Consider the following 111,924-nt stretch of genomic DNA (forward strand, 5'->3'; position numbering starts at 1 on the left):
CACAAGACGTACTCCCGGCGGCAGACCAACGTCTACGTGCGGGCCGGCGCGAAGGCCGCGTTCGACGCGCTCGTCACGGGGTTCCCGGCCGTGGTGGCCGAGGAGCTGAAGGAGCCGACCACCTTCCTGGCCCACGCCGAGCGGATGGCCGGCGCGCGTCGGGCGTACGAGCGGTTCATGGCCGACCACGGGATCGTCTTCCGCAAGCCGCGCACGCCGGTCGTGTCCAACAACGACTCGGGGCTGCTCACCACCGCCGCCGAGGTGCGCAACGGCGTCCTGGCGATCGTCGACGAGGTGATGGCGTCGCGGGCCACCGCGGAGACCCTCGACGGCCTGCGCCCGGACGCGATCCTGGAACTGGGGTTGGGCGGCAGGTCCGTGCGGCTGCTGCTCGACAACGACGTCGACGTCCCCGTCACGTCCTACACCGGCGACCCCGACCCGTTCCTGCGGGCCGTGCGGCTGGCGGACTCCCTGCTCGGGCAGCTGGAGGAGCTGGGCTCGGCCGCGGGCGCCCGGCCGACCGGCCGCCACCACGACACCCTCCGCGACGTCTTCCGCGCCTGCGGGCAGGACCCGTTCACCGAGCGCTACTTCGACCGCATCGCCGGTCGGGTCGTCGCCGACGGCGTCGCCGCCGGCGCGGCGCACGAGCTGCTGGAGGTCTTCCAGCACACCCGCAACTACCGCGACCAGGTCGACGTGGCAGGCGGCGAGCTGGTGCTCCAGGCCCGGTTGAAGAAGCGCATCGTCGGGCCGGCCGAGGAGCTCGGGCAGGTGTTCGCCGAGCTGAAGGTGCTCGACGCGACGGGCGCCGTCGGCGACCGGGGCCTGGCCCGCGTCGAGCGGCCCGAGGTCGTGGTCATCCACTTCGACCGGCTGCCCGGCCTCGACTACGCCGACCTGGCGCGCAACACCCGCCTGCTGCTGGACGCGCAACCGCTGGCGCGGCGGATCTACGACCAGGTGCTGGACCGCCTCGGCATCGACGACGACGGCTTCCTGACCCTCGCCGGCACCACCACGCCGACCGTCGACCAGCTCGCCCTGGGCTACCTGGTCTACCAGTACGCCCTGTTCCGGCTGCTGCACGTGCACCGGCCGACCACGTTCCTGCACGACCACTACCTGTCGGGCACCGACCCGCTCGGCTGGCTGGTGGCGCTGGCCGCGGCCGGTTCGGCCGACCTGTGCGACGTCGTCCGGCTCTACGCCGCCCACCTGCGGTCCGGTTCCCGCGCCGCGGAGGCCGCGGCGGCCCTCGACCGGGTGCTCGCCTCGATCAGCGCGCCCGCGATCCCGATCCTCTCGCCCGAGGGGACCCCCTTGCAGTCCAAGACCGATCTGGAGGCAGCGACCCGTGTCGTCTTCGCTTAGGACCGCGCCCGGCTCACCGGCCCGCCGGATCCAGCTCAACGGCAACTGCCAGATCCTGTCCCTGGGCTCCACCCTGGCCGCCGCGCACTTCGACACCGGCCCGTTCCGGGCGGACATCGTCTCGGTCGGCTCCCCGGTCGACATCTGGCGCAAGCGGGTCAACCCGGCTTTGGACGACTTCGAGGTCCGGTCCACGCTCGCGCTCACCGCCGAGTACGGCAAGGTGCTGCGCCACGCCAGGGGCCGCAACCTGCTCAGCAGCGCCGTCTACGCCTACGTCGACGCGGGCGAGGAGGTCGTCGGCTTCGGCAAGGGCGGCAGCGAGTCCATGACCATCTTCATCCGGAAGGAGGGCGACGACCGGCTCTACGTCCGCAAGATCCTCAGCGAGGCCCTCACCACGGCCAGGTGGGACCGAGAGGGCGAGGGCGTGATGCTCCCGCCGTTCGCCAAGGCCCGCAACCAGGCCGAGTACCTGGAGGCGCTGCCCGCGTCGCTGCGCCCGTACTTCCCCGAGGCGTTCGGCGGGCTGGAGCGGGAGATCCCCGTCCCGGCCCACCTGGGCGGTGACGGCCGGACCACCCACCACGAGGTCATCTACGAGATGAGCTACGTGCCCGGCCAGGAGGTCAGCCGGTTCGTGGCCGAGCACTGCCCGCCGCCCGCGGTGATCGCCCGCCTGTACGCGGTGGTCTTCACGGTGCTCAACGACCGGGTGCACGCGGTCAACCGCGTCCCCTCCCCCGGCGAGACGCTGGAGGTCTCGTACTTCCGCAAGATCGAGGACCGGCTGGACCTGTGCCGGCGCACCGCGCCGCGGACGTTCAGCCCGCACCTGCTCGACACCGAGCGGATCGTGATCGACGGCGTGCCCTACCTGAACTCGGGGGCGCTGCTGCGGCGGTTCCGGGAGAACCTCGCGTTCCTCGACGTCCTCGAACCGCGGTTCCACTCGCTGGTCATGGGCGACACCAACACCGAGAACATCAAGATCACCGACGTCGAACCGCTGCTGCGGGCGCAGCGCCTGATCGAGTCCGGCGCGGCGGCGGACGAGGTCGACGCGGCGCTGGCCGGGATCACCGACGAGTCGCTGGGCATCAAGTTCCTCGACCCGAGGGCCATCGGCTTCCGCACCACCGGGCGGGACACCAGCGACGACCCGATGTACGACAACAAGCCGTGGCACAACAGCATCGGCCACTACGACGAGATCCACCACGAGCACTTCGCGCTGCGGGTCGAGTGCGGCGAGGGCCTCACCCCGAGGGTCGACGTCGAGTTCACCCCGGGCAACCCGTACCAGCGGGCCTACCGGGTGCGGGACGTGGCGGTCGACGGCGGGCCGGTCTACCCCGACGCGCCGCGCGGCATGGAGGACCACTTCGCCCGGGTCATGACCGAGGTGTACGGGCTGGACGACCCGGACTCCCGGCACCTGCGGGACGACCCGTACTGGCTGATCCGGTTCGCCTTCGTCATGGGCACCCACTTCACCGCCATGCCGCCGTTCCACTTCCAGGCGGAGGTGGGCGGCACGGTGATCGACGGCCACCAGTCCCAGCGCCGCCCGGTGGCGATCTACTGCGAGGGCGTCAAGTGGCTGAACTGGGCGCTGGAGATGCTGGAGGGACGGCGCACCGAGTTCCTCGGCCTGCCCGTGCCGCCGCTGCCCGAGCAGGGCCCCGCGTGAACACCCCGCACCCGCGACACACCACCACGTACCGAAAGGCTGAACAGATGACCACCGTTTCGCGCGCGCTCCCCGTGTCCGGGTTGGCGGACCTGTCCAACGAGTCGCGCATGATCACCGCGCCGTGGAGCCGGATGATCCGCGCCCTCGGCCTGGGCCAGTACCCCGTCGACCACGACCCGGCGGTCGCGGAGCACATCGGCCAGGCCCTCGACCGGCTGGGCCGCAAGGTCTCGCCGACCAACGGCTACGCGCTGTTCTGCCGGGACCTGGGCCACTTCGTGCTGCGGGTCACCGCGGGCGGTGACCGGTCGTGGGTCGAGCAGGCCGTCGAACCGCTCCTCGACGCGGCGCGGGCGGAGCGCAACCCGTACTACCGCACGCTCGCGGGCTGCCTGGTGATGGACTCCTTCGCCAAGCTGGACCTGCCGGTGTCGCTGCTGGTCAACGACCGGTGGGACTTCCCGGCCGAGGTGCTCGACATGCTCGACGGGATCGCACCGGACCAGATCCCCGACGAGAACCGCGGCCGGCACGGCGACTACGAGCGGCTGTCCGCCAGCTCCGCCGTCTTCCTCGCCCTCGGGCAGGTCGGGTTGAAGGAGCGCCTGGTCACCGCCGAGCGCAACCGGGTGGTCGAGGCGCTGAACCTGCTGGAGAACATCCCGGCGCCCTACTTCCGCGGCCGGTCGGGCTCGATGTTCATGTCGGTGGTCTGCCTGCTCGGCTACGACGAGTACCTCTTCGACGGCGAGCGCGACTACATGCGGGAGACCCTGCGCTACATGGCCCGCGCCGACGAGATCGGGATCTTCCCCTCGTTCCCGGAGGAGCTGCCGATCGCCTGGTCCAAGGTCTACCCGCTGCTGACGATGATCAACGCGATCGCGATGAGCGGGCGGGCCGAGTACCTCGACGATCCGATCGACTGGCTGGCCGAGGCCCGGCAGCTGCTGTCCGAGGTGCCGTGGAGCGACCGCGTGCACATGAGCCAGTACTACATCGTCGGCCTGTACAACCTCGGCAGGCTGCGCGACCAGCTCCCCGACCTCGACGGGTACGTGGCGGAGATCGCGGACGTGCTGGACCTGGTCGACCCGGGCGCGAACTTCTTCCCCAACGGCATCGCCTACCCCTACATCATCGAGGTCGCGATGCAGACGGGCCGCATGGACCTGATCCCGGAGGAGGCGCTGGGGCGCATGGTCGACTCGTTCACCGACCTGGACAGCACGCCCGCCAACCGCGCGAACCGGGCGTTCCCGGTCAGCTACGCCCTCAACGTGCTGGGCGAGGTCGACGCCCCTGAGGTCATCTTCGGGCCGCGCGAGCACTACAACGGCGGCTCGGCGCTGGACTGGGTCATCGACAACATGTCCGAGGGCGCGGAGGAGGAGGGGCTGCGGCTCTACATGATCCCGCACGCCCTGATCAGCTACGCGCTGCGCCTGCGGGGCGCGAACGCGCCGGAGACCCCGCTCTTCCGCGACTTCCACTTCCGCCTGGCCGACGAGCCGACCGCCTGATCCGGCGCTGCCCGGCCGGGGTGCTCCTGCCCGGCCGGGCGTTCCGGCCCCCGGTGGGCGGTTGCGGCCCGGGGGTCCGGCCCGGGGGTTCCGCGCCGGAATGCGGGCCCGGCGCGGTCCGTTGAACACCGCGTGAGGCTTTCCGTGCTGGACCGGTCCCGGGTGCGGGTGGGGCACGGGCACGCCGAGGCGCTGCGCGACACCGTGGCGTTCGCCCGGCGCGTGGAGCGGCTCGGTTACCACCGCTTCTGGGTGTCCGAGCACCACGGCGTGCCCGGCGTGGCGGGTTCGGCCCCGACGGTGCTGGCCGCCGCCGTGGCCGCCGCGACCTCCCGGATCAGGGTCGGCACCGGCGGCGTGATGCTGCCCAACCACCAGCCGCTCGTCGTGGCCGAGCAGTTCGGCGTGCTGGAGTCGCTGTTCCCCGGCCGCGTCGACATGGGCCTGGGCCGTTCGGTCGGGTTCATCGAGGCGGTCCGCCGGGCGCTCGGGCACGACAGGGAGGACGCGGCGGAGTTCGGCCCGCGGCTGGCCGAGCTGCTGGGCTACTTCACCGGCACCGAGGCGGTGCGGGGGTACCCGGCGCACGGCCTGCGCGTCTCCCCGTTCGTGCTGGCCACGGGCGCGGGGGCGCGGGTCGCGGCGGCGCACGGCCTGCCGCTGGTGATCGGGGCGTTCCGCGGCGAGGCGGCCATGGTCGAGGCCGTCGACGCCTACCGCGCCGGGTTCCGGCCGTCCCCGTGGGCGGCGCGGCCGTACGTCGTGCTCTCCTCGACCGTCGCCGTGGCGGACACCACCGAGGACGCGTGGCGGCTGCTGGTGCCGGAGGCGTGGTCCATGGCGTACTCGCGCACGCGCGGCGAGTTCCCGCCGCTGCGGCCGGCGGCCGACATCCTGGCCGGCCCGATGACCGACCGCGAGCGCGCGTTGTTCGAGCAGTCGCTGCGCGGGCACGTGCACGGCACGCCGACGGAGGTCGCCAAGGCGCTGGACGCCCTGGTCGACCGCACGGGCGCCGACGAGGTGATGGTGACCACCAGCACCTACGACCGGGAGGCGATGGACGAGTCCTACCGCCTGCTAGCCGGCCTCTACGCCTGACCGCCGCGCGTCCAGCTCCACCTCGATGAACGCCCCGATCATCGCCCGCCACACCGCTTCGGCCACCGCGGGCTCCACCCCGGCCGCCACCGCCCGCTCGCGCACGGAGGCGATCACCTCGGCGACCCGGTCCGGCGCCCGCACCGCCCGGTCGTCGGCCTTGAACGACGCGGCGGCGCGCACCAACCGCTGCCGGCGGGCCAGCAGGCGCACCAACTCGGAGTCGATCGCGTCGATGCCGGCCCGCACCTCGGCCAGCGACGTGGGGGCTGCGGGATCGGGCACGACCCCATCATCCACGACCACGCCCCCGGCCGGGGTCAGTGGTCCCGCTGCTGCTCGGCCAGGAAGCGCTCGAACTCCGCGCCCAGCTCGTCCGCGCTCGGCAGGGGCTCGCCCTCCTCCACCAGCAGGTTCTCCGACGCCTCGGTGAACGCGTCGTACTGCCGCTCCAGCGCCTCGACGACCTGGGCGACCTCCGCGGACTCCGACACCTGCCTGCCGATCTCGGCGTCCGTCCGCTTGGCCGCCTCGTTGAGCGCGGCGGCCTGGATGACCAGGCCCGTCGACTTCGTCAACGCCTGGAGCAGGCTCAACGCCGCCGCCGGGTAGGTGCCCTGCGCCAGGTAGTGCGGCACGTACGCGGCGAAGCCCATCGCGTCGTGGCCCGCCTCGCCGAGCCGCAGCTCCAGCAGCGCCGACAGGTTGCCCGGCACCTGCACCCGGTTGAACGGCGAGCCCTCCACGACCAGCTCCGGCCTGGTGGCGTGCGAGATCACCGACAGCTTGCGGGTGTGCGGCACGCCCATCGGGATGCCGTGGAAGCTCACCGCGAGCCGCACGCCCCACCGCTCGACCAGCGACCGCACCGCCGCGACCACCGCCTCCCAGCGGCGATCCGGCTCCGGGCCGGTCAGCAGCAGGAACGGGGTGCCCACCGCGTCGTGCATCAGGTGCACGACCAGCTCCGGCTTGTCGTAGGACTCCCACCGGTCGGTGGCGTAGGTCATCGTCGGCCGCCGGGCGCGGTAGTCGATCAGGTCGTCGACGTCGAACCGGGCGACCACCCGGTGCTCGTGCACCTCCAGCAGGTGGGCGACCAGCGCCGATCCCGCCGCACCGGCGTCCATGAAGCCGTCGAAGTGGTGCAACAGCACCGCTCCGCTCAGGTCCGGGACGTCGGAGTCGACCTCGAGCAGATCCTCCGGGTCCAGCGCCACCGCGTGCCTCCCCATGTCTTTCACCGTGACAGTCCTCGACCCGCTCAACGCCGGACGCCCCCTGATCCATTCCCGCTACCGCCGCCGGGTTCGCCCGGTGTTGACCTCCAGTCGGCTCCAGGTCATGCGGTCCGGCCATGGACATGGAGACCACCGCCTGGATGTCGCTCTACCACGTGACGAACGCGCGCGACGACCGCCGGCCGTTCTCCGTCGCGACGCTGCGCCGCATCCGGGGGTTCGCCCGCCCGCACCGGACGCGGCTGGCGCGCTACCTGGCCCTGAGCGTCGTGGTGGCGGTGCCGGCGGTGGTCACGCCGGTGCCGGCGGGCCGGATCGTGGACGCGATCGTCCGCGGCTCGTCCCACGGCGTGGTGCTGGGGCTCGCGGCCGTGATCGCGGGCATCGCGGTCGCCGAGGCGGGGTTGGGGCTGGTGACCCGCTGGTTGTCGGCGGGCATCGGCGAGGACCTGATCCTCGACCTGCGGACCGCGGTGTTCGACCACGTCCAGCGCATGCCGGTGGCGTTCTTCACCCGCACCCGGACGGGCGCGCTGGTGAGCCGGCTCGACAACGACGTGATCGGCGCGCAGCGGGCGTTCAGCGACACCCTGGCCGGCGTCGTGGGCAACCTCGTCACGCCGGCGCTGGCGCTCGTGGTCATGATCGGCCTGTCGTGGCAGGTCACGGTGCTCGCGCTGGTGCTGCTGCCGGTGTTCGTGGTGCTGGCCCGGCGGATGGGCGACATCGGGGTGCGCACGGCCATGGTGCAGACGGTGCTCCTGACCGCGTTGACGCTGGTCTCGGCGCTGGCGCTGGTGTACGGGGTGGGCGGGTTCTACGCGCTGCGCGGCGAGCTGGACCCCGGCTCGGTGGTGGCGCCGGCCCTGCTGCTGACCAGGCTGTACGCGCCCCTGACGGCGTTGGCGAGCGCGCGCGTCGAGGTCATGAGCGCGTTGGTGAGCTTCGAGCGGGTCTTCGAGGTGCTGGACCTCGAACCCCTGGTCGCCGAGAAGCCCGGCGCGCGGTCGGTGCCCGACGGCCCGGTGTCGGTGGAGTTCGAGCGCGTGCGGTTCGCCTACCCGGCCGCGGACAAGGTCTCGCTGGCGTCGCTGGAGGAGGTCGCGGTGCTCGACGACCGCGGTGGCGCGGAGGTGCTGCACGACGTCTCGTTCCGCGCCGAGCCGGGCCAGGTGGTGGCGCTGGTCGGCTCGTCGGGCGCGGGGAAGTCCACGATCGCCTCGCTGCTGCCCCGCTTGCACGACGTGGACTCGGGCGCGGTGCGGCTGTCCGGTGTGGACGTGCGCGACCTCGCCGCCGACTCGGTGCGCGACGTGCTCGGCGTGGTGACCCGGGACGGCCACCTGTTCCACGAGTCGATCCGGGCCAACCTGCTGTTCGCGCGGCCCGGCGCCGGCGAGTACGAGCTGTGGGACGTGCTGCGGCGGGCCCGGCTGGACGGGCTGGTGGCGTCCCTGCCGGACGGGCTCGACACGGTGGTCGGCGAGCGCGGCTACCGGCTGTCCGGCGGCGAGCGGCAGCGGTTGACGATCGCGCGGCTGCTGCCGGCCAGGCCGCGGGTGGTGGTCCTGGACGAGGCCACCGCGCACCTGGACGCCACGTCGGAGGCCGCGGTGCAGGCCGCGCTGGGCGAGGCGCTGGACGGCCGGACGGCCCTGGTGATCGCGCACCGGCTGTCGACCGTGCGGGCGGCCGACCTGATCCTCGTGGTCGAGGGCGGCCTGGTCGTGGAACGCGGCACGCACGCCGGGCTGCTCGCCGCCGGCGGCCGCTACGAGGAGCTGTACCGGACGCGGTTCGCCGAGGGTGCCCGGGCCTGACGCGCCGATCCGTCCACACCGGACCGCCTATCGGCACGGCACCCGCCGAAAAGGCGGTTGCCCCGCGGCCGTGGACCGACACAATCGTGGGCATGCGGACCATCGGGTTGATCGGCGGGATGAGCTGGGAGTCGTCGGCGGAGTACTACCGGCTGCTCAACGAGGAGACGCGTCGCCGGCTCGGCGGCCACCACTGCGCGCCCAGCGTCCTGCTGACCGTCGACTTCGCCGAGGTCGAGCTGTTGCAGCGGACGCGCCAGTGGGAGCGGTCGGGCGCACTGCTGGCGGAGGCGGCGCGCAAGCTGGAGGGCGCGGGGGCGGAACTCGTGCTGCTGTGCACCAACACCATGCACAAGGTGGCCGACGCGATCACCGACGCCATCGGGGTGCCGTTCGTGCACATCGTGGACGCCACCGCGCGCCGGCTGACCGGCCACCGCAGGGTGGGCCTGCTGGGCACCCGGTTCACGATGGAGGAGGACTTCTACCGGGACCGGATGCGCGAGCACGGCATCGAGCTGGTCGTGCCGGACGAGCCGGACCGCACGCTCGTGCACGACGTGATCTACCAGGAGCTGACCCGCAACCGGGTCGAGCCCGCGTCGCGCGCCGCGTACCGGGAGGTGATGGCCCGGCTGGTGGAACGGGGCGCGGAGGCGGTGATCCTCGGCTGCACCGAGATCACGCTGCTGGTCGACCAGTCCGACGCCACCGTGCCGCTGGTCGACTCCACCCGCCTCCACGTCGAGGCGGGCGTCGACCTGGCGCTGGCCCCGGGGCGGTCTCCGGGATCTTCCTGAGGCCGCGGCCCGCCCGGTGCGGCAGAGTGGGGGGCATGGAGCTGACCCCGCGCGCCCTGTTCGGCCTCGCCAGGAGCACCGTCGAGACCGCCGTGTCCGTGCCCGGCCGCGTCCTGGACCTCCTCGGCGCGGCCGAGGCCGTCGTCCGCCGCGCCGACGAGCTGGTCTCCCGCACCGAACGGGTGCTGGACGACACCGAGGCGCTGGTGGGGCGGGCGAAGGCCGTCACCGCCGCCGCCGAGGGCGTCACGACGGACGTGGGCCGCGCCGCGCACACGTCCCGCGAGCTGCTGGACTCCTACGCGCCGATCGCGCGCAAGGCCCAGCCGCTGGCGCAGCGGTTCGTGGACGAGCTGTCGCCGCACGAGGTGGACGCGGCCGTGCAGCTGGTCGACCAGCTCCCGGCGCTGACCAAGCACCTGATGGAGGACGTGCTGCCGATCCTGGCCACGCTGGACCGGGTCGGGCCGGACATCCACCAGCTGCTGGAGGTCACCGACGACGTGCGGCAGGCGATCCTGGGCATCCCGGGCTTCGCCTTCATGCGCCGCCGGGGCGAGGCCAAGGAGAGCGACTGAGGCAGGCGGGTGCCCTCCCCCGCGGCACGACGTCCGCGTGCGCGAGACGACGGCGGGCCCGTGACCGGCGGTCGCCCGAAGGGCCGCACCCGCCGGGAGGACGTCATCACCGCGGCGGTCGCGGTCTGCGGGGAGGCCGGGCACCCCGGCTCGTCGCTGCGCGAGCTCACCGAGCGGGCCGGGGTCACGCACGCCGGCCCGCTCCACCACTTCCCCACCAAGGAGGCGCCGCCGTGCTGGAGCGCCGGGACGCGCGGCGGCCGCGCCGTGCTCGCCACGTCCACCGGGCGCCCGCTCGCGATGGACTCCTCGGTCGCCGGCATCGCGTCGAGCACGTGGCGGGCCGGCCCGCCGGACGCGCGTTCCGGCTCACACGCACCTGCTCCACCACGCCGGTGCCGCGCGACGCCGGGTGACCCCGCGGGGCAAGCGTTTGCACACCGCCGGGCAGGTGCGGCTCCGTCACGCCGTCGAACCGGTCGGGGTCGGGCGGCACGGCCGTGCCCGGGTGCCGGTGACCTCCGGGAAGCCCGTGCGCGTCAACCCCGGGTCGAAGCTGAACCCGGCCTGCGCAGACCCGCCGCGCTCGAACTCGACCAGGGCGTCCACCGGGGTCGACCGGCACCCCGCCGGGCGCGTCGTGGTCCGATGTGGACCGCCGCGCACGGGCCGCTTACCCGTTCGTGGCAGCGCCATCCGCTCCGGCGACCCGCGGGGCACCGCTTCCCCGTTCCGGTGAAACGACACGCACACGTCCGTGTGGTGCTGACGATCTCGTTCGGCTGAAACGCGTCCCCTCGCTTGTCCGGTCGGCCCGGGTGCGGCAGGTTCGCCCCCGTCGCACCTTGCCGCAAGGGCTTCCGCACCGCTTGGAGGGCCTGATGACCGACACCACCCCCCTCCGGACCGTCCGGGCGCCGGCGCCCCTGGTCGCCGGGCCGGGCGAGCTGATCGGCCTGCCGCTCGGCGCGCTGGACGAGCTCGCGGGCGAGCTGCGGACCCGGCTGGTCGACGCCGTCGGCCGCACGGGCGGCCACCTGGGCTCGAACCTCGGCGTGGTGGAGGTGACGCTGGCCCTGCACCGGGTCTTCCGCTCGCCGCACGACCGGATCGTGTTCGACATCGGCCACCAGTCCTACGTGCACAAGATGCTCACCGGCCGCGCCCGCGGGTTCGCCGACCTGCGCCGCGAGGGAGGGCTGTCCGGCTACCCGAGCCGCACCGAGTCGGCGCACGACCTGGTGGAGAACTCGCACGCGTCCACCGCGCTGTCCTACGCGGACGGTCTCGCGCGGGCGGCGCAACTGCGCGGCGAGCACGACCGGCACGTCGTGGCGGTGGTCGGCGACGGCGCGCTCACCGGCGGCATGGCGTGGGAGGCGATGAACAACCTCGGCTCCCTCGACCACCCGGTGGTGGTGGTCCTCAACGACAACGGCCGCTCCTACGGGCCGACCGCGGGCGCGGTGGGCAGGCACCTCGCGGCGCTGCGCTCCGGGTGCGGCGCCACCGTGTTCGCCCAGTTCGGGTTGGACTACCTGGGCCCCGTCGACGGGCACGACATCGGCTCGGTGGAACAGGCGCTGACGACCGCCAAGGCGTTGCGCCGACCGGTGGTGGTGCACTGCGTGACGACGAAGGGCAAGGGCCACCCGCCGGCGGAGAACGACCCGGTGGACCACCTGCACGCCGTGCCGCCGCCGTCGGGGCAGCCGCGCGGCCCGGGCTGGACGTCGGCGTTCGGGCAGCACCTGCTGGTGCTCGCCGACCGGCACCCGGACCTGGTGTGCCTGACCGCGGCGATGCCGCACCCGACGGGGCTGGCGGCGTTCGCCGAGGCGTTCCCCGACCGGGCGTTCGACACCGGCATCGCCGAGCAGCACACCGTGACGTGCGCGGCGGGCCTGGCCATGGGCGGGCTGCGACCGCTGGTCGCGGTGTACTCGACGTTCCTGACCCGGGCGCTGGACCAGGTGCTGATGGACGTGGCGCTGCACCACCTGCCGGTGACGCTGGTGCTCGACCGGGCCGGGGTGACCGGCGAGGACGGGCCGAGCCACCACGGCGCGTGGGACCTCGCGCTGCTGCGCGTGGTGCCGGGGATGCGGGTGGCCGCGCCCCGGGACGGCACGCGGCTGCGCGACCTGCTGGACGAGGCGGTCGCCGCCGACGGGCCGACCGCGGTCCGGTTCCCGAAGGGCGCGCTCGGCGCGGACGTCCCCGCGGTGGACCGGCTCGGCCGGGTGGACGTGCTGCACCGGCCGTCCCGGCGCGACGTGCTGCTGGTGACCGTGGGCGCGCTGGCGGCGGACGGGGTGGCCGCCGCCGTGGCGCTGGCCGGCGAGGGCATCGGCGTGACCGTGTGCGACCCGCGCTGGGTCACCCCGGTCGACCCGGCGGTGGTGGCGCTGGCCGCCGAGCACCGCGTGGTGGTGTGCGTCGAGGACGGCGTGCGCGCCGGCGGGGTGGGCGAGGCGGTGGCCGCGGCGCTGCGCGAGCGGGGGCTGCTGCGCCGCACGCGGGTCCTCGGCCTGCCCGACGACTTCCTGCCGCACGGCTCGCGCGCCGACATCCTGCGCATGCACGACCTGGACGCCGCCGGCATCGCGCGCACGGTGGCGCGGTTCCTGCCGGGGTGGGAGTCCTGACGGGTCCTCACCCGCGGACGGTCGCGAACACCCTCGTCAGGTGGCGTTCGACCACCGGCAGGACCTCGGCCGTGGTGACCGGGCGGCCGAGCTCGGCGGCGAGCGACGTGACGCCCGCGTCCTCGATGCCGCACGGCACGATCGCGTCGAACGCGGTCAGGTCGGGATCGCAGTTGAGGCCGAACCCGTGCAGGCTGGTGCACCGCTCGATGCGCACGCCGATCGCGGCGATCTTGCGGTGCTGCCCGTGCTCGCGCGCGGCGGAGGGGGGCACGTCCGGCGCGGGCGGCCGGTCGCCGAGCACCCAGACGCCGCTGCGGCCGGCGAGCCGCGCCGTCTCGACGCCGAACTCCGCGCACGTGCCGATCAGCGCGTCCTCGATCCGGCGGACGTGGCCGACGGAGTCCAGGGGCACCGGCAGCTTGACCACGGGGTAGCCGACGAGCTGGCCGGGCCCGTGCCAGGTGATCTCGCCGCCGCGGTCCACGGTGAGCACCGGCACGTCGTCGGCCGGGAACGCCGCGGCCTTCGTGCGCTTGCCGGCCGTGTACACGGGGAGGTGCTCCTGGAGCAGGCAGACGTCCCCGATCTCGTCGCGCACCCGCAACCCGTGCAACCGCCGCTGCTCGGCGTACGCCTCCTCGTACCCGACGGCCCCCACCCCGAACCCGCCGTACCGGAAGCGCATCGCAGCCACGTCCCCGAGTCTAGGTCGCCGGGCGGAGGTCGGCGGTCGAGCGGGTGGTGGTGACGACCCGGCCCACGGTCATGACCACGTGGCCGTCCGCCTCCGAGTGGCCGGTGAAGGCGACGGTGCCGCCGCGGGCGTCCAGGACGCGCACCGAGTGCCGGACCACGCAGCCCGGGGTGACGGGGTGGTGGAACTCGACGTCCGCGATGGCGCCGAACAGCACCACCCGGTCGTCCGCCGGCCGGTCCCACGACGACAGCAGCACGGCGGCCTGGCACCACGACTCCACCAGCAGCGTGGCCGGGTAGTCGCCGGGGCCGTCCTCGGCGTAGCACGGCTCGTTCGCGGTGACCGCCTTGAGCGCCGTCAGCGACTCGCCCGGCACGAGGTCGACCACCCGGTCCACCAGCAGCATCGGGTAGCGGTGCGGCAGGACGTCGGACGGGTTCACCGCGGCTCCTCGTACCTCAGCCTGATCCGGGCGACCGGGCCCTCGTCGCCGCTCACCACCGCCGAGCACCGCCGGCCCGGCTCGTCCCAGGTCAGCCGGACCGTCAACGCGGCACCGGGGAACACCGGGCGCAGGAACCGGGTCGACTCGACCGCGGCCAGGCGCGCCGGGCCGGGCGCGGTCGCGACGGCGGCGCGGTGCGCGAACTCCACGACCAGCACACCGGGGTAGACCGGGAAGCCCGGGAAGTGGCCCGCGAACACCGGGTCGTCCGCCGCCACCACCACGCGGGCGACGGCGGTCGCGCCGGAGCGCTCCACCACGTCCACGGACGAGGTCGGGAAACCCGCCACCGCTCAGCCCTCCCCCGCCAGCACGCCGAAGTCCGCCACCACGTCGGGCCACACCAGCGTGACCGCGCCCCACGTCAGACCACCGCCGAACGCCACCGCCAGCACCCGGTCCCCCGCCCCGAGCCTGCCGTGCGCGGCCGCGTCGGCCAGCAGCACGGGGATCGACGCGGCGGCCGTGTTGCCGACCACGTCGAGGTCCGCCAGCACCCTCGACCCGTCGATGCCCAGGCCGCGCGCGACCGCGTCGCAGATCCGCTGGTTCGCCTGGTGCGGCGCGAGGTGGTCGACGTCGTCCGGGCCCAGGCCGGCGCGGGCCAGCGCGGCCAGCCCCGCCTCGGTCATCCGCTCGACCGCGGCGCGGAACACCTCCTTGCCGCTCATCCGGAAGTACCGCTCGCCCGCCGGCACCTGGATCAGGTCCGCGCCGCCGCCGTCGCTGCCCAGGACGCAGGGCCCGACCGCGCCCTCCTCCGCGCCCTCCCCCTCGCCGAGGACGACCGCGCCCGCGCCGTCGCCGAAGATCACCGCCGTGCCGCGGTCGTCGGGGTCGAGGATGGTGGAGAACGACTCGGCCGCGATCAGCAGCACGGTCCGCGCCGCGCCGCAGGCGAGCAGGCCCACGGCGTTCGCCAGGCCGTACAGGAAACCGGTGCACACGGCGGCCACGTCGTGCGCGGCCACGCCGACCAGGCCCAGCCGCGCGGCCACGGCGGGCGCGATCGCCGGGCACGACCGGTCCGGCGTGGTGGTGGCCACGACCACCGCGTCCACGGCGGACAGCCCCGCCGAGCGCAGCGCCCGCGCGCCCGCGTCCACCGCCAGGTCCGACGTGGTGGTGCCCGGCTCGACCCACCGCCGCGCGCCGATGCCGGTGCGCGACCTGATCCACGCGTCGGAGGTGTCCAGCCGGGCGGCCAGGTCGTCGTTGGTCACGACCCGGCGCGGCAGGCTCGCGCCCACCCCGAGGATCACCGCACCGCGATGGCTCATGTCCCCCCTCACGCCGCGGCGATGGCCAGCACCGCGTTCTGACCGCCGAAGCCGAACGAGTTGCTCAGCGCCAGGTCGACCCGGCGCGGCACGGCGGTGGTCGCCACGTCCAGGTCCAGCCGCGGGTCGAGGGTGTCCAGGTTGGCGGTCGGCGGCACGACCCCGCGTTCGACCGCGAGCACCGTGAACACCGCCTCCGCCGCGCCGGCCGCGCCCAGCAGGTGCCCGGTGACGCCCTTGGTCGAGGTCACCAGCGGCCGCGACGGCAGCAGCCCGGCCAGCACCCGCCCCTCCACCAGGTCGTTGAGCCGCGTGGCCGTGCCGTGGGCGTTGACGTGGGCCACGTCGGCGGGTGCCGCGCCCGCGTCGGCCAGGGCCGCCGTCGTCGCCGCGACCACGCCCCGCCCCTCGGGGTCGGGGTTGGTGATGTGGTGGGCGTCCGCGCTCGCCCCGAACCCGACGACCCGGGCCCGGACCCGGCGGCCGTCGGCCCGCGCGTCCTCCGCGCGGCGCAGCACCAGCACGGCCGCGCCCTCGCCCGCCACGAACCCGTCCCGGTCGACGTCGAACGGGCGCGACGCGGTCGCCGGGTCCTCCCGCCGCGACAGCGCGCCCATCCGCGCGAAACCGGCCATGGTCAACGGGTTGAGCAGCGCGTCGACCCCGCCCGCGAGCACCACGTCGCAGCGCCGCGCGGCCAGCAGGTCGCACGCGACGCCGATCGCGGTGGCCCCGGACGCGCACGCCGTCGACACCACCAGGTTGGGTCCGCGGAAGCCGAACTCCATCGCGAGCTGGCCCGCGACCATGTTCGGCAGGTGCATCGGCAGCACCAGCGGCGACACCGCCGCCGGGCCCTCGGCGAGCAGCACGCCGTGCTGGCGCTCGAAGGTCTCGCCGCCGCCCGCGGACGTGCCGATCACCACGCCGACGCGTGCCGCGTCCCAGCTCCCGACGTCCTCCCCGGCCACCGCCTCCCGGGCCGCGACGAGCGCCAACCCGGTGAACCGGTCGAGCCGGACGGCCCGCCGCGCGCCCAGCAGCGCGTCGGCGTCGAAGTCGGGCACGCGGCAGGAGATCGTCACCTCGTGGCCCGCGAGGACGGGGTCGTGCGCCGCCGTCGACCGGCCCGCGAGCACCGCCGCCCAGCCGGCCTCCACGCCCACGCCGCCGGGCGTGACCAGGCCGAGCCCGGTGACGGCGACGTCGAGGCCGCTCACCGGTCCGTCCCGGCCCGCTCCTCCATCAGCGCCACGATGTCGCCGACGGTCTCCATGTCGAACAGCTCGTCGTCGCTGATGTGCAGGTCGTGCTCCTTGCCGAGCACCATCGACAGCTCCACGAACGCGAGCGAGTCCAGGTCGAGGTCGTCCTTGGTGGCGTCCGGGGTGATCTGCTCCGGCGCGACCTTCAACGTGTCGACGAGGATCTTCTTCAGCGTCTCGTACACTCCGACCTCTCCTGGGTCACCCGGCTCCTGCCCGCCATCGAACCCCATGACCCGGACCGGGGGCCAACCAGGGACGACACCGGGGCACCGGTGACCGCCTCGACCCCGCGCCGCGCCCTCGCCGCGGCACCCGGCAGCGGGGGTCGTCGGCCGAACCGGGGATCGGCCGCGGGGCCGCGGGGACCAACTCCCCGGCACCCGCCCCCGAACGGGTCCTCCTCCGCGGCGAGCGGGTTCCCCGGCGGCTCGCGTTGGGTATACCGGGCGCATGAAGTGGCGCAGCGGTGTGGCGGCGGCCGTGCTGGTGGCGGTCGGGGTGCTGGTGGCGGCGGTGCTCGTGGTGCCGAAGTTCCTCCCGGGCACGGACACGATCGACCGCAGCCAGCCGGCGTTGTTGCAGTCGTTGCGCGACCTGAGCCAGTACCACGCCTCGGCGGGCGAGTTCCAGGTGGTGCTCGACATCGAGCGGGACGTCCGCTACGTGCCGTCGGTGCTGGCGGGCCAGCGGACGCTGTTCGTGGCGGCCGGGACGGTGAACGCCTACGTCGACTTCGGCGGGATGGCCGACGGCGCGCTGGAGGTGCCCCCGACGACCGCGTCCGGCGAGGCGCGCAAGGTGCGGCTGGCGCTGCCCAAGCCGGTGCTGGACAAGCCGAACCTGGACCAGGAGCGGTGCTACGTGTTCGCGCAGGAGCGCGGGCTGCTCGACCGGCTCACGTCCCTGGTGCAGACGCAGGACCAGCAGCCGTTCTACGTGGCGGCCGAGCAGAAGATCGCGGACGCGGCGCGGGAGTCCGGGCTGGTGCAGCGGGCCGACGAGAACACGCGCAAGATGCTGACCGGCATGTTCGGCGCGCTGGGCTACCAGGTGGAGTTCACGTCGCTGGACTGAGCCGCGCGGGCCGTGCGTATGCTGCCCGGCGATGAGGCGCAAGCTCCGGCCGCCGCTCGACCAGCGCCACGGCCTCGACCCGGCCCGGCTGCGGCTGCCCGACGAGGGCCCGTGGGCGACGGTGCGCGACCACCTGGTGGAGCGGTTGCCCCGGGTCGCGCCCGAGCGGATCGACTCGATGCTCGCCGAGGGCCGGGTCTACGACCTGGACGGGCCCATCGCGCCCGACGCGGCGTTCGCGCCCGGCACGTCGGTGTGGTTCCACCGCGACCTGCCCGACGAGGTCGCGGTGCCGTTCGAGATCCGGGTGGTGCACCGGGACGACGCCATCCTGGTGGTCGACAAGCCGCACTTCCTCGCCACGATCCCGCGCGGCAGCCACGTGGTCGAGACGGCGCTGGTCCGGCTCCGCCGCGACCTCGGGCTGCCGCACCTGAGCCCGGCGCACCGGTTGGACCGGGTGACCGCCGGGCTGGTCATGTTCGTGGTCGAACCGGCGCTGCGCGGCCGGTACCAGACGTTGTTCGCCGACCGCGCGGTGCGCAAGGAGTACGAGGCGATCGCGCCGCACGACCCGGCCCTGACCCTGCCGACCCGGGTGCGCAGCCGGATCGTCAAGGTCAAGGGCGTCATCACCGCGCAGGAGGTGCCCGGACCGCCGAACGCCGAGACGCTCGTGGACCTGGTCGAGCACCGCGCCGGCTGGGGCCGGTACCGCCTGGTGCCGCTGACCGGCCGGACCCACCAGCTCCGCCTGCACATGGCGTCGCTGGGCGTGCCGATCCGCAACGACGACTTCTACCCCGTCCTGCGCGAGAAGCCGCTGGACGACTTCACCGACCCGTTGCAGCTGCTGGCGAAGGTGCTCGAGTTCACCGACCCGGTGACGGGCGAGCACCGCCGCTTCACCAGCACGCTGCGGCTGGACCTCTAGCCGAGGTAGCCGAGCATCTGCGCGATCTGCGCGGTGCGGGAGTTGAAGATCCGCTCCGCCAGGTCCTTCGTCTGCGGGTTCACCCCGCCCTCGCGCTCCAGCTTCGCCATCGCCACCGCGTTGTGCTGGTGGCCGATGAGCAGGTTCAGGAACGCCTTCTCGAAGTCGGCGGGCGCGGTCGCGGCGAGTTCCGCGATGGCCTCCGGGCTGGTCGAGTGGTCGCCGCCGTGCCCGGCGTGCAACTGGGGGTTGTCCCCCGTCGACTCGGGTTGCCGCCACTGCGCCAGCCACTTCGTCATGGAGTCCACTTCGGACAGCTGGGTGACCTCGATGGCCGCCGCCAGCTCCTTCACGTCCTCGCGCACCGGCCGGTCCTTGGCCAGCCGCACGATCTCCAGCCCGGCCCGGTGGTGCGGGACGGCCATCTGGAGGAACATCACGTCGGTCTCGTTGAACTCGTCGGTCTCCACCACGGTCGACACCGGCGGTGGCTCCGCGGCGGGAGCGGTGGAACCGCACCCGGCCAGCACGAGCACACCCGCCACCAGGGCCGCGAGGCGTCGCATGGGTCGTCCTCCTTCACCGGACGGCCCGCCCGCGCCGTCACAGGGCCGGCACGGGCGGGCTGCGGTCGACTTGACCCGCGTCAACTGGTCAGACGCGCTGCCAGAGCGACGCGGTGTTCGGCGGTTCCCAGCCCACGAGGGACGTGTGGGCCTGGATGCAGCGGTAGTTGGCACCGCCGTAGGTCACCGTCGAGCCGACCGAGTACGCGGTGTTCGGCGCCCACGTGCCGCCGACCGGGGGCGCGGTCGTGGTCGTCGGCCGCGTCGTCGTGGTGGTCGGCTGCGTGCTGGTGGTGGTCGTGGTGGTCGGCGTGGTCGTGGTGGTCGGCGTGCCGCCACCGGAACCCACCTGGAGGTCGACGCACGAGTAGAACGCCATGGGCGTGTCGGCGATGTTCCAGACGGCCAGCAGCTTGATCCGGCCGGTGCGACCGCCGAGGCTCACGTTGTGCGTCACGGTGGCCGCGGGCTGCCGGCCGCCGTCGTTGAACTCGGCGATCTTGGTGCCGCCGACGAAGTACTGCCACGTGGTGGTGGAGTGGCGGGCGGTGAGCGTCCAGTTGAACGTCACGTTGTTGCCCACGGTGGTCGCGGGCCACGGCCGGCTGTCGTCGTTGAGCTCGGCGAACTGGCTCAACCCGGCGTTGCAGTTGTACTGGCCCTTGGGGCCTTCCACGCTCTGCGGCTCGTAGACGATGGCCCCGCAGTTGGAGACCTTGCCCTGGGCGCACACGGCCTGCCGGCTCGGCGGCGAGGAGATGTAGCCGTGCGCGCTCGCCGTTCCCGCCGACATGACGACGAAGAACGGGGCGATGCCCACGGCGGCCAGGGCCACCGCGAGCTTGCGTTTCAAGCTCATGTGTTGTCCAGCTCCTTCGGAGGGGACCCGGGTGAGGGGTCCCCAAGGCAGGGTCCATTTCCGCGGCGGCCGGAACACGCGGCGCGTGACGATCCGCACGGGGTCGTTCACGTGCCGCGATGTGGTCTAGACCATAATCGGGAATGTCATCCGGGTCAAGGATCTGAACCGAGTGGTCCAACGGGCCGTAACCCTTACCGTTAAAGAAGACCCGTGCCGCGGTGGCGGTGGAGTGCGATGAGCTGTGCGAGGCCGGACGGCCGCACGAGGAGCCCGGCGGCACGTCGGCCGTCACCGTCCCCTCGGGTGCGGCCGGCGATTCGATCGGCCCGACCGGTGTGCTCCGGCGCGTGGTTGGCCGACACTGGTCCGCATGGAGGAGCACAAGGTCATCGCGGACGACGGCCGCGTGTTGTGGGCGGCCGAGCAGGGACGGGGCGTGCCCCTGGTGCTGTGCCACGGCGGGCCGGGGCTGTGGGACATGTTCGACGGGCTCGCCGAGCTGCTGGCCGACCGGGTGCGGGTGATCCGCTGGGACCAGCGCGGCGGCGGCCGGTCCGAGCGCGACGGGCCCTACACCGTGGCCCGCACGATCGCCGACCTCGACGCGGTCCGGGCCCACTTCGACCTGCCGCGGACCGCGCTGCTCGGCCACTCGTGGGGCGCGGACGTGGCGCTGCACTACGCGCTGGCGCACCCCGGGCGGGTCTCGTCGCTGGTCTACGTCTCGGGCACCGGTCTCGGCCAGGACTGGCGCGAGGAGTACCGCCGCAACCGCGCCGAGCGGCTGGGCGACGACGTCGGCGGTTCGTCCGACCGGGACGCCGCGGTCCGGGCGTGGACGGCGGACTTCGCCGACCCGGCGACGGCGCGGCAGCGGGCCGAAGAGCTCGCCACGCCGTGGTTCGGGGTGAACGAGGAGGCCAACGCCGCGCTGAACGCCGAGTCCCGCACGTGGGACGAGGGGGAACTGGTGGCCCGCTGCCGGGAGCTGGAGGTGCCGACGCTGATCGTGGACGGCGCGGCGGACGTGCGGCCGAGGTGGGCGGTGGACTCGTTGGCCGGGGCGCTGCCGGACGTGGCGCGGGTCGTGCTGCCCGGCGCGGGCCACGTGCCGTGGGTGGAGTCGCCCGGCTCGTTCGGGTGGGCGGTGCTGGCGCACCTGGCCCGGTGAGCCGGGACGGGGGCGGGCGCCGACCCCCGTCCCGACCCGCTCAGCAGGACAGGTTGGAGCCCGCGGGCACGCCGAGGATGCCCACGAACCGCTGGTAGGCGTCGACGCGGCTCTGCACCTGCGCCGGGTTGCGCCCGCCGCACTCCAGCGAGCCGTTGATGCTGCGGATCGTCTCGCCGAAGCCGTAGCCGTTGACCATCGCGTTGTGCGGGGTCATCGTGCCGGGGCCGGACTGGGTGTTCCAGTACCAGAGGGCGGTCTTCCAGGCGACCGACGCGTCGGTCTGCACCAGCGACGGGTTGGTCAGCAGCGGCAGCCCGAGGGCGTCACCCGCCGCCTTGTAGTTGAAGTTCCAGCTCAGCTGGATCGGGCCGCGGCCGTAGTAGGCCGCCTGGCCGGCCGGGCAGCCGTAGGGCTGGCTGGCGTCGCAGTAGTGCGGGTAGTTGGCCGTGTTCTGCTCCACGATGTAGACCAAGCCGCCGGTCTCGTGGTTGGCGTTGGCGAGGAACGCCGCCGCTTCCTGCTTGCGGACGGTGTCCGAGCCGGTCTTGGCGAAGCCGGGGTACGCGCTGAGCGCGGCGGTCAGGCCGGCGTAGGTGTAGAAGGGGTTCCGGTTCGGGAACATCTGCTGGAACTGCGCCTCGCTCACCACGAAGCCACCCGACGACGGCGGGTTGGTCGTCGTGGTCGGGTTGGTCGTGGTCGGGGTGGACCCGCAGCTGTAGGGGTCCCAGTACCAGGTGCTGACGACCGGGTCGTAGCCCGGGTTGTCGTGCTCGGCGATGTAGTACTTGCCGTCGGTGTAGCGCACGACGTTGCCGGCGGTGTACGCCTTGCCCTGCACCCAGGCCGGGTAGTCGCAGGCCGCCGGCGGCGTCGTCGTGCCGCCGCCGCAGACGCCCTGGTCGGCCCACACCGCGGCCGAGCCGGGCGTCTCGTTCTGGGTCCACCACTTGGCCTGCCAGTTGTGCCCGGCGTAGGACGCCGTGGCGCCGCCGGTGTAGCTGGCGGACGGGCTCCAGGCCGACGCACAGGCGGCGGCGGACGCGGTGTTGGCCACCGCGACGGTCAGCGCCGCCCCGACCACGAGAGCGGCGATGGCCGCCACTGCGCGGATTCTCGACACAAAGATCACTCTTTTCCGCTCGAGCGCCCTCGGACGTGTGACGGGTGCCACTCAACCCGAAATGGTCTATACCAGTCAAGAGCGAAAGCGAAAGAGGCTCTGGTTCACGGAAGCGCTCACACAGGCGACATCAGCCGTCCGCGCCCGCGCCGCCCGGACGGCGGTGCTTCAATGTGCGGCGTGCAGTGGGCGCGGTACTGGCGTGCGGCGGATCGGCCGGTGGAGGCGATGCACGCGCACTTCACCTCGCACCGGTACCACCGGCACAGCCACGACGCCTACTCGTTCGGCGTGACCGAGCAGGGCGCGCAGGCGTTCCGGTGCCGGGGCGGCACGCACACCAGCGCGGCCGGCAGCGTGCTCGCGTTCAACCCCGACGAGGCCCACGACGGCCGCACCGCCACCGAGGACGGCTTCACCTACCGCATCGTCCACATCGGACCGTCGCTGGTCGCGGAACTGCTGCCGCGCCTGCCGTTGTTCCGCGACCCGGTCGTGCTCTCGCCGGAGCTGGCCGACGCGCTGCGGGGCCTGCACACCGCCCTCCAGGAGGGCAGCCTCGCCCGGGACGAGCACCTGATGCACGCCGTGCGCGCGATGGCGTCGCACGTCATGCCGCTGCCCACCACCACCCGGGCGACGGGCAGCGCCTCCGCCGCCCGCGACCTGATCGAGGCGCACTACGCCGACGACGTCACCACCGAGGAGCTGACGGCCGCGACGGGCCTGAGCCGGTTCGCGCTGTACCGGGCCTTCCGGGCGGAGTACGGCCTGGCGCCCAGCGACTATCAGCGCCAGCGCCGCCTGCGCGCGGCCAGGCGACTGCTCGCGGACGGCCGCTCGGCGGCGGAGACGGCGGCGCTCACCGGGTTCGCCGACCAGGCCCACCTGACCCGCTGGTTCCGCCGCTGCTACGGCATCACCCCGGCCGCGTACGCCCGGTCTGTGACCTGAGTCATAGTCGACAACGGTCGCGCCGGCGGCACTGCCCGCCGCCACCACCGGTCAGGCGGACCGCGTGGTCGTCCGGCCGGTCGAGGGAGACCCGGACGACGACGGTCGTGACGAGGTGGTGGTCAACGAGTCGGCCGGCGCGAACACCCTCCAGTTCACGGTGTGGCGCTACGAGGCGCGACGGATGCGGCCGCTCACGGGACCGGACGGCGCACCGCTGGTCCTCGCCGAGGGCGGCGGGGCAGCGCCGGCTCGTCACCGCCCGGGGCGGGCTGGTGTGGCAGAGCGACCCGTAGGTGCACGAGGGCGTGCGCGTCGCGCACACCGTCCACAGCGGAGCCGCCGCGGTCGTGTCCACCACCCCGGTGCTGGCCGAACGCACCGCACCGGCCTACCGGGTCGACCCGCCGCCTGCGCCTGACCTGCGGTTTGATCCGTACGGGTGAGCGGGAGCGGCGTTCGGGCGCACACGTTGCATAACTGTGTTGTGTTTTCGTCCGAACGCCGCTCGACCGGCTGCCACGCGGTCTGGACACTGATCACATGCCGCACATCGAGTTGGACAACGCCCTGCCCGGGATAGCCGGGCTGATGAACTACCGCCCCGAGACGGGCCGGCCGCTCTCCGAGCTGACCGAGGTGCTCCTGCGGGGGCCGAGCACGTTGTCGCGCGGCGAGCGCGAGCTGATCGCGACGCACGTCTCCGAGCTGAACCAGTGCAAGTTCTGCGCGGGCTCGCACGCCGCGTTCGCCGCCGCGCAGCTGCCCGAGGACTACCAGCACACGCCCAAGCTGCTGGCCCTGCTCGACATCGCCACGGCGGTCACCGACAGCGGGCGCTCGGTGACGGCCGAGCTGATCGCCAAGGCGCGGGAGAACGGCGCGACCGACCTCGAGGTGCACGACACCGTGCTCATCGCGGCGATGTTCTGCGCGGCGAACCGCTACGTCGACGGGTTGGCCACGTGGGCTCCCGACGACCCCGAGGCCTACGAGCGGATGGCCGACCGGATCGTCCCCAACGGGTACACCTCGATCATCGGGATCGGCTGACCCGGCGGAACCCCGCCCGCCACCGGTTGCCCGTGCGGTTGACGAGCACCGCGCGGAGGTCGTCGTCGGCGTACGACCCGACCTCCGCGCGCACCACCGGTCACGGCGGGCCGTCGACCGGCTCGCCGCCGGGCGCGACGAAACCGCGCGCGTTCACGATGCCCCCGGGTCGGACCCGCACGGGCAGCGATCGCGCGATCAGCACCTCCACGTCGAACGCGCCCAGCCACCCCGCCGGCGGGTCGAGCAGGTCGGCGACGACGAAACCCGCGGCCGGCGCCGGCGGCGACCAGCGCCCGAAGCGCGACGCGGCCGGGGCGGTCGACCCCGACGAGCCGGGCCACCCCGCCGCCCCACCACCCCGTGTGTCGAACCCCCAGACCTCGTGTGTCGAACGCCCGCGCCCCCCGTGTCGAACACTCGCGACCCCCGAGTTCCACGTTCGCGTCCCCGGACGTCGTCCTGAACGTGGAACTCGGGGGTCCTGAACGTTCGACACACGAGACCCGGGGGTTCGACACACGAGGTGTGGGGGTTCGACTTCACGAAGTGGCGCTCACACCGCGTGACCCTTGGTCAACGGCAGGTCAAAACCAGGCTTGTGAATGTGCGCCGAGTCACTCTAGAGTCCCTGGGAGCGCTCCCAGGGAGCGCTCCCAGAAGCGTCGTCAACCGTCAGAGCAGACGGAGGAGACCCAAGTCCATGAGATCGCTTCCCTCTCCCCGGTGGCGCCGCCAGGCCACCGCGGCCCTCGCACTAGTGGCGGTCAGCGGCGCGCTAGCGTCCGGAACGGCCTTCGCGGCCGACTACGAACGGCTCGTCAACGGTTCGTTCGGCAACGGCTCGGCCGACCCGTGGTGGGCCAGCGCCGGCGTGTCGAACCGGGTCACCAACGGCGAGCTGTGCGCCACGGTCACCGGCGGCACGGTCAACCCGTGGGACGCGCTGATCGGCCAGAACGGCGTGCCGTTCGAGGCGGGCCAGTCCTACACGATGTCCTTCGACGCCTACGCCTCGGTGGCCCGGCCGGCGGCGGCGGTGGCCGGTGAGGGCGTCAGCCCCTACCGGCAGATCGCCAAGCAGGACGTCTCGCTGACCACGACGAAGCAGCACTTCAGCTTCACGTTCACCTCGGAGCTGGACTTCCCGGACGCGGGCGCCGGCCAGGTGACGTTCCACCTGGGCGCGCAGGCGGCCGACACGACGGTCTGCGTGGACAACGTCTCCCTGATCGGCGGCGTGAAGCCGCCGGGCGGCGACCCGGCCGTGCCCGCGAAGAAGATCAACGTCAACCAGGTCGCCTACGCGCCCGGCCTGCCCAAGCAGGCGACGCTGACCTCGAGCGCCACCGCAGCGCAGACGTGGGTGCTGAAGAACTCCGCCGGCACCGCGGTCGCCACCGGCCAGACCGTGCCGAAGGGCACCGTGGACCCCGAGTCGGGCGACACCACGCACCTGATCGACTTCTCGTCCTACGACACCCCGGGCACCGGCTACACGCTGACCGTGGGCACGGAGACGAGCTTCCCGTTCGACATCGCGACGGACCAGCTCAAGAAGCTGCGCTACGACTCGCTGGCGTACTTCTACCACAACCGCAGCGGCATCCCGATCGAGGCGCAGTACGTCGGCGAGCAGTACGCGCGCCCGGCCGGCCACCTCAACGTCGCGCCGAACCAGGGTGACAACAACGTCCCCTGCCTGGCGACGATCAACTGCGGTTACACGCTGGACGTGCGCGGCGGCTGGTACGACGCGGGCGACCACGGCAAGTACGTCGTCAACGGCGGCATCTCCGCGTGGCAGCTGCTCAACACCTACGAGCGCGCGAAGCTGATCGGCGACGCCTCCGCCCTGGGCGACGGCAAGCTGAACATCCCGGAGAAGGCGAACAACGTCCCGGACATCCTGGACGAGGCCCGCTGGGAGGTCGAGTTCCTGCTGAAGATGCAGGCGCCCGACGGCATGGTGCACCACAAGATCCACGACCAGAACTGGACCGGCCTGCCGCTGCTGCCCCACCAGGACCCGCAGGCCCGCAGGCTGTCGGCGACCAGCACGGCCGCGACGCTGAACACGGCCGCCGTGGCGGCCCAGGCGGCCCGCATCTGGAAGACGATCGACCCGACGTTCTCGGCCAAGGCGCAGGCGGCGGCCGTGAAGGCGTACGCGGCGGCGAAGGCGAACCCGAACAAGATCGCCGACCCGAACGACGGCACCGGCGGCGGCTCCTACAGCGACGCGACCCTGACCGACGAGTTCTACTGGGCCGCGGCGGAGCTGTTCACCACCACCGGTGAGTCGGCCTACAAGACCGACGTCACGTCGTCGACGCTGTACAAGGGCAAGAGCCTGAGCACCCGCGGCTTCGACTGGGGCTCCACCGGCCCGCTGGGCGACATCACGCTGGCCCTCGTGCCCAACGGCCTGCCCACCGCGGACGTCGCGGCGATCAAGTCCGCGTTCACGGCGGTGGCCGACTCGCACCTGTCGCAGATGGCGACCCAGGCATACCCGGCCCCGTACCGCCCGACCGAGGGCTACGACTGGGGCTCCAACGGCCTGGTGGCGAACAACATCTCGGTGCTCGCGCTGGCGTACGACTTCACCGGCGCGGCCAAGTACCGCGAGGGCGTGTTCCAGGGCCTGAACTACCTGCTCGGCCGCAACCCCGTGTCGTACTCGTACGTCTCGGGCTACGGCGACCAGCCGGTGAAGAACGTGCACCACCGGCACTGGGCCAACCAGCTCGACCCGACCCTGCCGACCGCGCCGCCCGGCGCGCTCTCGGGTGGTCCGAACAGCGCGCTGCAGGACCCGGTCGCCGCGCGCCTGCTCACCGGCTGCAAGGCGCAGAAGTGCTACGTCGACCACATCGAGGCGTACTCGGTCAACGAGGTCACGATCAACTGGAACTCGGCGCTCGCGTGGGTCGCCAACTGGGCGGCCGAGAAGGTCACGGTCGCGCCGCCGGTCGACACCACGGCCCCGTCGACCCCGGGCACCCCGGTGGCGTCGGACATCACCACCACGGGCGTGAAGCTGGCGTGGACCGCGTCCACCGACGCGGAGAGCGGCGTCAAGGACTACGACGTCATCTCCGTCGAGGGTGACGCGCTGCGCGTGGTCGCCACGGTCACCACCCCGTCGGCGACGCTGACCGGGCTGCGGCCGGACACCGCGTACCAGTTCGCCGTCGTGGCCCGCAACGGCGCGAACCTGAAGTCGGCCCTGTCGCCGCAGGTGAGCGTGCGGACCAAGGCGGACGTGGTGGCGGGCTACTGCAAGGTGACCTGGCAGGCGTCGACCTGGTCGACGGGCATGTCGGCGAACATCACCGTGGCGAACAGCGGCACCCAGTCGTGGAACGGCTGGAAGCTGGAGTTCACCCTGCCGGGCAACCAGAAGATCACCCAGGGCTGGTCGGCGACGTGGACCCAGACGGGTCAGGCGGCGACCGCGACGAACCTGTCGTGGAACCGGACGCTCGCGCCGGGCGCGTCGACGAGCATCGGGTTCAACTCCTCCGGGTCGGGTTCGACGGCGAAGCCGACGGACTTCCGGGTGAACGGGAACCCCTGCACGGCGGGGTGACACCCTGATCGGACGGCCCGGCACCACGGGCCGACCGCGTGACCGGTGGCGGGCTCCCCACGGAGCCCGCCACCGCTGCATCCCGAGAGTCCTACCCCCACGTCCCGTGTGTCGTACCTCCACGCCTCGTGAGTCGTACGTTCAGAGCCCGAGAGTCCTACGTTCAGAGCCCGAGAGTCCTACGTTCAGAGCACCCGAGTTCAACGTTCGACATACCGGCCGGTCTGCCGAACGTTCAACTCAACGGTCGCGAACGTAGGACTCACGAGGCGCGAACGTAGGACTCACGGGGCCTGGAGGTACGACACACGGGACGTGGAGGTAGGACTCTCGCGGGGTCAGGGGTTGGCGGTGGCGTCGCGGGAGCGGCGGTCCGGCGGCAGCGGGTCCACCACGACCTTGACCACGGTCTTCAGCCGTTCCAGCACGCCGCGCGGCGGCGGGGCGGTGACGCGTTCGCGGAGCAGGGGCACGCCGTCGCCCTCCAGGGCGTCCAGCCCGACCGCGCGCCCGCTCATCGCCAGCACCAGGGACTCGGCGTCACCGCGCACGACCGCGCCGCTGCCGGACTTCCAGCCGGTGTCCGCGGCCTCCAACCGCAGCCCCGCCAGGCGCGACCCCATCGCGTAGCCCGGCGACGGCTTGGCCGCCAGGTGCTGGAACGCCACCCACAGCCGGTCCTCCGGCACGTCGCGCGGGATGCCCAGCGGCACGCGCACGTCGTAGTCGTGCAGCAGGATGTCGGTCAGCACGGGGTCGTAGCCGGACCGCGGGATGGTCGTCCGCGACGTCGACCACCGCCGCAGCCGGTCGGCGATCTCCGCGGTGGACCGGCGCGCGGCGCGGGCGGTCAGCTCGCGGTTGAGCCGGTCGAAGTCGGCGGCCATGGTCACGATGCCCCAGTAGAGCTTGGCCTGCCCGAACCTCAGGTACGTGGTCAGGTGCGCGCCGACGTCGTGCACCGTCCACCCCGCCGACAGGCTGGGCGTGGCCAGTCGGCCCGGGTCCAGCCCGTCGAGGAGGTCCGCCATCCGCCGCCGCTCTTCGACCAGCATGTCGTGGACCTTCATCCGTCCACGCTAGGCGGCCCCTCCGACGCCCGGCTTATCCCGACTTGCGGACCTCAGCACCTCCAGGAACCGCTCCGGCGCGTCGCGCAGCACGTTGTGGCCGGACGGCCAGGACTCCACGTGCCAGGTCGGGTCGTCGCGCAGCCGTTCGTGGGTGGTGGCCAGCGGGCTGTCCGGGAACTCCGCCATGAACAGGTACCGCCGGTCCGCGACGCGGTCGACCGCGCCGGTGATCCGCGCCCGTTGCAGCAGCGTGGCCAGCGGGTGGGGCGTGGCGCGCTCGTCGAAGATTGGCAGCGGCGCCACGCCGAACCCGTCGCCCGCCGCGCCCTCGACGTACCACCTGCGCCAGTCGCCGTGCACGATGTCGTACGCCGACTCGCCGTCGCGCGGCACGAAGGCGTCCACGTACACCAGCGTCGCGACCCGCTCCGGCACGCGGTCGGCGACGCAGGTGATCACCAGACCCCCGTAGCTGTGCCCGACGAGCACGACGTCGCGCAGGTCGTGCCGCTCGACCAGGTCCAGCACCTCGGCCACGTGGTCGTCCAGGTTGACCCGGCCGGTGCTCAACGTGACCGCGTGCACCTCGTGGCCCTCGGCGCGCAGCCGCTCGGAGATCGGGTCGTAGTACCAGCCGCCGTGGCAGGCGCCGGGGATGAGCACGTAAGTCGTCATGGGCACCACGCTAGGAGCCCTTTAGGACATAGGATGTCCGTGATGACCATGCCGGGCCGGATGCTGCGCCTGCTGTCCCTGATGCAGGGCAGGCGGGACTGGACGGGCGCGGAGCTGGCCGAGCGGCTGGGCGTCACGGACCGGACGATCCGGCGCGACGTCGAGCGGCTGCGCGAGCTGGGCTACCCGGTGGACGGCACGACCGGCACGGCGGGCGGCTACCGGCTCGCGTCCGGCCGTAACCTGCCGCCACTGCTGCTGGACGACGACGAGGCCGTCGCGGTGGCGGTCGGCCTGCGCACGGCGGCGGGCGTGCAGGGCATCGAGGAGTCCTCGACCCGGGCCTTGGCGAAGCTGGAGCAGGTGCTCCCGGCCCGGCTGCGGCACCGGGTCGCGGCGGTGCGGGACGCGATCGCCGTCATGTCCCTGGCCGGCCCGGTGTCCGACCCGGCGGCGCTGGGCGTGCTGGCGGCGGCGTGCCGCGACCACGAGGTGGTGGCGTTCACGCACCGCGGCCGGGAGCGGCGGGTGGAGCCGCGCAGCCTGGTGACCGCCCACCGCCGCTGGTACCTGCTGGCCTACGACCCGGAGCGGGCGGACTGGCGGACGTTCCGCGTCGACCGGGTGGACGCGCCGAGGGCCACGGGCCGCCGCTTCACGCCCCGCGACCTGCCCGACGACCCGGCGGCGTACGTGGCGCGCTCGCTCACCGGCGCGCCCTACCGGTACACGTGCACCGCCCTGGTCGACGCGCCGGCGGAGGTCGTGCGGTCGCGCCTGGTGGTGGCGCTGCCGGGGCGGGTGGAGCCGGTGGACGAGCGGACGTGCCGGGTGCGGCTGGGCGCGGACGCGATCGGGCACGTGGCCGCCGACCTGCTGCTCCTCGGCGCCCCCTACACCCTCGACGCGTCGCCGGAGGTGCTCGCCGCGTTGCGCGCGGCGGCCGACGGGCTCACCGGTGGGCGGCCTGGCCCACCGGCCGCACCAGGATCTCGTTGACGTCGACCGTCGGCGGCTGCCCCACCGCGTACAGCACGGCGCGGGCCACGTCCTCCGGCTCCAGCTTCGGGTCGGCCGCCCGGGACGCGGGGATGCCGCCGGTGTCGGTCAGGCCGGGCTGCACCAGCGTGACGCGGACGCCCGTGCCGACGCACTCCGCCCGGATCGCCTGCGCCAGCCCGGTGACCGCCCACTTGGTGGCCGAGTAGAGGTTCCCCGGCCGGACACCGCGCCCGGCCGCCGACCCGGTCAGCACCAGGTGCCCGGCGTGGCGCATCAACGCGGGCATCGCCGCCCGCGCGGTGAACGCCGGGCCGCACACGTTCGTCAGCACCATGTCGCTCCACTCGGCGGGCGGCGCGCCGTCGGTGGAGGTGAACGAGGTGACCACGCTCGTGCCCGCGTTGGCGAACACCACGTCGACGCGCCCCCACTCCTCCTCGACCCGGCCCACGAGCGCCGCGACCTGCTCGTAGTCGCGCACGTCGCACGCCGCCACCCACACCCGGTCCGGGCCGCCCAACCGGGCCGCGAACCCGGCCAGCGACCCCGTGTCCCGCGCGGTCAGGACCAGCCGGTACCCGGCTTCGGCGGCCAGCCGCGCGGTCGCCGCGCCGATGCCCCGGCTCGCCCCGGTGATCACGAACACCCCATCGCCCATGCCCGCACGCTACCGCCGGTTTGATCGAATTCACCGGATCGGAGCAACATTTGGGCCGTCTGTGGCGTCTTGGGGAACATCCACTGATTGGGGGCACATGAACATCAACCGCAGGTCCGCGCTCGGGCTGGGCTCGGTGGCGGCGGCGAGCGCCGTCGTCGGTTCCACCGCCGGGACGGCGCGGGCGCAGAGCACCGAGGCGGAGTGGGACGCGGTGATCCCGACGACGGCCGAGCAGGCGCGCCGCAAGATCGCGCTGAAGTACGGGTGGGAGACGGCGCGGGCGGGCGGCACGTGGTCGTCCTGCATCGGCGTGGCCGACCCGGACGGCGTCGTGAAGCCCGCGGTCGAGGCCGAGGCGGACCGCGTGGTCGAGGCCTACAGCGTGAACAAGATCGCGGTCGCGCTGGCCGTGCTGGACAAGGTCGACCGCGGCCTGGTGCGGCTCGACCAGCGGGTCGAGGTCACCGCGGACATCGTCATCCGGGACACCGACGGCATCTTCCACCTCGACGGCGGCTACCCCAGCTCGGTGACGGTGGGCCACGCGCTGGCCAACCTGCTCACCGTCTCGGACAACACGGCGGTGCGGCTGTGCGGGCTCGTCGTGCCGGCGCTGGAGTTGAACGAGATCCTGCGCGCCAAGGGCTTCGTGCACACGCAGGTCGTGCCGGTGGCCAACCCGAACCGGTTCTACCTGGGCACCACCACGGCCCGCGAGACGTTCACGATGCTGCGCCGGCTGGCGGCCGGCGAGCTGCTGTCGGCGGCGTCGACCGAGCACCTGTTCACGGTGCTGCGGTCGCTGACGTCGTTCACCGACGGGATCAGGCTCAACCTGACCTCGGCGGAGCGGCTGAACGTGGCCACGAAGGCCGGTTGGGAGGAGGACGGCCGCAACGAGGCGGGCATCGTGTTCGACGCGAACGGCAAGCCGATCATCACCTACGCGCTGTTCGCGTCCGGCCGGTACAGCGGCGACCAGGCGGCCAACGCCGACAACTACGGCGCGACCCACCCGGCCCTGCGCGCCCGCGCGGCCCTGGGCCGCACGCTGTACGACTCGGTCCTCCGCATCACCGCCGCCACCCCGCGCACGTACCGCACCCCGCGGTACCGCCCGGTCAACGGCGGCTGACCACGCGGTGAGGCCCGCCCCGGGTCGCCGGGGCGGGCCTCGACCACGCGATCAGGAGTTCTTCAACGCCGCCAGGAACGTCCGCCACGGCCCGGCGCCGAAGGACAACGTCGGCCCGACGGGGTTCTTGGAGTCGCGCGTCGCGAACCCCTCCCCCACCGCCGCCACCTGGACGCACTCGCCGCTGGTGCTGAAGCTGCTCTTGCGCCAGGCCACACCGGCCGAATCCGCGTGCCTCATCTGTGCGCGAACTCCCTTTCCCGACCGGCGATCAGCGCCAGCGAGTCGTCAGGACTGCCGGCTACCGCCACGAGCTGGTCGAAGTCGGCCCGGAAGCGCTCGATGTCAGCCTCCGACTCCAAGAATATCTCACCGGCCGGACCGTCGATGTAGATCAAATCGGTGTCGAGTGGATCTCCGAAGTCCATGACGATGAACTGGCCCGGCATGCCCGGGTGGGCACCCGAACCGAACGGGACCACCTGGATCGTGATGTTCGGCGCTTCGGCCGCCCGGAGCAGCCGGGTGAGTTGCGCCCTCATGACGCCCGGCCCGCCGACCTCCCGGTGCAGGGACGCCTCGTCGAGGACGACCCAGAACCTCAGCGGCTCCTCCTTCGTCAGCACCGCCTGCCGGTCGATGCGGGCGGTCACGACGTCTTCGACCTGATCGGCCGTCGCCCCGTGCAGGACACCGCGCGTCACGGCGCGGGCGTACTCCGGGGTTTGCAGGAGGCCCGGGATCGACGTCCCGGCGTAGTGGCGCAGGCCGCGCGCCTCGCGCTCGAAGCTGATGTAGGCGGTGTAGCCCTCGGGCAGCTGCTCGTGCCAGGGCCGGATCCACCCCTCGCCCGCCGACTGCTTGTAGAGCGCCTTCAGCCGGACCTGCTCGTCGGTCGGCACCGCGTACAGCTTGAGCAGCATGTCCAGGGTCCGGTACTGGGGGCGGGACCTGGCCGTCTCGATGCGGTACAGCGTGGTGGGGTGCAGGCCGCCGCGCTCCTCGACGTCCTCCCGGCGCAGGCCCGTCCCCTCGCGGAGTCGTCGGAGCTGACCGGCCAGCCTGCGCAACCGGATGGTCGGCGCGCTCTTCTTCACGGCCACGATGTCGAACCTCTCCTAGTGCTGCGTGGCGAACGCAAGGCGCCCCTCTGCGTTCTTTGCATTCCACGTCGAAGGTCGGCAGCCTTGCGGGCAGTCACCGTAGCGGTGACGCAGCGTGATAACCACTGGCTGGACCAGTGGGGCGAAGGGAGGCGGCGTGACCGAGCAGGAGTTCACCGAGCTGGTGCGCGAGGTGGCGCACGAGGAGGCACCGCGGTTGTTCGCGATCGTGGAGGAGCACGGCGAGCGGGAGGGCGTTCGCGTGGCCGGTTACGGCGTGGAGTTCGAGGACCGCGCCGAGGTCAGCGCCGTCGAGGGCGGGTTCCACCTCAGCTCGCAGAGCGCCGAGTCGGCGCGCACGGTCTTCGAGATCAGCTCGCGGTCGGCGGGGACGCGGCGCGCCCACCTGGTCTGGCTCGGGTGACGGTGGCGCGGGACCTCCGGGGCGAGGCCGGGGCCGGACGGCGTGGTGCGGGCACGCCGCCCGGCCCGTCAGCCGACTACTTGCCGGGCACCCGCGGGAACTCGTGGGTCGGGCTGTCGTCGGCCGGCGGGTTCTTCGGGTCCGGTGGTTCCTTCCGGTCGTGGCTCATCGTCGGTCCTCTCGTCGGTGGAACAGGTGGTCGCAGGGCGGTCGGGGTGGGGGATGACCAGGACCGTGACGTCGTCACGGCTGCCGTGCGCGCGGGCCGCGTCGACCAGCTCCTCCGCGCAGCGCTGCGGGTCGTGGCCGTGCGCGACGAGCAGGCCGCGGAACCGCTCGTGGGGCAGCTTGAGGCCGTCGGACGCGAGGACCAGCAGCCCGGCGACCGCCTGGACGCCCTCGACGCCGTAGAGGGGGACGCGGCCCGCGTTGTGCCGCAGCTTGTGGTCGTGCGCGGCGGCCTCGGCGTCGGGGACGCCGCGCTGCCGCAGCTCCTCGCCGAGGGTGTGCGGGGTCGTGAAGCGGTGCAGGCTGCCGTCCTCCTTGAGGCCGTAGGCGGAGCTGTCGCCGGCGTGGGCGATGCGCCAGTACCCGCCCCGGCGCACCGAGGCCACGACGATCGCGCCGTTGGGCCCGGCGCCGCCGGCGTCCTCCAGGTCGGTGTAGGGCGCGGAGGCGGCGACGACGCCGAGCACCGGCGTCTCCCGCGCGGCCACGCGGGCGGCGACGGCGGAGGTCACCCGGGCGAACTCGGCGACCTCCGGTGTCGAGCCGGTCCCGTCCACCACCGCCGCGGCGAGCGTGCCGCGGTGCCAGTGCAGGGCGTGGGCGTCGGCGTTGAGGGGGCGGCTCGGGCCCCGTGAGGTCGCGGCCCCGACCCGGACCCGCGTGGCGGGTCCGGTCGTGGTGCCGGTAGGCGTGGTCACGCTCGCATCCTCCCGCGACACCGGCCGTCCCGTCGTCACACCAGCGGGCGATTCCAACCGAGCGCGACGTATCCGGCGCGCTGCGTGACGCTCCTGTCTGGCAGGGAGGTGACCGATGACCGACCTGCCGCACCCGCGCGGGCACCCGCTGCGGGCGCGCACCCCGCTGCGCGACTCGCACGAGGTCCAGGGCAACGTGCTGGCCGCCTTCAACAAGGACCACCAGCTCTTCCGGTTCGTGCGCTTCACCGACGAGGGGCTGGGGCGCACCTGGCTCGCGGCCGTGCTCGGGCACGTCAGCAGCACCGCCGACGTGGAGGACTTCAACGAGGTCTTCTCGCTGGCCCGCCGGCTGTCCGGCGCCGACCCGGCCGGGCTGCGCGCCACCTGGGCGAACGTCTCGCTCACGCCCGAGGGCCTGGTCGAGCTGAGCATCAACCCCGAGGCGACCGCGCAGGACCTGCGGCCGCACTTCCCGCACACCGCCGAGCAGGCGGCGCGGGCCAACCGCGACACCGGCGACTCCGCGCCCGCGCACTGGCTGTTCGGCCGCGCGCACCAGCACGTCCACGCCGTCGTCACGGTCGCCTCCGACGACCCCGACCGCCTCGACGCCACCGCCCGCGACCTGGACGTCCTCGACGACCTGCTCGGCGTCACCGTGGTGCACGAGCAGCGCGCCGCCACGCTGCCGGGCGAACGGCGCGGGCGCGAGCACTTCGGCTACAAGGACGGCATCTCGCAGCCGGGCGTGCGCGGCTTCCACCAAGAGGACGGCGACCGGCCGGGCCACCGCGCGGGCCGGCCCGGGTCGCTGCTGGTCGCCCCGGGCGAGTTCGTCTTCGGCCACCCCGCCGAGTCGGCCCGCCCGCACGCCGCCGCGTGGCTGGCCGACGGCTCGATCCAGGTGGTCCGCCGCCTCACCCAGGACGTCGAGGGCTGGCGGGAGGCCGTCGAGGCGAAGGGGCTCGGGCCGCGCAGCATCGGCAGGCACCCCGACGGCAGGCCGCTGGCCGCCGGGCCGGGCAACGACTTCGACTACTCCGACGACCCGACGGGCGCGACGACGCCGTGCCCGGCGCACATCCGCAAGACCAACCCGCGCGCGTTCACCCACAGGACGCCCCGCCGGCACCGCATCCTGCGCCGGGGCATCCCGTTCGGGCCGACCCGCGACGGCGAGCGCGGCCTGGTGTTCGTGGCCCACTGCACGTCGTTGGCGGAGCAGTTCGAGTTCATCCAGCAGACCTGGGCGCACAACCCGGACTTCGCGCCGGGCGAGCGCGGCGCGCCCACCGGGGTCGACCCCGTCCTCGGCGGTCGGTTCGTGCGGACGACCGGGGCGCTGTACGCGCTGGTGCCGTCCAGGAGCACGCTGCGGCTGTTGGCCGCGGGCCGGGAACTGCCCCGCTGAGGGGGTGGTCGGGAGCCGGTCGTGGCCGCCGTCCACGACCGGCTCCCCGCACCGCGGGACGAGTGCGAGCACCTTCGTCTATATCCGCGATATACGGCGCATATATCGCCGCGTTCGCGGTCGCCGCGCTGCACCGGCGTTAACGCGTGGTCGACCCTGTGAACGGTTCGCCGAATCAGTTCGGCGGTGCCCCGGAATCAACACCGGCGCGCACTCCTGACAGCACGTGTGACCTGCCCGGAAGCGCGGGGATCACTCCTGGCGCCCGGGTGCGCCACGCGCCTCCGAACGGGGTGGAATACCGCGGCGACCCGCCCCCGACCAGCGGCCGGAAGTGGCTTGGCGAATCCGAAGCGAGTCCGGAACGACCCGGGACCGGGCGGTGTAGCGTCCCCGGCGACAGGTCTCCCGCCTGATGAACCCCCGAGGGCAATCACCATGTTCGAAAACGTCGACCAAGAGGTGCGGGAAGCGCTGGCCGATTTCATTTCCGAGGAGGACTTCGTGTGCCTCGGCGCCCGTGCCGCGCTGCGCCGGAACACGATCGTCCACCACCACTACCGGGCGCTCGGCCCGGAGTCGGTGCTCGACCACCACCAGGACCTGCTCACCTTCCTCAAGGGCTTCGAGCCGAGCGACCGCAGCTTCACCTCGTTCGTCGCCACGTTCGACGAACCGGCCCGCACCACCGAGCACGAGTTCGAGGCCCTGGTGTGGGACCACCTGCAACGCCTGCACGACGAGGACAGCGCGCAGCACCCGTGGAGCGACCTCTACGACTCCGACCCGGCCTCGTCGAACTTCGCGTTCTCGGTCGGGTCGCACCCCTTCTTCATCGTCGGGCTGCACCCCGGCGCGTCGCGCCCGAGCCGTCGCTTCCGCAAGCCCGCGCTGGTGTTCAACTCGCACATCCAGTTCAACGCGCTCGGCATGAAGTTCCTCAAGCTCAAGAGCAAGATCCGCAAGCGCGAGCGGGAGTTCCACGGCGCGGTGAACCCGAGCTTCGTGAAGTACCGCGACGAGGCCCGGCACTACGGGGGCCGGTTCACCGAGCCCGAGTGGCGGTGCCCGTTCACCCCGCGCACCGACGGCGGCGCTACGGCGTGACCGGGAGCCGGTCGCGGCCGCCGTCCACGACCGGCTCCCAGCCCGTCGCGTGCCGCCGCACCAGCTCCGCCGCCACCGCGTCGAACGGCCGCGCCCACACCTCCTTGTTGAACACCTCGACCTCGACGTGCCCGGTGTAGCCGGTCCCGGCGACCAGCGCGGTGAGCCCGACCAGGTCGATGTGCCCGTCACCGGGCAGGCCGCGCCCGAGCAGCACGTCGGCGGGCAGCGGCGTGATCCAGTCGCACACCTGGTAGGAGGCGATGCGCGGCCCGGCCCGCCGCACGTCGGCCGCCAGCGCCGGGTCCCACCACACGTGCAGGGCGTCGACCACGACGCCGACCACCGAGGGCGGGTAGGGGGCGGCCAGCTCCAGCGCCTGGCCCAGCGTCGACACCACGCCCCGGTCGGCGCAGAACACCGGGTGCATGGGCTCCACCGCGAGCCGCACCCCGGCCTGCTCCGCGTACGGCGCGAGCACCTCCAGCGCCGAGGCGACGCGCGCCCGCGCCGCGACGAGGTCGCGGTCCGGCACGCCGCCGGGCACCAGCACCAGGCACCGCGCGCCGAGGGCGGCGGCTTCGTCGACGGCCCGCCGGTTGTCGTCCAACCGCGGGTCGCGGCCGGTGAAGAACCCGCCGCGGCACAGCGACGACACCTCCAGGCCCGCCGAGGCCACCAGCGACGCCGTGCGCCGCAACCCGTGCCCTGCCACCGGGTCGCGCCAGAGCCCCACGGCCGGGATACCGTGGCGCGCGCACACGTCGACCACCTCGGGCACGGAGGCCCGCTTCACCGTGGCCTGGTTCAGCGACAGCCTCACGTCAGCACCCCCAGCAGCCGCCCCCACCGCCGGGCGGCCAGCTCCGGGTCGGGCAGCAGCCCAGCCAGGTCGGCCAACCGCAGCGCCTCGCCGAGGTGCACCACGTCCCGCGCCGACTGCAGGCCGCCGACCATGGTGAACGCGTCCTGGAAGCCGGCCAGCCACGCCAGGAACACCACCCCGGTCTTGTAGTGGTACGTCGGCGCGCCGAAGACGTGCCGCGACAGGGCCACCGTCGGCTCCAGCACCTCGTCGTAGCGGGCGCGGTCGCCCGCGTCCAGGGCGCGCAACGCGGTCGCGGCGGCGGGCGCGATGGCGTCGAAGATGCCCAGCAACGCGTCGCTGTGCCCGTGGGCGTCGCCCGCGATCAGCTCGGGGTAGGCGAAGTCGTCGCCGGTGTAGCAGCGCACGCCGGCCGGCAGCGCCCGCCGCAGCGCGACCTCGTGCGCCGCGTCGAGCAGCGACACCTTCACCCCGTCGACCTTGTCCGGGTGGGCGCGGACGAGGTCCAGGAGGTGGCCGGTCGCCGTGGAGGTGTCCGAGGAACCCCAGTAGCCCTCCAGCGCCGGGTCGAACGCCGTGCCGAGCCAGTGCAGCACGACCGGCCGGTCCACCTCCTCCAGCAGCGCCCCGTACACCTCCTGGTAGTCCTCGGGCCCGCGCGCGGCGGCGGCGAGCTCCCGGCTGCACAGGAGGACCGGCTGCGCCCCCGCGTCCACCACGGCGGCCAACTGCTCCCGGTAGGCGGTCAGCGGGTCGGCCGTGCCGTGGTCGGTGCCGACGCCGGCCGCCAGCGGTCCGGTGGCGATCGAGGCGCTGCGCCGGACCAGCTCCAGCGCGGTGGGCCAGTCCAGGCCCATGCCGCGCTGGGCGGTGTCCATGGCCTCGGCGACGCCGAAGCCGTGCTCCCACAACCGGACCCGGTGGGCCAGCGTGGCGTCCCAGTCGAGCACCGCGGGCGCGCCGGGCGCGTTGGGCGCGAACGGGTCGGCCACGACGTGCGCGGCGGCGAAGGCGACCCGCGACCCGAACGGCCCGCGCTCCCACGTCCGCGGCGGGGACAGCCGGTGCCGGCGGAACGTGCCGTCCCGGGCGGGCAGCAGCACCGCGGTCACGCCGGGACCTCGACCCGCCGCCCGGTGCGGGAGGACTCCAGGCCCAGCGCGGCCAGCCGCACGCCCCGCACGCCGGAGTGGAAGTCGTGCGCGAACGGCGCGCCGACCGCGACGTGCCGGAGGAACTCCTCCCACTGCACCAGGAACCCGTTGTCGAACACCTCGTTGTCGGGCACCTCCTGCCACTGCGCGCGGAAGTCGGCGGACGAGGGCACGTCCGGGTCCCACACCGGCTTCGGCGTGACCGCCCGCGGCTGCACCACGCAGTTGCGCAGCCCCGCGACGGCGCTGCCGTGCGTGCCGTCCACTTGGAACTCGACCAGTTCGTCGCGGTGCACCCGCACCGCCCACGACGAGTTCACCTGCGCCACCACGCCGCCCGCCAGCTCGAAGATCGCGTACGCCGCGTCGTCGGCCGTCGCCTCGTACGGCTCGCCGTTCTCGTCCCACCTGGTGGGGAGGTGCGTGACGGCCCGCGCGGTCACCGCCCGCACCGGGCCCAGCAGCCCCTCCAGCAGGTAGCTCCAGTGGCAGAACATGTCCACGACGATCCCGCCGCCGTCCTCGGCGCGGTAGTTCCACGACGGCCGCTGCGCGGCCTGCCAGTCGCCCTCGAACACCCAGTAGCCGAACTCGCCGCGCACCGACAGCACCCGGCCGAAGAACCCGCCGTCGAGCAGGCGCTTGAGCTTGCGGATGCCCGGCAGGTAGAGCTTGTCGGCCACCACGCCGTGCCGCACCCCCGCCGCGTCCGCGCGCCGGGCCAGCTCCGCGACCTGCTCCGGCGTGGCGGCGACCGGCTTCTCGCTGTAGACGTGCTTGCCCGCGTCGATCGCCGCCGTCAGCGCCGCCACGTGCGCGGACGTGACCTGCGCGTCGAAGTAGACCCGCACGTCCGGGTCGCCCAGGGCGGCGTCGAGGTCCGTGGTCCAGCGCGGCAGGTCGTGCCGCTCGGCGAGGTCCTTCAGCTTCGCGGCGTCGCGACCGACCAGCAGCGGCTCGGGGACCAGCACGTCGTCGCCGACCCGGACCCCTCCCCGCTCGCGGAGGGCCAGGACCGACCGGACGAGGTGCTGCCGGTACCCCATCCGCCCCGTGACCCCGTTCAACGCGACGCCGATCGTGCGCACCGCCATGCGTGACTCCGCTCGTGGGCTGGGAAAGCGCTTTCCAACACGCTACGATCGGCTCGTCACGGACGTCAACCTCCCAGCGGGTTAGTCTCGCCGGACCGGAGAGGCGAAGGAGGCGGCGTTGACGTCGCGGCAGGTCACGCTGGCGGAAGTGGCGAGGGAAGCGGGCGTGTCGCTCGCCACCGCGTCGCGCGTGCTCAACGGCAGCACCCGACAGGTCAGCGAGGAGCTGCGGGAACGGGTGATCGGCACCGCGCGCCGGCTCGGCTACCTGCCCAACGCCTCCGCCCAGGCCCTCGCGCGCAACTCCAGCCTCCTGGTGGGCCTCGTCGTGCACGACATCGCCGACCCGTACTTCTCCAGCATCGCCGCCGGTGTGACGCGGATCGCCGAGGAGGCGGGCCTGGTCGTCGTGCTCGGCACCACGGGCCGCGACCCGCGCCGCGAGGTCGAGCTGGTCAACACGCTGCGCGCGCACCGCGCCCGCGCCCTGGTGATCGCGGGCAGCCGCACCACCGACCGGTCCGCGTCCCGGCTGCTCGCCGAGGAGATCACCGCGTTCACCGCCCAGGGCGGTCGCGTGGCGTGCGTCTCACAGGCCAAGCTCGGCACGGACACCGTCGTGCCCGCCAACCGCTCCGGGGCCCGCGCGCTGGCCCGCCGGCTGGCCGCGCTGGGCCACCGCCGGTTCGCCGTGCTGGCCGGCCCGCCGGACCTCCTGGTGGCCCGCGACCGGCTCGCCGGGTTCCGGGCCGGGCTGGCCGACGAGGGGCTGGAGCTGCCCGGCGCCAACGTCATCCCCAGCGGCTTCACCCGCGACGGCGGGCACGCGGCCGTGGCCGACCTCATCGCCGCCCGCACCGGCGCGACCTGCGTGTTCGCCGTCAACGACGTGATGGCGCTGGGCGCGACGGCGGCCCTGCGGGAGCACGGCCTGCGCGTGCCGGAGGACGTCTCGGTCGCCGGGTTCGACGACATCCCGACCCTGCGCGACCTGGTGCCCGCGCTGAGCACCGTGCGGCTGCCGCTGGAGGGCATGGGCGAGCGGGCGGCCCGGCTGGTGCTGGACGACGTGGTGGGCGCGCCGCGCACGGTGCGGGTCGCCGGCGAGGTGGTGCTGCGGGCCTCCACATCCCCTCCCAGCGGTATCGGACTGCGCTGACCGGTCGTTACGCTCTATTCTGGACACCGTACGACCACCCCTCACGAGGAGTGATCCCTCCAGTGCGCGACGCGCAGTCCCCGGGCTGCAGTACCGAGCCGGGTCCGATACCCGGCTGCCAGCCCCACCAGACCCACCCCGGGTGGGTCGGATGACCATCATCCTCAGCCTGCTCGGCCTCGCCGCGGTGGTGGTGCTCACCATCGGCACGTTCATCGCGGTCGCCGCCGAGTTCTCCCTGACCGCCTTGGAGCGCAGCACCGTCGAGGCGCACGTCGACCGCGTCGGCGACGCCAAGGCCAGGACCGTGGAGAAGGCGCACCGGTCCCTGTCGTTCCAGCTCTCCGGCTCCCAGCTGGCGATCACCATCACCACGCTGATCACCGGCTACATCGCCGAACCGGCCATCGCCGAGCTGATCTCGCCCGCCCTCACGGGCGTCGGCGTGCCCGCCTCGGTGGCCGGGCCGATCGCCCTGACGCTGGCGCTCGCGCTGGCCACCGCGCTGTCGATGGTGTTCGGCGAGCTGGTGCCGAAGAACCTGGCCATCGCCAAGCCGCTGGAGACCGCGCGTGCCGTCGCGGGCGTCCAGGCCGGGTTCTCCGCCGTGTTCAAGTGGCTGATCACCTGCCTGAACGGCACCGCGAACTGGCTGGTGCGCAGGCTCGGCGTGGAACCGGCGGAGGAGCTGGCCTCGGCCCGCTCCCCGCAGGAGCTGGGCGCGTTGATCCGCTCCAGCGCCGAGCAGGGCACCATCGACCCCGGCACGGCGACCCTGCTGGACCGCTCGCTGCGGTTCGGCGACCGCACCGCGGAGGAGCTGATGACGCCCCGCGTGCGGGTCGAGTCGCTGCGCTCGGACGCCACCGTGCTCGACCTGGTGGCCAAGGCGCGCGAGACGGGCATCTCCCGGTTCCCGGTCTACAACGGCGACCTGGACGAGGTGCGCGGCATCGTGCACGTCAAGCAGGCGTTCGGCGTGCCGCGCTCGCAGCGGGCCACGACGCCGGTGTCCGCGCTGACCAGGCCCGTGCAGACGGTGCCCGCCACGCTGGAGGGCGACGCGCTGCTGGACCGGCTGCGCGCCTCCGGCCTCCAGACGGCGCTGGTCGTCGACGAGTACGGCGGCACGGCCGGCCTCGTCACGCTGGAGGACCTGGTCGAGGAGATCGTCGGCGACGTGCGCGACGAGCACGACCGGCGGGAGACCTCGCCGGTGCGCCGGCTGGGCGGCGATGCCTGGCTGGTGTCGGGCCTGCTGCGCGACGACGAGGTGGCCGAGGCCACCGGGTTCCGGATGCCGGAGGGCGACTACGAGACCGTGGCCGGGCTGGTGCTGGCCCGGCTGGGCCGCATCCCGCACGCCGGCGACGAGATCCGCGTGGACGACTGGCGGATCACCGTGGTGCAGATGGACCGGCACCGGGTGGCCGAGCTGCGGGTGGCCCGCGTCGACACCGCGGCCGACGCGTCGGGGGTGGCCCGGTGATCGCGCTGGTCGTCGTGCTCCTGCTGGCGGGCAACGCCTTCTTCGTCGGCTCCGAGTTCGCCATCATCACCGCCCGCCGCGACCGGCTGGAGGCGCTGGCCGACCAGGGCAGCAGCCGGGCGCGCACGGTGCTCAAGGCCGGCCGCGAGCTGCCGCTGCTGATCGCGGGCGCGCAGCTGGGCATCACGCTGTGCTCGCTGGGCCTGGGCGCGCTCGGCGAACCGGCGGTGGCCGCGCTGCTGGAGGCCCCGTTCCACGGCATCGGCGTCCCCGACGCGGTCCGCCACGGCGTGGCGTTCGCCCTCGCGCTGATCATCGTCGTGGCCCTGCACACCGTGCTGGGCGAGATGGTGCCGAAGAACCTGGCCATCGCCGGGCCGGAGCGCACCGCGCTGCTGCTCGTGCCCGTGCACTACTGGTTCTGCCGGCTGGCCGCGCCGCTGCTGCGCGGGTTCACCGTGGCGTCCACGGCCGTGCTGAAGCTCGTCGGCGTGACGCCGAGGGACGAGCTGGAGTCGGCCTACACGCGGGACGAGCTGGCCCTGCTGATCGGCCAGTCGCGGGAGGAGGGCCTGCTGGAGGACTCCGAGCACCGCCGGCTGACCCAGACCCTCTCCTCGGCGGAACGGACCGTCGCCGACGTCCTGGTGCCGCTGGACCGGGTCACCTCCGTGCCCGCGCGCCCCACGATGGAGCAGGTCGAGGCCGCCGTGTCGGCCACCGGCTTCTCCCGCTTCCCGGTCCGCGACGACGACCGGCTGATCGGCTACCTGCACGTCAAGGACGTGCTGGACCTGGCCGACGCCGAACCGTCCACGCGGGTGCCGCCGGGCCGGGTGCGCGGCCTGCCGCGCGTGCCGGTGGACGCGAGCCTGGACGACGCCGTGGCGTCGCTGCGGCGCTCGCAGAGCCACCTAGCGCAAGCCGTGTCCGCCGACGGCGTCGTGCGCGGCCTGGTGGCGCTGGAGGACCTGGTCGAGGAGTACGTCGGCACGGTCCGCGACGGCACCCACGTCCGCCGCGAACCGTGACCACGAGGGGGTGGGGGCACCGAACCGGGAGCCCGCACCCCCTCGTCACGACGCCGACCGCACCGGCAACGACCGCAGGCCCGCCGGCTCCAGGTCCCGGTCGGCCGCCTGGTCCAGGGCCGCCACCACCCACTCCTCGAAGTCGACGTCGACCGCCGTCGCCGCCCGCCGCCGGCGGTCCACCGCCTCGCCGGCCGCGGTGATCCTGGGCAGCACCGCGCGCAGCGGCCCGGGCCCGGGCTCCCGGCTCTCCCGCAGCGCCGTGCGCGACCACCCCTCCCGCTCGGCGAGGTCCAACCACCTGTCCTGCTCGGCCGGCGGCAGCGCCGCGACCTCCGCGTGGTGCTGGAAGGGCAGCCCGGGCCGCCGCCGCGACGCCTCGAACTTCCGCGCGATCCACGCGTAGTTGCGCAACGTCCGGTAGTCGAGCCCCACCGCCTCGACCGCCCGCCGGTACCTGCCGGTGTAGCGGTCCTGGCCGTAGACCAGCCAGTCACCCAGGTACCGGGCCGAGGAACTGGCGATGCGGGAGATCCGCTGCCCCGCCTGCTCCCAGGACTCGAACGTGACGTCCCGGGGGAACGCCAACCCCACCGGGGTGGTGAGGATCCGCCCCTCGACCGCGCCGCCGGGACGACGACGCCGCACCGCGTTCACCTTGTCCACTCGCATCCCCCTGATCAGCTCCAGGCGTCCTTACTTACCCAAGCGCCCCTCACACACCGGTCAACATCCGCTCACACCCGCCACGCCGTCCCTCCGGCGCCCGGCTACCGTTGCCCCCGTGGACCCGCGTGAAGGTGACGACGAGGAAGACGACTTCGACCCGGAAGAGGACGAGGACGTTTACGACGACGACGAGGACGTCGAGGACGAGGACGACCTGTTCGGCGTGACGTCGGAGCCCCGGACCATCTGCCACCTGTGCGGCGGCGCGGGCTTCATCGCCAACCCCACGTCGGCGGTGATCGGCGGCGTGCCGAGGACGGTCGACAACGGCCGCGAATGCCCGCACTGCACGGGCGCCAGGAAGTTCCCGGGGCTGATCCCCCCGCTGTAGGCGCCCGTCTCACCGGACCGCGGTCGCGGCGGCCAACGCCCCCGCTTCCCGGAACGCACCCGGCGAGAGCCCGCGCCACGCCGTCACCAGCGCCCCGACCCGGACCACCCCCGCCGCCGGCCACACCGCCCGCAACCCGGACCCGGCCGCCACGAAGCCACCGGCCGACGCGCCCAACGGCATCGACCCGGGCCGGCGCCCGGTGGCCGGTGAGCACCCGCCCCGGCAGCCCGGGCGACGTGAACCGCTGCCTGCTCGACTACGAGCAGGCGTTCCACACCATCACGACCGCCGACTGCGCGAACACGACCACCGCGACGGCCTGCACCCGCACCCGTCCCCGACGTGGACCACACCTGCCGACCGGTGCCGGCCCGGGTTCGGGCCGGCGCCGGTCCGGGGCGAAGTACCCTGGTGCGCCGTGGGGGTCGTGCTGCCGGAAGCCGAGTGGACCGCGCGCCGCGACGCGCACGCGGAGCGGGTCCGGCGGTGGACCGGGCCGCACCACGAGCGCCGGGCCGCCGGTCGCAAGCACCCGGTGCTGGACTTCCTGTTCTCCTACTACTCGCACCGCCCGTCGCGGCTGGAGCGCTGGCACCCCGGGCCCGGGGTGGCCCTCGAGGGTGACGCGGCGCTGGCCTACCTCAGGTGGCCGGTCTACCGGCGCACCCCCGACGGGGTGGCGCTGGACGTCGAGGCGTTCGCCCGGGACCGCGCCGCCACGATCGGGTTCGCCGGGCGGCTGCTCACCGCGACCGCCGGCCGCGCGCCCCGGCTCGGGTGCTTCGGGCTGCACGAGTGGGCGATGGTGTACCGGCAGCGGCCCGACCAGGTGCGGCACAACGCGTGGCCGCTGCGGCTGGGCGGCGAGGGCACCGACCGGGTGGTGGAGTCGCAGCGGGTGCAGTGCGGCCACTTCGACGCGTTCCGCTTCTTCACCGCCGACGCGCGGCCGCGCAACGCGCTGCAGCCGACCCGCGAGACGCAGGTGGAGCTGGAGCAACCGGGGTGCCTGCACGCGAACATGGACCTGTTCAAGTGGGCCTACAAGCTGGACCCGGCCACCCCGTCCGAGCTAGTCGCGGACTGCTTCGAGCTGGCCGCCCGGGTCCGCGAGCTGGACATGCGGGCCAGCCCGTACGACCTGGCCGACCTCGGCTACGACCCGGTGCCGATCGAGACCGCCGAGGGCCGCGCCGAGTACGTGCGGCAGCAGAGCGCGTTCGCCGAGGCCGCCGCGCCCCTGAGGGCCCGGTTGATCGGGCTGACGCGAACGCTGTCCGCGCACCTCCCGGGGGCGGACCACCCCGCGCCCGTCGCCACCCGATGACCTGGAGTGACTTCACCCGGTCCCCAACTGTCACCTGTTAGCGTGATTCCGGTCGGGATTCGCCTGCCGTAGTCGGTCGGACGCTGAGAGGGAAGACGATGTCTCGACACCGCGCGCTGCGGACGAAGGTGCGACGCGGCATCGCGACGTGGCCGGTGGCCATCGTCGGCCTGGTGGCCCTCCTCGTGCTCGGGTGGCTGGGCTGGAGCTGGGTCGGCGGCGTCGTGGAGCGCCGGACCGCCGCGCAGGCGGGCGACTGCGACGAGGGCGAGGCGCTGCTGCGGATCGCCTCGACGCCCAGCGTCGCCGAGGCCGTCAAGCAGGCCGCCGAGGCGTGGAGCAGGCAGCGGCCCGTCGTCTACGACCACTGCATCCTCATCGAGGTGCAGTCGATCGACTCCGAGGTCGTCCTCCAGGGCCTCACCCAGGGCTGGGACACCGCCGAGCTCGGCGAGCGCCCGCACGCGTGGGTGACCGACTCCATGCTGTGGGCCAACCGCCTCGGCGCGCAGGACGCCGCCCTGCTCGGTGGCGCGCCCCAGTCGATCGCCACCAGCCCGGTGCTGCTGGCCCTGCACCAGGACCGGGCGCAGGCGGTGCAGTCCGGTTCCGGGTTCCGCTGGACCGACCTGCCCGACCTGACGGCCGCCGCCGACGGCTGGGGCCGCTTCGGGCACCCCGAGTGGGGCCGGTTCACCGTGGCCATGCCCGACCCGGCGACGAACGCCGCCACGGCGATGGCCGTGCAGTCGGCGCTGGCCGGCGCGAGCCCCGAGGGCAAGGGGCCGGTCACCACCGAGATGCTGGCGCTGGACCCGGTGAAGAGCACGATGAGCCGCCTGTCCTCCGCCAGGCCCGAGCAGACCCCCGCGACCACGTGGGAGGCGATGAAGCTGCTCGCCGACGACACCGCGGCGAACGCGGCCGGGTTCAGCGCGGTGCCGGTGTCCGAGGTGGAGCTGTACCGGCACAACACCGGCAAGGACGGCGGCACGCCACCGTCGCAGCCCCTGTACGGGGTGGCGGCGGGCGGGCCGACGCCGATCGCCGACTTCCCGTTCGTGCCGCTGGCCGGCGACTGGGTCGGCGAGGCCGAGGTGCGCGCCGCCCAGGCGTTCCGCGAGTTCCTGCACGAGCCGGACCAGCAGAAGATCCTCGCGGCGGCCGGCCTGCGGGTCGACGCCACGACCGAGCGGCCGAAACCGTCGCCGGGCGTGCGGTGGGCCGCCGTCACGGACGCGCTCGCGCCCGCCGACGCGAACACGACCCAGCAGATCTCGGCCGCGTGGGCGACCGCGGGCAACGGCCAGGTCGTCACCGTGCTGGTGGACACGTCGAAGTCGATGGACGAACCGGGCGGCGAGGGCCGCAGCCGGCTGGACTGGGTGAAGCAGGCGCTGTCCGGGCAGGTCAACCGGTCGGTGTCGGGCTCGCTGGGGCTGTGGGAGTTCTCCCGCGAGCTGGACGGCGACAAGCCGTACCGGCAGCTCGTGCCCACCGGCCCGGTCGCCGACCGGCGGCAGGCGCTGCTGGACGGCGTGGCCGCGTTGCGGCCGCGCAGCGCGACCCAGCTCTACACCAGCGTGCTGGCGGTGCACGAGAAGGCGCGGGCCGAGTACCAGGACGGCAAGCGCAACCGGGTCGTGGTGATCACCGGCGGCGCGAACGACGGCGGCCTGGCGTTCGAGGAGCTGACCTCGCGGCTGGCGTCGGCCGGACCGGGCAAGGACATCGCGATCAGCTTCATCGCGCTCGGCCCGGACGCGGAACGCGCGCCGCTGGCGGAGCTGGCCCGGTCGACCGGGGGCACGGTGTCGGTGGTCGAGGACGGCCGGGGCGTGGACGCGGCGCTGGGCCAACTCCTGTCGGCCGCCTGACGCCCGCCCCGGGCACCGACGGCGAGCAAGGGCCCCGCCGGGGCACCCGAACGGCCGCCGCCGCCGCGGAGCACCGCGACCCGCCGCGGCGGCGGGTCGCGGCCCGTGACACCGCCGCGCCCCGTTGCGCCGAATGAACGAGAAATCCGCGCCATTCGACCTGTTAAATTCACATCCAATCGATTCCGGGTGGTCAACGGCCCCCGTTTCTCCTGGCCGGTGGCCGTCCCGCTGATCGTTTCCGCCGGTCAGCGGCACGTCCGGCCGATTGATGGGCACCGGGCGGTCTCGTAGCTTCGGGTGCTCCGACGTCCCTGCACAACGTCGGCGAACCCTGCACCCGAAAGGACGAACACCGTGAGGAAACTGTTCCTGGCGCCCGCCCTGCTGGCGCTCGTGCTGGCCGTCCTCGTCGCACCGAACAGCCAGACCGCGTTGGCCGGTGAGGGCCACGCCACCACCGCCGCGGACCTGGCGGTGGCTCCCCCGGACGTCCAGTCGCCGCCGACCGCGGCCGCGTGGCCGGTGCCCAGCGCCCGGACGTACCGCATCCTCAGCTCCTGCTCGGCCTACGCGTCGGCGATCCGCAGCGGTGCGAGCGCGTGGAGCGGGCTGACCGAGAGCTCCAGCGGCACCCCGGTCGAGTGCCGCACCGGCTACATCACCGACTGCGGCGGCGGCAGCCGCGTCGTCGGCTGCAACTGGGGTTCGGGCCAGCGCATCGCGCTCTACATGGGCGGCGTGGGCGACCGCGCCCTCCTGGCCGCCCACGAGTTCGGCCACGACTGGTACGGCCACTCGACCTACCAGTGCGCCGGCTGGGGCAGCCCTTCGGAGGTGATGGCGCCGACCATCTGCAACTACAACGGCGCCACCGCGTTCGACCGGTGACGGTCGCCGGGGCGGGGGACGGCTCCCCCGCCCCGGGGTCACCCCGCGTACACGGCGGCCGTCGCGGCGATCCGGGCGACGACCCGCTCCCGCAGCTCGACCGGTTCGACCACCTCCACCTCCGGGCCCAGCCGCAGCAGGTCCACCAGCGCGTGCTCCAGCGACTCGACCGGCACCCGGACCGTCGTCCACTCCCCCTCCGCCTCGACCCCCTCCAGCTCCCGCGCGACGGCGGGGCCGAGCAGGACCGGGGCGCTGCGCAGCCCGTTCGGCGTCAACCGGACCGTCACCCGCGCCGGGTACATGCGCTCCTCGAACCGCGCCGACCACCCCGCCCAGTACTCGGCCAGGTCGAACCCCGCGGGCCGGTCGAACGGCTCGTCCAGCGCGGTCAGCTCCAGCACCCGGGACACCCGGTACGTGCGCAGCCCGCCGTCGGTCCGGCCGACGAGGTACCAGGTGCCCGCCTTGAGCACGAGCCCCAGCGGCTCGACGGTCCGCTCGACCTCCTCCCGCCCCCACCGCACGTACCTGATCCGCACCCGTCGCTGCTGCCACACCGCCTCGGCGACGGCGGCCACGTGCGGCGTACCCCGGTTGCCGCGGAACCAGCCCGGGGCGTCGAGGTGGAACCTCTCCCGCACCCGCGCCGCCCGCGACCGCAGCTCCGGCGGCAGCGCGGCGAGCACCTTGAGCTGCGTCGCCGCCACCACCGCGCCCAGCCCGAGTTCCGCGGCCGGTCCCGGCAGGCCCGCGAGGAACAGCGAGTCGGCCTCCTCGGTGGTCAACCCGGTCAGCCGGGTGCGGTACCCGTCGACGAGCCGGTAGCCGCCCGCGGGACCGCGCTCGGCGTACACCGGGACACCGGACCCGCCGAGCGCCTCCACGTCGCGGTAGACGGTGCGGACCGAGACCTCCAGCTCGTCGGCCAGCTCCCGCGCCGTCATCCGGCCGCGCGACTGGAGCAGGAGCAGCAGGTGGAGCAACCGACCGGCACGCATGGCACCATCCTGACAGGAGGTGTCAGGTAACCGGGGCACGCTCGTCCCATGAGCACACGCGTCACCGCCGCGGCGGAGCTGAAGAGCTGGGACGAGCACACGTGGGACGGCAAGCGCCACGACGAGGTCGCCGGCCCGAAGCATACGGTCGGCGGCATGACCGCCTCCTACACCGGTGGCCTGGAGGGCGTCGGCGACCAGCGCTTCGTCATGTCCTACTCCGGCGACGACTCCTGCGCCTCGACCGGCTACGAGGTCGTCACCGGCACCCTGGACGGCCGCGAGGGCAGCTTCGTCCTGCACCACACGGGCGGCTTCGGGAACGGCGTCGCCGAGACCACCTTCACCGTCGTCTCCGCCTCGGGCGGTCTCGCCGGCCTGACCGGCACGGGCCGCATCACCTGGGCGCGCGGCGAACCCGGCCGGTTCGAGCTGGACTACGAGCCGGCCGGGTCGTCGAGCAGCTCCCAGGGCTGACCGGTCCTCTCGGACGCCATCGCGAGGACCAGGCGCTCGCGGATCGACACGGACAACCGCGCCCCGTCGTCGGTGCCCCGGTCCGCGAGCCGGGAGGCGATCCCCGCGCCCTCCTCCGGGGCGACCGAATCTTCCAGCACCCCGAGGAACAGCACCCCCGGCTCCCCCGCGACCAGGTCGGCGGGGGCCCAGCGCCCGCGCAACCGCCGGCCCGCCACGCGGAGGTCGGTCGGCGGCGCGCTCTCGTACAGCTCCTGCTCGACCCGCGCCCGACCGGACAGCGGCCGCGCGAAGAGGTCGCCGGTCCCGGTGTCGTCGGACTCCGACCGCCACGCGCCGCGACGCACGGACCGGCGCAGTTCCGCCGTGAGGTCCCACCGGTCGCCCGCGTCGAGCGCGGGCCAGTGGCGCTCGTCGATCTCGCGGTAGACGTCGACGGTGATCCCCGTCTTGGTGAGGTAGCACCACGTCATCACCAGCGGGTGGTCATTGTGGTCGTGCGCCCAGGGCAGGAGCTGGTTCAACCGGTCGCGGGGCTCCTTCGTCGCCCCGCGCGGCGGCCGGCGGGCACGTGCCCGGGACTCCCCGGCGAGCCTGCGCCGCCCCCACGCGAACAGCAGGTCCGGACGTGCTCCGGAGCGGCGGAACTCCCCCGCCAGGGACGTGGGCAGGGCGTCGAAGTCGTACGTCGACCGCGCGCCGCTCCCGAGCACGACGCTCGGCACGGTCGCCGCCAACATCCCCAGCCCCACCGCCTCGGACACGAACGACTTGACCCGGCGGGCGCTGGAGCGGAAGTCGTCGGCGCGCAGCACCAGCACGTCGGCCCGCGTGGTCCGCAGGTAGCTGGTGATCAGCGCCAGTTCGAGCAGCCGGGTGCCGTGCTTGACCCGGTGCCCGACCGCCGGGGCGAGCGCGGTGACGCCGAGCGCGGCCAGGAGGTCGACGTCGGCGGACCTGGCACCACCGACCATGCCGACCTTGCTGACTCGCGGAGGTCCCGCCGACGGGCGGTGCGACGTGAACAGGAGGTGACGAACGGTGACAGCGCTCACCGGTCCGACTCTAGGGGGAACGTTGATCACCCCGCCCGCACGGCGGCGGGCCACCCGATCGACCGGGTGACCCGCCGCGGGGCGTCAGGACCGCCGGTCAGCCGCCGTAGGCCGAGACCGGCGGGCAGGAGCAGACCAGGTTGCGGTCGCCCTTCGCGCCGTCGATGCGGCGCACCGGGGGCCACACCTTCGGCGCGGACGTGCCCGCCGGGAACACCGCCACCTCGCGGCTGTACGGGTGGTCCCACTCGGCCGCGATGGAGGCCGCCGTGTGCGGCGCGTTGCGCAGCGGGTTGTCGTCCGCCGGCCACTCGCCCGAGGCGACGCGGTCGATCTCCTGCTTGATCGCGATCATCGCGTCGATGAACCGGTCGATCTCGCCGAGGTCCTCGCTCTCCGTCGGCTCCACCATGAGCGTGCCCGCCACCGGGAACGACATGGTCGGCGCGTGCAGCCCGTAGTCGGCCAGCCGCTTGGCCACGTCGTCCACCGTCACGCCGGTGGCCTTGGTGATCGGCCGCAGGTCGAGGATGCACTCGTGGGCCACGAAGCCGCCCTCGCCGGTGTAGAGCACCGGGTAGTGCTCGTCCAACCGCCGCGCCACGTAGTTCGCCGCCGCCACCGCGGTCAGCGTCGCCCGCCGCAGCCCGTCCGCGCCCATCATCCGCACGTACGCCCACGAGATCGGCAGGATCGACGCCGAGCCCCACGGCGCGCCGCTGATCGGCCCGACCCCGGTCTCCGGGCCGGCCGACGGCTGCAGCGGGTGGTTCGGCAGGAACGGGGCCAGGTGCGACCGCACGCCGATCGGCCCGACGCCGGGGCCGCCGCCGCCGTGCGGGATGCAGAACGTCTTGTGCAGGTTCAGGTGCGACACGTCCGACCCGAACTTGCCGTACTGCGCCAGGCCGATGAGCGCGTTGAGGTTCGCGCCGTCGACGTACACCTGCCCGCCGGCGTCGTGCACCAGCCCGCACACCTCGCGCACGGTGTCCTCGTACACCCCGTGCGTCGACGGGTAGGTGATCATGATCGCGGCCAGGTCGTCGCGGTGCGCCTCGATCGTCGCGCGCAGGTGGTCGACGTCGACGTTGCCGCGGTCGTCGCACTTCACGACCACGACCCGCATCCCGGCCATCACGGCGGACGCGGCGTTGGTGCCGTGCGCGCTGGACGGGATCAGGCACACGTCGCGGTGGTCGTCGCCGTTGGCCCGGTGGTAGGCGCGGATCGCCAGCAGGCCCGCGAACTCGCCCTGGCTGCCCGCGTTCGGCTGGAGCGACACCGCGTCGTACCCGGTGACCTCGGCCAGCCAGCGCTCCAGGTCGCCGACGACCGCCAGCAGCCCCTCGGCGTCCGAGGTGGGCGCGAACGGGTGCAGCTCGGCGAACTCCGGCCAGGTGACGGGCTCCATCTCGGCCGTGGCGTTGAGCTTCATCGTGCACGAGCCCAGCGGGATCATGCTGCGGTCCAGCGCCACGTCCTTGTCCGACAGCGCGCGCAGGTAGCGCAGCAGCGCGGTCTCGGAGCGGTGCGCGTGGAACACCGGGTGGGTCAGGTAGTCGCTGGTGCGGCGCAGGTCCGCGGGGATGCCGTCGGCCGTGTCGGCGTCCAGCCCGTCCACGTCCTCGACCGCCACGCCGAACGCCCGCCACACCGACTCCAGGTGCGCCCGCGTGGTCGTCTCGTCGCACGCGATCGACACCACGTCGTCGTCCACCTGCCACAGGTTCACGCCCAGCTCGCGCGCGGCGGCGACGACGTCCGCGGCCCGGCCCTCGACGCGGGCCCGCACGGTGTCGAAGAACTCGCCGTGCACGATCTCGACGCCGCCCTCCAGCAGGCCGGCGGCCAGCACGGTCGCCATCCGGTGCGCCCGGCTCGCGATCGCCCGCAGCCCCTCCGGGCCGTGGTACACCGCGTACATGGAGGCGATCACCGCGAGCAGGACCTGCGCGGTGCAGATGTTGCTGGTCGCCTTCTCGCGGCGGATGTGCTGCTCGCGCGTCTGGAGCGCCAGCCGGTAGGCGAGCGAGCCGTCCGCGTCGACGGACACGCCGACCAGGCGGCCGGGCAGCTGCCGCTCCAGGCCCTGGCGGACGGCCATGTAGCCGGCGTGCGGCCCGCCGAACCCGACCGGCACGCCGAACCGCTGCGTGGTGCCGACGACCACGTCCGCGCCGATCTCGCCGGGCGGGCGCAGCAGCGCCAGCGCCAGCAGGTCGGCGGCCACCACGGCCTGCGCGCCGGCCTTGTGGATCTCCTCGACCACCGAGGCGTGGTCGCGCACCACACCGGACGCGCCGGGGTAGGACAGCAGCACGCCGAAGAAGTCGCCGCCCAGGCCGAGGCCCTCGATGCCCTGCGACAGGTCGGCCGTGACGACCTCGATGCCCAGCGGCTCGGCGCGCGTCTCGATGACGGCCAGCGTCTGCGGCAGCGTGTCGGCGTCCACGACGAACTTGTTCGACTTCGACCGGCCCGCGCGGCGGACCAGCGTCATCGCCTCGGCGGCGGCGGTGGACTCGTCCAGCATCGAGGCGTTGGCCAGCGGCAGGCCGGTGAGGTCCGCGACCATCGTCTGGAAGTTCAGCAGGGCTTCGAGGCGGCCCTGGGAGATCTCCGGCTGGTACGGCGTGTACGCGGTGTACCAGGCCGGGCTCTCCAGCACGTTGCGGCGGATCACCGGCGGGGTGATCGTGCCGTAGTAGCCCAGGCCGATCATCTGCGTCATCGGCCGGTTGCGGCCCGCGAGGTCGCGCAGCTCGGCCAGCGCCTCGGTCTCGGTGGCGGGCGCGGGGAGGTCGAGCACCAGGTCGCGCTCGCGGATCGACTCGGGGACGGCGTGCTGCGCCAGCTCCTCCAGCGAGCCGACGCCGATCACGTCGAGGATCCGGGCCAGCTCCGCGGGCCGCGGGCCCACGTGCCGGTCGGCGAACGGCGTGCCGTGCTCAAGCGCGGCGAGGGGGATGCGGTCCTGCGTCATCGGTGCTGGCCTCCAGGGCTCCGGACAGACTCCTGCCGTTGCCCTCCCCCTCTGTCTTCCGCCCGGTGTCGGGCGCCTGAGAGCTTCACCCGGTGGCCGGGCTTGCACCGTCGGCGGGGTCGACCGGTGGCCGACCCGCTTTCCAGAGGCGTCTCACCCGCGCGGTCCTTGCGCCTGAGAGGTTCCGGGGAGGATTTGCTCCTTCGGCGCCGAGACGAACTCGGACTCTCCCGCGCGGGATAAAGCGACTACGCGCGAAATCGTACCCGGCACGGGGGTGGGCGGTATCGCCGGCGCGACGTGGATCTCAGTGCGCGAACGGGGTCAGCCGATGGCCCTGGTGCGGCGGCGGCGGGACAGCTCGTCGTCGGAGGGCTCCACGATCCCGCCGCCGTCCGCCCGTTCGGCGGGGAAGTCGTGGATCGTGCCGCTGATCTCGCGCATCGCGCCGGAGACCGCGATGCCGAACACCCCCTGGCCGCCCTGGAGCAGGTCGACCACCTCTTCCGGCGACGTGCACTCGTAGACGGTGGTGCCGTCGCTGAACAGCGTGATCCGGGCCAGGTCCTGCACGCCGCGGCGGCGCAGGTGGTCGACCGCGACCCGGATGTTCTGCAGCGAGACACCGGTGTCCAGCAGCCGCTTGACGACCTTGAGGACGAGGATGTCCTTGAACGAGTAGAGCCGCTGGCTGCCGGAGCCGTGGGCACTCCTTATCGTCGGGTTGACCAGTCCCGTGCGTGCCCAGTAGTCCAGCTGGCGGTAGGTGATGCCCGCGATCTGGCACGCGGCGGGGCCGCGGTACCCGACCAGTTCGTCCGGCAGCGAGGAGTCCGGGAACAGCTCACCCTGTTCGCCGGATCCGGCCCGGATGGGCGCTTCCTCGACCACGCCTGCCTCCCCTCGGTCCGGCCACGACGACCGGCGACCAACGTGAAGCCGCCGCGGTGCCGAATCACACCGTGGCAATTCACCTGACTTCGACGGTAAGACCGCCTTGGGGGCAGGTCAACGCGACGCGCGGAGCGTGTCTGACCTCAAGGTGAGGTTGAGGTTGAGAGAGCCGCCTGGCGTAAGCCATTCGGATGACGTTTAGTGATCGTTTAGCCGACTGCCACTGACGTTGTGTAACCCAGAGGGGTGACACCCGGAGGTGGCACGCGGGGTTGATCCACAACGCACCGCACACACCTGCGGAGGGCCGGGCACGGCGCACGGCCCGCGGCACGGCTCTTCGCGGGTACCCCGCCCGGCGCGGCGAGGACGAACTCGGACCGGAGGTCGAGCGGCCGGACAGCCGCTCCGCTCCCCTCCCGGCGGTCGGCGAGGCGACTCCGGAGCGGGTCGGCTTACGTGTCCGCGCCGCGGAAGTCCTCCGGCGAGACGGAGTCGAGGAACTCGCGGAACTTCTCGACCTCGTCCTCCTGCTCGTCCGGGATGATCAGGCCGGCCTCCGCCAGCACCGACTCCTCCGCGTGGATCGGCACGCCGATCCTCAGGGCCAGCGCCACCGAGTCGCTGGGCCGCGCGGACACGCGGATGTCGCCGTCGAAGACCAGCTCCGCGAAGTAGGTGCCTTCCTGGAGGTCCGTGATCCGCACCTGCTCGAGCTGCCGGCCGAGGGCTCCGATCACGTCCTTGAGCAGGTCGTGCGTCAGCGGCCGGGCCGGACGGACACCTTGCTGCTCCAACGCGATCGCCGTGGCCTCGACCGATCCGATCCAGATCGGCAGGTACCGCTCGCCCTCGGTTTCGCGCAGCAGCAGGATCGGCTGGTTGGCGGGCAGTTCCACCCGCACACCCACGACGCGCATTTCGCTCATCGGGTCTCGCCTCCCTCAGCGCGCTGAAATTCTGGCGTCCCCGCTACTGAACGAGGATCCCCCACGTACAGTTTCGACGCTACCCGCCAAGCGGGCCCTGTGCGCAACCGCCCGCCCGGTTCGCATCACGATGCGGACACGCGCTCACCTCGGCGAAACGGAATGACCGCCCAGGTCGCGCAGGCCCACCTTCACCAGCAGTGTGTGCAGCGTTACGGACAGCGCCGCCAATTCGCGCACCGCCTCGTCCCGGTCGCGCTGCCGGTGGGCCGCGCCGAGCGCCTGCTCCACCAGGCCCACCTCGCGGTCGGCGGCCGCGCGGAACGGGCGCAGGTCGCGCACCTCCAGGCCGTGCTCGGCCAGGGCGCGCACGGTCGAGGCGATCTGCACCGCCTCGTGGTCGTAGGACCCGCCCGCGCCGGCCCTGACCAGACCGTGCCGCTCCAGCTCCGCCAGCACGCCCGCGTCGATGCCGGCGCGCGCCAGCAGGTCCTCGCGGCCGATCCGGTGACCGGCGGCCGGGGCGAGGTCGACCGCGCGCACCGCCTTCGCCGCGTCCTGGTCGGCCGCGTCCAACTGCTCCTTGATGACCTTCAGCGGCAGGTACCGGTCCCGTTGCGCGGCCAGCACGTACCGCAGGCGGTCCACGTCGGCCGACGTGAACTGCCGGTACCCCGAGGCCGTGCGCGCCGGGCGGACCAACCCCTCCGACTCCAGGAACCGGATCTTGGAGATGGTGACGTCGGGGAAGTCGGGTCGCAGCTGCGCCAGCACCGCCCCGATGCTCAACCCCCCGCCGCGTGACCGCCCGGCCGCCGTCACCGGAGCCCCATCGCTCAGGCCCCCTGGCCCCCGGCGCCCGGACCGGTCAGGAACACCAGGCGGAACTTGCCGATCTGCACCTCGTCGCCGTTGGCCAGCACCGCCTGGTCGACGGGCTCGCGGTTGACGTAGGTGCCGTTGAGGCTGCCCACGTCGATCACCACGAACTCGCCGCCCTCCCGGCGGAACTCGGCGTGCCGGCGGGAGACCGTCACGTCGTCGAGGAAGATGTCGCTGTCGGGGTGCCGCCCCGCGCTCGTCGTGTCGCGGTCCAGCAGGAACCGCGACCCCGCGTTCGGGCCGCGCTTGACCACGAGCAGCGCCGAACCGGCCGGCAGCGCGTCGACGCCGGCGACGGCCGGCTCCTGTGCGGGTGCCTCGGCGCCCTCGACCTCGGCGAGGAAGTCGGCCCGGAAAACGGAGGTCCGCTCCGGGGACTGCTCGGGCGGAACGCCTGGCCCGTCGTTCGTGCTCACCTGAGCTCTCCTCCTGCTGCTGGAACCTGCTTCGAGACCGCTAGAACCTATCGTGCCCGAACCCTTGTCCGAGGGGCGGCTCCCCCACCGACCGAAGAGCCGCCGGAAGATCGACGTCACCCCTGTGCCGCCAGCTCCTGGTACGCGGCGGCGTCCAGCAGGTCGTCCACCGCCGAGGGGTCCTCCAGCCGCAACTCCACCATCCAGCCCTCGCCGTACGGGTCCGAATTCACCAGGTCGGGCTGCTGGTCGAGGGAGTCGTTGCGGGCCACGACCTCGCCGGCGAGCGGCGCGTAGATGTCGGACACGCTCTTGGTCGACTCCACCTCGCCCAGCGTCTGACCGGCCGAGACCTGTTCGCCGAGTTCCGGGAGCTGGACGAACACGACGTCGCCGAGCTGCTCCTGGGCGTAGTCGGTGATGCCCACGCGCACGGTGTCCTCACCCGTGCGCAGCACCCACTCATGTTCCTCGGTGTACTTGAGCTCCTCGGGAATCACCGCGGTGTGCTCCTTCGATGACGGTGGATCTTCGCTGCGCCGGATCTTCCCACGTCGGCGTTCAAGCCGGCGCGACACCCGGCCGTCGCCGCATCGCGAGGGTGAACTGGTAGGCGTACAGCACCCCCGACCAGAGGTACAGGGCCCCGCCCCAGCCCATGAACGCGTACGCCACCGGCCGGGCGATTTGCGCCGCCGCGGAGGAGCCCTGGGCGAGCAGGAGCATGGGGAAGGCGTAGAGCAGGTTGAAGGTGGCCGCCTTGCCGAGGTAGTTCACCTCGAACGGGCCGTAGCCGCGGGCCCGCAGCACGGGCAGGCAGAGGCCGACGACGAGTTCGCGGCCGACCAGCACGGCCGCCACCCACCAGGGCACGATGCCGCGCACCACGAACGCCACCAGCGTGGCGAGGATGTAGAGGCGGTCGGCGGCGGGGTCGAGCAGCGCGCCCAGCCTGCTGGCCTGGTCCAGCCACCGGGCGATCTTGCCGTCCAGCCAGTCGGACAGGCCCGCCGCGACGAGCACGACCAGCGCCCAGCCGTCGGCGTGCGGGCCGAGCAGCAGGTAGAGGAACAGGGGCACGCCGAGCAGCCGCAACACGCTCAGCGCGTTGGGGATGGTCAGCAGCCGGTCGGCGGGATCGTGCGGCACGTCCGCACTGTAGAGGGCCGCTCGGCGTGCCCCGGTGGTCGGCTCGCGGGTTCGCCCCGCGCGCCGGGCTCAGTTGGTCGAACGGGTGCGGCTCCAGCCGCGGCGCTGCAGTTCGGCACCGCTGAGGGCCTGCGGACGACCGCGGTCGTCGACGCCGACCCAGCGGGCCCGGAAACCTTCGAGCACGTACGCGTGGCCCTTGCTCCAGACCACGCTGCACGGGGCTGTGGGCAGCGGCGCCGCGGCTGTGCCGGCACGCGCTGCCCTGTGCTTCGCGGGCTCGGACTCGGTTTCCGTTCCGGTGCTCATCTGAAATCCCTCCACCGGGTTCGTCGCTCACGGCCCTCGTGGCGTTATCCCCGTCACCCGATTCTGCGGCACTGTGGTCGAGACCACCTCCGCATCCGTGCCCTGTCGCGGCCGGCGGCCGGTTGCGTCGCCGAGTTGCGCGGCAGGGGCGGGAACGCTTCCCGGGAGGTGTATCCGGCCCCGCCGGGGTCAAACCGCTCACCGTCCGCCACCCACCGCACACCGAGCCGCCCATTACACTGGTGCCGATCAGGGCGCCACCCCCCGCGCTTGTGGTGTTGCCACGGGCTACGTACGGTGGGTGTCGCAGCGGTTGAGCCAACAGCCGCGCCGGGAAGTCCGGCTAGCGGGGAGTCATGTCCGCCACGCTGCTGTTCGGTGCTGCGCGCCTGGTGCGTCCGGGCTTCCCCCCAGCGGTTCCAGCTGATAGAGGAGTGCCTCGTGACGGTTCAGGATCCGAACGTCGTGGCGACGAGCGGAGCCGAGTCCGCCGCGGTCGACAGCCCGGCGGCCGGGCAGCTCGGGCTCAGCGTCCGCACCCCGGCCGACGGTGTCGCCGTGGTGTCGGTGAGCGGTGAGGTCGACATGCTGACCGCGCCCCAGCTCCGGGCGGAGGCGCTGCGGCACCTCGACGGTCGCACCCTGGTGCTCGACCTGTCGGGGGTGACCTTCCTCGGCTCGGCCGGCCTGGCCGTGCTCGTGGAGGCGTCCCAGCAGGCCAAGGCCCGGGACGCGGAGTTCCGGGTCGTGGCCGTGGACCGGGCCGTGACGCGCCCGCTGGTCGCGACGGGCCTGGGCGACGTGTTCAGCGTCTCGGCGTCGGTCGAGGAGGCGCTGGCCGGCGGGTCGCGCTGACGGACGCGGTCGGCGGTGCGGTGCTAGGGGTGCGGGACCAGGTCGACGACCTGGTCCACGCCCGCCGCGACGAGCGCGCGTCGGGCGTGACCCGGCGCGGGCGCGCGGACGACCAGCCTGTTGCCGGCCGCCGCGACGGCCTCGGCCACCGCCTGGAGGCTGCGGATGAGCCCCTCGCTGTGCTCGCCGAGCGTGAGCAGGTCCACCACGATCGGCACGGTGCCGCCGCGGGCGGCGGTGAGGATGCGGCGGCGGACGGCCGGTTCGGCGTGCCCCGGGACGTCGCCGTGCACCCGCACCTCGACCCAGCCGTCCCGCGCGGTGACGGTGACGGCGTCCTCGTGCTCCGGCGCGGCCGGGTGGGTGCCGCGCCCGGCGTGCCGCGGCGCCAGGACCAGGGTGACGGTGGTCCCACCCGCACCCCGGTCGACCCGCACCTCGTCCACGTTCTCGCGCATCAGCAGCAGCCCGCGGCCGCGGGCGCTCAGGGTCGGCGGCGGCACGCGCCAGGTACCGTGGTCGACGACGGCGACGCGGATGGCGCCGTCGGGCGTGGCCCGGGCGTCGATCTGGACGAGGCCCTGCTCGTCGGGGCCGTAGGCGTGCTCCACGGCGTTGCTGGCCGCTTCGTTCACGGCGACCAGCAGGTCGTACCGGTCGTCTTCGGACAGTCCTTCCGCGGCCAGCCAGGCGTCGAGCTGGGCGCGGACCGCCGAGAGCTCCCGGGCACGGGCCGGGAACTCCACACCCCAGCGGTGGTCCGCGAGTTGATCTGTCAATGGGCCTCCCCGTCGCACCAAGCAGTCTTCCCTCCGCGCGCGCCCGCTACACGTGTGAGCGACGATCAATTCGGGTACCGGTAGCTTCAGCAGCACATCGAGACAGAACGGACGACGAGGTGAGCGTGTCGCACACTGAGCCGCGAAGCGGCGAGTCGGATAGCGCCCTGGCCGGGGTCGAGTTGCGGATGGCGGCCGACCCCACGCAGCTGTCCATCGTCCGGGCCGTGGCGGCGGACATCGCCATGCGCCAGGACTTCGACCTGGACTCCATCGAGGACCTGAAGCTGGCGGTGGACGAGGCGTGCTCGACCCTCATCTCGCTGGCCACGCCGGGCGCCGTGCTCAGCGCCCAGTTCGTCGTGGTCGACGGATCGGTGCAGGTGTTCACCAAGGTGGACTCCCAGCGCGCCGCGCCGCCGGACCGGGACAGCTTCGGCTGGCGCGTGCTGAGCGCGCTGGTCGACTCGGTCACGACGTGGGTGGCGCCGCAGTCCGAGGTGTTCGAGCTGCACATCGACCTGGTCAAGAGGTCGTTGGGGACGGTGGATGCGTGACGACGGCGGAGGGGGGCACGACACGCTCCGGCACCCAGGGTGACTACGACCACCTGGCGCCGCTGTTCGTCCGGCTCGCCGCGACCGCGAAGGACGACCCGGCGCGGGAGCGGTTGCGCGACGAGCTGGTGACCGAGCACCTCCCGGTGGCCAAGCACATCGCCAGGCGGTTCGGGCACCGGGGCGAGCCGCACGACGACCTGGTGCAGGTGGCCACGGTCGGCCTGATCAACGCGGTGGACCGGTTCGACCCGGAGCGCGGCAGCGACTTCCTGTCGTTCGCGGTGCCGACGATCATGGGCGAGGTCCGCAAGTACTTCCGGGACTCGAGCTGGTCGGTGCGCATGCCGCGGCGGCTCAAGGAGCTGCACCTGGCGATCAACGCCGGTTCGGCGCGGCTGTCGCAGGAGCTGGGCCGCGCGCCCACGCCCAGCGAGCTGGCGCAGCACCTGGGCCTGAGCCGGGAGGAGATCCACGAGGGGCTGGCGGCGGGCAACGCCTACCACAGCGCGTCGCTGGACGACCTGCTCGTGGCCGACGACAGCTCCATCTCGCTGGGCAGCACGCTCGGCGAGGAGGACCCGGAGCTGGAGGCGATCGAGCAGCGGGAGGCGCTGCACCCGCTGCTGGAGAAGCTGCCCGAGCGGGAGCGCAAGATCGTGGTGATGCGGTTCTTCGGCAACATGACGCAGACCCAGATCGCCCAGAAGGTCGGCATCTCGCAGATGCACGTGTCGCGGCTGCTGGCCAAGACGCTGCGCCAGCTGCGCGACGGCCTGACCGAATGAGGCCCTGACCGAGCGGGCATCGAGAGGGGTAGGCGCCAAGAGCGCGGGCACCGAGCGCGAATGGGCACCGGAAGCAATGGGCACCGGAAGCGTCGAGGCCGCCTGGCATCGTCAGGCGGCCTCGTTGCGTCTGCGGGACGGGGTTCGTCCGAGTCGGCGTTCTCAGGCGGCGGAGCGGCGACGACCGGCGAGGACGCGACGGCGCTCGTCCTCACCCATGCCGCCCCACACGCCGTAGGGCTCCTGGACGGCGAGCGCGTGCTCGCGGCAGGGGTCGATCACGGGGCACTGGGCGCAGAGCTGCTTCGCCTTGTCCTCGCGGGCGGCGCGGGCGGAGCCGCGCTCGTTGTCGGGGTGGAAGAAGACCGCGCTGTCGCGGCCTCGGCACAGCCCTTCCTTCTGCCAGTCCCAGACGTCGGTCACTGGCTTGGGCAAGCGCGCGGTGCTGGTCATCGGAGGAACCCCCTTGCGGTGTGACAGGTGCTTGATCACGGCTTACCCGCTGGTCCCCGGGGGGCAAACGTGGCGTGCCGCATCGATGGGTCATCGGCCGGGTGGATTTCCCAGCGCGGGTGCGACGGACTCCGTCCAGAAGGCGAAGAACTGCTCCTGGTCCGGTCCGATCTGGTTGACGTAGACCTCGTCGTACCCCGCGTCGGCGAACTCGCGGACGCGGTCGACGTACGGCTGCGGGTCGGGGCCGACGGGCAGCGCGGAGGCCACCATCTCCTCGGTGACCAGCGTCGACGCCTGCTCGAAGTGCCTCGGGGTGGGCAGCACCTGGGCCAGCTCGCCCGGGAGCTGCTCGTTCGCCCAGAGCCGGTGCGCGGTCTTCACGCCGGCCTCGGCCGACGGCGCGTGGCACACCTTGAAGCCGGCCTGGGTCGGCTTGTCGCCGCCGCCCGCGTCGCGGAACTTCCGGACCAGCGACGCGTCCGGCATGGTGGAGCAGAACCCGTCGCCGATCCGCCCGGCCAACTCGACCGCCTTCGGCCCGAAGGCCGACACGTACACCGGAACGGGTGACGACGGCACGGTGTAGAGGCGGGCGTTCTCCACGGTGTAGTGCTTGCCGCGGTGGCTGACCTCCTCGCCGGTCCACAGCGCGCGCATCACCTCGACGGCCTCTTCCAGCATCTCCAGCCGTTCGGGCGCGGACGGCCAGGGGTCGCCGAAGATGTGCTCGTTGAGCGCCTCGCCGGACCCGACCCCGAGGGTGAACCCGCCACGGCACTGCAACGCCGCCGTGGCCGCCGCCTGCGCCACCACCGCCGGGTGAATCCGCACGGTCGGACAGGTGACAGCGGTCGTGATGGGCAACGACGTGACCTCGGACAACGCCCCGATCACCGACCACACGAACGGGCTGTTCCCCTGCTCCCGGTTCCACGGGTGGAAGTGATCCGAGATCCACAACCGCTCGAACCCGGCCTCCTCGGCCCACCGCGCCTGGCGCACCAGCTCGCGCGGCTCGTGCTCCTCACAGGAGAGGAAGTAACCGATGCTCACCATGCACCCCGGTTACCCGCCCCACCCCACCCAAACCTCCGCGGCCACGCGAGCCCGCACCGGGTCGGCGTCGGCGCTTCGGAGGAGGGCCGGGGACGCGAAGGCCCGACGACCGAACCATCCACTTTGGACACCACCCGCACCGGGTCCACGCCGGACCCGCCGCCACCCCGTGAGCCCGGCTCGACGACCGGGCCCCTCACCCCACCCTCACAGCGGCAACAGCAACCGCCCACCGACCACCAACGCCCCCACCGTCACCCCGGCGAACAGCAGCACCCACACCAACCCCGGCACCCGCGTGATCCGGGCCAACTGGTCGGCGTCCGACTGCCGGGCCATCCCCCGCATCCGCCGCCGCTGCAACTCACCCACCGGCCGCACCCCGCCCAGCAGCAGGAACCACGTCACGAACAACGCGAACGCCACCTGCCACTCCTCCGCCGCGTACCACGACACGACGACCATGACCGCCCCGGTCAGCACCACCGACAGCACGCCGAACGCGTTGCGGATCATGACCAGCATTCCGACGAGCAACCCCACCGTCGCCCACAGCAGGGGCCGGACCTGCCCGGCCGTCACGAGCGCCGCCGCACCCAGCCCCAGCAACGACGGCGTCACGTACCCGGCGAAGTACATGAGCACCACGGCCACGCCGGTGGGCCGGCCGCGCGACACCGTGACCCCGGACGTGTCGGAGTTCAGCTTGATGCCCTCCAACCGCCGACCGGTGAGCAGCGCGACGAGGGCGTGCCCCGCCTCGTGCGCGATGGTGACGACGTGCCTGCTGATGCGCCACACACCGGGACTGGCGACCAGCACCAGCGCGAGCACCGCGGGCGCCCATTTCGTCAGAGTCGACATCACGACCCAGCATGCCACGGCACCCGACGCGGACGACCCGCGACGCGAAGCGGCGGTGCCCGGCCCTCACGGACCGCGCACCGCCGCCGGACAACTGCCCTCTACGACTGCTCTCTCGGAGCCGGGGCTCAACGCCCGCGGCTGAACCGCGACCTGTGCCGCTCCGCGATGGCCGGGTCGATCGGCTGGACCGGACGCGCGCTCACGGTCGGGTCCATGGACTCGACCCGCTCGTCACGGTGGGCACCGTGCACGCCGTGCGCCGAGTCGTCGACCCGCTGGGTCGGCATCTCGCGCGTCACCTCGTCGGCCCTGGGGTCGCGGATGCTGGCCTCCCGGCCGTAACCCTCCCGGCCGTAACCCTCGCCCACGGGGCGCGCGTCCGCGACGGTCGCCTCCGGACCACCGACCGGGGTGACGGGCTCCCCGGTCCGCTGGTCCACGACGTCCTCCGTCACGATCTTGCGCCGCGCCGGCAGCACCGCGATCAGCAGGCCGACCGCGGCGAGGCCGAGGTGCAGCCAGTTGTCGTTGACGTTGAGCGCCAGCGGGTTGCCGAGGCCGGCGACCGGGTTGCTGGAGAACACACCGGCCAGCGCCAGGCCCCACAGCAGCACCGCGCCGTAGCCGAGGAACAGAATCCAGCCGTACAGCCGGGCCAGGCCGGACGTGCTCGCCATGAGCAGGCCGAGGACGCCGAACGCCAGGTGGACCACGTTGTGCAGCGGGTTCAGCGTGAACCCGAGCAGCATCGCGTGCTGGTCGCCCGCGAAGTCGCCGAACCCGGTGCGCACGAAGCCCAGCACACCCAACGCGAGGAACACCAGGCCGACGAGACCTGCCAGCACCTGGGCGGGTTGCAGGCCCGCGACCTTGACGCGACCGACGGTCGAGTGGTGGGTCATCTCGCCCTCCAACTGGGGACCACGAGCCCGTCTGACCGGGCTCCGGACGCCCACCGACTACCCGCCCTCCCCGAGCCGCAAACAGCCCGGACCCCGCGCTTGGGCCGAACGGGGCAGGGGACGGGCGCACGAGCCCGTCCCCCCTTTCCGGACAGGAGTCACCCACCCCGTCGTGCCGGGGTTTATCCACCCCGACCCACCCCGTGGAGGTCGGGCCGCCGTACCGCGCCGGAATGCGCGCCGATCATCGCGACCAATAGGTCGATATGATTTTCGAATAATTACCCTCTGTATCGCCTTTATTGACGTACAGGCAGGTCAGGAGCGCCGCGACGAGCCGCCGGACGCGCGCGTCGCGGAGCCGTTCCAGTCGGTCTCCCTGTGGTTCACGATGGTCCCCTTTGTGGTCGACGAACACCACCGCGGTGTCGCTGTGAACTATCTCCGAACGAACGGCTCTCCGTCAAAGCGATTATGGCGTTCGCCATTTACGACCCGCCGACCGCCAAGATCGCTTGACCTCGACTTAACTGGAACTCCTAGCGTGGGCGGCCAGGAACTCCGGAGGGGGATCAGGGGATGCACGCCATCGTCCAGCACGAGTTCGGCCCGGCCGGGAACCTGCGCTTCGAGCGCGTTCCCGACCCGGAACCGGCGACCGGCCAGGTGCGGGTCGCGGTGTCCGCGGCCGGCGTCCACCTGCTCGACACGTCCATCCGCCGCGGCGAGGGCGGTGGGCCGTTCCCGCTGCCGCGGCTGCCGATGACACCGGGCCGGGAGGTCGCCGGTGTCGTCACGGCCCTGGGCGAGGGGGTCGAGCCGCACTGGCTGGGCAAGCGCGTGGTCGCCCACCTCGGCCAGGCGAGCGGCGGCTACGCCGAGCAGGCCGTGGTGAACGCCGCGTCCCTGCACGAGGTGCCCGACCACGTGTCCGACGACGCCGCCGTCGCCATGATCGGCACCGGCCGCACGGCCCTGGGCGTGCTGCGCATCGCCGAACTGACCCCGGACGACGTGGTCCTGGTGACGTCGGCGGCCGGTGGCCTGGGCGCGCTGTTCGTCCAGGAGGCCAAGGCGGTCGGGGCGAGGGTCGTCGGCGTGGCGAGCACCGCCAAGCTCGACCTCGTCCGGCAGCTGGGCGCGGACGTGGTCGCCGACTACACCCGGCCGGGCTGGGCCGACGGGATCGGCGAGGTGAGCGTGGTGCTCGACGGCGTCGGCGGCGAGCCGGGCCGCCGGGCGCTGGAGCTGCTCGGCGTCGGCGGCCGAATCCTGCTGTTCGGCTGGTCGGCGGGCGAGCCGACCCGGATCGAGACCGCCGACCTGTACCGCCTCGGCATCACCGCGTCGGTCGTGGTCGGCCCGCGGATGATGAAGGGCACGAGCCTGCGCGGCCTGGAGGAGCTGTCGCTGCGGGCGCTGGCCGAGGGCAGGCTCACGCCGCTCACCACGACGTTCCCGCTCAGCCAGGCCGCCGAGGCGCACGTCGCGCTGGAGAGCCGCGCGACCGTGGGCAAGGTCGTGCTGAAGCCGTGACGCGGGTGTGGACCCCCGCACCCCGCGGACGGGGGTCCACACCGGCCCGACCAACCGGGCCCGACCAACCGGGCCCGACTGGACCGGCCCGACTAAACGGGCACTGTCACGATCGGCTCGTCGGCGAAGTTGCGCACCTCGACCGCCACGACGTCCTCGGGCGCGACGAGCGCCGAGCCGTCGAGGTTGGTGCCGTCCCGCTCCCCCACCGCCGAGACGAGCCAGCTGCCCGCCTCCTGCCTGCTGCCGTCCTTGGCCACGACGACCAGCCGGCACCTCTCGTCCCGCGCGACGCCCGCCACGGACGCGTTGACCCGCACCCACCCCGCGGCCGGTCGGACCTGCACGGTCATCCGCGCGCCGGTGCGGGGGTCGGTGGCCGACCCGAGCTTCGTCCCGGCCGGCGGTGCGGGCGGGTTCACCGGCTGCTGGACCGCCACGTCCGGCGCGGTGCCGCGGCCGACCGCGAACCCGCCACCCAGCACGACCGCCGCGGCGGCCGCCGCGACCAGCCCCACCCCGACCCGCCGGCGGCGCGCCCGGCCGGCGCGCTCGGACCGCACCTGCCGCAACGTCCGCTGGAGCAGCAGGTCCCCGCCCTCGGGCGGACCGTCGAGCAGCGCCTCCGGTGGCACGTCCCCCATCGCCTCCTCCACCGCCCGCAGCCCGGCCACCTCGGCCCGGCACCCGGGGCAGGACGCCAGGTGCTCCCGCACCGCGGCCGCCTCGTGCTCGTCCAGCACGCCCAGCACGTACGCGCCGAGCAGCTGTGGATCGTGGTCCGCGGTCATCCGGCCACCCCCTCCAACACGACCCGCTGCCCGGTGAACGCCTCGCGCAGCGCCCGCAGCGCGTAGTGGGACCTGGACTTCACCGTGCCCGGCGGCACGCCCAGCGCCGCGGCCGCCTCGGTCACGCTCCGGCCGCGGAAGTAGATCTCCAGCAGCACGTCGCGGTGGTCGGAGGACAGCCGGTCCAGGGCTTCGAGCACCACCACCGAGTCCACGACGGAGTCGGCGTGGTCCCGCGCCACCGGCGGCGTCGCGTGCCCCTCGGCCACCTCCTGCGGCCGCGCCGCCCTGGCCCGGAACCGGTCGGTGACGATGTTGCGCGTCACGGTGAGCAGCCAGCCGCGGACCGAGCCCTTGCCGTTGACCAGGGCGTCCGGGTGCCGCCAGGCGCGCACGAGGGTTTCCTGGACGACGTCCTCGGCCGCCGCCCGGTCGCCGGTCAGCCGCGTCGCGTACGCGAGCAGCGCCCGCCCGTGCTCCTCGTAGAGCGACCGGATCAGCGCCTCGTCGGCCGCGGCCTCCCGTTTCCGGGACCAGAGAGCCGCCATCCGCCCCACTCCTCTCGTCGCCTCCCGCCAGGGACACGGACGCGGGCCCGGTTCGGTTCACCGCGGGGGTGAGGAGCAGTCACGCCCGGAGTTCAGGCAGCTCGTGAGGCGGTCCATCACCGCCTCGGGCATGACGTTGACGAACAGGGCGTGGTCGGTGCGCGGGTCGTGCGACTGCTCGGGGAAGCTGTCGATGGCGTAGGGCCGCCCGGCGGGCACGTCGTAGGACACCCGCACCTCCAGCTTCGGCACGGGGAACGTGCCCGGCCGGCACGCGCCGTTCGAGCCGGGGAACTCGACGTGCGCGCGGTGGCTCGGGCTGTCGGTGGTGCGCCCGTCCCAGCAGCTCGGGAACTCGAACGCGCGCACCACCCGGCTGCCGGGCGGGCACACCGGGTAGCGGTCGGTGTGCCGGTCCTCGAACCCGGTGCAGGTCCACCGCGCCCGGCCGCCACCGGTGGTGAGCGCCGCCGGGTCGCCCGTGATCAGGCGCAGGAACCGGGGCATCGGCACGACGCGGCTGACCGGGCTGCCGGTGAACGCGATAGCCACCTCCGCGGGCGGCAGCACCTCGCCGGTGTTGCCGTGCACGCCCCCGCCGGGCTCGTGCCGATCGTGCCCGGTCCGGTCGGTCAGCCGCAGCACCGGCCAGTAGTAGGTGGACCGGTCGCCGTCCGGGCAGGTGGTCGCCGCGGCGGCCAGCGACTCGTCGGTGGAGGACGCGTTCGTGCTCAGGTTGCCGACGTACTCGTGCGTGTGGTGCGCGCCGAACGGCCGGCCGGGCGCGACGACCACGTTGTCGGCGTTGAGGTGCCGCGGCTCGTTGCGGCCGCAGTCGACGCGGAACGTGCCCGTCGACGCGTCCGGGGTGGTGGCGACCGGCTCGACGTCGACCGGCACGTCGTCGATGGCTGCGGTGCGCCCGTCCGCGCAGCCGGCGGCCAGCACGAGCGCCAGCAGCAGCGGCGACCACCTCACGGTCGACAGCCTATGGGCAGCCGGCCCGGCGGTCACCGCCCCCGGCCGCCGGCGTGCGCGACCTCCGCACGCCGGCGGCCGTGGTGGCGACCGGCACCCGGTCCCCGGGTGCCTTCCCGGTCAACCGGAGGTGGGACGTGCTCCGAGCGGTGAGGGGTTGCGGCGGGTGGTGTGCATCGGCGGGCCTTCCTGCGAGCGTTCCGGCACCACCGACACGCACCGGGGGCCGATCCGGTTCACCGCCCCGCGCGCCGGGCCGGCCGCGGGGTCGACCGGAGCGGTCCACAGTGGACCGGAACGGCCCGGCGGCGAAGCGGTCCCGGGCCGCGAAAGCGCGCAGCACCGGGTAGCCAGGTCGAACGCCGTCAGCGCGTACTCGCGGGGGCGCGGGGCGCACGACCGCAGCGACCAGCACCGGCACCGGCACCGGCACCGGCACCGGCACCGAGTCGATCGCCCGGTTCCCGCCGGCGCGCTGGGACGTCCTCGGCACCCGGACCTCGACCGAGCACGTGCGGGTCAACGGTGCGCCGGGAGCCGGCGGTGGACCGCTGACTAGGGCAGCAGCAGGCCCCAGTGGACGGCCCACGGCACGAACAGCACGCCGCCGGCGAGCAGCACGCCCACCCGGGCGGTGAGCCCGGACCGGGATCGCCGGACCGTCAGCGCGGTCAGCGCCGTCGCCACCACCGCCGTCGCGGCGAGCGCCTGCAACCCCAGCCACGGCAGCGGTCGGCCGAGCACCACCGGCCCGAGGTCCTTCGCCCCGCTGGACGCCAGGTGGCCGAGGTACGCCACCAGCCCGAGCACGCTCAGCAGCCCGGTGGCCGCGAGCACCCGGGCCGGCGCGGGCGACGGGCGGCGCCGGACCACCGCCGCCACCCCGAACCCGGCGAACGCCACCAGCAGCAGCGCCGCGACCCCGAGCTGCACCACCGGTGACCCGGGCTCGACCGGCTCGCTCGGCCGCTCCTGCCGCGCCGGCGCGCCGACCTCGACCGCCCGCGGTCCCGGGCCGGTCACCCAGGCCGCCACCTGAGCCAGGTAGTCCGGGGACACCTCGTCACCGCGCCGGAAGCCGTCCGGTGACCGGCGCAGGGTGTGGTCCGCGCCGGGCACCGACCGCAGCGCGTAGGCCCGGTTCCCGCCCCGGTCCAGCGACTCCCGGAACACCCGCATGCTCTCCGCGCCCGGGACCACCCGGTCGAGGTCTCCCCACAGGGCGAGCACGGGCTGGGTGACGCGGGTGAGCACCGGTCCGGGGTCGTACCCGGCCTCGGGGAACTGCCCCGCGCCGACGAGCAGCCCCAGCGTGGTGCGGGCGACGGTGTCCACCAGGGAGCCGGACACCCCCGCCGCGGCGAGCCGGTTGACCAGGTTCCACGACTGCTGGCGCTCCGGTCCCGTGCCCGGCGCGCCGACCGTGACGACGAACGCCACGTCGGTCGACCCGGCGGCGGCGATCGGCACCACCCAGCCGCCCTCGCTGACACCCCACAGGCCGGTGCGCGACGGGTCGACGTCCGGGCGGTCGCGCAACGCCCGCACGGCGGCCAGCGCGTCGTCGGCCAGCAGCTCGAAGTCGACGTCGGACCGGGACCGCTTCGGTCGCTTGTCGTAGACCAGCGTGACGATGCCGGACCGCGCGAACGCCTCCGCCTCCTCGCGGTAGCCGTCCCGCGACACCCGGCCGGAGCCGTGCACCATCACCATCGCGGGGTGCGGGCCGCCCGAGGTCGGCGCGATCACGGTGCCGTGCAGCGCCAGCCCGCCGCTGGAGAAGGTGATCTCCTGCTCGGTCAGCCCGTCGGGCGCGGCCCGGGCGGTCGGCGCGGCGGCCAGGGCCGCGACGGAGGCGACCAGCACGAGGGCGGGTCGGAACTTGCGTCCAGGGAGCACGGGTGCTCTCCTTCCGGGAGGAGTTCGCACGTACGAGGAACACGCCGGTTCGGCGTGGTGCCGCGACTTCCGCGCGCCCGGGTCGTCGAGTGCCAGCTCGACGGCCCGGGTCAGGAACGCGCGGTGTCGTCCGGCACGGGGAACGCGAAGAAGCGCACGGCGACGTGCCGCGCGCCCTCGGGCGTCTCCTCCGCCGGTCGTTGGTAGCGCTTGAGCAGCGCCAGGTACTGGTCGAAGAACTCGTGCAGCTCGGTCAGCGTGAGCCGCGCGGAGCCGCGCGAGTACGGCACCGCGTCCGCCCACTCGCCCAGCTCCGCCCGCCGGGCCAGGAAGTCGGCGAACAGCTCCTGGTCGGCGGCCAGCTTCAACTGGTTGAGCTGGTCCAGCAGGGTCCGCACCTCCGGGTCCCGCGGCGAGCGGGGCGACCGGAGGTCCTGGACGGGCGCGCGCCACCACCGCTCCCGGCCGTGCGCGCGCTCGGGCACCTCCTCCACGAAGGCGTGCCTCGCCAGCATCCGCAGGTGGTAGCTCGTCGCGCCGCTGCTCTCGCCCAGCGCCTTCGCCAGGGTGCTGGCCGTGGCCGGGCCGTGCTGCCCGAGGTGGCGCAGGATTCGCTGCCGCAACGGGTGCGCCAGCGTGCGCAGCTCGTCGACGTCGGAGATCTCCCGCGGCTCGACCACGGTGCAAAGCTACCGTTGCAAAGGTGCCTTTGCAACTAGCCTCGGTACAGCTCCTCGTACCGCGCGCCGTGCGCGGTGTGCACGGTCCTGCGCTTGACCTTCAACGTCGGGGTCAGCTCGCCGTCGTCCTGGCTCAGGTCGCGGTCCAGGATCGCGAACCTCTTGACCTGCGAGACGTGCGCGAAGTGGGAGTTGGCCTCGTCCACCACGCCCTGGACCAGCGCGCGCACCTCGGGCGAGCGGGCCAGCGAGGGCAGGTCCGTCGGCAGGCCCCGCTCCCTCGCCCAGGGCACGACCTCGTCCTGGTCCAGCGTGATCAGCGCGACGAGGTACGGCTTGCGGTCGCCGTAGACGACCGCGTGCGAGATCCACCGCGACTGCCGCAGCTGGTTCTCCACGTTGGCCGGTGCGATGTTCTTGCCGCCCGCGGTGATGATGATGTCCTTCTTGCGGCCGGTGATCGTGACGAAGCCGTCCTCGTCGATCTCGCCCAGGTCGCCCGTGTGCAGCCAGCCGTCGGTGAGCACCTCGGCGGTGGCGGTGGGGTTGTTCCAGTAGCCGGCGAACACGTGCGGGCCCCGCATCAGCAGCTCGCCGTCCTCGGCGACCTTCACCTCCAGGCCCGCCATGCCGAACGTGCCGACCGACCCGAGCTTGTGCCGCGCCACCGTGTTCACCGTGCCGACGCCCGTGGACTCGCTCATGCCGTACCCCTCCAGCACGGGCACGCCGGCGGCGGAGAAGAACTCGAGCACCTCGACCGAGATCGGCGCGGCCCCGGACAACGCCTGCCGCAACCGCCCGCCGAAGATGGCCCGCACCTTGGCGAACACCGGCTCGACCCGCTCGAACGCGGCGGCCAGGTCGTCCGGCACGGGCCTGCCCCCGGCCCGCAGCCGGCGCACCTCCAACCCGACCCGCACGGCCTGCCGCAGCTGCTCCTCGGGCACGCCCGCCGTGGCGGCGGTGTAGACCTTCTCGAAGATCCGGGGCACGGACGGCAGGAACGTCGGCCGCACCTGCGCCAGCTCCGCGACCACCTTCGAGGGGTCCCCGCCGTAGAACGCCACCGTGTGGCCGGTGTACAGCGCGCCCAGGTGCACGATCTGCGCGAACACGTGCGCCAGCGGCAGGAACAGGTAGGCCACGTCATCCGGCAGCACGTACGACAGCTCCTCGCTGAGCCGGCACATGGTCAGCCAGTTCCGGTTGGTCAGCACGCAGCCCTTGGGCGGTCCCGTGGTGCCCGAGGTGTAGATGATCAGCGTCGGGTCGTCGGGGTCGACGGCCGCGCGCCGGTCGTCCAGCTCACCGGGCACCGGCGCGGTCCGCCCCTGCGACCGCAGCGCGTCCAGCCCGCCGCCCTCGATCACGACCACGTCCCGCAACCCGGGCACCTGCTCGCGGACGGACTCCACCTTCGCCCGCTGCGCCTCGTCCTCGACCACCACCAGCACCGCGCCGGAGTCACCGATGATCCACGCGCATTCCTCGGGCGCGCTGGACGGGTAGATGGGCACCACGATCCCGCCCGCGGCGAGCACCGCCAGCTCCACCGCCGACCACTCGACCCGCGTGTCGGACAGGACGCAGACCCGCTCCCCCGGCGCCAACCCCCGGTGCACCAGCCCGGACGCGAGCTCCATGACCCACTCGGCGACCTCGGTGAACGTGAGGTCCACCCACCGCCCGTCGCGCGAGTACCGCCACGCCACGCGACCGTCGTGCGCCTGCGCGGCCACGAAGGGGAGGTCTGCGATGACGCGCGCCGCACTCACGGGCATGGCAATGCTCCTCACTGAGCCAACGAACCACTGAGCCGAACGAACCTGAGCCGAACGAACCTCGGGCCAAACGAACCACTGAGCCGAACGAACCTCGGGCCGCACGAACCGACACGCGGCGGACCGGCCACCGCCCCGCCACCCGCAGCCCACCCAACACCGACCGCGTCACCACCGGTCAGTGCGGACTCCACAACAACTAAGCGCCGACCGACCCCTGGGCCCACCCGTCCAGCACCCGGGCCAGCTCCAGCCGCGACGACACCCGCAGCTTCGCGTAGATGCGCGACAGGTACACCTCGATCGTCCGGGGGCTGTAGTGCAGCGCCGCCGCGATGTCCCGGTTCCGCATCCCCTGCTGCACCAGCCGCGCCACGTTCTCCTCCGCCGCGGTCAGCCCGCCGCCGGCCACCACCCCGGCGGCCCGCCCGCGCGCCCGCGGCACCTTCGCGCCCAGCTCCCGCAACCGCGCGCCCGCCTGCCGCCGCAACCCGTGCGCCCCCACCCGCTGGAACACCCGGTACGCGTCGAGCAGCTCCTCGGCCGCACCGGCGTCCACCAGCCCCAGCGCCAACCGCGTCCGCGCCGCCTCGAACACCAGCCCGCCGGCCTCCGCCTCGCGCACCGCCTCCCGCAGCACCCCGGCGTCCCCCTCGGCCGCGCCGACGACCCGCCGCACGGTCACCCGCGTCCACGGCGCCACCCGGTCGGCCGCCACCTCCCGCAACCGCCCGGCCGTCCGCCGCGCCTGCTCCGGGCGACCGCACCCGAGGTCCAGCTCGACCAGCCGCCCGAGCAGCACGCAGCTGTACGCGGACATCCCGTCGTCGTCCACCGCCTCCAGCAGCACCGCCCGCGCGCCCTCGACGTCACCGCGCGCCGCCAGGTACCCGGCCAGGGCGAACGCGTGCAGCCGGGACATGTTGGGGCTGGCCGGAGCGCCGAGCGCGGCCAGCCGGGCGGCGACGTCCAGCTCGCCGCGCCACGTCCGCACCTCCAGCTCGATCGCGCGCAGCCCGTCCAGCATCATCACCTCCTGCCGCGACTCCAGCTCGGCCGCGGCCCGCCCGACCCGCTCCAGGCACGCGTCCCACGCCCCGCCGAACCAGTCCAGCGCCACCCGCGCCATCTCCAGCTCACCCCGGAACGCGTGCCCACCCGCCCGTTCACGCAGCTCCTCCGCGCGCCGCAACCGCCACGACGCGTCGTGCACCAGGCCGGCCAACGCCCCGGTGGACGCGGCGACGGCCAGCGCCTGCAGCTCCAGCGCCGGCCGGCCGCCCGCCGCGGCCAGCGACCGGTCGGCGTACTCGACCGTCTTGTCGTGCCGGAACAGCATCGACGTGATCACGGCCAGCCGGTCGAACACCACCACGCCCTCGGCGGCCGACGTGACCGGCATGGCCTCGATCCGGTCCACGGCCGCCAACGCCTCGGCGTGGCGCCCGGTGAACACCAGCAGCAGGGCGCGCTGCGCGTGCAGGGCCGCCGGCGCGCCGCCCGCGGCCACCTCCGCGTCCGCGAGCCGCAACGCCTCGGCGAACCGCCCGACGAGGAACATGCCGCTGAGCACCACGACCGCGCACCGCGACCGCTCCGGCCCCGGCGGCAGCGCCTCCAGCGCCGCCAGCCCCGGCCCGATCGCCGCACCCGGCCGGGACGCGTGGGCCAGCGCCCGGCACTGCGAGGCCAGCAGCCCGGCCCGCTCCGGCGCGGCCACCGGCAGCAGCTCCAGCGCCCGCGCGCACAGCGCCGCCGCCGTCTCCGGCGCGGTGGTCCGGTTCGCCGCGGCGGCCTGCGCCATCACCCGGACGGCGCGCAGGTCGCCCGGCGGCGCGGACTCGGCCAGGTGCCAGGCCAGCTCCAGCTCGTCCACGGCCAACCCGCGCGCCCGGTCGTCCAGCAGCCGGGCGCTGATCAGGCTGTGCAGGTGGCGGCGCTGCGCGGGCCCGATCTCCTGGTACAGGGCCTCGCCGACCAGCGCGTGCGTGAACCGGTAGCCCCGGTCCTCGTCGCGCACCACGACCTGCGCCCGCAGCAGCTCGTCGAACGCGTCGACCACCGCCTCCTCGGGCAGCGACGACACCCGCGCCAGCAGCCCGATCCGGTCCAGCCGCACCCGCCGGAAGATCGAGACCGCCCGGGCCACCGCCCGCGCGTCCCGGTCCAGCGGCGCGACCCGCCGCAGCACGGCCTCGCGCCTGGTCAGCCGGATCGCCGACGGCGACACGGCCAGCCGCGCCCGGTCGCCGTCCACCGCGACCAGGTCCAGCTCGCGCAGGGACCGGGCGATCTCCACCGCGAAGAACGGGTTGCCGTCCGCCCGCTGGTGCACCTCGTGCGCCAGGCCGTCGTCCACGGGCGTGCCCAGCACGGTCTCCACGATCCGCGCCACGTCGCCGCCGCTGAGCGGGGCCAGCCGCACGCGGACCACGTCGGCGTGCCGTTCGAGCCGGTCCAGCAGCTCCTCGGCGCCCGGGTTGCCGTGGTGCTCGCGGACCGCCGCGACCAGCGCCAGCGGCGCGGCCGTGACGCGGCGCAGCACCACGGCCAGCATCGCCAGCGAGTCGTCGTCCGCCTGGTGCACGTCGTCCAGCACGAGCGCGGCGGACCGCTCAGCGGTGAGGCCGGTGAGGGCGCGGGCGACCAGCTCGCACGACCGGCCGAACCACGTCGCGTCCGGCGTGGCGGTCAGGTCCAGCGCGGCCACCGCCTCGCGCACGTCGGCCGAGGGCGGCAGGGAGCGCAGCGCCGTCGCCACCGCCGCGTACGGGATGCGCCTGCTGACGTCGTCGGACTCGGCGGCGGCCACCGCGCAGCCCCGGTCGCGCAGCCGCCTGCCCACCTCGGCGAGCAGGCTGGACTTGCCGATCCCGGGCTCACCGGACACCACCACGACCACCAGCCCGGCGGCCGGCACCCGCTCGACCGCGGCGAACACGGCCGCCAGCTCGTCCTCCCGGCCGAAGAAAGGCGACAAGGCGCGACCTCCCCTCGGTAGAGCGGCCACCACCCTACCGACTGAGGAATCCCTACTCACGTGGCCTGGCTCACGGTGGTGGCATGGCGGGCAGCCGAACGCACCTGGAGGGTCGATGACGGTCGAGGGCACCTGCGCCGACGAGTTCGCCGAGGTCCGCACCGAGTTCGAGCGCAACTTCGCCGAGCGCGGCGAGGTCGGCGCGGGCGTGCACGTGACGGTCGACGGCGTGACCGTCGTGGACCTGTGGGGCGGTGACGCGGGCGGGCGGCCGTGGACCGAGGACACGATCACGCACGTGTGGTCGTGCACCAAGGGCGCGACCGCGCTGTGCGCGCACGTGCTGGCCTCGCGCGGCGAGCTGGACCTGGACGCGCCGGTGACCCGGTACTGGCCGGAGTTCGGGGCGAACGGCAAGGCCGACACCCTGGTGCGGCACCTGCTCGCCCACCAGGCCGGGCTGACGGCGGTGCGCGAGCCGCTGCCGCCCGGCGGGTTCCTCGACTGGGAGCTGGTGACGGGCCTGCTGGCGGCCCAGGAGCCGTTCTGGGCGCCGGGCACGCGCCACGGCTACCACGCGCTGACGTTCGGGCACCTGGTCGGCGAGGTGGTGCGGCGGGTGTCCGGGATGCCGCTGGCGGAGTTCTTCGAGAAGGAGGTCTCCGGCCCGCTGGGGCTGGACTTCTGGCTGACCCTGCCCGAGGACCTGGAGCCGCTGGTCGCGCGGACCACCCCGGCCGAGCGCGGCGAGGAGCTGCCGGCCGTGTACCTGGCCGCGATGAGCAGGCCGGGGTCGATGCAGGCGCTGCTGGTCGGCAACTCCGGCGGGTACGTGGCGGCGTCGGACACCCGGGAGGCGCACGCGGCGCAGTTCGGCGCGGTCGGCGGGATGAGCAACGCGCGCGGCCTGGCGCAGCTGTACCGGCCGCTGGCACTGGGCGGCGAGTACAACGGCGTGCGGCTGGTGGACGAGGACCAGCTCCCGGTCATGTCGGCGGTGGTGTCGGCCGGGTTCGACGAGATGCTGCTCGCGCCGACCCGGTTCTCGCTGGGCTTCCTCAAGGCGTCGGGCAACCGGCACCTGCCCGCCGTGGAGCGGGGCGTGTCGCTGTCGCAGGACGCGTTCGGCCACTCGGGCATGGGCGGCTCGCTGGGGTTCGCCGACCCGCGAGCCCGGATGTCGTTCGGGTACGCGATGACGAAGATGGGGCCGGGCGTGGGCGTGAACGAGCGCGGGCAGTCCCTTGTGGACGCCGTGTACCGCGCGCTGGGGCACCGCCGGGCGGTCGACGGCACGTGGTTCCGGCCTCAGGGCGAGATGCCGTAGACCGACCGCAGCCACACGCAGGTCAGCGTGTCCACCAGGGCGCGGTCCCGCGCGGCCGACCGGCGGGACCGCGAGCCGCTCAGGAACGCCTGCTCGTTCATCGCCACGAGCACCGCGGCCAGCGACCTGGCGTCCGGGCCCGGCGGCGCGACGCCCGCCGCCCGCTCGCCCTCGATCTGCGAGGCGGTGGCGTCGACGAACCGGCGGGCCACGCCGGAGAAGAACTCGCGGATCAACGGGTCGGTGTCGCGCGCCCGGACGGCGGCGCGCAGCACCGGGCCGTGCTTGCGCCACAGGGCGAGGCTCGCGCCCAACGCGCGCCGGATCGCGTCCTCCGGCGGCTCGCTGCCGCGCCGCAGCCACGACGACGCCGACTCGTAGAGGGCGTCGAGCACGGCCGCGGACAACGCGTGCAGCACCGCTTCCCGCGAGGCGAAGTGGAAGTAGAACGTCGACCGCGAGATGCCGGCGCCGGAGGCCAGCTCGTCGACCGCGATGTCGTCCAGGGAGCGCGTCTGGAGCAGTCGCTCGGCGGTGTCGAGGATCGCCTGCGAGGTGAGGTCGCCCTTGCTGGGCCTGCGCCGCGACCCGACCGTGCCGGCACGTGGGGACATGGCGGACATCCTCGGTTCCGCGCACCGGCAGCCGCAAGCCTCGCGCGCGCACCGCGGCCAAGTCGAGAGCCGCCACCGAGTCGAGAGCCACAGCCGAGTCGAGAGCCACAGCCGAGTCGAGAGCCGCCACCGAGTTGAGGGCCGCAGCCGAGTCGAGGTCCGCGGGCCCGGTGGACGGGCACCACCGCTCCCGAGGCGGTAGACAGTGGGGTGTGGATCCGCTGCGGGCACTGCGACAGGTGGCGTTCCGGTTGGAGCGCGCCGGTGAACCCACCTACCGGGTGCGGGCGTTCCGCAAGGCCGCCGAGGTGGTGGCGGCCCTGCCGGACGGCGAGCTGGAGCGGCGGCTCGCGGCGGGCACGCTGACCGACCTGCCGGGCATCGGCAAGGCCACCGCGGGCGTCATCGCGGACGCCGCCGCCGGGCGGGAACCGGGCTACCTGAGCCGGTTGCGGGAGCCGGTCGTGGGCGGGCGGGCGCTGCGGGCGCTGCTGAAGGGCGACTGCCACACGCACTCCGACTGGTCCGACGGCGGCAGCCCGATCCGGGAGATGGCCGAGGCCGCCCGCGACCTCGGGCACTCGTGGGTGGCGCTGACCGACCACTCGCCCCGGCTCACCGTCGCCAACGGCCTGTCCGCCGACCGGTTGCTCGCGCAGCTCGACGTGGTGGCGGAGCTGAACGCCGAGCTGGCCCCGTTCCGGATCCTGACCGGCATCGAGGTCGACATCCTCGACGACGGCTCGCTCGACCAGCGGCCCGAGCTGCTGGAGCGGTTGGACGTCGTGGTCGCCAGCGTGCACTCGAAGCTGCGGATGGCCGCGCCGGAGATGACCAGGCGCATGGTGGCCGCCGCGTCGAACCCGCACGTCGACGTGCTCGGGCACTGCACCGGCCGGCTGGTGGTGGGCAAGGGCAGGCCGGAGTCGGCGTTCGACGCGGAAGCGGTGTTCTCGGCGTGCGCCGAGCACGGCACGGCCGTGGAGGTCAACTCGCGCCCGGAGCGCCGCGACCCGCCCGGCAGGCTGCTGCGGCTGGCGGTGGAGCTGGGGTGCTCGTTCGCGATCGACAGCGACGCGCACGCGCCGGGGCAGCTCGACTGGCTCTCGTTCGGGTGCGAGCGGGCCGAGGAGTGCGGCGTCACCCCCGACCGGGTGATCAACACGCGCGGGGCGGACGACCTGGTGGCGCGCTGAGGGGTCCCCGCCGGCGTCAGCGGCCCGCGGTGGTCGCGCGCCGGGCCCGCGAGGCCCGGACCAGGTGGCCGTACCACGGCACCAGCGGCCCGGTGCGGCCGTCGACCAGCCGCTGCCACGTCGACCGGCACAGCGCCAGGAACGGCCCGGCGTCCCACTCCCCCGCCAGGTCCGCCAACGGCCGGTCCTGGACGTTGCCCAGGCCGTAGCGGCGGTCGAAGCCGTAGGACACCGGCACCGCCGCGCCGTTCGCCTCGACCACCAGGGGCGTGAGCCAGCGGCCCAGGGGCTGGGTCCGGTCCACCGGCGCGGCCATGAACGCCTCCGGCCTGCGCGCCAGCATGGTCCGCGGCACGGCGTCGAGCTGGACGGCCATCCCGTGGTCCTCGGCGATGCGCCCCAGCTCCACCGCCGCGTAGGCCAGCTCCACCGCGTCCGGCCGCTCGCCCGACATCAGCCGGTTCGCCGCGCCCTCCGGTTCCAGCGGGTGCACCTGGAGCAGCAGCGCGCCCGACTGGGCCGCGGCCAGCGCCACGTCACCCAGCTGGGTGGCGTTGCCCTGGGTCAGCGTGGTGATCACCCCGACGGGGATGCCGGCCTCGGTCAGCCTGCGGATGCCGGCCAGCGCCTTGTCGAAGCACCCCGGCTGGTCCCGGATCCGGTCGTGCGTGGCCCGGTCGCCGTCCAGCGACACGGCCACCAGGTCGACCAGGCCGCGCACCAGCCCGATGCGGCGCTGCGTCAACGCCACCGCGTTCGTCGTCACGGTCGTCCGCATCCCGGCCGCGCGGGCGGCGCGCAGCAGCGCGGGCAGCTCCGGGTACAGGAACGGCTCGCCGCCGGACACGTTCAGCACGTCGTAGCCGAGCGCGGCGGCGTCCGCGACCACGGCCGACAGCACGGAGATCGGGACGGACTCGGCCACGTCCGGGCCCGAGCTGGAGTAGCAGTGCAGGCAGCGCAGGTTGCACAACCTGGTCGGGTGGACTTGCAGTACCGCCCGGCCACTCGTCTGCCCCATTCCACCCTCCCGCGGTGCTCGCTACCGGTATGGAGGGCGCTGCGGGCGCGGTGATACGTCCGACCGGGGTCGGGCTTCGCCCCGGTGGCAGCCGTCGACCCCGGCCGCGACGAGCGCGGCCGGGGTCGACGTCACCGGGGGATCAGGTGTAGCAGGGCTTCTCGAACTTGAAGTCCTTCGCCGTCGGCCCGGTGAAGAAGTCCTCGACCAGGCCCACGCCGGTGGCCTCCTTCTCGTCCGGCTTGTAGATCAGCGTCTGCCGGAACGCGGCGTCGTTGGGGTTGCCCGCGAAGTTGCCCGCGCCCTGCGGGAGCATGCCCTCGTAGTCGACGGAGGTCAGCTGCCGCACCGCCGCCAGCACGCCGGCCCGGGTCAGGTCCTTGTTCGCGGCCGCCTTCTCCAGCGCCGCCTTCAACGGGTACGACCACACCCACCCGGAGGTGTAGCCGTCGTTCGGCGTCACGCCCGGCAGGGCCGCGCGCAGCGCCTCGTGCCCCGGCGAGTTCGTCGCCCACGGCTTCCACGGCGCGGACTGGAGGTACAGCGCCTTGATCGCGGGCGCCGCCGGGCTCTGCATGAGGCCCTGGTTCCACGTCGGCGAGGTGCCGATGAACCTGCCCTTGAACCCGCGGGCCGCGGTCTGGCCGATGATCACCGCCGCGTCGGTCGGCCCGGTGGTGAGCACGACGACGTCGGGCTTGTTCGCCAGCACCGCGTCGATCGCGCCGCCCTGGTTGTCCTGGCCGGTCTGGGTGACCGCGCTGGTGAACGTCACGCCCCGCTTCTCCGCGGCGATCTTCACGCCGGCCGCCGCGTCGTCGCCGTAGTCGCCGGGCAGGTGCACGGCCATCACGCTCTTCGCGCCCAGCTCGTCCACCGCGTAGTCGACCGAGTTCATCGACTCGACGCAGTAGTTCGCGCCGGACTCCAGCACGACCTCCTCCACGCCCCACAGCGACGTCCACGACGCTGGCACGCTCACCATCTGCGAGCTCTCCAGGTCCGGCAGGATGGCCGCGGTGGTCGGCGAGCCGAGGGTCTGCGCCAGCGCCAGGACCTTGCCCTTCATCTCCTGGTAGACCTGGTTCTGGATCTGCGGGTTGTACTTGTTGTCCTTGACGTAACTGGTCACGTCGACGTCGTAGCCGCCGATGCCGCCCTTGTCGTTGACCCGCTTCCAGAACGCTTTCTGCGCCTCGGTGATCGGCACGGCGAGCGTCTTGAACGGCCCCTCGGTCAGGTCCGAGATCGTGCCCAGGTAGATGCAGCCCCGGTCGGCGTGGCCGGTGTCCGGGCACGGCTCCGCGGTCACGCCGAAGTCCACCTTGATGCCGCCCTTGCCCTCCTGCGGCGCGGCGCCGTCCCCACCGCGACACGCGACGGCCGCCAGCGCCACCACGGAGAGCACGGCGAGCACCGCTCTGTGACTTGCCATCCCATCCACCCTTTCAGTACGAGAAAGGCCAGGTGCGCCAGTAGTTGCGGACCCGGACCCAGATACCGAACAGGCCGCGTGGCTCCACGATGAGGAACACCACGATCAGCAGCCCGTACAGGACCGCCTCGACCTGGAACACCGTGACCGCACCGGTCGCGTCCGCGCTGATGAACGGCAGCACCGCCGGGAGTTCCCGGGTGATGCGCGGCAGCAGCGTGATGAACAGCGCGCCCATGATCGCGCCGGAGATCGTGCCCGCGCCGCCGATGAGCACCATGGCGATGTACTGCACCGACAGCAGCAGGCCGAACGAGCCCGGGTCGAAGAACCCGTTGACCACGAACAACAACGAGCCGGCCACCCCGGCATAGAACGACGACACGGCGAACGCCAGCGCCTTGTACCGGGTCGGGTCGACGCCGATCACGGCCGCCGCGAGGTCCCGGTCCCGCACCGCGGCGAACGCGCGCCCGATCCGCGACCGCACGAGGTTCCGCGCGAGCACCGCGAACACCACGAGCAGCGCGAACATCAGCAGGTACAGCTGCTGCGGCCCGCTGAAGAGCTCCGACGGCCGGTCCAGTCGCACGCCGAACAGCTCGGGCACCGCCGCGGGCCGCCCCACGCCGGGACCGCCGGTCAGCGACGTCCACTCGCGGAACACGTGCTCGCCCAGGAACACCAGCCCGAGCGTCACGATGGCCAGGTACAGCCCGCGCAGCCGCACGGCGATCGGTGCCACGACCAGCCCGGCCAGCCCCGCCACCAGCCCGGACGCGAGCAGCCACACGGGCAGCGACGTCACGCCGAACCCGAGCACCCGGCCGTCCGGGTCGCCGGACAGCGCCGCGCCGGTGTACGCGCCGATGGCCAGGAAGAACGCGTGCCCCAGCGACACCTGCCCGGCGTACCCGGTGACGATGTTCAGCCCGATCGCGCCGATCGCCGCCACGAAGCCGGTGGCGAGCAGCACCAGCACGTCGTCGGTGAACGCGAACGGCAGCAGCAGCGCCACCACGACGAGCGCCCCCGTCCACGCCCGCTTGGGGCGCGTGTTGAGGAACGCCATGTCCTGCTCGTAGGAGGTGTACAGCTCCGGACGACCCTTCACAGCCGCTCCACCTCCTTGGCGCCGAACAGCCCGTAGGGCCGCACCAGCAGCACGACCAGCATCAGCACGTACGGCGCGACCAGCGCGAAGTTCGGGCCCAGCCAGGGGGCCACGTCACCCTGGTAGGTGCCGACCAGCGATTCCACGACCCCGACCGCGAGCCCGCCGACGACGGCGCCGCCGAGCGAGTCCAGGCCGCCGAGGATGATCGCGGGCAGCGCCTTCAGCGCGATCACCCACAGCTGCTGGTCCACGCCCGCGCCGGTGGCGACGAACACGCCGGCCAGCGCCGCGAGCCCGCCCGCGATCGCCCACGACAGCGCGAACACCGAGCCCACCGAGATGCCCTGCGCGAGGGCGACCTCCTGGTCGTGGGCCACCGCGCGCATCGCCAACCCGACCCGGGAGAACCGGAAGAACGCGAACAGCGCCGCCACCACGACCACCGTCGTGGCGAACATGACCAGGTACCGCTGCTGCACCTCGACGCCGAGCAGCGCCACCGTCGACAGGCCCCACGGGTCGCCGACCTGCCGCACGTCCAGCCCGATGAAGGCGTTGGTCACCACGCGCACCACGACGTCCACGCCGATGGTGATGATCGCGACCACGAACACCGGCTTGCCGATCATCGGCCGCAGCACGGTCCGCTCGACGCCCAGCGCCAGCACCGCGATCAGCACCGCGGCGATCGGCACGGCGGCGAAGAACCCGACGTCCGCGGCCAGGTGGCTGACCAGCACCGCGCCCGCCAGCATGAACGCGGGCTGGGCGAAGCTGATCACCCTGGTGGACTTGTAGATGATGACGAAGCCCAGCGCCAGCAGCGCGTAGATCGACCCGGAGCCCAGGCCCCGGATCAGCGATTGCAGGAACTCGGTCATCCGCGCCCCCCGGCGTACATGTCGTCGACGAGCCCGCCGAACGCCTCGGCCAGCGCCGACCGCTTCACCTTCTGCGTCGCGGTCAGCTCGCCGTCCTCGTGGTCCAGCTCCTTGGGCAGCATCCGGAACTTCTTCACCTGCTCGGCGGTGGCGAACCGCTCGTTGACCTCGGTGACGACGCCCTGCACCAACTCGCGCACCTCGTCCTTCTCCGCGAGGTCGCGGTAGGTGGTGTAGGCGATCCGCCGCTGCCTGGCCCAGTGGCCGACCGTGTCGTACTCGATGCCGATCAGCGCCACCAGGTACGGGCGGCGGTCGCCGAGCACGACCGCTTCCTTGACGTAGGGCGAGGACTTCAGGGCGTTCTCGATCTCCGACGGCGCCACGTTCTTGCCGCCGGCGGTGATGATGATGTCCTTCATGCGGTCGGTGATCCGCACGTGCGTGCCGTCGACCCACTCGCCGACGTCGCCGGTGCGCAGCCAGCCGTCCGGCGTCATCGCCCGCCGGGTGGCCTCCTCGTCGCGCCAGTAGCCCGCGAACACGCCGCCGTGCCGGGTCTGGATCTCGCCGTCGTCGGCGATGCGCAGCTCGACGCCGGGGTGCGGCTCGCCGACCGTGCCGACCTTCACCCGGCCGGGCCGGTTGCCGGTGGCGACGGCGCTGTTCTCGGTCATGCCGTACACCTCGTGCACCGGCACGCCGATGCCCATGAAGAACCGCAGCACCTGCGGCGAGATGGGCGCGGCACCCGACGAGGCGTACCGGACGTGCCGCATGCCGATGCGGGTCTTCAGCGCGCGGAAGCACAGCAGCCAACCGACGCCGTACTTCAGCCGCGTGCCGAGGGTGTGCCTGCCGCCGGTGCGCACGAGCCGCTCGCCCAGCCCGTCGGCGACGCGCAGCCAGAACCGGGTGTGCGCCCGCTTGAACCGGGTGGCGCCCGACGCGTTGATCGTGATGGCCGCCAGCACCTTCTCCCAGATGCGGGGCACGCCGAACAGGATCGTCGGCTGCACCTCGCGCAGGTTTGCGGGCACGGTCTCGATCGACTCGGCGAAGTGCACCTGCACCCCGGCCGCCGAGCTGAACCACGTGGTGAAGATGCGCTCGGCGACGTGGCACAGCGGCAGGTAGGACAGCGTGATGTCCTTCGGCGAGGGCGGCGGCTCGGTGAAGCCGCCGTCCTCGACCAGCGACCGGACGGCGAACTCGACGTTGGCCACGGTCAGCATCGCGCCCTTGGGCGGACCGGTGGTGCCCGACGTGTAGATCAACGTCATCACGTCGTCCGGCTCGACCTCGCGCATCCGACGGGCGACCGCGTCCGGGTGCGCCTCGCGGTGCTGCGCGCCCAGGGCCAGGAAGTCGTCCCAGGACAGCAGCTTGGGGTGGTCGTAGCGGTGCCGGATGCCGCGCGGTTCGAGGTAGACGATCCGCTCCAGCGCGGGCAGCGCGTCCAGCACGGCCAGCGCCTTGTCGACCTGCTCCTGGTCCTCGGCGACGAGCACGCGGGCGCCGGAGTGCGACAGCAGGTACGCGACCTCGGCGGCCGGGTTGGTCGGGTAGAGGCCGACGGTGATCGCCCGCACGGCCACCGCGCCCACGTCGGCGTAGAGCCACTCGCGGCGGTTCTCGGAGTGGATCGCGACCCGGTCGCCCGGGTCGACGCCGAGCGCGAGCAGGGCGTGCCCGACCAGCTCGGCCCGCGCCCAGTAGCGCGCCCAGGTCACCTCGCGCCAGACGCCGAGCTCCTTGGCGCGCAGCGCGACGGCGTCCGGCGTCGTCGCGGCCCGGTCGCGCACGCGGGTCGCCACGGTGGTCGGCCCGGCTCCGGTGGTGGTCCGGGTGCTCACGCGGCACCTCCCACGCCCTGGTGCGCCTCTCCGAGGTAGGCGCGCACGACCTCGGGGTCGCGCTGCACCTCGGCGGGCGTGCCGGTGCTGATCGGCTTGCCGAAGTCGAGCACCATCACCCGGTCGGCCAGGTCCATCACCAGGCCCATGTCGTGCTCGACCATGATCATCGCGATGCCCAGCTCGTCGCGGACGTCGAGCACGAACCGCGCCATGTCCTCGGTCTCCTCGGCGTTCATGCCGGCGACCGGCTCGTCCAGCAGCAGCACCTCCGGCTGCATGGCGAGCGCGCGCCCCAGCTCCACGCGCTTCTGCACGCCGTAGGGCAGCACGCCCACCGGCAGCCGGCGCCACTGCTCCAGTTCGAGGAAGTCGATCACCTCTTCGACGGCGACCCGGTTGGCCAGCTCCTCGCGCCGGGCCCGGCCGACCCACGCGAACGCGGCCAACGCCCCGTACCGCATGTGGTTGTGGCGGCCCAGCATCAGGTTCTCCACCACGGTCAGGTGCGCGAACAGCTCGATGTTCTGGAACGTCCGGGCGATGCCCAGCGCGGCGATCCGGTGCGGTCGCCTGCCGAGCACCTCCTCGCCCCGGAACCGGACCGAGCCGCGCTGCGGCCGGTACACGCCCGACAGCACGTTGAAGATCGACGTCTTCCCCGCGCCGTTGGGCCCGATGATCGCGAACAGCTCGCCCGCGGCGACGTGGAACGACACCCCGTCCACGGCGGTGACGCCGTCGAACGCGAGCGTCACGTCCCGCACCTCCAGCACGGGCGCCTCGGCTCCCCGGCTCACGACAACCACCGCTTCCGCCGCTTGTAGTGCTTCACGTCGCGGAACGACCGCGCGGCGCCCTCGGCGCGCAGGCCGAGGTAGAACTCGCGCACGTCCTCGTCGGCCAGCAGCGCGGCGGCCGGCTTGTCCATCACGACCTTGCCCGTCTCCAGCACGTAGCCGTGGTCGGCGATCGACAGCGCCATGGTGGCGTTCTGCTCGACCAGCAGCACGGTCGTGCCCGTCTCGTTGATCTTCACGATGAGGTCGCGGATCTGCTGGACCACGAGGGGCGCGAGGCCGAGGCTCGGCTCGTCCAGCAGCAGGTAGCGGGGCTCGGACATCAACGCGCGCCCGATGGACAGCATCTGCTGCTCGCCGCCGGACAGGTAGCCGGCGCTCTGCCGCCGCCGCTCCCGCAACCGGGGGAACAGCTCGTACATCCGTTCGAGGTTCCGCTTGATGCCGCGCGGCCTGCTGTGCCCGCCGATCCGCAGGTTCTCCTCGACGGTCAGCTCCGCGAGGATGCGCCTGCCCTCCAGCGCCTGCTTCACCCCGAGCGTCGCGATCCGCGTCGGCGAGGAGCGGTGGATCGGCTCGCCGTCGAGCGTGATCCCACCGCGGGTGACCTTGCCGTCGTGCACGTCCAGCAGCCCGGACAGCGCTCGCAGCAACGTCGTCTTGCCCGCTCCGTTGGCGCCCAGCAACGCGACGATCCGGCCTTCGGGAACCCTCAGGCTCACGCCGCGCAGCACCAACATCACGTCGTCGTAGACCACCTCAAGGTTGTTCGCCTCCAGCACCGGGCGCCTCCGGGGGGGTGTCGGGGAGCGCCCAGTATGTCTTCGATCACAGCGTTACCTACCGCTGTTCGCAAACCGTGATGAACCAGCCCAAGACATGTTCGGCTTTCACGATTCTGTTGCGCAGTCCTGTGTGGACCGGTGTAGCGCCGCTGGTCCGGGGGTATGCCCCCGCTACCGCGACGAGGGTTTGTGAGGAGCGTTCGCCACACATGGACAGCTCGGAGGTGGAGCTCAGGGTGGCGGCCAGGCCCGCCCACCTCTCGACGATCCGCGCGGTCGCCGCGGCGGTCGCCCGGAGCACGCCGGAACTCGCCATCGACCTGGTCATCGCCGTGGACGAGGCGTGCGGCTCGCTGATCTCCCGGACGCTCGACCCGTCGGCCGTCCTGCTGTGCCGGTTCGACCGGGAAGGTGATTCCGTCCGCTTCCGCGCAGAGGTCCGCTCCTCGGCCGTCACCGTTCCCGATCATGACTCGTTGTACTGGCGGGTCGTCAGCTCCGTCACCGACGCGGTTGCCACCTGGGTCGACGGAGAGGGGCGGTTGCGGGTGGAGCTGAGGTGCCGGGCATGAACGCGGTCGACTACCAGCCGCTGTTCCACGAGATGGCGGAAGCCGAGCGGGACGGCGAGCGCTACCAGCGGTTGCGCGACCGGCTGGTGACCGAGCACCTGCCGATGGCCAGGCACATCGCCGACCGGTTCGCCGAGCGCGGCGAGTCGGTGGAGGACCTGCGGCAGGTGGCGGCGGTCGGGCTGATCAACGCCGTGGACCGGTTCGACGTCTCGCGCGGGATCGACTTCCTGGCGTTCGCCGTGCCGACGATCACCGGCGAGGTGCGGCGGTACCTGCGCGACCAGGGGTGGGCGGTGCGCGTGCCGCGGCGGTTGAAGGAGCTGTGCGTCGCCATCGACGCCGCGCGCGTGGAGCTGTCGCGCGTGTCCGGTCGCACGCCGACGCCCAGCGAGGTCGCCGCCCACCTCGGCATCGGCGTGGACGAGGTGTACGAGGGCCTGCACGCGACCTCGGCGTACCACCTGCTGTCGCTGGACGAGCAGTCGATCAGCGAGGAGCTCAACCACGCCGACCGCCTGATCGGCGACGACCCGGCGCTGGAGGTGGTCGAGCTGCACCACGCGTTGGACCCGATGCTCCGCGGGCTACCCAAGAGGGAGAGGCGGATCGTCGTGCTCCGGTTCTTCCGGGGGATGACGCAGAGCCAGATCGCGGACTCGGTCGGCGTGTCGCAGATGCACGTGTCGCGGCTGTTGAGCCGGTCGCTGGCCCGGTTGAGGTCGCTGCTCGACGAGGAGTAGCGGTCGACGGCCGGGAGTTCCTCCGGGGCACGCGCACGGTGCGCGTGCGGTGGAAGGGGTGGTCTCGGTGGTCGCAGTCCCGGTGAAGTTGACGTGGCCGCAGCGGCTGGCCCTGGCCCTGGGGGCGGTGCTGCTCGGGTGGGGCGTGCTGGGGTTCGTCGGTGATCGGCCGCAGTTGGCGGTGCTGCACCTCGTGACCGGTGCGGTGCTGGGGGCGGCGGCGCTGCGGACGCGGGTGGCCAGGCTGGTCGGCTCGCTGATGGGCGTGGTGTACCTGGTCGTGTTCGCGTTCGGGGTCGGCGAGCCGGGCGGCGCGCTGGACCTCGGGGTCGTGGGCAACGGCGCGCACCTGCTGGTCGGCTTCGCCTCCGTGGCGGTCGCCCAGAGCTGCGCGTGGTGCGAACAACGCACCCGCCGCCACCCCGCCCGCCGCCGCGCGGCCCGCCCGTGGTGATCTTCGGGTGATCTTCTCCTCCCGTTCGCGTCGCGGCAGGCCGCGGGCCGCTTCCACGGGTTGGAGAAGGCGGTTGCACGGCCCCCCTTTCGGGTATCAACCGTATGACCCGAACGGGGAGGACCGATGCACACGGCGAGTCTGCAGAAACTGATCAACGTGGAAGGGCCGTTCGTCTCCGTGTTCCTCGACGTCGGCGATCACGTGGACCTGCGGTGGCGGGCGATGCGCGATCAACTGCAAGCCATGTCCGCCGACCCGTACCTCGTGGCGCTGGCGCACAACGCGATCACGTCCGGCGTGACCCCCCGCGGCCTCGCGGGGCGGGGTCTGGTCGTGGGCGGCGGACGCGTGCTGGTCGACCAGTACGTCCCCGTCCCCCCGTCGGGCTACACCGCGCGCTACGGCCCGAACCCGTACGTCCTGCCGCTGGTCGAGCTGTCGGAACCCCTCCTGCCGCACGTGGTCGTGCAGGTCGGCGAGCACGGTGCCGACCTGCGCGGCGTCGACCCGACCGGCCGGCCGGTGGCCGTGGCGTCGGTGGGCGCGCGGCGACCGGGCCGGCGCCTCGAAGCCGACGAGCTGGCCGACGTGGCCGAGGAGGCGACCACCCTGGTGGACCGCCTGGGCGCGCCGCTGCTCGTCCTGGCCGGCCCCCTGGCCGGCAGGCGATCACTGCGAGTCGCCCTGCCCACCCGCTACCACCACCTGGTCGTGGAAGTCGAAGGACCACCCGATCGAGCGGTCCTCCACCTGGCGGGCCGGGCGAACCAGGACGCCCGCCGAGCCGTCGTCGAACGCTTCCGCGACGAGTCCACCCGGATGACCGGACGCGCGGTGCACGGCCTGATCCCGGTCGCCCGCGCCCTGGCCGAGGGCCGCGTGGAGACCCTGCTGCTCACCGACGCGCTGGTCGGCTCCCAGGAGATCGACGGCGGCCGCGCCGACGAGGTGCTGCCGCTGCGCGCGGTCGAGTGCGGTGCCGAGATCACGCTCGTGGGTGGGGCGGTCCGGCTGCACGAGGACGTCGGCGCACTGCTCCGGGACTGACCCCCTCCGCCGGTCACCCGCACCAGCGCCCGGCCCGCTCTGCTCGCCTCGACGGCGACAGCACAAGCGGGCTGCGGCCGGCGAACGGCGACCGCGGCAGTGCGCGGCGACTGCGGCAGACGGTGGCCGTGGCAGGCGGCGGTTGTTGCGGCAGACGGCGGTTGTTGCGGCAGATGGTGGCCGTGGCAGTGGCGGGCCCTCCGGCAACACCAGCGATGCGCCCCGGTGGCGAATGGGCGGAGCGGGCGCGCCGGCGTGGCCGAGGCGATCGGCCCCGTCAGGGAGGTGGCGGCACATGGTGGTGGTTCGGCAACCGGTTGGGCCGCCGCGGTGGGGCGAGGAGCGAGGGGTTCGTGGATGTGGTGAGCGGGTGGCGGGCTTTCCGGGCGGATCGAGGGCGGATCGAGGGGTGGGTCGAGAGGCGGATCAAGCGGGCGAACGAGTGTGGGCGGGGTTGTGGTTGGCGAGGGCTCCTCATGGTTTTAACCGAGGATCGGGAACAGCGTTTCCGTACATTTTCGGCCATTGATCACCCGATTGTGTGACCAAAGGCCGCGACAACGCCACCAATCCCGCGACACCCGCCACCGGAATGAACCGGAGCTCACTTCCGCCGCCGCCCCCGCAACACCCGCAGCACCGCCCGCTCCACCGTCTCACGATCCGCCGACTTCGGCCTGATCGTCACCCCTTCGTGCCACAACCGCACCACCCGCGGGTCCACGTACGACTTCCGCGCCACCGCCGGCGTGTTGCCCAGGTGCTCCGACACCTCCCGCATCACCTCCGCCTCCACCCGCTTGCGCCCCCGCTTCGTCTCCGGCCGCCCCTCCCGCGCGAACGCCGCCGCCGCCAGCACGGTCGCGTGCCACGTCCGCAGGTCCTTCACCGAGAACTCCGACCCGACCAGCTCCTTGAACCGCTCGTTCACGTCGTCCGACCCCACCGGGCGCCCCCGCGAGTCGACCAGCAGCCGCTCCTCGCCGTCACGCCCCCGCAGCAGCCCCCGCACCGCCCGCGCCAGCGACTCGTCCTCCACCTCGGTCGTGAACTGGATCCCTCCCTTGGCCGGGTAGCAGAAGTCCACCGTGGACCGGCGCACGGCCACGTGCGAGCACAGCAGCGTGGCCACCCCGTGCGTCCCGTTGTCCGCCGCGTACGTCTCACCGCCCACCCGGAACACGCCCTGCTCCAGCACGGCCAGCGCGACGGCCAGCACGCGCTCCCGCGACCGCCCCCGCCCGCGCAGCTCCCGGCCGATCTCCTCCCGGAACCCGGGCAGCAGGGGCGCGAGGGCGAGCACCCGGTCGTGCTTCTCCTCGTCCCGGTCCTGCCGCCACCGCTCGTGGTAGAGGTACTGGCGCCGCCCGGCCGCGTCCGTGCCGACCGCCTGGATGTGCCCGTTGGGGTGGGGGCAGATCCACACGTCGCGCCACGCGGGCGGGATGACGAGGGACTTGATCCGCGCCACCGACTCCGCGTCGAGCGGTTCGCCGGAGGCGTCGGTGTAGCTGAACCCGCGGCCTCGGGCGCGGCGGTGCCAGCCCGGCGTGGAAGGATCACTGCGGCGCAACCTCACAGCGGGCAGGTTCCCGTGTGCGACGAGGTGAAACACGTCTCGTCGAGAAATCCGCAACACCGTGGTTGAAGCAGCGCCGGAGTGGGTATGGCAGCGGCATGACCGAGCCGTGGACCGTCGGCGTGGAGCAGGAGTTCCTCCTCGTCGACCCCGAATCACGCCGACCCGTGCCCCTCGCCGAGTCGGTTGCGCAGCACGCCGGCGCGGGTCACGACGTGCAGCGCGAGCTGACCCCGTTCCAGATCGAGGTCGCGACGCCGGTGTGCCGGACGGCCGAGGAGCTGGCGGAGCACGTCCTGGCCGGTCGGATCCACCTGGCGAAGGCCGCGCACGCGGCGGGGTGCCGCCTGCTGGCCTCGGCGATCCCGCCGATCGGCACGCTGGGCCCGCCGGCGCTCACGGACGACCCGCGCTACCGGATGATGGCCAACTCGCACCGCAAGATCATCGGCGGGCAGGGCGTCTGCGGGATGCACGTGCACGTGGGCGTGCCGGACCGGGACGTGGCGATCCGCGTGTCGAACGCGTTGCGGCCGTGGCTGCCGACGCTGCTGGCGCTGAGCGCGAACTCGCCGATCGAGCACGCCGAGGACACCGGTTACGCCAGTTGGCGGTCGATCGTGTGGTCGCGCTGGCCGATCAGCGGCCCGCCGCCGCACCTGGCGTCCGCCGCCGAGTACGACGGGCTGGTGAGCGCGCTGGAGTCGACGGAGGTGCTGCTCGACCGCGGGATGGTCTACTGGGACGTGCGGCCGTCGGTGGAGCACCCGACGGTCGAGGTGCGCGTGTCGGACATCCCGATGACGGCGCGTGACGCGGTCGTCATCGCCGAGGTCATCCGGGCGTTCGCCCGCACGGCGGCCGAGTCCGGCGAGCCGGAGCGGGTGGACGACACGATGTTGCGGGCCGCCTACTGGCGTGCCGCGCGCGACGGCATCGACGGTCTGGCCGTCGACCCGCGCACGGGTGGCCTGGTGCCGGCCCGGGAGCGGTTGGCGGAGTTGGTGTCCTGGTGCGCGGACGCCCTGGGCGACGCCTCGGCGTTGTCCACTGTGGAGGAACACGTGGCGTGGCTGGGCGTGCACGGCAGCGGCGCGGCGCGCCAGCGCCGGGCGTTCGGTGGTTCGCCCGACGCGCGCGGTCTGGTCGACCTGGTGCTGACCGAGACGGTCAGCGAAGCCGGTTGAGCGCTACCGTGGAGTTTCGACGCCGCGCCGGCGTCGCTGAGTGAGAGGAGTACCGGCGTGCCAGAACCCGCGGCGACGCTCGCTTCCGTGCGGGTCGACAGACCTTCGGACGGCGTGGTGGTGCTGCACGTGTCGGGAGAGCTGGACACGAGCAGCGCGGAGGAGTTGACCAAACCGCTCACGGAGCACTTGGCCGAAGGCGTGCGGGGTGTGGTGGTGGACCTCGGTGGGGTGCGCTTCCTTGGCTCGGCGGGCTTGGAGTCCTTGGTGGTCGGCAACCAGAGGGCGAGCGCGTTGAGCATCCCCCTGGTGCTGGTGGCGACGAGCCGGGCGACCCAGCGGCCGATCGAGGCCACGGGGCTCAGCTCGGTGTTCACCGTCGTCGGTTCGATGGAAGAGGCTTTGACCCGGTTCTGAGGGTCACAGGGACCGGCGGACCGTCCTGATGGCGCAGCGCACCGCCCCCACGGGGGGCAGTGCGCCCGCCGGGGGCACCACCCACCGCGAGGCCGCGGCGGGGATGTGGCGCGGCCCGTGCCAGTAGCGGACGTCGGGCGGCGGCACGTGCCGCGGTCCGGGGTCCGGGTCGGGGGTGGCCAGGAACAGCCACCGCAGCCGGGGTCCGGGGATGGCGAGGATCGGGCCGAGGGGCCCGGCGGAGCGGAGCTGGGTGCTCACCTCCGCGCCCCAGCTGGCCGGCACCTCGACGGCGACCGCGCCTTCGGCCAGCACGAGGGAGTGGAGGGATTCGTCGACGTGCCACGGTTCCATGCCCGTCGATGGTGAGCGGTGTCCGTGTCGGAATTGTGTCGGCGCGCGACGCGGCGCGTTAATCCTGGCCGATGTCCTCGAACCAGAGCCCGGGTTCGGCGGCGATGAAGTCGGTCATCATCCGGGCGCACTCGTCGTCATCCAGCAGCGTGATTCGGACGCCGTGTTCGGCGAGCCATTCGTGACCGCCGCGGAACGTGCGCGCTTCTCCGATCACCACGTGCGGTATCCCGAATTGGCGAACGAGTCCGCTGCAATACCAGCACGGTGACAGCGTGGTGACCATGACGGTGTCGCGGTAGCCCGCGCGGCGGCCGGCGGCGCGGAACGCGGCGGTCTCGGCGTGGGTGGAGGCGTCGTCGTCCTGGACGCGGCGGTTGTGGCCGCGGCCCAGGAGGGTGCCGTCGGCGGTGAACAGGGCCGCGCCGATCGGGATGCCGCCCTCGGCGAGCCCGGCGCGCGCTTCGGCCACGGCCACGGCCAGCATGTCGCGTTCGTCCACGCGACCAACCTAGCCGCCGCTGGTCACGCGCCGAAGCAGAGGAAGCCGGCGCAGGCGGCGAACGCGGCGTCGCCGTCGTCCCGGTGCGCCTCTTGCGCGGCCGCCAGCGCCAGGGCGGGCGGGAGGCCCGCGCCGAGGCCGCGGTGCAGGTCGACCATGAGGGGTGTGGTGACCTCGGCGGGCACGGGGATGACCGGGGCGACCAGCGTGCGGGTGCCGAGCCCGAGCAGGGCGGCGGTGAAGCCCATCAGCTCGTCGCCGGGTCGCACGGCGGACAGGCCGGAGTCGCACGCCGACAGCACGACCAGGGCGGGCGGGGTGCGGAGCCGTTCGAGGTCGTAGGCGGTGAGCGGCCCGTCGGCCAGTTCGAGCGCGGAGAACAGGGGGTTGTCCGCGCGGAACGAGCCGTGCGCGGCCACGTGCGCGAGGGGCGCGCCGTCCATGGCCGACGCGACGGCGTCCACGGTGGCGTCGGCGCCGACCAGCACGGAGGCGGGTCCGGGGTCGAGGGCGGCGATCTCGGCGATCTCGGTGGGCGCGGCGGGCAGCCTCGGTCCGGCGGCGAGGACGGCCCTGTCGTGAGAGGCCCTGTCGTGAGCGGACCGGTCGTGAGCGGACCGGTCGTGAGCGGACCGGTCGTGAGCGGGCCGGTCGTGGGTGGCCCGGGTGGACGTGGCGGCGCGCAGCCACACCGTGGCCGACGGGACCACGGTGACCGCGCGGCCGCGGCAGGCGGGCAGGGCCGACCAGGGCAGGCCGCCGAGCCGGCCGGTGGGCGCCAGGACGAGGGGCCGGTCGTCCAGCCGTCGGCGCAGCGGTTCGAGCAGCCGGTTCTGGAGCAGCCCGGCGGCGTGCTCGGCGCCGGCGCGCACGGGGGTGCGGTCGACGTGCTCGGGCAGCGTGACGAGCCGGTGCAGGGCGAACCGCAGCAGCCGCAGCTCGCGCAGCGCGCCATCGAGGGGTCCGAGGTGGTGCAGCGACGCGCGGCCGCCCGCGACGACCACGGCGAGCAGCGCGCCCTCGTGGTCGACGTACTCGACGAGCGCCGAGCCGCCCAGCGCCCGGGCCAGCTCCCCCACCGCCGGTGGCTTGAACACCGCCCCGCCGCCACCGGTGCGGCGGGTCAGCTCGCGCACGCGCTGCTCGCCGCGCACCTGCCGCTGCCGCAGCGCCGCCGTGGGCCGCCCCGCGGTGGACGCCGCTTCCAGGTCCGCCGTCACGGCCCGCAGCTCGGCCAGCGCGTCGGCCAGGCCGGAGTCCTCGGGCGGTCGGGCGGGCGTCATCCGCAGCGCGCCGGCCCGCCACGCCTCCGCCCAGCTCAGCACCCGCCCGGCCCGGCCGCCGGCGACGGCCGAGCGCAGTCCTTCCGACGCGAGCGCCGCGCCCTGCGCCCCGCTCAACGCGCGCAGTTCCGTCGCGCCCAACGACACCCGGTAGTCGTCCAGCAGCGCGAGCCCGCGCCGCAACGCGATCTGCGCGCCGCGGGCGTTGCCGAGCAGGTCGCGCCGCAACGCCTCGGCGTACCAGCCCTGCACGCGGTGGGCGGCCGGTCCGCCGCGCCGGGCCGCGCCCGCCGCGGTCAGCTCCGCGACGGCCCGGGAGCGGTCGCCGAGGTCGCGGGCGACGAGGGCCGCGTCGACGCGCGCCTCCAGGCCGGCCATGCGCCAGCCGAGCGCGTCGAGGCGGGTGGCGACCCTGGCCAGCGCCGTCACGAGCGGCCTGGTGCGCTGCCCGCTGAGGTAGGCGGCGCGCAGCTCCACGTGCCGCGCGCCCTCGGCCCAGACCTCGCGCTTCTCCCGCCGGAACCCGGTGCGCGCGGCCACCGCCATCGTCACGGCGCGGTCCAGGTCGCCTTCCAGCAGCGCGACGCGGGCGCGGTAGAACATCGCCTCGGAGCGGGCCAGCACGAGGTCGCCGCCCAGCTCCTGCAGCGCCCGGTCGGCCTCGGCCCGCGCCTCCTCCAGCAGCGGCACGGACACCAGCAGCTCGAGCCGGTTGATCAGCAGCGCGGGCCGCGGCACCTCCAGCCGCCGGTACTCGCGCTCGGCCTCGGCGAACATCGTCAACGCCCGCGGCACGTCGCCCGCGCGCGAGGCGGAGATGCCCGCGTTCCACCGCACGTCGGCCACGGCGAGCGCCTGGTCGAGCTCCTGGTACAGCGCGGCGGCGCGGTCGAAGTCCTCGTCGGCGGCGCGCAGGCCGCCGGTGTAGGCGCGCAGCAGGCCGCGGTTGTTCAGCGCGCGGGCCTCGACCAGCCGCTCGCCGAACCGGCGGACGACCTCGATCGCGCCGTTGTACTCGCGCAACGCCTCGTCGTACCGGCACAGGTAGTGCAGCACCAGGCCGCGCTGCATGCGGCCGCTGCCCGCGTCCGCGCCGCGCAGGTGCGGCACGGCCTCGTTGATCGCGCGCAGCGCCTGGGCGTGCCTGCCGGTGGTGGACAGCACGAACGCGAGGCTCATCCGGGCCAGCGCCGCGGCCCTGGTCGAACCGGCCCGCTCGGCAGTGCGCACGGAGCGCCGCAGGTGCCGCAGGGCCGCGTCGAAGTCGTGCAGCTCGCGCCAGGCGAGGCCGATCGCGCGTTCGGCGGCGGATGCCTCCTCGCCGTCACCGGCGGCCCGCGCCGCCCGCAGCGCGGCGCGGCCCATCTCGATGGCCGCGTGCGGGTCCCGTTGCCGGGCTTCCAGCGCTGCGGCGGCGGAAACCCCTGCCACGGAACCACCTTATTACCGCGGGCGCTGTGGTAGCTTGCGCAGAGCCGGCCCCGTCGACGTCGCTGTGAGGCCACGGTGTCCCAACCGTCGAACCGCTCCGCGCTGTACCAGGACGCGTTCCGCCAGGTCATCTCCGCCCACAAGAGCTACCGGCTGCACCCGGAGCGGGGGCGGGAGTTCCTGTTCGTCTCCGGCGAGCTGCTGACCATCGCCGAGGACGTGGAGCGGGTGGCCCGCAAGCTCTCGCAGAGCGGCATCGGCAACGAGCGCGGGCGCGACGTCGCCGGGATGCCCCGGTTGCTGCTCACCCGCAACCCCGACGACATCCCGGAGGTCGTGCGGCTGCTGCGCGACCCGGCGCAGTGGCCCGGCGAGCGGGTGCCGTTCGTGCAGCCGCACCACGTGCTGGTGGGCCACGGCGGCAACATGCACGGCAACCCGGGCGAGCCGCCGCGCGTGGGCACGCCGCTGGCGGACCCGGACCAGGGGTCGACCGGACTCGGCAAGGGCGTCGTCGTCGGCGTCGTGGACACGGGGATCTCGCGGTCCGCCGCGACCGACCACCCGAACTGGCTGGGCGGCGCGTTCACCGCGCGGAGCGACGAGGTGGACCTCGCCTACCGCACCTCCGACCTGTTCGCCCTCGAGGGCGGGCACGGCACGTTCGTGGCCGGCGTGGTCCGGCAGGCCGCGCCGGGCGTGCGGGTCGACCCGGAGAAGGCGTTGGACCCCAACGGTTTGGGCACCGAGGAGGACTTCGTCCGGGCGCTGTCGTCGTTCGACGAGCAGGTCCGGGTCGTCAACGTGTCGCTGGGCTGCTTCACGCAGGACGACACGGCGTCGGAGCCGGTGCGCCGGGCGGTCGCGGCGCTGCCCGCGGACGTGGTCGTGGTCGCCTCGGCGGGCAACCAGGGCACGACCCGGCCGAGCTGGCCCGCCGCGCTGCCCGGGGTGGTCGCGGTGTCGGCGGTGGCCCAGGAGCGCGACGGCAGCCGGGCGCCCGCCTGCTACGCCAACCAGGGGTACTGGGTGGACGCGTGCGCGGTCGGGAACCGGACCAGCACCTTCCTCAAGGGCCGGTGGGAGCTGCCGGGCCTGCCGGTGGACGTGTTCGACCGGTGGGCCTACTGGCTGGGCACGTCGTTCGCCGCGCCGCACGTGGCCGGCCGGATCGCCGCGACGATGACGGAGCACGGCCTGTCGGCGACCGCCGCGCGGGACGCGCTGCTGGTGGGGAAGCCGGAGTTCTTCCCCGGTTACGGCGTCTTCGTGGAGTAACCCGTCCGGGTGGTCCCGGCGGGTGTCACGTGGGTGGCCCGCAGTCCCGTCGGGAGTTGTATCCGGCGGTGGCCCCGCGCCTCCGTAGTGTGTGGCGGAGAGAGACGCGAAACCCGTGACCCGGCAGGGGTCCGCACCGGCGCGGGCCGGGGCGGAGGCGCAGCATGCCCTGGACAAGAGGAGGGGACGTGACGCCTGCAGCCCCGATCGCCGAGCTCGTGAGCGCGGCGGCGGAGGGCGACGAGCGCGCGTGGGGCGAGATCGTCACGCGGTTCACGCCCCTGGTGCTGGCGGTCGTCCACCGGCACCGGTTGCGCCACGCGGACGCGGCGGACGTGCACCAGACGGTGTGGTTGCGGTTGGTGGAGCAGCTGGGCCGGCTGCGCGAGGCGCAGGCGCTGCCCGGCTGGATCGCCACGACCGCCCGCAACGAGTGCCTGCGGGTGCTGCGGGCGCAGCAGCGCACCCAGCCCTACGACCCGCAGTCGCAGGACGAGCCGGCGAGCCCGGACGACGCGATGGCGGACTTGGACGAGGAGCTGGAGGCGGCCCAGCGGCGGCACGCGCTGCGGGAGGGCTTCCGCTCGCTGCCCGAGCAGTGCCGGGTGCTGCTGGCCCGGCTGATGGCCGACCCGCCGCCCGCGTACGCGGCGGTCGCCGAGGAGCTGGCGATGCCGGTGGGCAGCATCGGGCCCACCCGGATCAGGTGCCTGGAGAAGTTGCGCAAGACTCCCGCGGTGCTGGAGCTGGCCGAGCCGCGGCCGGTGGGCGGAGGAGGTGTGGTCGGTGTTGAGGGACGATCCGGGGTGGGAAAGCGATGAGGTGCTGCTGCGGGAGCTGGGCGCGGCGCTCGCCGAGGAGCGGGACGTGCCCGAGCACCTGCTCCAGGCCGCGCGCGCCGCGTTCGCGTGGCGCACGGTCGACGCCGAGCTGCTGGCGCTGACCAGCTACGACTCGGTGCTGGACGACCAGTTGGCGGCGCGGGCGCGGACCGCGCGGACGGCGCGGCAGCTCGTGTTCGACGCCGAGGGCGTGTCCGTGCAGGTCGAGGTGACCGAGGCGGGGGTGGCGGGCCAGGTGCTGCCCGCCGGGCCCGGCCGGGTGGAGCTGGTCACGGCGACCGGGCCGGTGGAGGAGGCAGGGCTGGACGAGCTGGGCATGTTCCTGCTCGGGCCGCCGCCGTCGGGCCCGGTCCGGTTCCGCTGCGAGGTCGGCGGCACCACCGTGATGACCGAGTGGGTGACTGTGTGAACCCACCCGGGTGAACCCACCCGGGTGAACCCACCCGGGTGAACCCCTTGGGGTGGACCCGGCGTCAGCCGGTGCCTGGACCCGGCCGCGCGATCGTGATGATCTCGCGGCTCGTCGGCGTCAGCGGCGAGCGGTCCCAGGAGCCGTAGCGCTCGGCCACCGCCCACCCGGTCTCCCGCAACAGGGCGTCCAGGTGATCGGCGTCGGTGAACCGCAGGCTGCCCCGGTCCACGCGCGGCTCGGGCCAGTCGGGGCTGCTGAACGTCTCGGTCATCGTCACCAGCCCGTCGACCACGCTCTCCACGCGGTGCTCGACGCGCACCCGCTCGCCGCCCTCGCCGACGACCTCCGTGCCGTGCTCGGGCGTCCACCGCTCCCACGCCCGCGCGCCCGGGTTGCGGGTCTCGAACGCGAACCGGCCGTCCGGTCGCAGCACCGCGCGGACGGCGGCGAACTGCTCGCGCACCTCGTCGTCGGTGAGGAAGATTTGGAACACGTGCCCGGTCATCACGACCAGGTCGAACTCGGCGTTGAACGACGCCGTGCCCAGGTCGCCGCGCACCCACTCCACCCCGTCGGCCCGCCGCGCCTGCGCCAGCATGCCCTCGGCCGGGTCGAGCCCGACCAGCCGGCCGCGGTGCCCGGCGGCGCGCGCCTCCTTGAGCAGCACCCCCGTGCCGCAGCCGACGTCGAGCACCGCGTCGGCCGACAGCACCAGTCCCAGGTAGAAGTCGGTGTCGGCGCGCGAGTCGTTGATCAGGTCGTAGTAGGCCGCCAGGTCGGCGTCCTCGAAGGCGTCGGGCACCCGTCCGAGTGTGGCCCGCACGACGACGGGCCGCGACCGGATTTCCGGTCGCGGCCCGTGGCGGACGTCTGCCGGGCGAACCCGGCCAAGCGAACCCCGTCAGGCGAACGTGGGCTGCCGCATCGCGTGCTGCACCAGGGTGATCAGCGTCTGCTTGGTCGACTGCCGGTTGCGCGCGTCGCACGGCACGATCGGCACCGACTCGTCGATCGTCAGCGCCTCCCGGATGTCCTCGATCCGGTGGTGCAGCAGGCCGTCGAAGCAGTTCACGCCGACCACGTACGGCAGCTCGCGGTCCTCGAAGAAGTCGATCGAGGCGAACGCGTCGGACAGCCGGCGGGTGTCGACCAGCACGACCGCGCCGATCGCGCCGCGCACCAGGTCGTCCCACATGAACCAGAACCGGTGCTGGCCGGGGGTGCCGAACAGGTACAGGATGAGGTCGCTGTCCAGCGACACCCGCCCGAAGTCCATGGCCACCGTGGTGGTCATCTTGTTCGGCGTGGCCGACAGGTCGTCCACGCCGACGCTGGCCTCGGTCATGACCGCCTCGGTGGTCAGCGGCACGATTTCCGACACCGACCCGACGAAGGTCGTCTTGCCGACACCGAACCCGCCGGCCACCACGATCTTCGTCGACGTGACGGTCAGGCTCGCCGCGGGTGACCCCGGCCGCCCGGGAGCGCCACCGCTCATGTTGCTCTGCTTTCCCTAGTAGTAGGACCTCGCCGGGTGGTGGGACCTCAGCCGCGCATGGCGACGTGCAGCTGCGAGCGGATCTCCGGGGTGAGCTGGACGCCGACCCGCTCGACCAGCCGCGTCATCGCGTAGCCGATGAGGCCGATGTCGCAGTTGGGCGCGGCCAGGACCGCCAGGCACGAGCCGTCGCTGATGGACATGAGGAACAGGTAGCCCCGCTCCATCTCCACCACGGTCTGCTTGACGTCACCCGCCTCGAAGCAGCGGGCCGCGCCCAGGTTCAGGCTCACCAGGCCGGACGCGACGGCCGCGAGCTGCTCGGCGCGGTCGATCGGCAACCGCTCCGAGGACGCGAGCAACAGGCCGTCCGCGGAGACCACGATCGCGTGCGCGACGCCCGCGACCCGGGCGACGAAGTCATCGACCAGCCAACTGAAGTTGTCGAGTTCCTCGGTTGCGGTGGTCACTTCTGCTCCTTGGGCTGATCGCCGCCCCTGGCGGCGGTGGTGTTGTCCTCGTTGCCGAACGCCAAGCCCTCCCACGGCATGCCGGCTTCGTCGCCGGACTGCCGGCCGAGTTGGACACCTCGCTGGTAGGTGGCGAAGCGCTGGCGCAACCGGTCGGCCGACCGGCGCGGCGGCGCGGCGGTCGCCACGCCCGCCGGCGCGGCGCCGCCCGCCGACGGCTGGGCCGCCGGCGCGGGCCCGCGCGGCGCGGGCGCGGACAGCGAACCGGGCATCAGGCGCGCCTTGGGGACGCGCTTGGGCAGGCCCGCGGTGGTCGTGTCGTCCACAGGCGCCTTGAGGGCGCTGCTCGCGGCCGTCCAGCTGTCGTCCGCCGCCGCGCCCCAACCGGGCGTGGTCGACGCGCCGGACGACGGGATCGCCGACGGGGCGGGCTCGCGCTTGGGCAGGCCCGCCGGCGTGGAGCCGCGCGGCGCGGGCGGCGTCGGCCTGCTCACCGGCGCGGACGCGGTGATCAGGTCGGCCCGGTCGGTGTACGCGGTCTGCTCCGACGCGGTGCCCTCGTGACCGGCGCCGTTGTCGGTGCCCATCAGCTCGGCGCGGTCGGCGAACATCGTCCGCTCCGAGGCGGTCTCCGGCGGCACGCCCGCCGGCTGGTCGCCCAGCTCGCCGCGCACCCCGCCCTCGGCCTCGCCGCCCTGGAACCAGCGCGACAGCACGTCCTCGTAGATCGGCAGCCGCTGCGTGGAGGCGTCGTCCTCGTAGTCGTCGACGACGGGGGCGGGAGCCTGCGCGGCCCCGGCCCCGGCGGCGGCCGGCGGGTAGGAGTAGTCCGGCAGCTCGTCCGCGGGCGGCGGCACGGTCTCGGTGACGGTCGCGGTGAACAGGTCGTCCACCGGGGTCTGCTCGACCTGGAAGAACCCGCCGGGCTCGGCCTCGTGCGTGTGCACGACCTGCGGCCCGGTCGTGACGGGCAGCTCCAGCGGCGCGTAGCCGCCGGGCGCGACCTCCGGCGTCCACTTCGGCACGCCGGCCAGCACGCCGACCCCACTGTCCTCCAGCTGCGGCACGGCCTGGCGCGGCGGGAGCGCGGCGGGGGCGGGCTTCGGGGCGACGGCCTCGGGGCCGCGGTGCAGCAGGTCGACCGGGAGCACGACCTGGGCCGTGACGCCACCCTCTATGTCGTCGTTGTTGGTCAGCGTGACGCGGATGTTGTGCCGCTTCGCGAGCTGGCCGACCACGTACAGGCCCATCTCGCGGGCCACCGACACGTCGACCTCGGGCGGGTCGGCGAGCTTGGTGTTGGCCTCGATGACGTCCTGCTCCTGCATGCCGACACCGCGGTCGTGGATGCGGATGGACACCTCGCCGCGCCGGGTCTCGATCGCCCGCACGGTCACCTTGGTGGTGGGCTTGGAGAACGCGGTCGCGTTGTCCAGCAGCTCGGCGATGAGGTGCGCGAGGTCGTTGACCACGCGGCCCTGCACCTTCAGCTCGGGCGCGGGCGCGATCTGGATGCGGGCGTACTTCTCGACCTCGGACACCGCGGCGCCGAGCACCTCGGAGATCGGCACGGGCCGGGTGACGCGGCGGTTGACCGTGGTGCCGGAGAGCACCAGCAGGTTCTCGCTGTTGCGGCGCATCTGGGTGGCGAGGTGGTCCAGCTCGAACAGGCTGGCGAGCTGGTCGGGGTCCTGCTCGTCCTGCTCCAGCCGGTCGATGACGGTGATCTGCCGCTCGACCAGCGCCTGCGAGCGCCGGGACAGGTTGATGAACATGTCGTTGACGTTCGCGCGCAGCGCCACCTGCTCGACCGCGAGGCGGACGGCTTCGCGCTGCACGGCGTCGAACGCCCGCGCGACCTGGCCGACCTCCTCGGTGGTGTTGATCGGCACCGGCACCAGCGCCTCCTCGGCGGCGCGCGCCGGGTCGCGGTGCGTCCGGATGCGCTTGATGGCGTCCGGGAGGCGGTTGCGGGCCACGTCGAGGGCGGTGCGGCGCAGCACGCGCAGCGGCGTCAGCATCGAGCGCGCCACGAACGCCATGAGGGCGAACGCGATGACCAGCGCCACGGCGACCAGGGCCGCGTCGCGCCACGCGGACGCGCGGGCGGCCTCGGTCTCGTCGATCGCCGCCTGGTTGGCCTGCCGCTCGATGTCCTGCGACACCTGGCGCAACAGCGCGGCGGTCTGCTCGCCGACGGCGAGCACGTCGGTGTCCCGGATGGACACCTCGCCCTCGTCGTTCTCCTGCTGCTGCACCAGGGCGAGCTGCACCAGGCTGTTGCGGGCGTCGACCGGCGAACCGGTCACGGTGTCGGACAGCAGCTGGCGGTTGTCCTGGCTCGCGGTGTTGGCGAAGTCGGTGAGCGCGGCGTCCAACCGGGACTGCGCGGCGCGCAGCGCGTTGGCCTGGCCGGGCGCGAACTCGCCGCGCTTGGCCGCCGACAGCAGGATCGAGTTCTGCTGCGACAGCTGTTCCTTGGCCGAGTACAGCGCGAGGTTGGCACCGGTCAGCGGGGTGATCGTCTCGTTGCTCAGGCTGCTCGCGGTGGCGCGGTGCACCTGGGCGAGCGCCGCCAGTACCTGGCCGTACGCGCTGTGCACCGAGATGTCAGGGTACTTGGTGGTGGTCACCGTGTTCCGCAGCGCGTTCAGGCCGTCCAGCGCCTGCAACGACTTCTGGAACGACTCGCGCACCGCGTCGTCGACGCCGGCCGTGGCGGACGCCGCGACGTCGCGCAGCCTGCCCACCTCGGCGTCGACCTTGCTGGAGCGGGTCTGGAACTCGCCGCCGTTCTCCGTGCGGCCGCCCGCCACGAACCAGACCGCGGCGTCGCGTTCCAGCTGCAGGGCGTCGGACACCGACGCCACCTGGGCGGACAGCTGGAGCTCCCGCTGGACCTGGCCGAACAGGCCGACGTCGTCCAGCTGGGTGTTCAACCTCAGCCCGGCGAGGGTCAGCGTGCTCAGCGCGGGCACCAGGAGCACCACGGCCAGCTTGCTGCGCAGGCGCCAGTTCCGCAGTCGCCACCGGGAAACACCCCGGTCGGCGGGCACGGCGCCTGTGCTGGGACCCGAGTCGGGTGGACCGCTTCCCGCGGCACCCGTGTCGAGTTGAATCCGCTCCGGATCTCTCCCGGAGGCGTGGTCGTCGTGACCGCGCACCGTCAGCACACTCCCCAGCCCGGTGAAACGACACATCCCTACAAACCCGGTGGATCTTGGAGGAAAAATCCGCCGAGTCATACCGCCGTTCGGACGAGGTGGCCGGTAGTTTGCAAATCAACCATTGTCGCGCGCACCACACCTGGACGCGCTAAACGATCGCTAACCGGCGTTCATGGCTTTTTCACGCCCTCGACCCGAACGGGAAACACCCGAGGGGGGAGCCCGGCGCCGGGCTCCCCCCTCGAGATCAGCTACCCGACTGGGTGACCAACATCGGCTTGACGTCGAAGTCCTTCTCCAGCAAGCCGTAGGTTCGCATCAGGCTCGACACGCGCTGCAAGCGGGTCGCGTCCAGCGTGGTCGGGAACTCGCCGAAGTGCACGAGGCTGGCGGTTTCCTTGTCGACCTTGGCGTACTCGACCAGCAGCGGCTCGACCGTGGGGCGGTCCGCCGCGTCGCGCTGCCCCTTGGCCATCGCGCGCTGGAAGGCGGCGACGGTGTTCGGGTTCTCCTTCACGAACTTGCCGGTCGTGGCGTAGCCCGCGATCGGGATGTCCGCGGTCGGGCCGGAGGCGGCGTCGAGCACGGTGATCTGGCCGCTCGCGCGCTGGGCGCGGCTGATGAACGGCTCCACCATGAAGGCCGCGTCGACCGTGCCGTTCTGGACCGCGGCTTCCATGTCCGGGAACGGGAGCTCCTTGAACGTCACCTTCGAGGGGTTCACGTCGTTGGCTTCCAACGTGGCCTTCGCGGTGAGCTCGGCGATGTTCTTGAACGTGTTGATCGCGATGGTCTTGCCCTCGAGGTCCTTCGGCGCCTTGATCGGGGAGTCGGACTTGGCGAGGATCAGGAACATCTCGGGCTTGGCCTGGTACCCGTCGCTGACCAGCTTCAGGCCGTCGACGCTCTTGGCGGCCTCCTTGGCCTCGGCGGCGAAGAACGAGACCCAGTTGCCGAAGGAGAAGTCCAGGCTGCCGTTGATCAGGCCGGGGATGGCCATGGCGCCACCCTGGATGATCTCGGGCTTGACCTCCAGGCCCTCCTCCTTGAAGTAACCCTTCTTGATCGCGACGTGGACCGACGCGACGTCCAGGATGTTGAGCAGGCCGACCGTGACCGTGGCCTTCTCGACCTTGCCCGGCGCCGCGGCTCCGGTGGGCTTCTCCTCGGAACCACCGAGCGCACCGCAGGCGGAGACCACGGCGAGCATCGCGACTGCGGACACTGCGCCGATGATCCTTCGTGCCGAGAGGCCGACTCTTCGAGTCATGGGGGGCATCTCCTGTTGGAGTGACGACTTTGCGGGGGCAGGATGCACGGGCGACGGAGGCGCTGCGGAACCACTCAAAGTGATACGAGTGGATCGGCAAGACCCCAGTCGACCGACACTCGAAGGCTGATCCACTACCTTCGGTGAGCATCTTTGCACAGGCTGTCCAGAGGTTGGGGTATGCGGTGAGCGATCTTGACGCGGAATGGGCCGTACAGAGCAACCGGCGCCCGGTGGGCATCGTCGGTGCGGGCCCCGCGGGATTGACCTTGGGGAACCTGCTCCGCGAGGCCGGAATCCCCTGCGTGGTGCTGGAAAAAGGCACCCGCGAGTACATCGAGAGCCGGCCCCGCGCCGGGGTGCTGGAGCACCGCGCGGTGCAGATGTTGGCGGAGCACGGGCTCGCGGACCGGTTGCTCCGAGAGGCCGACAGGCACGGCGCGTGCGAATTCCGGGTGAACGGCGAGGCGTACGAAGTGGACTACGCCACGCTTTACGACGGGCAGACGCACTACATCTACCCGCAGCAGGAGGTCGTCCAGGACCTCGTGCGGCACTACGTCGACGAGCGCGGCGGCTCCGTGCGGTGGTCGGTCACGGACGTCGAGCTGCACGGCATCGAGTCGTCGGAATCGGCTCTGACCTGGACGAACGCGGACGGCACGCGGGAGCGGCTCGACTGCTCGTTCATCGCGGGCGCGGACGGGTTCCACGGCGTGACGCGGCGCAGCATCCCGCCGGGCGCGGTGCAGGAGTTCAGCCACCAGCACGGCATCGAGTGGCTGAGCATCCTGGCCGAGGCGCCGCCATCCACCCACAAGGTGATTTACGCGCTTCACCCGGATGGATTCGCGGGGCACATGCTCCGCAGTTCCACGGTTTCGCGCTACTACCTCCAGGTGCCGGTGGACGACACCGTGGACAACTGGCCGGACGAGCGGGTGTGGGCGGAGCTGCACAAGCGGTTGGCGCTTCGGGACTCCGACTGGAAGCTCACCGAGGGCCGCATCGTCGAGAAGCGCATCCTCGACATGCGCAGCCACGTGGTCGAACCGATGAACCACGGCAACCTGTACCTGCTCGGCGACGCCGCCCACATCATCACGCCTGTGGGCGCGAAGGGAATGAACCTCGCGTTGCACGACGCCGAGGTGCTGGCCGACGCCCTGACCCGGTACCACCGAACGGGTGATGAGACGGGGCTGCGGAGCTACTCCGAGGTGTGCCTGCGCCGCGTCTGGCGTGCGCAGGAGTTCTCGCAGTGGATGGTGTTCATGATCCACCGTTCGCCGGAGCCGTTCCTGAGCCGTTTGGGTCAGGCCCGGCTCGAACACCTCATCGCCTCGGGGTCGTCCGCGGGCTATTTCGCCCAAAACTACGTGGGGCCCTGAGCGGAACACCACGCGATTAGCCGGGGAATTCTTCGCGAGAACTCCCCGCGGTGAGATCGGATTACCGCCGCCTTGTTCTCCGCCCGCACCCCCCGGGTGTCCGGTCACCGGAGAACAAGGCGTCCACCGCGCCGACCGGAAATCACATCCGGAAGTCCACCGGAATTCACCCGGACCGGCGGCGGCCCGATGCATTCGTCGCCGATTCCACCCGGCGGACGGGCCGGCGCGCCCGCCGGCGCCCCCGCCGCCGCGCGCGGAACCCATAGGAATCACCGATGCAATACCCCGCAGGATGCGGAAAGAATGTCTTCGCACGCACGTCGGGTGATCGTCCGATGACGGTCCGGTGATCATTTCCGGGTGGCCCGGCGGCGAGAAAGATGTCGAATCGTTGTGAACGATCCTCATCGAACCCGGCGGCCACCGCCCGGCTCCCCCGCGCCGTGACGCCCTGTGCCCGGCGCCCGACCCGAGACCCGCTGCAGGGCCTCCCGGGGCCGTCCACGCGCCGTTGAGGGCGCCACAGGGGGCACCGGAAGGCGTTCCCGCGCAACGACGACGGGCGACCCGCGCCGCCGGCCCGGGAGGGCCGACGAGCCGCGGATCGCCCGTCGGACGTGCGGTCGTGCGGTGGGGCGCCGGTTACGTCGTGGCGCGCTCCTCGGCTTACGTCGTGGCGCGCTCCTCGGCCTCGGCGCGCGAGGCCTCGGCCCGCTCCGCCTCGGCCCACTTCGCCGCCTGCTGCTCGTTCGCCTCGCGCCGCGCCCGGACCTCCTCGGAGGTCTTGCCGACGTTGAGCAGGCGTGCCACCTCGGCCCGCAGCGCGACGAACGCCTCGGACTCGCGGGTGGTGATCTGGTCGCGCTGCGCGGGCAGGTCGACCTTCAGGTCCGCCACCACGGACGCGGGCGACGTGGAGAGCACCAGGATGCGGTCGCCCAGGTAGACGCTCTCGTCGATGTCGTGCGTCACCACCAGGACGGTCGTGTCCTGCTCGGTGCGCACCTTCAGCAGCAGGTCCTCCAGCTCGAACCTGGTCTGCGCGTCCACCGACGCGAACGGCTCGTCCATCAGCAGCAGCGCGGGACGGTAGGCCAGCGCCCGGGCGATGGCGACGCGCTGCTGCATGCCGCCGGAGAGCTGCCACGGGTACTTGCGGCCGGCCGCGCCCAGGCCGACCCACTCCAGCGCCTCGGCCGCGCGGGTCCGGCGCTCGGCGCGGCCCAGCGTGCGGCGCAGCGGGAACTCGACGTTGCGCTGCACGCTCAGCCACGGGAACAGCGAGCGGCTGTAGTCCTGGAACACCACGGCCAGGTCGTCGGGCACACCGCGGACCTCGTTGCCGTGCAGGCTGATCTCGCCGCGGGTCGGGCGGATCAGGCCGGAGATGGTGCGCAGCAGCGTGGACTTGCCGCAGCCGGACGGGCCGACCACGCACACCAGCTCTCCGGTGCCGACGGTGAACGACAGGTCGGCGATCGCGGTGTGCGCGCCGTCCTTCGCCTGGTAGGTGTGGCCGAGGTCGGCCACTTCGAGCATCGCGGTCATACTGCTTGTTCCTCCACCGTCGCGGGGGTGCGCTCCTGCTTCGGCTGCCAGGCGAGGGCCTGGCGCTCGAACGCGAGGAGCACGGTGTTGAGGGCATAGCCGAGGACACCCAGGAGGATGATCCCGGCCCACATGTCGGGGAAGTCGAACTCCCGTTGCGCCACCAGGAGTTGCGACCCGATCCCGTTGTCGGTTCCGACGAGTTCGGAGACGACCATGAGCACCAGCGACAGCGACAGGGAGACCCGCAACCCGGCGAAGATCTTCGGTGCCGCGGAGGGCAGGACTACACCGAGGATCCACTGTGGCTTGGGGATGCGGAACACCGCCGAGGTCTCGAACTTCGTCGCGTCGACGGAGCGGGCGCCGTCGATGCTGTTGAGCAGGATGGGCCACAGCACGCCGAAGATGATCGTGGCGAGCTGCATGGTGGTGCCGACGCTGAACACGAGCAGGAACACCGGCACCAGCAGGGGCGGCGGGATCGAGCGCAGGAACGTCAGCAGCGGCCCGGCGTACTGCGCGGCCGTCGCGGAACGGCCGAGCGCCACGCCCAGGGAGACGCCGACGACGGCGGCGACGCCCCAGCCGGCGAGCAGCCGGCCGATGCTGGGCAGCACGTGCCCGAACACCGTGTCGGTCAGGAACAGGTCGCTCGCCGGACCGGAGAACCAGAGGTCGTGGGCCGCGACGGCGATCTCCGTGGGGCGCGGGAAGAACGTGTCGTCGGCGTACCAGGTGAGCAGCTCCCAGACCACGACGAGGCCCGCGAACACCGCCCACCGCTGGACGAATCGGCTCACGACCGACCTCCGACGAACGAGCTCCAGCCGACCCAGCGGCGCTGGGCGCGCTCCAACCCCTCGTTGAGGGCATAACCGATCACGCCTGCGACGACCGTCCCGGCCAGGACGATGTCCATCCGGCCGGCGCCGCTGCGCGCGATGGCGATGTACTGCCCGATGCCGCCGGAGCCGCCTTCCAGCAGCTCCACGCTGACGATCACCACCAGGCTCGTCGTGGCGGCGAGGCGGATGCCGGTCAGCACGAACGGCAACGCGCTCGGCAGCGCGACCGACGCCAGCACGCGCACCCGGCCGGAGCCGAACGCGCGCGCCGTCTCGACCAGCAGGGGGTCGAGCTCGTCGAGGGCGTAGATGGTGTTGAACAGGATGGGCCAGATCGCCGCGTACACCGCGAGGGTGATCTTGGTTTCCGGCCCGATGCCCAACAGCAGCACCGCCAGCGGGATCAGCGCCACCGACGGGATGGGCCGCAGGAACTCGACCACGGCGCGGGTGGCGTGCCGCACGGACGCCACGCTGCCCAGCACGAGGCCGAGCGGGACGGCGATCCCGGCCGACAGCCCGATGGCGATGAGCACGGCGAGGACCGTCGCGAGGACGTCACGCAGGAAGTCCTCTTCCCCCAACAACTTCACGAGTTGCACCGCTACGACGGACGGCGGTGGCAAGTACTCCGAGGGAACCAGCCGGGACCGGCCGAACAGCTCCCAGACGACGAGGAACCCGGCCACACCGAGCAGTCCTCGGGTGAGCGCACGCACGCGCAAACGCCTCTTCCCAGTTGATCAATCCCAGCCAACCCGGCTCAATCTAGAGAGAGAAGCGCGTCGCCACAATGAGTGGCGGGAAAACTTCATGATGTGATCTTGTCACCGGCCGACCACGCCGGAATCACTTCCGCTCAGTGGAATCACGGGTTGGCACGGGGCGGCGCGCGGAGCAGCCCCGGTCCACCACCCGCCACGCGCGAGCACCACCGACCCGGTCGACGGGTGCGCGGCGCACGACCCGGCTCCGGTCGCGGGACCGGTCCGCGTCGCGCGCCGCCCCCGGCTACAGCCCGACGGCCTGGTAGAGCGAGCCGACTTCCTGGCGGTTGAGCACGCGCATCGAGCCGGGCCGCTGGTTGCCCAGCCGCACCTCGCCGACCGCCGTGCGCACCAGGTGCTCGACGGGGTGGCCGACGTGGTCGAGCAGGCGGCGCACGATGTGCTTGCGGCCCTCGTGCAGCACCACCTCGACCAGCGCCTTGCCCGGCATGGACGAGATGAGCTTGAACGAGTCGACCGCGATCGGGCCGTCCTCCAGCTCCACGCCCGCGCGCAGCCGCTTGCCCAGGTCCTTCGGGATCGGGCCGGGCACCTCGGCGAGGTAGGTCTTGGTGATCTCGTAGGACGGGTGCATCAGCCGGTGGGCGAGGTCGCCGTCGTTGGTCAGCAGCAGCAGGCCCTCGGTGTCGGCGTCCAGCCTGCCGACGTGGAACAGGCGCTCCTTGCGCTGGTGCAGGTAGTCGCCGACGCACGGCCGGTGCGCGTCGTCGTGCATGGTGGACAGCACACCGCGCGGCTTGTTGAACGCGATGGTGACCACCTCCTCCTTGAGCACCACGCGCACGCCGTCGACGTGCACGACCGCGGTGTCCGGGTCGATCCGGCGGCCCTGCTCGCGGACCACCTCCCCGTCGACCTGGACGCGGCCGAGTTCGATCAGCTCCTCGGCGACCCGCCGCGAGGCGATGCCCGCCTTGGCGAGCACCTTCTGGAGCCGGATCCCCT

At 73.3% G+C, this 111,924-nt stretch carries 110 protein-coding genes, 1 pseudogene and 1 riboswitch (2 of these 112 cut by a window edge); of the genes and pseudogenes, 45 read left to right on the plus strand and 66 right to left on the minus strand.

The features are described from left to right. The 4 genes from ACIGNX_RS25925 to ACIGNX_RS25940 all read left to right on the plus strand — a co-directional run. Positions 1 to 1,380: the 3' end of a hypothetical protein gene (locus tag ACIGNX_RS25925; RefSeq protein WP_396543295.1), read on the plus strand. 1,626 nt of this gene lie to the left of the window's left edge; 1,380 of the gene's 3,006 nt are visible here — the last part of the coding sequence; its start codon lies off the left edge, out of view; its stop codon occupies positions 1,378 to 1,380. After that, positions 1,364 to 3,073, plus strand: a complete 1,710-nt coding sequence (locus ACIGNX_RS25930; protein ID WP_396543296.1) for a hypothetical protein — start codon at positions 1,364 to 1,366, stop codon at positions 3,071 to 3,073. Before ACIGNX_RS25925 ends, ACIGNX_RS25930 begins: the two co-directional genes overlap by 17 nt. 47 nt (positions 3,074 to 3,120) lie before the next feature. Continuing rightward, complete coding sequence (locus tag ACIGNX_RS25935; RefSeq protein WP_396543297.1) at positions 3,121 to 4,599, plus strand: hypothetical protein; 1,479 nt, start codon at positions 3,121 to 3,123, stop codon at positions 4,597 to 4,599. Between the two features lie 132 nt (positions 4,600 to 4,731). Further along, positions 4,732 to 5,700: an LLM class flavin-dependent oxidoreductase gene (locus ACIGNX_RS25940; RefSeq protein ID WP_396543298.1), complete on the plus strand. Its 969-nt coding sequence runs from the start codon at positions 4,732 to 4,734 to the stop codon at positions 5,698 to 5,700. On the opposite strand, the gene ACIGNX_RS25945 is transcribed toward ACIGNX_RS25940, so the two are convergent. Together ACIGNX_RS25945 and ACIGNX_RS25950 are read right to left on the minus strand one after the other, a co-directional pair. Then, a complete protein-coding gene (locus ACIGNX_RS25945) occupies positions 5,680 to 5,985 on the minus strand; it encodes a chorismate mutase (protein WP_396543299.1) in 306 nt (101 codons plus the stop codon). The two genes, ACIGNX_RS25940 and ACIGNX_RS25945, sit on opposite strands and share 21 nt — an antisense overlap. Positions 5,986 to 6,020: 35 nt before the next feature. Next, positions 6,021 to 6,920, minus strand: a complete 900-nt coding sequence (locus ACIGNX_RS25950; RefSeq protein ID WP_396543421.1) for a proteasome assembly chaperone family protein — start codon at positions 6,918 to 6,920, stop codon at positions 6,021 to 6,023. Between the two features lie 137 nt (positions 6,921 to 7,057). Between ACIGNX_RS25950 and ACIGNX_RS25955 the strand changes: the two genes are divergently transcribed. The 4 genes and pseudogenes from ACIGNX_RS25955 to ACIGNX_RS25970 all read left to right on the plus strand — a co-directional run. Further along, positions 7,058 to 8,761, plus strand: coding sequence for an ABC transporter ATP-binding protein (locus tag ACIGNX_RS25955; protein WP_396543300.1), 1,704 nt, complete (start codon positions 7,058 to 7,060; stop codon positions 8,759 to 8,761). 92 nt (positions 8,762 to 8,853) lie between these two features. Continuing rightward, on the plus strand, positions 8,854 to 9,561 hold the full coding sequence (locus ACIGNX_RS25960; protein WP_396543301.1) for an aspartate/glutamate racemase family protein: 708 nt from the start codon (positions 8,854 to 8,856) through the stop codon (positions 9,559 to 9,561). A gap of 35 nt (positions 9,562 to 9,596) precedes the next feature. Beyond that, positions 9,597 to 10,139 (plus strand): hypothetical protein, encoded by a 543-nt coding sequence (locus tag ACIGNX_RS25965; RefSeq protein ID WP_396543302.1) that lies wholly within the window; start codon positions 9,597 to 9,599, stop codon positions 10,137 to 10,139. A 60-nt stretch (positions 10,140 to 10,199) separates the two neighbouring features. After that, positions 10,200 to 10,355, plus strand: a pseudogene (locus ACIGNX_RS25970) (TetR/AcrR family transcriptional regulator); the annotation flags it as partial. Positions 10,356 to 10,601: 246 nt separating this feature from the next. Here the strand turns inward: ACIGNX_RS25970 and ACIGNX_RS25975 are convergent. Then, entirely contained in the window at positions 10,602 to 10,748 is a 147-nt protein-coding gene (locus ACIGNX_RS25975) for a hypothetical protein (protein WP_396543425.1), read from the minus strand. Between the two features lie 272 nt (positions 10,749 to 11,020). Between ACIGNX_RS25975 and ACIGNX_RS25980 the strand changes: the two genes are divergently transcribed. Next, positions 11,021 to 12,787, plus strand: coding sequence for a 1-deoxy-D-xylulose-5-phosphate synthase (locus ACIGNX_RS25980; RefSeq protein WP_396543303.1), 1,767 nt, complete (start codon positions 11,021 to 11,023; stop codon positions 12,785 to 12,787). A 7-nt stretch (positions 12,788 to 12,794) separates the two neighbouring features. On the opposite strand, the gene lipB is transcribed toward ACIGNX_RS25980, so the two are convergent. Genes lipB through ACIGNX_RS26010 form a run of 6 tightly spaced genes read right to left on the minus strand, consistent with a single transcriptional unit; the run spans position 12,795 to position 16,722 of the window. After that, entirely contained in the window at positions 12,795 to 13,475 is a 681-nt protein-coding gene (gene lipB, locus ACIGNX_RS25985; RefSeq protein ID WP_396543422.1) for a lipoyl(octanoyl) transferase LipB, read from the minus strand. A gap of 19 nt (positions 13,476 to 13,494) precedes the next feature. After that, positions 13,495 to 13,929 carry a 3-hydroxyacyl-ACP dehydratase FabZ family protein gene (locus tag ACIGNX_RS25990; protein ID WP_396543304.1) on the minus strand — a complete coding sequence of 145 codons (435 nt, stop codon included), beginning with the start codon at positions 13,927 to 13,929 and terminating at the stop codon, positions 13,495 to 13,497. Continuing rightward, positions 13,926 to 14,282 (minus strand): 3-hydroxyacyl-ACP dehydratase FabZ family protein, encoded by a 357-nt coding sequence (locus ACIGNX_RS25995; RefSeq protein WP_396543305.1) that lies wholly within the window; start codon positions 14,280 to 14,282, stop codon positions 13,926 to 13,928. The genes ACIGNX_RS25990 and ACIGNX_RS25995 overlap by 4 nt, the downstream gene beginning before the upstream one ends. Before the next feature lie 3 nt (positions 14,283 to 14,285). After that, the gene (locus ACIGNX_RS26000; protein ID WP_396543306.1) at positions 14,286 to 15,272 is read right to left on the minus strand and encodes a beta-ketoacyl-ACP synthase III; all 987 of its coding nucleotides are present in this window, start codon (positions 15,270 to 15,272) and stop codon (positions 14,286 to 14,288) included. 8 nt (positions 15,273 to 15,280) lie between these two features. Further along, a complete protein-coding gene (locus tag ACIGNX_RS26005) occupies positions 15,281 to 16,492 on the minus strand; it encodes a beta-ketoacyl-[acyl-carrier-protein] synthase family protein (RefSeq protein ID WP_396543307.1) in 1,212 nt (403 codons plus the stop codon). Further along, positions 16,489 to 16,722 carry an acyl carrier protein gene (locus ACIGNX_RS26010; protein ID WP_396543308.1) on the minus strand — a complete coding sequence of 78 codons (234 nt, stop codon included), beginning with the start codon at positions 16,720 to 16,722 and terminating at the stop codon, positions 16,489 to 16,491. Before ACIGNX_RS26010 ends, ACIGNX_RS26005 begins: the two co-directional genes overlap by 4 nt. A 268-nt stretch (positions 16,723 to 16,990) precedes the next feature. Between ACIGNX_RS26010 and ACIGNX_RS26015 the strand changes: the two genes are divergently transcribed. Together ACIGNX_RS26015 and ACIGNX_RS26020 are read left to right on the plus strand one after the other, a co-directional pair. Further along, positions 16,991 to 17,614 (plus strand): DUF4230 domain-containing protein, encoded by a 624-nt coding sequence (locus ACIGNX_RS26015; protein WP_396543309.1) that lies wholly within the window; start codon positions 16,991 to 16,993, stop codon positions 17,612 to 17,614. Positions 17,615 to 17,645: 31 nt separating this feature from the next. After that, the gene (locus ACIGNX_RS26020) at positions 17,646 to 18,548 is read left to right on the plus strand and encodes an RluA family pseudouridine synthase (protein WP_396543310.1); all 903 of its coding nucleotides are present in this window, start codon (positions 17,646 to 17,648) and stop codon (positions 18,546 to 18,548) included. Here the strand turns inward: ACIGNX_RS26020 and ACIGNX_RS26025 are convergent. Further along, a complete protein-coding gene (locus ACIGNX_RS26025) occupies positions 18,545 to 19,114 on the minus strand; it encodes a DUF305 domain-containing protein (protein ID WP_396543311.1) in 570 nt (189 codons plus the stop codon). The genes ACIGNX_RS26020 and ACIGNX_RS26025 overlap by 4 nt on opposite strands. Positions 19,115 to 19,202: 88 nt before the next feature. After that, entirely contained in the window at positions 19,203 to 19,973 is a 771-nt protein-coding gene (locus ACIGNX_RS26030; RefSeq protein ID WP_396543312.1) for a lytic polysaccharide monooxygenase, read from the minus strand. A 373-nt stretch (positions 19,974 to 20,346) separates the two neighbouring features. On the opposite strand from ACIGNX_RS26030, the gene ACIGNX_RS26035 reads away from it, so the two are divergent. Continuing rightward, positions 20,347 to 21,147 (plus strand): alpha/beta fold hydrolase, encoded by an 801-nt coding sequence (locus tag ACIGNX_RS26035; protein ID WP_396543313.1) that lies wholly within the window; start codon positions 20,347 to 20,349, stop codon positions 21,145 to 21,147. 40 nt (positions 21,148 to 21,187) lie between these two features. Here ACIGNX_RS26035 and ACIGNX_RS26040 read toward each other — a convergent pair whose 3' ends face one another. Then, the gene (locus tag ACIGNX_RS26040) at positions 21,188 to 22,273 is read right to left on the minus strand and encodes a glycoside hydrolase family 19 protein (protein ID WP_396543314.1); all 1,086 of its coding nucleotides are present in this window, start codon (positions 22,271 to 22,273) and stop codon (positions 21,188 to 21,190) included. A 171-nt stretch (positions 22,274 to 22,444) separates the two neighbouring features. Between ACIGNX_RS26040 and ACIGNX_RS26045 the strand changes: the two genes are divergently transcribed. From ACIGNX_RS26045 to ACIGNX_RS26060, 4 genes are all read left to right on the plus strand, one after another. Further along, on the plus strand, positions 22,445 to 23,227 hold the full coding sequence (locus ACIGNX_RS26045) for an AraC family ligand binding domain-containing protein (protein WP_396543315.1): 783 nt from the start codon (positions 22,445 to 22,447) through the stop codon (positions 23,225 to 23,227). Between the two features lie 308 nt (positions 23,228 to 23,535). Then, entirely contained in the window at positions 23,536 to 23,673 is a 138-nt protein-coding gene (locus ACIGNX_RS26050) for a hypothetical protein (RefSeq protein ID WP_396543316.1), read from the plus strand. Between the two features lie 97 nt (positions 23,674 to 23,770). After that, the gene (locus ACIGNX_RS26055; RefSeq protein WP_396543317.1) at positions 23,771 to 24,280 is read left to right on the plus strand and encodes a carboxymuconolactone decarboxylase family protein; all 510 of its coding nucleotides are present in this window, start codon (positions 23,771 to 23,773) and stop codon (positions 24,278 to 24,280) included. Between the two features lie 703 nt (positions 24,281 to 24,983). Then, complete coding sequence (locus tag ACIGNX_RS26060) at positions 24,984 to 27,875, plus strand: glycoside hydrolase family 9 protein (protein ID WP_396543318.1); 2,892 nt, start codon at positions 24,984 to 24,986, stop codon at positions 27,873 to 27,875. 338 nt (positions 27,876 to 28,213) lie between these two features. Here ACIGNX_RS26060 and ACIGNX_RS26065 read toward each other — a convergent pair whose 3' ends face one another. Both ACIGNX_RS26065 and ACIGNX_RS26070 read right to left on the minus strand, forming a co-directional pair. Further along, positions 28,214 to 28,945: a maleylpyruvate isomerase family mycothiol-dependent enzyme gene (locus ACIGNX_RS26065; RefSeq protein ID WP_396543319.1), complete on the minus strand. Its 732-nt coding sequence runs from the start codon at positions 28,943 to 28,945 to the stop codon at positions 28,214 to 28,216. 9 nt (positions 28,946 to 28,954) lie between these two features. Beyond that, positions 28,955 to 29,623, minus strand: coding sequence for an alpha/beta fold hydrolase (locus tag ACIGNX_RS26070; protein WP_396543320.1), 669 nt, complete (start codon positions 29,621 to 29,623; stop codon positions 28,955 to 28,957). 42 nt (positions 29,624 to 29,665) lie between these two features. On the opposite strand from ACIGNX_RS26070, the gene ACIGNX_RS26075 reads away from it, so the two are divergent. After that, complete coding sequence (locus ACIGNX_RS26075; RefSeq protein ID WP_396543321.1) at positions 29,666 to 30,622, plus strand: helix-turn-helix transcriptional regulator; 957 nt, start codon at positions 29,666 to 29,668, stop codon at positions 30,620 to 30,622. Here the strand turns inward: ACIGNX_RS26075 and ACIGNX_RS26080 are convergent. After that, positions 30,576 to 31,283, minus strand: coding sequence for an SDR family oxidoreductase (locus tag ACIGNX_RS26080; protein ID WP_396543322.1), 708 nt, complete (start codon positions 31,281 to 31,283; stop codon positions 30,576 to 30,578). The genes ACIGNX_RS26075 and ACIGNX_RS26080 overlap by 47 nt on opposite strands. Positions 31,284 to 31,380: 97 nt before the next feature. On the opposite strand from ACIGNX_RS26080, the gene ACIGNX_RS26085 reads away from it, so the two are divergent. Then, positions 31,381 to 32,421 (plus strand): serine hydrolase, encoded by a 1,041-nt coding sequence (locus ACIGNX_RS26085; protein WP_396543323.1) that lies wholly within the window; start codon positions 31,381 to 31,383, stop codon positions 32,419 to 32,421. A gap of 51 nt (positions 32,422 to 32,472) precedes the next feature. Here ACIGNX_RS26085 and ACIGNX_RS26090 read toward each other — a convergent pair whose 3' ends face one another. Together ACIGNX_RS26090 and ACIGNX_RS26095 are read right to left on the minus strand one after the other, a co-directional pair. Further along, complete coding sequence (locus ACIGNX_RS26090) at positions 32,473 to 32,661, minus strand: DUF397 domain-containing protein (RefSeq protein WP_396543324.1); 189 nt, start codon at positions 32,659 to 32,661, stop codon at positions 32,473 to 32,475. Next, positions 32,658 to 33,524: a helix-turn-helix domain-containing protein gene (locus tag ACIGNX_RS26095; RefSeq protein WP_396543325.1), complete on the minus strand. Its 867-nt coding sequence runs from the start codon at positions 33,522 to 33,524 to the stop codon at positions 32,658 to 32,660. Before ACIGNX_RS26095 ends, ACIGNX_RS26090 begins: the two co-directional genes overlap by 4 nt. A 157-nt stretch (positions 33,525 to 33,681) precedes the next feature. Between ACIGNX_RS26095 and ACIGNX_RS26100 the strand changes: the two genes are divergently transcribed. Continuing rightward, the gene (locus tag ACIGNX_RS26100; RefSeq protein ID WP_396543326.1) at positions 33,682 to 33,948 is read left to right on the plus strand and encodes a hypothetical protein; all 267 of its coding nucleotides are present in this window, start codon (positions 33,682 to 33,684) and stop codon (positions 33,946 to 33,948) included. Positions 33,949 to 34,016: 68 nt separating this feature from the next. On the opposite strand, the gene ACIGNX_RS26105 is transcribed toward ACIGNX_RS26100, so the two are convergent. Beyond that, positions 34,017 to 34,874 carry a PP2C family protein-serine/threonine phosphatase gene (locus ACIGNX_RS26105; protein WP_396543327.1) on the minus strand — a complete coding sequence of 286 codons (858 nt, stop codon included), beginning with the start codon at positions 34,872 to 34,874 and terminating at the stop codon, positions 34,017 to 34,019. A gap of 115 nt (positions 34,875 to 34,989) precedes the next feature. Here ACIGNX_RS26105 and ACIGNX_RS26110 point away from each other — a divergent pair, with 115 nt between their 5' ends. Both ACIGNX_RS26110 and gntA read left to right on the plus strand, forming a co-directional pair. After that, on the plus strand, positions 34,990 to 36,288 hold the full coding sequence (locus ACIGNX_RS26110) for a Dyp-type peroxidase (RefSeq protein WP_396543328.1): 1,299 nt from the start codon (positions 34,990 to 34,992) through the stop codon (positions 36,286 to 36,288). A 438-nt stretch (positions 36,289 to 36,726) separates the two neighbouring features. Beyond that, positions 36,727 to 37,395 (plus strand): guanitoxin biosynthesis heme-dependent pre-guanitoxin N-hydroxylase GntA, encoded by a 669-nt coding sequence (gene gntA, locus ACIGNX_RS26115; protein WP_396543329.1) that lies wholly within the window; start codon positions 36,727 to 36,729, stop codon positions 37,393 to 37,395. Here the strand turns inward: gntA and ACIGNX_RS26120 are convergent. Genes ACIGNX_RS26120 through ACIGNX_RS26130 form a run of 3 tightly spaced genes read right to left on the minus strand, consistent with a single transcriptional unit; the run spans position 37,385 to position 40,469 of the window. Continuing rightward, the gene (locus ACIGNX_RS26120) at positions 37,385 to 38,218 is read right to left on the minus strand and encodes a sugar phosphate isomerase/epimerase family protein (protein ID WP_396543330.1); all 834 of its coding nucleotides are present in this window, start codon (positions 38,216 to 38,218) and stop codon (positions 37,385 to 37,387) included. The two genes, gntA and ACIGNX_RS26120, sit on opposite strands and share 11 nt — an antisense overlap. Continuing rightward, positions 38,215 to 39,333 (minus strand): DUF993 family protein, encoded by a 1,119-nt coding sequence (locus ACIGNX_RS26125; protein ID WP_396543331.1) that lies wholly within the window; start codon positions 39,331 to 39,333, stop codon positions 38,215 to 38,217. Before ACIGNX_RS26125 ends, ACIGNX_RS26120 begins: the two co-directional genes overlap by 4 nt. Next, on the minus strand, positions 39,330 to 40,469 hold the full coding sequence (locus tag ACIGNX_RS26130) for a Gfo/Idh/MocA family protein (protein WP_396543332.1): 1,140 nt from the start codon (positions 40,467 to 40,469) through the stop codon (positions 39,330 to 39,332). The genes ACIGNX_RS26125 and ACIGNX_RS26130 overlap by 4 nt, the downstream gene beginning before the upstream one ends. A 118-nt stretch (positions 40,470 to 40,587) precedes the next feature. Here ACIGNX_RS26130 and ACIGNX_RS26135 point away from each other — a divergent pair, with 118 nt between their 5' ends. The 3 genes from ACIGNX_RS26135 to ACIGNX_RS26145 all read left to right on the plus strand — a co-directional run bounded on the left by ACIGNX_RS26135 (position 40,588) and on the right by ACIGNX_RS26145 (position 44,148). Further along, complete coding sequence (locus ACIGNX_RS26135) at positions 40,588 to 41,628, plus strand: LacI family DNA-binding transcriptional regulator (protein WP_396543333.1); 1,041 nt, start codon at positions 40,588 to 40,590, stop codon at positions 41,626 to 41,628. Between the two features lie 151 nt (positions 41,629 to 41,779). After that, positions 41,780 to 43,117 (plus strand): hemolysin family protein, encoded by a 1,338-nt coding sequence (locus ACIGNX_RS26140; RefSeq protein WP_396543334.1) that lies wholly within the window; start codon positions 41,780 to 41,782, stop codon positions 43,115 to 43,117. Then, positions 43,114 to 44,148 carry a hemolysin family protein gene (locus tag ACIGNX_RS26145; RefSeq protein ID WP_396543335.1) on the plus strand — a complete coding sequence of 345 codons (1,035 nt, stop codon included), beginning with the start codon at positions 43,114 to 43,116 and terminating at the stop codon, positions 44,146 to 44,148. The genes ACIGNX_RS26140 and ACIGNX_RS26145 overlap by 4 nt, the downstream gene beginning before the upstream one ends. A gap of 45 nt (positions 44,149 to 44,193) precedes the next feature. Here ACIGNX_RS26145 and ACIGNX_RS26150 read toward each other — a convergent pair whose 3' ends face one another. Next, complete coding sequence (locus ACIGNX_RS26150; RefSeq protein ID WP_396543336.1) at positions 44,194 to 44,820, minus strand: LmbU family transcriptional regulator; 627 nt, start codon at positions 44,818 to 44,820, stop codon at positions 44,194 to 44,196. A 112-nt stretch (positions 44,821 to 44,932) separates the two neighbouring features. On the opposite strand from ACIGNX_RS26150, the gene ACIGNX_RS26155 reads away from it, so the two are divergent. Then, on the plus strand, positions 44,933 to 45,208 hold the full coding sequence (locus ACIGNX_RS26155) for a hypothetical protein (protein WP_396543337.1): 276 nt from the start codon (positions 44,933 to 44,935) through the stop codon (positions 45,206 to 45,208). Positions 45,209 to 45,217: 9 nt separating this feature from the next. Here the strand turns inward: ACIGNX_RS26155 and ACIGNX_RS26160 are convergent, their stop codons facing one another. Further along, positions 45,218 to 45,361, minus strand: a complete 144-nt coding sequence (locus ACIGNX_RS26160) for a hypothetical protein (protein WP_396543338.1) — start codon at positions 45,359 to 45,361, stop codon at positions 45,218 to 45,220. Positions 45,362 to 45,629: 268 nt separating this feature from the next. Here ACIGNX_RS26160 and ACIGNX_RS26165 point away from each other — a divergent pair, with 268 nt between their 5' ends. The 3 genes from ACIGNX_RS26165 (at position 45,630) to ACIGNX_RS26175 (ending at position 49,306) form a co-directional block, all read left to right on the plus strand. Continuing rightward, entirely contained in the window at positions 45,630 to 46,538 is a 909-nt protein-coding gene (locus ACIGNX_RS26165; protein WP_396543339.1) for a 3-methyladenine DNA glycosylase, read from the plus strand. Between the two features lie 98 nt (positions 46,539 to 46,636). Next, entirely contained in the window at positions 46,637 to 48,415 is a 1,779-nt protein-coding gene (locus ACIGNX_RS26170) for a substrate-binding domain-containing protein (RefSeq protein WP_396543340.1), read from the plus strand. A gap of 357 nt (positions 48,416 to 48,772) precedes the next feature. Continuing rightward, entirely contained in the window at positions 48,773 to 49,306 is a 534-nt protein-coding gene (locus tag ACIGNX_RS26175) for a hypothetical protein (RefSeq protein ID WP_396543341.1), read from the plus strand. 38 nt (positions 49,307 to 49,344) lie between these two features. Here ACIGNX_RS26175 and ACIGNX_RS26180 read toward each other — a convergent pair whose 3' ends face one another. After that, positions 49,345 to 50,307: a helix-turn-helix transcriptional regulator gene (locus ACIGNX_RS26180; protein WP_396543342.1), complete on the minus strand. Its 963-nt coding sequence runs from the start codon at positions 50,305 to 50,307 to the stop codon at positions 49,345 to 49,347. Positions 50,308 to 50,355: 48 nt separating this feature from the next. On the opposite strand from ACIGNX_RS26180, the gene ACIGNX_RS26185 reads away from it, so the two are divergent. After that, positions 50,356 to 50,784, plus strand: coding sequence for a DUF3224 domain-containing protein (locus tag ACIGNX_RS26185; protein ID WP_396543343.1), 429 nt, complete (start codon positions 50,356 to 50,358; stop codon positions 50,782 to 50,784). Here the strand turns inward: ACIGNX_RS26185 and ACIGNX_RS26190 are convergent. The 9 genes from ACIGNX_RS26190 to ACIGNX_RS26230 form a co-directional block, all read right to left on the minus strand. Next, a complete protein-coding gene (locus ACIGNX_RS26190; protein WP_396543344.1) occupies positions 50,745 to 51,839 on the minus strand; it encodes a hypothetical protein in 1,095 nt (364 codons plus the stop codon). The two genes, ACIGNX_RS26185 and ACIGNX_RS26190, sit on opposite strands and share 40 nt — an antisense overlap. 97 nt (positions 51,840 to 51,936) lie before the next feature. Continuing rightward, on the minus strand, positions 51,937 to 54,825 hold the full coding sequence (gcvP, locus tag ACIGNX_RS26195) for an aminomethyl-transferring glycine dehydrogenase (RefSeq protein ID WP_396543345.1): 2,889 nt from the start codon (positions 54,823 to 54,825) through the stop codon (positions 51,937 to 51,939). Positions 54,826 to 54,977: 152 nt separating this feature from the next. Beyond that, positions 54,978 to 55,068: riboswitch (glycine riboswitch) on the minus strand. A gap of 81 nt (positions 55,069 to 55,149) precedes the next feature. Beyond that, a complete protein-coding gene (locus ACIGNX_RS26200) occupies positions 55,150 to 55,716 on the minus strand; it encodes a MerR family transcriptional regulator (protein WP_396543346.1) in 567 nt (188 codons plus the stop codon). Between the two features lie 458 nt (positions 55,717 to 56,174). After that, on the minus strand, positions 56,175 to 56,648 hold the full coding sequence (locus ACIGNX_RS26205) for a bifunctional nuclease family protein (protein ID WP_053720858.1): 474 nt from the start codon (positions 56,646 to 56,648) through the stop codon (positions 56,175 to 56,177). 144 nt (positions 56,649 to 56,792) lie between these two features. Further along, entirely contained in the window at positions 56,793 to 57,470 is a 678-nt protein-coding gene (locus tag ACIGNX_RS26210) for a MerR family transcriptional regulator (RefSeq protein ID WP_396543347.1), read from the minus strand. Between the two features lie 14 nt (positions 57,471 to 57,484). Next, positions 57,485 to 57,946 (minus strand): glycogen accumulation regulator GarA, encoded by a 462-nt coding sequence (garA, locus tag ACIGNX_RS26215; RefSeq protein WP_033427969.1) that lies wholly within the window; start codon positions 57,944 to 57,946, stop codon positions 57,485 to 57,487. Positions 57,947 to 58,062: 116 nt separating this feature from the next. Further along, positions 58,063 to 58,446, minus strand: coding sequence for a glycine cleavage system protein GcvH (gene gcvH, locus ACIGNX_RS26220; protein ID WP_396543348.1), 384 nt, complete (start codon positions 58,444 to 58,446; stop codon positions 58,063 to 58,065). Between the two features lie 61 nt (positions 58,447 to 58,507). Beyond that, a complete protein-coding gene (locus ACIGNX_RS26225; RefSeq protein ID WP_396543349.1) occupies positions 58,508 to 59,095 on the minus strand; it encodes a CDP-alcohol phosphatidyltransferase family protein in 588 nt (195 codons plus the stop codon). Between the two features lie 69 nt (positions 59,096 to 59,164). After that, the gene (locus tag ACIGNX_RS26230; RefSeq protein ID WP_396543350.1) at positions 59,165 to 59,404 is read right to left on the minus strand and encodes a hypothetical protein; all 240 of its coding nucleotides are present in this window, start codon (positions 59,402 to 59,404) and stop codon (positions 59,165 to 59,167) included. 441 nt (positions 59,405 to 59,845) lie between these two features. Here ACIGNX_RS26230 and ACIGNX_RS26235 point away from each other — a divergent pair, with 441 nt between their 5' ends. After that, positions 59,846 to 60,259, plus strand: a complete 414-nt coding sequence (locus ACIGNX_RS26235) for an STAS domain-containing protein (RefSeq protein ID WP_396543351.1) — start codon at positions 59,846 to 59,848, stop codon at positions 60,257 to 60,259. 23 nt (positions 60,260 to 60,282) lie between these two features. On the opposite strand, the gene ACIGNX_RS26240 is transcribed toward ACIGNX_RS26235, so the two are convergent. Further along, entirely contained in the window at positions 60,283 to 61,038 is a 756-nt protein-coding gene (locus tag ACIGNX_RS26240) for an ATP-binding protein (RefSeq protein ID WP_396543352.1), read from the minus strand. A 188-nt stretch (positions 61,039 to 61,226) separates the two neighbouring features. Here ACIGNX_RS26240 and ACIGNX_RS26245 point away from each other — a divergent pair, with 188 nt between their 5' ends. Together ACIGNX_RS26245 and ACIGNX_RS26250 are read left to right on the plus strand one after the other, a co-directional pair. Next, a complete protein-coding gene (locus ACIGNX_RS26245) occupies positions 61,227 to 61,595 on the plus strand; it encodes an ATP-binding protein (RefSeq protein ID WP_396543353.1) in 369 nt (122 codons plus the stop codon). Further along, positions 61,592 to 62,383, plus strand: coding sequence for a SigB/SigF/SigG family RNA polymerase sigma factor (locus ACIGNX_RS26250; protein ID WP_396543354.1), 792 nt, complete (start codon positions 61,592 to 61,594; stop codon positions 62,381 to 62,383). Before ACIGNX_RS26245 ends, ACIGNX_RS26250 begins: the two co-directional genes overlap by 4 nt. A gap of 162 nt (positions 62,384 to 62,545) precedes the next feature. On the opposite strand, the gene ACIGNX_RS26255 is transcribed toward ACIGNX_RS26250, so the two are convergent. The 4 genes from ACIGNX_RS26255 to ACIGNX_RS26270 all read right to left on the minus strand — a co-directional run bounded on the left by ACIGNX_RS26255 (position 62,546) and on the right by ACIGNX_RS26270 (position 65,664). Further along, a complete protein-coding gene (locus ACIGNX_RS26255) occupies positions 62,546 to 62,836 on the minus strand; it encodes a WhiB family transcriptional regulator (RefSeq protein WP_396543355.1) in 291 nt (96 codons plus the stop codon). 90 nt (positions 62,837 to 62,926) lie between these two features. Continuing rightward, positions 62,927 to 63,895: a TIGR03557 family F420-dependent LLM class oxidoreductase gene (locus ACIGNX_RS26260; RefSeq protein ID WP_396543356.1), complete on the minus strand. Its 969-nt coding sequence runs from the start codon at positions 63,893 to 63,895 to the stop codon at positions 62,927 to 62,929. 207 nt (positions 63,896 to 64,102) lie between these two features. Then, positions 64,103 to 64,759 (minus strand): M50 family metallopeptidase, encoded by a 657-nt coding sequence (locus ACIGNX_RS26265; RefSeq protein WP_396543357.1) that lies wholly within the window; start codon positions 64,757 to 64,759, stop codon positions 64,103 to 64,105. 128 nt (positions 64,760 to 64,887) lie between these two features. Next, on the minus strand, positions 64,888 to 65,664 hold the full coding sequence (locus ACIGNX_RS26270) for a DUF4383 domain-containing protein (protein ID WP_396543358.1): 777 nt from the start codon (positions 65,662 to 65,664) through the stop codon (positions 64,888 to 64,890). Positions 65,665 to 66,243: 579 nt separating this feature from the next. On the opposite strand from ACIGNX_RS26270, the gene ACIGNX_RS26275 reads away from it, so the two are divergent. Next, entirely contained in the window at positions 66,244 to 67,200 is a 957-nt protein-coding gene (locus ACIGNX_RS26275) for a zinc-binding dehydrogenase (RefSeq protein WP_396543359.1), read from the plus strand. Between the two features lie 92 nt (positions 67,201 to 67,292). Here ACIGNX_RS26275 and ACIGNX_RS26280 read toward each other — a convergent pair whose 3' ends face one another. The 7 genes from ACIGNX_RS26280 to ACIGNX_RS26310 form a co-directional block, all read right to left on the minus strand. Then, positions 67,293 to 67,991, minus strand: coding sequence for an anti-sigma factor family protein (locus ACIGNX_RS26280; RefSeq protein ID WP_396543360.1), 699 nt, complete (start codon positions 67,989 to 67,991; stop codon positions 67,293 to 67,295). Then, positions 67,988 to 68,539 carry a sigma-70 family RNA polymerase sigma factor gene (locus ACIGNX_RS26285; protein ID WP_396543361.1) on the minus strand — a complete coding sequence of 184 codons (552 nt, stop codon included), beginning with the start codon at positions 68,537 to 68,539 and terminating at the stop codon, positions 67,988 to 67,990. Before ACIGNX_RS26285 ends, ACIGNX_RS26280 begins: the two co-directional genes overlap by 4 nt. A gap of 57 nt (positions 68,540 to 68,596) precedes the next feature. Then, positions 68,597 to 69,517, minus strand: a complete 921-nt coding sequence (locus ACIGNX_RS26290; RefSeq protein ID WP_396543362.1) for a DUF1996 domain-containing protein — start codon at positions 69,515 to 69,517, stop codon at positions 68,597 to 68,599. 555 nt (positions 69,518 to 70,072) lie between these two features. Then, positions 70,073 to 71,416 carry an alpha/beta hydrolase family protein gene (locus ACIGNX_RS26295; RefSeq protein WP_396543363.1) on the minus strand — a complete coding sequence of 448 codons (1,344 nt, stop codon included), beginning with the start codon at positions 71,414 to 71,416 and terminating at the stop codon, positions 70,073 to 70,075. Between the two features lie 110 nt (positions 71,417 to 71,526). Further along, positions 71,527 to 72,096: an ArsR/SmtB family transcription factor gene (locus ACIGNX_RS26300; protein ID WP_396543364.1), complete on the minus strand. Its 570-nt coding sequence runs from the start codon at positions 72,094 to 72,096 to the stop codon at positions 71,527 to 71,529. 35 nt (positions 72,097 to 72,131) lie between these two features. Then, positions 72,132 to 73,880, minus strand: a complete 1,749-nt coding sequence (locus ACIGNX_RS26305) for an AMP-dependent synthetase/ligase (RefSeq protein ID WP_396543365.1) — start codon at positions 73,878 to 73,880, stop codon at positions 72,132 to 72,134. Between the two features lie 199 nt (positions 73,881 to 74,079). Beyond that, the gene (locus ACIGNX_RS26310; RefSeq protein WP_396543366.1) at positions 74,080 to 76,860 is read right to left on the minus strand and encodes an AAA family ATPase; all 2,781 of its coding nucleotides are present in this window, start codon (positions 76,858 to 76,860) and stop codon (positions 74,080 to 74,082) included. Positions 76,861 to 76,975: 115 nt separating this feature from the next. Between ACIGNX_RS26310 and ACIGNX_RS26315 the strand changes: the two genes are divergently transcribed. Next, positions 76,976 to 78,187 carry a serine hydrolase domain-containing protein gene (locus tag ACIGNX_RS26315; RefSeq protein WP_396543367.1) on the plus strand — a complete coding sequence of 404 codons (1,212 nt, stop codon included), beginning with the start codon at positions 76,976 to 76,978 and terminating at the stop codon, positions 78,185 to 78,187. On the opposite strand, the gene ACIGNX_RS26320 is transcribed toward ACIGNX_RS26315, so the two are convergent. Then, a complete protein-coding gene (locus ACIGNX_RS26320) occupies positions 78,169 to 78,801 on the minus strand; it encodes a TetR/AcrR family transcriptional regulator (protein ID WP_396543368.1) in 633 nt (210 codons plus the stop codon). The genes ACIGNX_RS26315 and ACIGNX_RS26320 overlap by 19 nt on opposite strands. A gap of 212 nt (positions 78,802 to 79,013) precedes the next feature. On the opposite strand from ACIGNX_RS26320, the gene ACIGNX_RS26325 reads away from it, so the two are divergent. After that, on the plus strand, positions 79,014 to 79,997 hold the full coding sequence (locus ACIGNX_RS26325) for a PHP domain-containing protein (protein WP_396543369.1): 984 nt from the start codon (positions 79,014 to 79,016) through the stop codon (positions 79,995 to 79,997). Positions 79,998 to 80,013: 16 nt separating this feature from the next. On the opposite strand, the gene ACIGNX_RS26330 is transcribed toward ACIGNX_RS26325, so the two are convergent. The 7 genes from ACIGNX_RS26330 to ACIGNX_RS26360 form a co-directional block, all read right to left on the minus strand. Beyond that, the gene (locus ACIGNX_RS26330; protein WP_396543370.1) at positions 80,014 to 81,018 is read right to left on the minus strand and encodes a radical SAM protein; all 1,005 of its coding nucleotides are present in this window, start codon (positions 81,016 to 81,018) and stop codon (positions 80,014 to 80,016) included. Between the two features lie 142 nt (positions 81,019 to 81,160). Then, entirely contained in the window at positions 81,161 to 82,453 is a 1,293-nt protein-coding gene (locus tag ACIGNX_RS26335; protein ID WP_396543371.1) for an ABC transporter substrate-binding protein, read from the minus strand. Positions 82,454 to 82,466: 13 nt separating this feature from the next. Then, complete coding sequence (locus ACIGNX_RS26340; RefSeq protein ID WP_396543372.1) at positions 82,467 to 83,567, minus strand: branched-chain amino acid ABC transporter permease; 1,101 nt, start codon at positions 83,565 to 83,567, stop codon at positions 82,467 to 82,469. Further along, on the minus strand, positions 83,564 to 84,451 hold the full coding sequence (locus ACIGNX_RS26345) for a branched-chain amino acid ABC transporter permease (RefSeq protein WP_396543373.1): 888 nt from the start codon (positions 84,449 to 84,451) through the stop codon (positions 83,564 to 83,566). Before ACIGNX_RS26345 ends, ACIGNX_RS26340 begins: the two co-directional genes overlap by 4 nt. Continuing rightward, complete coding sequence (locus ACIGNX_RS26350; protein ID WP_396543374.1) at positions 84,448 to 86,307, minus strand: AMP-dependent synthetase/ligase; 1,860 nt, start codon at positions 86,305 to 86,307, stop codon at positions 84,448 to 84,450. Before ACIGNX_RS26350 ends, ACIGNX_RS26345 begins: the two co-directional genes overlap by 4 nt. Continuing rightward, positions 86,304 to 87,107, minus strand: coding sequence for an ABC transporter ATP-binding protein (locus ACIGNX_RS26355; protein ID WP_396543375.1), 804 nt, complete (start codon positions 87,105 to 87,107; stop codon positions 86,304 to 86,306). Before ACIGNX_RS26355 ends, ACIGNX_RS26350 begins: the two co-directional genes overlap by 4 nt. Then, a complete protein-coding gene (locus ACIGNX_RS26360; RefSeq protein WP_396543376.1) occupies positions 87,104 to 87,889 on the minus strand; it encodes an ABC transporter ATP-binding protein in 786 nt (261 codons plus the stop codon). The genes ACIGNX_RS26355 and ACIGNX_RS26360 overlap by 4 nt, the downstream gene beginning before the upstream one ends. Before the next feature lie 212 nt (positions 87,890 to 88,101). Between ACIGNX_RS26360 and ACIGNX_RS26365 the strand changes: the two genes are divergently transcribed. The 4 genes from ACIGNX_RS26365 to ACIGNX_RS26380 all read left to right on the plus strand — a co-directional run bounded on the left by ACIGNX_RS26365 (position 88,102) and on the right by ACIGNX_RS26380 (position 90,711). Beyond that, complete coding sequence (locus ACIGNX_RS26365; protein ID WP_396543377.1) at positions 88,102 to 88,464, plus strand: ATP-binding protein; 363 nt, start codon at positions 88,102 to 88,104, stop codon at positions 88,462 to 88,464. Further along, positions 88,461 to 89,207, plus strand: a complete 747-nt coding sequence (locus ACIGNX_RS26370; RefSeq protein ID WP_396543378.1) for a SigB/SigF/SigG family RNA polymerase sigma factor — start codon at positions 88,461 to 88,463, stop codon at positions 89,205 to 89,207. Before ACIGNX_RS26365 ends, ACIGNX_RS26370 begins: the two co-directional genes overlap by 4 nt. Before the next feature lie 67 nt (positions 89,208 to 89,274). After that, positions 89,275 to 89,661 (plus strand): hypothetical protein, encoded by a 387-nt coding sequence (locus tag ACIGNX_RS26375; RefSeq protein WP_396543379.1) that lies wholly within the window; start codon positions 89,275 to 89,277, stop codon positions 89,659 to 89,661. 126 nt (positions 89,662 to 89,787) lie between these two features. After that, positions 89,788 to 90,711, plus strand: coding sequence for a hypothetical protein (locus ACIGNX_RS26380; protein ID WP_396543380.1), 924 nt, complete (start codon positions 89,788 to 89,790; stop codon positions 90,709 to 90,711). A 604-nt stretch (positions 90,712 to 91,315) separates the two neighbouring features. On the opposite strand, the gene ACIGNX_RS26385 is transcribed toward ACIGNX_RS26380, so the two are convergent. After that, entirely contained in the window at positions 91,316 to 92,290 is a 975-nt protein-coding gene (locus ACIGNX_RS26385; RefSeq protein WP_396543381.1) for a DNA topoisomerase IB, read from the minus strand. A 98-nt stretch (positions 92,291 to 92,388) separates the two neighbouring features. Here ACIGNX_RS26385 and ACIGNX_RS26390 point away from each other — a divergent pair, with 98 nt between their 5' ends. Together ACIGNX_RS26390 and ACIGNX_RS26395 are read left to right on the plus strand one after the other, a co-directional pair. Beyond that, positions 92,389 to 93,477 carry a glutamate--cysteine ligase gene (locus ACIGNX_RS26390; RefSeq protein ID WP_396543382.1) on the plus strand — a complete coding sequence of 363 codons (1,089 nt, stop codon included), beginning with the start codon at positions 92,389 to 92,391 and terminating at the stop codon, positions 93,475 to 93,477. 57 nt (positions 93,478 to 93,534) lie between these two features. After that, positions 93,535 to 93,894 carry an STAS domain-containing protein gene (locus tag ACIGNX_RS26395; protein WP_396543383.1) on the plus strand — a complete coding sequence of 120 codons (360 nt, stop codon included), beginning with the start codon at positions 93,535 to 93,537 and terminating at the stop codon, positions 93,892 to 93,894. Positions 93,895 to 93,897: 3 nt separating this feature from the next. Here the strand turns inward: ACIGNX_RS26395 and ACIGNX_RS26400 are convergent, their stop codons facing one another. The 3 genes from ACIGNX_RS26400 to ACIGNX_RS26410 are packed head-to-tail and all read right to left on the minus strand — an operon-like array spanning position 93,898 to position 97,464. Beyond that, positions 93,898 to 94,248 carry a hypothetical protein gene (locus ACIGNX_RS26400; protein WP_396543384.1) on the minus strand — a complete coding sequence of 117 codons (351 nt, stop codon included), beginning with the start codon at positions 94,246 to 94,248 and terminating at the stop codon, positions 93,898 to 93,900. A 58-nt stretch (positions 94,249 to 94,306) separates the two neighbouring features. Then, positions 94,307 to 94,735, minus strand: coding sequence for a nucleoside deaminase (locus ACIGNX_RS26405; RefSeq protein ID WP_396543423.1), 429 nt, complete (start codon positions 94,733 to 94,735; stop codon positions 94,307 to 94,309). 38 nt (positions 94,736 to 94,773) lie between these two features. Beyond that, complete coding sequence (locus tag ACIGNX_RS26410; RefSeq protein ID WP_396543385.1) at positions 94,774 to 97,464, minus strand: CHAT domain-containing protein; 2,691 nt, start codon at positions 97,462 to 97,464, stop codon at positions 94,774 to 94,776. A 75-nt stretch (positions 97,465 to 97,539) separates the two neighbouring features. On the opposite strand from ACIGNX_RS26410, the gene ACIGNX_RS26415 reads away from it, so the two are divergent. The 3 genes from ACIGNX_RS26415 to ACIGNX_RS26425 all read left to right on the plus strand — a co-directional run bounded on the left by ACIGNX_RS26415 (position 97,540) and on the right by ACIGNX_RS26425 (position 99,993). Further along, a complete protein-coding gene (locus ACIGNX_RS26415) occupies positions 97,540 to 98,742 on the plus strand; it encodes a S8 family peptidase (RefSeq protein ID WP_396543386.1) in 1,203 nt (400 codons plus the stop codon). 188 nt (positions 98,743 to 98,930) lie between these two features. Beyond that, positions 98,931 to 99,563: an RNA polymerase sigma factor gene (locus ACIGNX_RS26420; RefSeq protein ID WP_396543387.1), complete on the plus strand. Its 633-nt coding sequence runs from the start codon at positions 98,931 to 98,933 to the stop codon at positions 99,561 to 99,563. Next, positions 99,529 to 99,993, plus strand: a complete 465-nt coding sequence (locus ACIGNX_RS26425) for a hypothetical protein (protein ID WP_396543388.1) — start codon at positions 99,529 to 99,531, stop codon at positions 99,991 to 99,993. Before ACIGNX_RS26420 ends, ACIGNX_RS26425 begins: the two co-directional genes overlap by 35 nt. 64 nt (positions 99,994 to 100,057) lie before the next feature. On the opposite strand, the gene ACIGNX_RS26430 is transcribed toward ACIGNX_RS26425, so the two are convergent. From ACIGNX_RS26430 to ACIGNX_RS26450, 5 genes are all read right to left on the minus strand, one after another. Continuing rightward, complete coding sequence (locus tag ACIGNX_RS26430; protein ID WP_396543389.1) at positions 100,058 to 100,798, minus strand: class I SAM-dependent methyltransferase; 741 nt, start codon at positions 100,796 to 100,798, stop codon at positions 100,058 to 100,060. Between the two features lie 99 nt (positions 100,799 to 100,897). Continuing rightward, positions 100,898 to 101,494 carry an ATP/GTP-binding protein gene (locus ACIGNX_RS26435; protein ID WP_123746366.1) on the minus strand — a complete coding sequence of 199 codons (597 nt, stop codon included), beginning with the start codon at positions 101,492 to 101,494 and terminating at the stop codon, positions 100,898 to 100,900. A 47-nt stretch (positions 101,495 to 101,541) separates the two neighbouring features. After that, entirely contained in the window at positions 101,542 to 101,964 is a 423-nt protein-coding gene (locus ACIGNX_RS26440; RefSeq protein ID WP_073890506.1) for a roadblock/LC7 domain-containing protein, read from the minus strand. Further along, positions 101,961 to 105,020 (minus strand): nitrate- and nitrite sensing domain-containing protein, encoded by a 3,060-nt coding sequence (locus ACIGNX_RS26445; RefSeq protein WP_396543390.1) that lies wholly within the window; start codon positions 105,018 to 105,020, stop codon positions 101,961 to 101,963. The genes ACIGNX_RS26440 and ACIGNX_RS26445 overlap by 4 nt, the downstream gene beginning before the upstream one ends. A 358-nt stretch (positions 105,021 to 105,378) precedes the next feature. Beyond that, positions 105,379 to 106,356, minus strand: coding sequence for an ABC transporter substrate-binding protein (locus ACIGNX_RS26450; RefSeq protein WP_396543391.1), 978 nt, complete (start codon positions 106,354 to 106,356; stop codon positions 105,379 to 105,381). A 188-nt stretch (positions 106,357 to 106,544) separates the two neighbouring features. Here ACIGNX_RS26450 and ACIGNX_RS26455 point away from each other — a divergent pair, with 188 nt between their 5' ends. Beyond that, positions 106,545 to 107,792 (plus strand): 4-hydroxybenzoate 3-monooxygenase, encoded by a 1,248-nt coding sequence (locus ACIGNX_RS26455; RefSeq protein ID WP_396543392.1) that lies wholly within the window; start codon positions 106,545 to 106,547, stop codon positions 107,790 to 107,792. Positions 107,793 to 108,461: 669 nt separating this feature from the next. Here the strand turns inward: ACIGNX_RS26455 and ACIGNX_RS26460 are convergent. From ACIGNX_RS26460 to ACIGNX_RS26475, 4 genes are all read right to left on the minus strand, one after another. Beyond that, positions 108,462 to 109,343 (minus strand): ABC transporter ATP-binding protein, encoded by an 882-nt coding sequence (locus ACIGNX_RS26460; RefSeq protein WP_396543393.1) that lies wholly within the window; start codon positions 109,341 to 109,343, stop codon positions 108,462 to 108,464. Beyond that, the gene (locus ACIGNX_RS26465) at positions 109,340 to 110,146 is read right to left on the minus strand and encodes an ABC transporter permease (protein ID WP_396543394.1); all 807 of its coding nucleotides are present in this window, start codon (positions 110,144 to 110,146) and stop codon (positions 109,340 to 109,342) included. The genes ACIGNX_RS26460 and ACIGNX_RS26465 overlap by 4 nt, the downstream gene beginning before the upstream one ends. Beyond that, a complete protein-coding gene (locus ACIGNX_RS26470; protein WP_396543395.1) occupies positions 110,143 to 110,910 on the minus strand; it encodes an ABC transporter permease in 768 nt (255 codons plus the stop codon). The genes ACIGNX_RS26465 and ACIGNX_RS26470 overlap by 4 nt, the downstream gene beginning before the upstream one ends. Before the next feature lie 292 nt (positions 110,911 to 111,202). Further along, positions 111,203 to 111,924: the 3' portion of a pseudouridine synthase gene (locus ACIGNX_RS26475; protein ID WP_396543396.1), read on the minus strand. 22 nt of this gene lie beyond the right edge of the window; only the last 722 of its 744 coding nucleotides appear in the window; its start codon lies beyond the right edge, outside the window — the gene reads right to left on this strand; its stop codon occupies positions 111,203 to 111,205.

Source organism: Actinosynnema sp. NPDC053489, from assembly GCF_044544865.1.
GTDB lineage: Bacteria > Actinomycetota > Actinomycetes > Mycobacteriales > Pseudonocardiaceae > Actinosynnema.

Bases quoted from the DNA above. Each gene is read 5' to 3' on its own strand.
- ACIGNX_RS25935 (WP_396543297.1), top strand. From the start codon at position 3,121: ATGACCACCGTTTCGCGCGCGCTCCCCGTGTCCGGGTTGGCGGACCTG.
- ACIGNX_RS25955 (WP_396543300.1), top strand. From the start codon at position 7,058: ATGGACATGGAGACCACCGCCTGGATGTCGCTCTACCACGTGACGAAC.
- ACIGNX_RS25960 (WP_396543301.1), top strand. From the start codon at position 8,854: ATGCGGACCATCGGGTTGATCGGCGGGATGAGCTGGGAGTCGTCGGCG.
- ACIGNX_RS25965 (WP_396543302.1), top strand. From the start codon at position 9,597: ATGGAGCTGACCCCGCGCGCCCTGTTCGGCCTCGCCAGGAGCACCGTC.
- ACIGNX_RS25980 (WP_396543303.1), top strand. From the start codon at position 11,021: ATGACCGACACCACCCCCCTCCGGACCGTCCGGGCGCCGGCGCCCCTG.
- lipB (WP_396543422.1), bottom strand. From the start codon at position 13,475: ATGCGCTTCCGGTACGGCGGGTTCGGGGTGGGGGCCGTCGGGTACGAG.
- ACIGNX_RS26000 (WP_396543306.1), bottom strand. From the start codon at position 15,272: ATGAGCCATCGCGGTGCGGTGATCCTCGGGGTGGGCGCGAGCCTGCCG.
- ACIGNX_RS26015 (WP_396543309.1), top strand. From the start codon at position 16,991: ATGAAGTGGCGCAGCGGTGTGGCGGCGGCCGTGCTGGTGGCGGTCGGG.
- ACIGNX_RS26020 (WP_396543310.1), top strand. From the start codon at position 17,646: ATGAGGCGCAAGCTCCGGCCGCCGCTCGACCAGCGCCACGGCCTCGAC.
- ACIGNX_RS26025 (WP_396543311.1), bottom strand. From the start codon at position 19,114: ATGCGACGCCTCGCGGCCCTGGTGGCGGGTGTGCTCGTGCTGGCCGGG.
- ACIGNX_RS26030 (WP_396543312.1), bottom strand. From the start codon at position 19,973: ATGAGCTTGAAACGCAAGCTCGCGGTGGCCCTGGCCGCCGTGGGCATC.
- ACIGNX_RS26035 (WP_396543313.1), top strand. From the start codon at position 20,347: ATGGAGGAGCACAAGGTCATCGCGGACGACGGCCGCGTGTTGTGGGCG.
- ACIGNX_RS26045 (WP_396543315.1), top strand. From the start codon at position 22,445: ATGTGCGGCGTGCAGTGGGCGCGGTACTGGCGTGCGGCGGATCGGCCG.
- ACIGNX_RS26055 (WP_396543317.1), top strand. From the start codon at position 23,771: ATGCCGCACATCGAGTTGGACAACGCCCTGCCCGGGATAGCCGGGCTG.
- ACIGNX_RS26060 (WP_396543318.1), top strand. From the start codon at position 24,984: ATGAGATCGCTTCCCTCTCCCCGGTGGCGCCGCCAGGCCACCGCGGCC.
- ACIGNX_RS26065 (WP_396543319.1), bottom strand. From the start codon at position 28,945: ATGAAGGTCCACGACATGCTGGTCGAAGAGCGGCGGCGGATGGCGGAC.
- ACIGNX_RS26070 (WP_396543320.1), bottom strand. From the start codon at position 29,623: ATGACGACTTACGTGCTCATCCCCGGCGCCTGCCACGGCGGCTGGTAC.
- ACIGNX_RS26075 (WP_396543321.1), top strand. From the start codon at position 29,666: ATGACCATGCCGGGCCGGATGCTGCGCCTGCTGTCCCTGATGCAGGGC.
- ACIGNX_RS26080 (WP_396543322.1), bottom strand. From the start codon at position 31,283: ATGGGCGATGGGGTGTTCGTGATCACCGGGGCGAGCCGGGGCATCGGC.
- ACIGNX_RS26085 (WP_396543323.1), top strand. From the start codon at position 31,381: ATGAACATCAACCGCAGGTCCGCGCTCGGGCTGGGCTCGGTGGCGGCG.
- ACIGNX_RS26090 (WP_396543324.1), bottom strand. From the start codon at position 32,661: ATGAGGCACGCGGATTCGGCCGGTGTGGCCTGGCGCAAGAGCAGCTTC.
- ACIGNX_RS26110 (WP_396543328.1), top strand. From the start codon at position 34,990: ATGACCGACCTGCCGCACCCGCGCGGGCACCCGCTGCGGGCGCGCACC.
- gntA (WP_396543329.1), top strand. From the start codon at position 36,727: ATGTTCGAAAACGTCGACCAAGAGGTGCGGGAAGCGCTGGCCGATTTC.
- ACIGNX_RS26130 (WP_396543332.1), bottom strand. From the start codon at position 40,469: ATGGCGGTGCGCACGATCGGCGTCGCGTTGAACGGGGTCACGGGGCGG.
- ACIGNX_RS26140 (WP_396543334.1), top strand. From the start codon at position 41,780: ATGACCATCATCCTCAGCCTGCTCGGCCTCGCCGCGGTGGTGGTGCTC.
- ACIGNX_RS26150 (WP_396543336.1), bottom strand. From the start codon at position 44,820: ATGCGAGTGGACAAGGTGAACGCGGTGCGGCGTCGTCGTCCCGGCGGC.
- ACIGNX_RS26170 (WP_396543340.1), top strand. From the start codon at position 46,637: ATGTCTCGACACCGCGCGCTGCGGACGAAGGTGCGACGCGGCATCGCG.
- ACIGNX_RS26180 (WP_396543342.1), bottom strand. From the start codon at position 50,307: ATGCGTGCCGGTCGGTTGCTCCACCTGCTGCTCCTGCTCCAGTCGCGC.
- ACIGNX_RS26185 (WP_396543343.1), top strand. From the start codon at position 50,356: ATGAGCACACGCGTCACCGCCGCGGCGGAGCTGAAGAGCTGGGACGAG.
- gcvP (WP_396543345.1), bottom strand. From the start codon at position 54,825: ATGACGCAGGACCGCATCCCCCTCGCCGCGCTTGAGCACGGCACGCCG.
- ACIGNX_RS26205 (WP_053720858.1), bottom strand. From the start codon at position 56,648: ATGAGCGAAATGCGCGTCGTGGGTGTGCGGGTGGAACTGCCCGCCAAC.
- ACIGNX_RS26230 (WP_396543350.1), bottom strand. From the start codon at position 59,404: ATGAGCACCGGAACGGAAACCGAGTCCGAGCCCGCGAAGCACAGGGCA.
- ACIGNX_RS26245 (WP_396543353.1), top strand. From the start codon at position 61,227: ATGGCGGCCGACCCCACGCAGCTGTCCATCGTCCGGGCCGTGGCGGCG.
- ACIGNX_RS26255 (WP_396543355.1), bottom strand. From the start codon at position 62,836: ATGACCAGCACCGCGCGCTTGCCCAAGCCAGTGACCGACGTCTGGGAC.
- ACIGNX_RS26260 (WP_396543356.1), bottom strand. From the start codon at position 63,895: ATGGTGAGCATCGGTTACTTCCTCTCCTGTGAGGAGCACGAGCCGCGC.
- ACIGNX_RS26265 (WP_396543357.1), bottom strand. From the start codon at position 64,759: ATGTCGACTCTGACGAAATGGGCGCCCGCGGTGCTCGCGCTGGTGCTG.
- ACIGNX_RS26270 (WP_396543358.1), bottom strand. From the start codon at position 65,664: ATGACCCACCACTCGACCGTCGGTCGCGTCAAGGTCGCGGGCCTGCAA.
- ACIGNX_RS26275 (WP_396543359.1), top strand. From the start codon at position 66,244: ATGCACGCCATCGTCCAGCACGAGTTCGGCCCGGCCGGGAACCTGCGC.
- ACIGNX_RS26280 (WP_396543360.1), bottom strand. From the start codon at position 67,991: ATGACCGCGGACCACGATCCACAGCTGCTCGGCGCGTACGTGCTGGGC.
- ACIGNX_RS26285 (WP_396543361.1), bottom strand. From the start codon at position 68,539: ATGGCGGCTCTCTGGTCCCGGAAACGGGAGGCCGCGGCCGACGAGGCG.
- ACIGNX_RS26305 (WP_396543365.1), bottom strand. From the start codon at position 73,880: ATGCCCGTGAGTGCGGCGCGCGTCATCGCAGACCTCCCCTTCGTGGCC.
- ACIGNX_RS26315 (WP_396543367.1), top strand. From the start codon at position 76,976: ATGACGGTCGAGGGCACCTGCGCCGACGAGTTCGCCGAGGTCCGCACC.
- ACIGNX_RS26320 (WP_396543368.1), bottom strand. From the start codon at position 78,801: ATGTCCCCACGTGCCGGCACGGTCGGGTCGCGGCGCAGGCCCAGCAAG.
- ACIGNX_RS26330 (WP_396543370.1), bottom strand. From the start codon at position 81,018: ATGGGGCAGACGAGTGGCCGGGCGGTACTGCAAGTCCACCCGACCAGG.
- ACIGNX_RS26335 (WP_396543371.1), bottom strand. From the start codon at position 82,453: ATGGCAAGTCACAGAGCGGTGCTCGCCGTGCTCTCCGTGGTGGCGCTG.
- ACIGNX_RS26345 (WP_396543373.1), bottom strand. From the start codon at position 84,451: ATGACCGAGTTCCTGCAATCGCTGATCCGGGGCCTGGGCTCCGGGTCG.
- ACIGNX_RS26365 (WP_396543377.1), top strand. From the start codon at position 88,102: ATGGACAGCTCGGAGGTGGAGCTCAGGGTGGCGGCCAGGCCCGCCCAC.
- ACIGNX_RS26370 (WP_396543378.1), top strand. From the start codon at position 88,461: ATGAACGCGGTCGACTACCAGCCGCTGTTCCACGAGATGGCGGAAGCC.
- ACIGNX_RS26380 (WP_396543380.1), top strand. From the start codon at position 89,788: ATGCACACGGCGAGTCTGCAGAAACTGATCAACGTGGAAGGGCCGTTC.
- ACIGNX_RS26390 (WP_396543382.1), top strand. From the start codon at position 92,389: ATGACCGAGCCGTGGACCGTCGGCGTGGAGCAGGAGTTCCTCCTCGTC.
- ACIGNX_RS26400 (WP_396543384.1), bottom strand. From the start codon at position 94,248: ATGGAACCGTGGCACGTCGACGAATCCCTCCACTCCCTCGTGCTGGCC.
- ACIGNX_RS26405 (WP_396543423.1), bottom strand. From the start codon at position 94,735: ATGCTGGCCGTGGCCGTGGCCGAAGCGCGCGCCGGGCTCGCCGAGGGC.
- ACIGNX_RS26435 (WP_123746366.1), bottom strand. From the start codon at position 101,494: ATGAGCGGTGGCGCTCCCGGGCGGCCGGGGTCACCCGCGGCGAGCCTG.
- ACIGNX_RS26460 (WP_396543393.1), bottom strand. From the start codon at position 109,343: ATGACCGCGATGCTCGAAGTGGCCGACCTCGGCCACACCTACCAGGCG.